The organism is Streptomyces reniochalinae (assembly GCF_003323735.1).
Taxonomy (GTDB): Bacteria; Actinomycetota; Actinomycetes; order Streptomycetales; family Streptomycetaceae; genus Streptomyces; species Streptomyces reniochalinae.
Window position 1 is genome coordinate 1 of sequence record NZ_QOIM01000027.1, and the last position, 106,267, is coordinate 106,267.

The 106,267-nt window shown below is 73.1% G+C and carries 85 protein-coding genes; 45 read left to right on the top strand and 40 right to left on the bottom strand.

Annotation, left to right across the window (positions count from 1 at the left end; translation table 11 throughout):
• Positions 1–402: 402 nt before the first annotated feature.
• Positions 403–1,554 carry a glutathione-independent formaldehyde dehydrogenase gene (locus tag DQ392_RS09015; protein WP_114015019.1) on the bottom strand — a complete coding sequence of 384 codons (1,152 nt, stop codon included), beginning with the start codon at positions 1,552–1,554 and terminating at the stop codon, positions 403–405.
• Between the two features lie 387 nt (positions 1,555–1,941).
• Here DQ392_RS09015 and DQ392_RS09020 point away from each other — a divergent pair, with 387 nt between their 5' ends.
• Entirely contained in the window at positions 1,942–3,366 is a 1,425-nt protein-coding gene (locus tag DQ392_RS09020; RefSeq protein WP_114015020.1) for an L-lactate MFS transporter, read from the top strand.
• Positions 3,341–3,484 (top strand): MFS transporter small subunit, encoded by a 144-nt coding sequence (locus DQ392_RS34395; RefSeq protein WP_181856348.1) that lies wholly within the window; start codon positions 3,341–3,343, stop codon positions 3,482–3,484. The genes DQ392_RS09020 and DQ392_RS34395 overlap by 26 nt, the downstream gene beginning before the upstream one ends.
• 9 nt (positions 3,485–3,493) lie before the next feature.
• Here the strand turns inward: DQ392_RS34395 and DQ392_RS09025 are convergent, their stop codons facing one another.
• Positions 3,494–4,930 (bottom strand): NF041680 family putative transposase, encoded by a 1,437-nt coding sequence (locus DQ392_RS09025; RefSeq protein WP_425470507.1) that lies wholly within the window; start codon positions 4,928–4,930, stop codon positions 3,494–3,496.
• A gap of 214 nt (positions 4,931–5,144) precedes the next feature.
• On the opposite strand from DQ392_RS09025, the gene DQ392_RS09030 reads away from it, so the two are divergent.
• Positions 5,145–5,801 carry a maleylpyruvate isomerase family mycothiol-dependent enzyme gene (locus tag DQ392_RS09030; RefSeq protein ID WP_245981278.1) on the top strand — a complete coding sequence of 219 codons (657 nt, stop codon included), beginning with the start codon at positions 5,145–5,147 and terminating at the stop codon, positions 5,799–5,801.
• Positions 5,802–5,929: 128 nt separating this feature from the next.
• Here the strand turns inward: DQ392_RS09030 and DQ392_RS09035 are convergent, their stop codons facing one another.
• On the bottom strand, positions 5,930–6,823 hold the full coding sequence (locus DQ392_RS09035) for a MurR/RpiR family transcriptional regulator (RefSeq protein WP_114015022.1): 894 nt from the start codon (positions 6,821–6,823) through the stop codon (positions 5,930–5,932).
• A 64-nt stretch (positions 6,824–6,887) separates the two neighbouring features.
• Here DQ392_RS09035 and solA point away from each other — a divergent pair, with 64 nt between their 5' ends.
• From solA to DQ392_RS09060, 5 genes are all read left to right on the top strand, one after another.
• The gene (gene solA / locus DQ392_RS09040; RefSeq protein WP_114015023.1) at positions 6,888–8,030 is read left to right on the top strand and encodes an N-methyl-L-tryptophan oxidase; all 1,143 of its coding nucleotides are present in this window, start codon (positions 6,888–6,890) and stop codon (positions 8,028–8,030) included.
• A gap of 22 nt (positions 8,031–8,052) precedes the next feature.
• Positions 8,053–10,116, top strand: a complete 2,064-nt coding sequence (locus tag DQ392_RS09045; protein WP_114015024.1) for a hydantoinase/oxoprolinase family protein — start codon at positions 8,053–8,055, stop codon at positions 10,114–10,116.
• Positions 10,113–11,867, top strand: a complete 1,755-nt coding sequence (locus DQ392_RS09050; RefSeq protein WP_114015025.1) for a hydantoinase B/oxoprolinase family protein — start codon at positions 10,113–10,115, stop codon at positions 11,865–11,867. Before DQ392_RS09045 ends, DQ392_RS09050 begins: the two co-directional genes overlap by 4 nt.
• Positions 11,868–11,884: 17 nt before the next feature.
• A complete protein-coding gene (locus DQ392_RS09055) occupies positions 11,885–13,165 on the top strand; it encodes an MFS transporter (RefSeq protein WP_245981279.1) in 1,281 nt (426 codons plus the stop codon).
• A gap of 107 nt (positions 13,166–13,272) precedes the next feature.
• Entirely contained in the window at positions 13,273–13,461 is a 189-nt protein-coding gene (locus DQ392_RS09060) for a hypothetical protein (RefSeq protein ID WP_114015026.1), read from the top strand.
• Between the two features lie 88 nt (positions 13,462–13,549).
• Here the strand turns inward: DQ392_RS09060 and DQ392_RS09065 are convergent, their stop codons facing one another.
• The 12 genes from DQ392_RS09065 to DQ392_RS09120 all read right to left on the bottom strand — a co-directional run bounded on the left by DQ392_RS09065 (position 13,550) and on the right by DQ392_RS09120 (position 23,569).
• Positions 13,550–16,105 carry an ATP-dependent Clp protease ATP-binding subunit gene (locus tag DQ392_RS09065; RefSeq protein WP_114015027.1) on the bottom strand — a complete coding sequence of 852 codons (2,556 nt, stop codon included), beginning with the start codon at positions 16,103–16,105 and terminating at the stop codon, positions 13,550–13,552.
• 166 nt (positions 16,106–16,271) lie between these two features.
• Positions 16,272–16,580, bottom strand: a complete 309-nt coding sequence (locus DQ392_RS09070; RefSeq protein WP_114015091.1) for a gas vesicle protein K — start codon at positions 16,578–16,580, stop codon at positions 16,272–16,274.
• Between the two features lie 20 nt (positions 16,581–16,600).
• Positions 16,601–16,840: a gas vesicle protein gene (locus DQ392_RS09075; protein ID WP_181856349.1), complete on the bottom strand. Its 240-nt coding sequence runs from the start codon at positions 16,838–16,840 to the stop codon at positions 16,601–16,603.
• The gene (locus DQ392_RS09080) at positions 16,827–17,825 is read right to left on the bottom strand and encodes a GvpL/GvpF family gas vesicle protein (protein ID WP_114015028.1); all 999 of its coding nucleotides are present in this window, start codon (positions 17,823–17,825) and stop codon (positions 16,827–16,829) included. The genes DQ392_RS09075 and DQ392_RS09080 overlap by 14 nt, the downstream gene beginning before the upstream one ends.
• Complete coding sequence (locus tag DQ392_RS09085; protein ID WP_114015029.1) at positions 17,822–18,265, bottom strand: gas vesicle protein; 444 nt, start codon at positions 18,263–18,265, stop codon at positions 17,822–17,824. Before DQ392_RS09085 ends, DQ392_RS09080 begins: the two co-directional genes overlap by 4 nt.
• A 15-nt stretch (positions 18,266–18,280) precedes the next feature.
• Positions 18,281–19,348 (bottom strand): SRPBCC family protein, encoded by a 1,068-nt coding sequence (locus DQ392_RS09090; RefSeq protein ID WP_245981280.1) that lies wholly within the window; start codon positions 19,346–19,348, stop codon positions 18,281–18,283.
• Positions 19,341–20,003, bottom strand: a complete 663-nt coding sequence (locus DQ392_RS09095; protein WP_114015030.1) for a hypothetical protein — start codon at positions 20,001–20,003, stop codon at positions 19,341–19,343. Before DQ392_RS09095 ends, DQ392_RS09090 begins: the two co-directional genes overlap by 8 nt.
• Positions 20,000–20,323 (bottom strand): gas vesicle protein GvpG, encoded by a 324-nt coding sequence (locus DQ392_RS09100; protein WP_114015031.1) that lies wholly within the window; start codon positions 20,321–20,323, stop codon positions 20,000–20,002. The genes DQ392_RS09095 and DQ392_RS09100 overlap by 4 nt, the downstream gene beginning before the upstream one ends.
• Position 20,324: 1 nt before the next feature.
• Complete coding sequence (locus DQ392_RS09105; RefSeq protein WP_114015032.1) at positions 20,325–21,152, bottom strand: GvpL/GvpF family gas vesicle protein; 828 nt, start codon at positions 21,150–21,152, stop codon at positions 20,325–20,327.
• A 2-nt stretch (positions 21,153–21,154) separates the two neighbouring features.
• Positions 21,155–21,664: a gas vesicle protein GvpJ gene (gene gvpJ, locus DQ392_RS09110; RefSeq protein WP_114015033.1), complete on the bottom strand. Its 510-nt coding sequence runs from the start codon at positions 21,662–21,664 to the stop codon at positions 21,155–21,157.
• A 34-nt stretch (positions 21,665–21,698) separates the two neighbouring features.
• Positions 21,699–22,073 (bottom strand): gas vesicle protein GvpO, encoded by a 375-nt coding sequence (locus DQ392_RS09115; protein WP_114015094.1) that lies wholly within the window; start codon positions 22,071–22,073, stop codon positions 21,699–21,701.
• A 170-nt stretch (positions 22,074–22,243) separates the two neighbouring features.
• On the bottom strand, positions 22,244–23,569 hold the full coding sequence (locus tag DQ392_RS09120) for an MFS transporter (protein ID WP_114015034.1): 1,326 nt from the start codon (positions 23,567–23,569) through the stop codon (positions 22,244–22,246).
• Positions 23,570–23,639: 70 nt separating this feature from the next.
• Here DQ392_RS09120 and DQ392_RS09125 point away from each other — a divergent pair, with 70 nt between their 5' ends.
• Positions 23,640–24,422 carry an AraC family transcriptional regulator gene (locus DQ392_RS09125; RefSeq protein ID WP_114015035.1) on the top strand — a complete coding sequence of 261 codons (783 nt, stop codon included), beginning with the start codon at positions 23,640–23,642 and terminating at the stop codon, positions 24,420–24,422.
• A 104-nt stretch (positions 24,423–24,526) separates the two neighbouring features.
• Here the strand turns inward: DQ392_RS09125 and DQ392_RS09130 are convergent, their stop codons facing one another.
• The 3 genes from DQ392_RS09130 to DQ392_RS09140 all read right to left on the bottom strand — a co-directional run bounded on the left by DQ392_RS09130 (position 24,527) and on the right by DQ392_RS09140 (position 28,276).
• The gene (locus DQ392_RS09130; protein WP_114015036.1) at positions 24,527–24,730 is read right to left on the bottom strand and encodes a hypothetical protein; all 204 of its coding nucleotides are present in this window, start codon (positions 24,728–24,730) and stop codon (positions 24,527–24,529) included.
• A 160-nt stretch (positions 24,731–24,890) separates the two neighbouring features.
• Positions 24,891–26,348, bottom strand: coding sequence for an NADP-dependent phosphogluconate dehydrogenase (gene gndA / locus DQ392_RS09135; protein ID WP_114015037.1), 1,458 nt, complete (start codon positions 26,346–26,348; stop codon positions 24,891–24,893).
• 143 nt (positions 26,349–26,491) lie between these two features.
• A complete protein-coding gene (locus tag DQ392_RS09140) occupies positions 26,492–28,276 on the bottom strand; it encodes a bifunctional 3'-5' exonuclease/DNA polymerase (protein ID WP_114015038.1) in 1,785 nt (594 codons plus the stop codon).
• 276 nt (positions 28,277–28,552) lie between these two features.
• Between DQ392_RS09140 and DQ392_RS09145 the strand changes: the two genes are divergently transcribed.
• Positions 28,553–28,828 (top strand): GlsB/YeaQ/YmgE family stress response membrane protein, encoded by a 276-nt coding sequence (locus DQ392_RS09145; protein WP_114015039.1) that lies wholly within the window; start codon positions 28,553–28,555, stop codon positions 28,826–28,828.
• Positions 28,829–28,918: 90 nt separating this feature from the next.
• Here the strand turns inward: DQ392_RS09145 and DQ392_RS09150 are convergent, their stop codons facing one another.
• A complete protein-coding gene (locus tag DQ392_RS09150; protein WP_245981281.1) occupies positions 28,919–30,265 on the bottom strand; it encodes a glycoside hydrolase family 18 protein in 1,347 nt (448 codons plus the stop codon).
• 364 nt (positions 30,266–30,629) lie between these two features.
• On the opposite strand from DQ392_RS09150, the gene DQ392_RS09155 reads away from it, so the two are divergent.
• Positions 30,630–31,814 carry an acyl-CoA dehydrogenase family protein gene (locus tag DQ392_RS09155; RefSeq protein ID WP_114015040.1) on the top strand — a complete coding sequence of 395 codons (1,185 nt, stop codon included), beginning with the start codon at positions 30,630–30,632 and terminating at the stop codon, positions 31,812–31,814.
• 59 nt (positions 31,815–31,873) lie between these two features.
• Entirely contained in the window at positions 31,874–32,818 is a 945-nt protein-coding gene (locus DQ392_RS09160; protein ID WP_114015041.1) for an endonuclease/exonuclease/phosphatase family protein, read from the top strand.
• A gap of 13 nt (positions 32,819–32,831) precedes the next feature.
• On the opposite strand, the gene DQ392_RS09165 is transcribed toward DQ392_RS09160, so the two are convergent.
• Together DQ392_RS09165 and DQ392_RS09170 are read right to left on the bottom strand one after the other, a co-directional pair.
• Entirely contained in the window at positions 32,832–33,449 is a 618-nt protein-coding gene (locus tag DQ392_RS09165) for a hypothetical protein (RefSeq protein ID WP_114015096.1), read from the bottom strand.
• A gap of 442 nt (positions 33,450–33,891) precedes the next feature.
• Positions 33,892–34,332, bottom strand: coding sequence for a hypothetical protein (locus DQ392_RS09170; protein WP_245981282.1), 441 nt, complete (start codon positions 34,330–34,332; stop codon positions 33,892–33,894).
• Positions 34,333–34,570: 238 nt separating this feature from the next.
• On the opposite strand from DQ392_RS09170, the gene DQ392_RS09175 reads away from it, so the two are divergent.
• The 5 genes from DQ392_RS09175 (at position 34,571) to fxsA (ending at position 40,744) form a co-directional block, all read left to right on the top strand.
• Entirely contained in the window at positions 34,571–35,011 is a 441-nt protein-coding gene (locus DQ392_RS09175; protein ID WP_114015042.1) for an Lrp/AsnC family transcriptional regulator, read from the top strand.
• A 91-nt stretch (positions 35,012–35,102) separates the two neighbouring features.
• The gene (locus tag DQ392_RS09180; RefSeq protein ID WP_114015043.1) at positions 35,103–36,743 is read left to right on the top strand and encodes an amidohydrolase; all 1,641 of its coding nucleotides are present in this window, start codon (positions 35,103–35,105) and stop codon (positions 36,741–36,743) included.
• Positions 36,744–37,285: 542 nt separating this feature from the next.
• A complete protein-coding gene (gene lnt / locus DQ392_RS09185) occupies positions 37,286–39,178 on the top strand; it encodes an apolipoprotein N-acyltransferase (protein WP_114015044.1) in 1,893 nt (630 codons plus the stop codon).
• A complete protein-coding gene (locus DQ392_RS09190) occupies positions 39,175–39,942 on the top strand; it encodes a polyprenol monophosphomannose synthase (protein WP_114015045.1) in 768 nt (255 codons plus the stop codon). Before lnt ends, DQ392_RS09190 begins: the two co-directional genes overlap by 4 nt.
• 76 nt (positions 39,943–40,018) lie before the next feature.
• Positions 40,019–40,744, top strand: coding sequence for an FxsA family membrane protein (gene fxsA, locus DQ392_RS09195; protein WP_114015046.1), 726 nt, complete (start codon positions 40,019–40,021; stop codon positions 40,742–40,744).
• A 249-nt stretch (positions 40,745–40,993) separates the two neighbouring features.
• On the opposite strand, the gene DQ392_RS09200 is transcribed toward fxsA, so the two are convergent.
• Entirely contained in the window at positions 40,994–41,380 is a 387-nt protein-coding gene (locus tag DQ392_RS09200; RefSeq protein WP_114015047.1) for an RNA polymerase-binding protein RbpA, read from the bottom strand.
• Positions 41,381–41,690: 310 nt separating this feature from the next.
• Positions 41,691–43,079: an MFS transporter gene (locus DQ392_RS09205; protein WP_114015048.1), complete on the bottom strand. Its 1,389-nt coding sequence runs from the start codon at positions 43,077–43,079 to the stop codon at positions 41,691–41,693.
• A gap of 256 nt (positions 43,080–43,335) precedes the next feature.
• Here DQ392_RS09205 and DQ392_RS09210 point away from each other — a divergent pair, with 256 nt between their 5' ends.
• The gene (locus DQ392_RS09210; protein WP_114015049.1) at positions 43,336–44,169 is read left to right on the top strand and encodes an alpha/beta fold hydrolase; all 834 of its coding nucleotides are present in this window, start codon (positions 43,336–43,338) and stop codon (positions 44,167–44,169) included.
• A gap of 68 nt (positions 44,170–44,237) precedes the next feature.
• On the opposite strand, the gene DQ392_RS09215 is transcribed toward DQ392_RS09210, so the two are convergent.
• Together DQ392_RS09215 and yczE are read right to left on the bottom strand one after the other, a co-directional pair.
• A complete protein-coding gene (locus DQ392_RS09215; protein WP_114015050.1) occupies positions 44,238–45,038 on the bottom strand; it encodes a glycerophosphodiester phosphodiesterase family protein in 801 nt (266 codons plus the stop codon).
• Complete coding sequence (yczE, locus tag DQ392_RS09220; protein ID WP_245981283.1) at positions 45,035–45,820, bottom strand: membrane protein YczE; 786 nt, start codon at positions 45,818–45,820, stop codon at positions 45,035–45,037. The genes DQ392_RS09215 and yczE overlap by 4 nt, the downstream gene beginning before the upstream one ends.
• A gap of 48 nt (positions 45,821–45,868) precedes the next feature.
• Here yczE and yczR point away from each other — a divergent pair, with 48 nt between their 5' ends.
• Positions 45,869–47,467, top strand: coding sequence for a MocR-like transcription factor YczR (gene yczR, locus DQ392_RS09225; protein WP_114015051.1), 1,599 nt, complete (start codon positions 45,869–45,871; stop codon positions 47,465–47,467).
• On the opposite strand, the gene DQ392_RS09230 is transcribed toward yczR, so the two are convergent.
• From DQ392_RS09230 to DQ392_RS09240, 3 genes are all read right to left on the bottom strand, one after another.
• Entirely contained in the window at positions 47,455–49,044 is a 1,590-nt protein-coding gene (locus DQ392_RS09230; protein WP_181856351.1) for a hypothetical protein, read from the bottom strand. The two genes, yczR and DQ392_RS09230, sit on opposite strands and share 13 nt — an antisense overlap.
• A gap of 116 nt (positions 49,045–49,160) precedes the next feature.
• On the bottom strand, positions 49,161–49,355 hold the full coding sequence (locus tag DQ392_RS09235) for a hypothetical protein (protein WP_114015052.1): 195 nt from the start codon (positions 49,353–49,355) through the stop codon (positions 49,161–49,163).
• A 278-nt stretch (positions 49,356–49,633) separates the two neighbouring features.
• Positions 49,634–50,359 (bottom strand): YoaK family protein, encoded by a 726-nt coding sequence (locus DQ392_RS09240; RefSeq protein ID WP_181856352.1) that lies wholly within the window; start codon positions 50,357–50,359, stop codon positions 49,634–49,636.
• Between the two features lie 116 nt (positions 50,360–50,475).
• Between DQ392_RS09240 and DQ392_RS09245 the strand changes: the two genes are divergently transcribed.
• From DQ392_RS09245 to DQ392_RS09275, 7 genes are all read left to right on the top strand, one after another.
• Entirely contained in the window at positions 50,476–51,822 is a 1,347-nt protein-coding gene (locus DQ392_RS09245) for an amidohydrolase (RefSeq protein WP_114015054.1), read from the top strand.
• 84 nt (positions 51,823–51,906) lie between these two features.
• A complete protein-coding gene (locus DQ392_RS09250) occupies positions 51,907–53,097 on the top strand; it encodes an acyl-CoA dehydrogenase family protein (RefSeq protein ID WP_114015055.1) in 1,191 nt (396 codons plus the stop codon).
• Positions 53,098–53,276: 179 nt separating this feature from the next.
• Positions 53,277–55,520, top strand: a complete 2,244-nt coding sequence (locus tag DQ392_RS09255; protein ID WP_114015056.1) for a serine/threonine-protein kinase — start codon at positions 53,277–53,279, stop codon at positions 55,518–55,520.
• A gap of 110 nt (positions 55,521–55,630) precedes the next feature.
• On the top strand, positions 55,631–56,734 hold the full coding sequence (locus DQ392_RS09260; RefSeq protein ID WP_114015057.1) for an NAD(P)H-dependent flavin oxidoreductase: 1,104 nt from the start codon (positions 55,631–55,633) through the stop codon (positions 56,732–56,734).
• A gap of 76 nt (positions 56,735–56,810) precedes the next feature.
• Positions 56,811–58,352 (top strand): acyl-CoA synthetase, encoded by a 1,542-nt coding sequence (locus tag DQ392_RS09265; RefSeq protein ID WP_114015058.1) that lies wholly within the window; start codon positions 56,811–56,813, stop codon positions 58,350–58,352.
• 160 nt (positions 58,353–58,512) lie between these two features.
• Positions 58,513–59,967, top strand: a complete 1,455-nt coding sequence (locus DQ392_RS09270) for an amino acid permease (RefSeq protein WP_114015059.1) — start codon at positions 58,513–58,515, stop codon at positions 59,965–59,967.
• Positions 59,968–59,985: 18 nt separating this feature from the next.
• Positions 59,986–60,690 carry an alpha/beta fold hydrolase gene (locus tag DQ392_RS09275; RefSeq protein ID WP_114015060.1) on the top strand — a complete coding sequence of 235 codons (705 nt, stop codon included), beginning with the start codon at positions 59,986–59,988 and terminating at the stop codon, positions 60,688–60,690.
• 27 nt (positions 60,691–60,717) lie between these two features.
• On the opposite strand, the gene DQ392_RS09280 is transcribed toward DQ392_RS09275, so the two are convergent.
• Positions 60,718–61,524, bottom strand: coding sequence for an SDR family oxidoreductase (locus DQ392_RS09280; RefSeq protein WP_114015061.1), 807 nt, complete (start codon positions 61,522–61,524; stop codon positions 60,718–60,720).
• 216 nt (positions 61,525–61,740) lie between these two features.
• The gene (locus DQ392_RS09285) at positions 61,741–63,372 is read right to left on the bottom strand and encodes an acyl-CoA synthetase (protein WP_114015098.1); all 1,632 of its coding nucleotides are present in this window, start codon (positions 63,370–63,372) and stop codon (positions 61,741–61,743) included.
• Positions 63,373–63,638: 266 nt separating this feature from the next.
• On the opposite strand from DQ392_RS09285, the gene DQ392_RS09290 reads away from it, so the two are divergent.
• From DQ392_RS09290 to DQ392_RS09320, 7 genes are all read left to right on the top strand, one after another.
• Positions 63,639–64,439 carry a crotonase/enoyl-CoA hydratase family protein gene (locus DQ392_RS09290; RefSeq protein ID WP_114015062.1) on the top strand — a complete coding sequence of 267 codons (801 nt, stop codon included), beginning with the start codon at positions 63,639–63,641 and terminating at the stop codon, positions 64,437–64,439.
• A gap of 37 nt (positions 64,440–64,476) precedes the next feature.
• The gene (locus DQ392_RS09295) at positions 64,477–65,430 is read left to right on the top strand and encodes a Zn-ribbon domain-containing OB-fold protein (RefSeq protein ID WP_114015063.1); all 954 of its coding nucleotides are present in this window, start codon (positions 64,477–64,479) and stop codon (positions 65,428–65,430) included.
• Positions 65,427–66,566, top strand: coding sequence for a thiolase domain-containing protein (locus DQ392_RS09300; protein ID WP_114015064.1), 1,140 nt, complete (start codon positions 65,427–65,429; stop codon positions 66,564–66,566). The genes DQ392_RS09295 and DQ392_RS09300 overlap by 4 nt, the downstream gene beginning before the upstream one ends.
• Complete coding sequence (locus tag DQ392_RS09305) at positions 66,563–67,828, top strand: thiolase domain-containing protein (RefSeq protein WP_245981284.1); 1,266 nt, start codon at positions 66,563–66,565, stop codon at positions 67,826–67,828. The genes DQ392_RS09300 and DQ392_RS09305 overlap by 4 nt, the downstream gene beginning before the upstream one ends.
• A gap of 101 nt (positions 67,829–67,929) precedes the next feature.
• On the top strand, positions 67,930–68,148 hold the full coding sequence (locus tag DQ392_RS09310; RefSeq protein WP_114015065.1) for a DUF397 domain-containing protein: 219 nt from the start codon (positions 67,930–67,932) through the stop codon (positions 68,146–68,148).
• Positions 68,149–68,201: 53 nt separating this feature from the next.
• A complete protein-coding gene (locus tag DQ392_RS09315; protein ID WP_181856353.1) occupies positions 68,202–69,812 on the top strand; it encodes an AAA family ATPase in 1,611 nt (536 codons plus the stop codon).
• Between the two features lie 175 nt (positions 69,813–69,987).
• Positions 69,988–70,485: a hypothetical protein gene (locus tag DQ392_RS09320; protein ID WP_114015067.1), complete on the top strand. Its 498-nt coding sequence runs from the start codon at positions 69,988–69,990 to the stop codon at positions 70,483–70,485.
• Positions 70,486–70,615: 130 nt separating this feature from the next.
• Here DQ392_RS09320 and DQ392_RS09325 read toward each other — a convergent pair whose 3' ends face one another.
• A complete protein-coding gene (locus DQ392_RS09325; protein WP_114015068.1) occupies positions 70,616–72,664 on the bottom strand; it encodes an N-acetylmuramoyl-L-alanine amidase in 2,049 nt (682 codons plus the stop codon).
• A gap of 269 nt (positions 72,665–72,933) precedes the next feature.
• Entirely contained in the window at positions 72,934–74,136 is a 1,203-nt protein-coding gene (locus DQ392_RS09330) for an aminoglycoside phosphotransferase family protein (protein ID WP_114015069.1), read from the bottom strand.
• A 248-nt stretch (positions 74,137–74,384) separates the two neighbouring features.
• On the opposite strand from DQ392_RS09330, the gene DQ392_RS09335 reads away from it, so the two are divergent.
• Complete coding sequence (locus DQ392_RS09335; protein ID WP_114015070.1) at positions 74,385–75,941, top strand: DNA-binding protein NsdB; 1,557 nt, start codon at positions 74,385–74,387, stop codon at positions 75,939–75,941.
• 175 nt (positions 75,942–76,116) lie between these two features.
• Here the strand turns inward: DQ392_RS09335 and DQ392_RS09340 are convergent, their stop codons facing one another.
• Positions 76,117–77,853, bottom strand: a complete 1,737-nt coding sequence (locus tag DQ392_RS09340) for a PP2C family protein-serine/threonine phosphatase (RefSeq protein ID WP_114015071.1) — start codon at positions 77,851–77,853, stop codon at positions 76,117–76,119.
• 393 nt (positions 77,854–78,246) lie between these two features.
• On the opposite strand from DQ392_RS09340, the gene DQ392_RS09345 reads away from it, so the two are divergent.
• Positions 78,247–79,725: a HEAT repeat domain-containing protein gene (locus DQ392_RS09345; RefSeq protein WP_114015072.1), complete on the top strand. Its 1,479-nt coding sequence runs from the start codon at positions 78,247–78,249 to the stop codon at positions 79,723–79,725.
• Between the two features lie 4 nt (positions 79,726–79,729).
• Here the strand turns inward: DQ392_RS09345 and DQ392_RS09350 are convergent, their stop codons facing one another.
• Both DQ392_RS09350 and DQ392_RS09355 read right to left on the bottom strand, forming a co-directional pair.
• Positions 79,730–80,662 (bottom strand): D-glutamate cyclase family protein, encoded by a 933-nt coding sequence (locus DQ392_RS09350; RefSeq protein ID WP_114015073.1) that lies wholly within the window; start codon positions 80,660–80,662, stop codon positions 79,730–79,732.
• A gap of 195 nt (positions 80,663–80,857) precedes the next feature.
• On the bottom strand, positions 80,858–82,177 hold the full coding sequence (locus tag DQ392_RS09355; RefSeq protein WP_114015074.1) for an MFS transporter: 1,320 nt from the start codon (positions 82,175–82,177) through the stop codon (positions 80,858–80,860).
• A gap of 182 nt (positions 82,178–82,359) precedes the next feature.
• On the opposite strand from DQ392_RS09355, the gene DQ392_RS09360 reads away from it, so the two are divergent.
• From DQ392_RS09360 to DQ392_RS09400, 8 genes are all read left to right on the top strand, one after another.
• On the top strand, positions 82,360–83,049 hold the full coding sequence (locus tag DQ392_RS09360; RefSeq protein WP_114015075.1) for a GntR family transcriptional regulator: 690 nt from the start codon (positions 82,360–82,362) through the stop codon (positions 83,047–83,049).
• A gap of 101 nt (positions 83,050–83,150) precedes the next feature.
• Positions 83,151–84,689 (top strand): hypothetical protein, encoded by a 1,539-nt coding sequence (locus tag DQ392_RS09365; protein ID WP_181856354.1) that lies wholly within the window; start codon positions 83,151–83,153, stop codon positions 84,687–84,689.
• Positions 84,690–84,756: 67 nt separating this feature from the next.
• Positions 84,757–85,641 (top strand): hypothetical protein, encoded by an 885-nt coding sequence (locus DQ392_RS09370; protein WP_114015077.1) that lies wholly within the window; start codon positions 84,757–84,759, stop codon positions 85,639–85,641.
• A 76-nt stretch (positions 85,642–85,717) separates the two neighbouring features.
• Positions 85,718–90,784, top strand: a complete 5,067-nt coding sequence (locus DQ392_RS09375) for a hypothetical protein (RefSeq protein WP_114015078.1) — start codon at positions 85,718–85,720, stop codon at positions 90,782–90,784.
• A gap of 636 nt (positions 90,785–91,420) precedes the next feature.
• Positions 91,421–94,243, top strand: coding sequence for a nitrate- and nitrite sensing domain-containing protein (locus DQ392_RS09385; protein ID WP_114015079.1), 2,823 nt, complete (start codon positions 91,421–91,423; stop codon positions 94,241–94,243).
• Entirely contained in the window at positions 94,240–94,686 is a 447-nt protein-coding gene (locus DQ392_RS09390; RefSeq protein ID WP_114015080.1) for a roadblock/LC7 domain-containing protein, read from the top strand. Before DQ392_RS09385 ends, DQ392_RS09390 begins: the two co-directional genes overlap by 4 nt.
• Positions 94,687–94,744: 58 nt before the next feature.
• Positions 94,745–95,164, top strand: coding sequence for a DUF742 domain-containing protein (locus DQ392_RS09395; RefSeq protein WP_114015081.1), 420 nt, complete (start codon positions 94,745–94,747; stop codon positions 95,162–95,164).
• Positions 95,145–95,762, top strand: coding sequence for a GTP-binding protein (locus tag DQ392_RS09400; RefSeq protein WP_114015082.1), 618 nt, complete (start codon positions 95,145–95,147; stop codon positions 95,760–95,762). Before DQ392_RS09395 ends, DQ392_RS09400 begins: the two co-directional genes overlap by 20 nt.
• Positions 95,763–95,849: 87 nt before the next feature.
• Here the strand turns inward: DQ392_RS09400 and glpK are convergent, their stop codons facing one another.
• Positions 95,850–97,352: a glycerol kinase GlpK gene (gene glpK / locus DQ392_RS09405; RefSeq protein ID WP_114015083.1), complete on the bottom strand. Its 1,503-nt coding sequence runs from the start codon at positions 97,350–97,352 to the stop codon at positions 95,850–95,852.
• A 429-nt stretch (positions 97,353–97,781) separates the two neighbouring features.
• Between glpK and DQ392_RS09410 the strand changes: the two genes are divergently transcribed.
• Entirely contained in the window at positions 97,782–98,651 is an 870-nt protein-coding gene (locus DQ392_RS09410) for a M15 family metallopeptidase (protein WP_114015084.1), read from the top strand.
• Between the two features lie 74 nt (positions 98,652–98,725).
• Here DQ392_RS09410 and DQ392_RS09415 read toward each other — a convergent pair whose 3' ends face one another.
• Positions 98,726–101,167 carry a glycoside hydrolase family 31 protein gene (locus DQ392_RS09415; protein WP_114015085.1) on the bottom strand — a complete coding sequence of 814 codons (2,442 nt, stop codon included), beginning with the start codon at positions 101,165–101,167 and terminating at the stop codon, positions 98,726–98,728.
• 192 nt (positions 101,168–101,359) lie between these two features.
• Here DQ392_RS09415 and DQ392_RS09420 point away from each other — a divergent pair, with 192 nt between their 5' ends.
• Positions 101,360–103,381, top strand: a complete 2,022-nt coding sequence (locus DQ392_RS09420) for an acetoacetate--CoA ligase (protein ID WP_114015086.1) — start codon at positions 101,360–101,362, stop codon at positions 103,379–103,381.
• An 85-nt stretch (positions 103,382–103,466) separates the two neighbouring features.
• Here the strand turns inward: DQ392_RS09420 and ptsP are convergent, their stop codons facing one another.
• The 3 genes from ptsP to DQ392_RS34800 all read right to left on the bottom strand — a co-directional run.
• Entirely contained in the window at positions 103,467–105,137 is a 1,671-nt protein-coding gene (ptsP, locus tag DQ392_RS09425; protein WP_114015087.1) for a phosphoenolpyruvate--protein phosphotransferase, read from the bottom strand.
• Positions 105,138–105,293: 156 nt separating this feature from the next.
• Complete coding sequence (locus DQ392_RS09430; protein ID WP_114015088.1) at positions 105,294–105,743, bottom strand: PTS sugar transporter subunit IIA; 450 nt, start codon at positions 105,741–105,743, stop codon at positions 105,294–105,296.
• Between the two features lie 289 nt (positions 105,744–106,032).
• Positions 106,033–106,267 (bottom strand): hypothetical protein (locus DQ392_RS34800; protein WP_220182604.1); only part of this gene is annotated, 235 nt, incomplete at its 5' end.

A 106,267-nucleotide genomic window follows, 5' to 3' on the forward strand; every position in this document is an offset into this window, starting at 1 on the left:
CGGCGCCGGCTGTCGTGACCTGCGCCGCCCGAATCTGCTGTTGGCTACACAAGGTGAGATGGCCTTGAGGGGGAAGTTGTTCACCGACTTGTGTCCGCACTTGGTAACAGCGAGGCGGCCGGCCACCTGCTGCGGCTGTCCACGGCCCTGATGTGGCACCCGGCCTGGAAGGGGGAGGACGTCCGGCTACCGTGCATCGTCCGCCGCCGGTCAGCGGAGCCCTCAGCTGAACCGGTGAAGTGCCCGTTGCGTGCCAGTGGCTGTGTTCCATCTCTGTGCCATCGGCAGCCACCGGGGAATGACGTTCGATCTGCCACGCCCAGAGTGTGGTTGGTGGCAGAGTCCCAGGGACCGCTGGCACGACGCGGTATCCGTTGGGACCCGGTGCCGGCGCTTCTCAGGTCAAGAGGCGGCTCTTTCGCCGCCGGGGGTGAGCAGCACCTTGGTCCACCCCTCCTCGCGGTTGTCGAAGCGCCGGTAGGCGTCGGGGGCTTGCTCCAACGGCACCCGGTGGGAGACCACGAAGCTTGGCGTTGCCCGGCCCGCGATGATCATGTCGCGCAGTTGCCGGTTGTACGCCTTGACGTTGGCCTGGCCGGTGCCCATCCGCAGCCCCTTCTCGAAGAACCGGCCAGTGTTGAAGAGGAGTTGGCCGTTCCTCGCCGCCTCGCTGGGCCCGCCGGGGTCGGAGGGCACATAGAGGCCGACAACGCCCAGGGCGCCGGTGGGCCGTACGGCGTCGATGAGGCTGTTGAGCACGATGGCGGGCTGCTCCTCGCCCTCGGGAGCGGTGGCCTGGTAGCCGACTGCGTCGATGCCCTTGTCCGTACCCTCGCCGCCCGTATGGTTCTTGATCTGTGTGACGGCGTCGGACTTGGTGTAGTCGATGGGCGTGGCGCCCATCTGTTCGACCAGCCGGAGGCGGTCGGGCTGGCGGTCGACGACGAATACCTCGGACGCGCCGCGCAGCATGGAGGAGTACGCGGCCATCAGGCCGACCGGTCCGGCGCCGAAGACACACACGGTCTCGCCGGGGGACACCTGTGCGAGTTCGGCGGCGTGATAGCCGGTGGGGAAGATGTCCGCGAGCAGGGCGAAGTCGTCCTCGTGCTCCTGGCCGGGCGGCAGTTTCAGGCAGTTGAAGTCCGCGAAGGGAACCCGAAGATAGTCGGCCTGGCCGCCCCGGTAGGGACCCATGGAGACGTAGCCGTACGCGCCTCCGGCGAAGCCCTTGTTGACGGTGAGGCAGAAGCCGGTCTTCCCCGCCAGACAGTTCTTACAGAAACCGCAGGCCACGTTGAACGGCATGACCACACGGTCACCCTTGCGGATGCGGGCGACGCCGGAGCCGACCTCCTCGACGATGCCCATGTTCTCGTGGCCGAAGACGATGCCCGGCTCGGCACCTGTACGTCCCTCGTACATGTGAAGGTCGGAGCCGCAGATGCACGAAGTGGTGATCTTGACGACTACGTCGGTGGGGTCCTCCAGCCGGGCGTCGGGAACGTCCTCGACCTGGACGCTGAACGGCTCCCTGTACACGACGGCTTTCACGGCATCTCCTCATGGCTTCGGTGCTGCGACCCGAGCGGACCAGGTCGTCGCATGGTCCCCCCGGCGGCCCCCGGGGATACCTCACCGATCGCCGAATCAGTCGGCTGGGCCAGTACCTGCCACGGCACCCCGGGGCATCCGCTACAGGCTCAGCACAACATCAGCACGACCGACTTCTTGAGGCGAGTCCACCCCCGCACGGATTGTTCAGCCAGCCCTCGGCGGCGGCGAACAAGCCGGTGGGGGAGGCGAGCGGGCGGCGGCGCGCTGTTCGACGGTGTCACGTCCGATCCGGCCGGAATCCGGTGTTCCGGCCGGATCTCTTCCTCCCCGGACGCGGGTCGGGCCCCTGGTCATTCAGGTCTCAACTACTTAGAGTGCCGCCTCATGAGGTCCCCACAGGTTCCGGACGGGGGACTGCTCAGCCGCTCCCGTACGGTCGCACCGGCCGGCTGGAGTCGCTGGCTCGTCCCGCCCGCCGCGCTCTCCGTCCACCTTTCCATCGGTCAGGCGTACGCCTGGAGCGTCTTCAAGCCACCACTGGAGAAGGCGCTCGGCCTCTCCGGGACGGCGAGCGCGCTCCCCTTCCAGCTCGCCATCGTGATGCTCGGCCTCTCCGCCGCGTTCGGCGGCACCCTCGTCGAACGCAAGGGCCCGCGCTGGGCGATGGCCGTGTCGCTGCTCTGCTTCGCCAGCGGGTTCCTCCTCTCCGCGCTCGGTGCGGCGACGGAGCAGTTCTGGCTGATCGTCCTCGGCTACGGCTTCGTCGGCGGCATCGGCCTCGGCATCGGCTACATCTCGCCCGTCTCGACGCTGATCAAGTGGTTCCCCGACCGCCCCGGACTGGCGACCGGTATCGCGATCATGGGCTTTGGCGGGGGCGCGCTCATCGCCTCGCCCTGGTCCTCGCAGATGCTGGAGAGCTTCGGGGCGGACAGCGCCGGGATCGCCACCGCCTTCCTGATGCACGGACTCGCCTACGCGGTCTTCATGGCGCTCGGCGTCCTCCTCGTACGGGTCCCCGCCGACGGCTGGCGTCCGCCGGGCTGGACGCCGCCGACCGAGCAGCGCGCGATGGTCTCCACCGCACAGGTGTCGGCCCGCAATGCCCTGCGTACACCGCAGTTTTGGTGCCTGTGGGTCGTCCTGTGCATGAACGTGACGGCGGGGATCGGCATTCTGGAGAAGGCCGCCCCGATGATCAGGGACTTCTTCGCCGACACCAGTACGCCGGTCTCCGTCTCCGCTGCCGCCGGGTTCGTCGCGCTGCTCTCGCTCACCAACATGGGCGGGCGCCTGGTGTGGTCGGCCACCTCCGACGCCATCGGGCGGAAGAACATGTACCGCGTCTACCTCGGTGTCGGCGCACTGCTCTACCTGCTCATCGCCACCACCGGGGGCTCCTCGAAGCCGGTCTTCGTGCTCTCCGCGCTGGCGATCCTCTCCTTCTACGGCGGCGGGTTCTCCACCGCGCCCGCCTACCTCAAGGACCTCTTCGGCACCTTTCAGGTCGGCGCCATCCACGGCCGCCTCCTCACCGCCTGGTCCACCGCGGGCGTGCTCGGCCCGCTGATCGTCAACCGGGTCGCCGACAGCCAGGAGGCGGCCGGGCGCAGCGGGCCCGGGCTCTACAGCCTCTCCCTCTACATCATGATGGGTCTCCTCGTCGTGGGCTTCGTCGCCAACGAGTGCATCCGGCCCGTGCATCCGCGCTTCCACGAGCCGGCAACGGAAGGCGGCGCGGCGGACGCGTCCGCAGGACCCGCGAACGGAACGGAGGCCCCCGATGGCTCCCAGCAGCGCCTCGCCTGAGCCGGCGGCGCCCCGCCGCACCTGGCTCGCCGTCCTCGTCTGGCTCTGGGTGGGCCTGCCGTTCGCGTACGGTCTCTACGAACTGGTCCTGAAGGCGACCCAGTTGTTCACCGACTGATCTTGCTCTTTAACCTTTCGACCGGTGTAGGGCGATAAGAGTCTTCTCGCGGCGGACGGTCTTGCCCACGTCGTAGCGGGGTGCTCGGCGTCTGTTCCTGGTGCCGGGTGGCCGTCCGGGTCCTGGTCGGTGGGGTTTCGGTGCTCTGGCGGGGCAGGGCATGTGCTGGCGGAGGTTCCGAAACGTCCGGCGGACGCGGGCCGGGGTGAGCCGGCCCGTTGCGGACGGCTTCTCCCATGGGTGCCGCAGGTCCCGGGCAAGGGGTCGGGCGAGCCGGAGCTGGGTGTAAGCGGCGATGATGAGCCAGGTCCAGCGGTCGGCTGCTTCCGGTTCGCGCAGCCGGGGCTTCGTCCAGCCGAGGGTCTGCTTGAACAGCCGGAAGGTGTGTTCCAGGTCGAAGCGCCGGAGGAACGCCTGCCAGGCCCGGTCGACGTCAGCGTCGCCGGCACCGGTCTTGGAGGACCACAACCACACTGCCGGGGCCGCCCGGTCCTTCGACAGGTGCTCGACCTCCAGACGGATCAACGTGCCTTCGATCAGCGGGAGTTCACCTTCGTGCTCCAGCCAGGCGGCCCGGTGGGTCAGCCGCGGGTGCACCCGGTCCCACGCTTGTGTGACGGCCTTGTCGTAGTTCGCCGTGGCCGTGCGGGTGGTGACCGCCGGCTCCGGCCAGGTCTTCGGCTTGGCGAAGCGGAACTCCGGCCCGTGCTTCGGTGGCCGGCCGTTCGTCCCGGGCAACCGTGGCGGCTTTGGTAACCGCATCACGCGATCGCCGCGGACTCGCCCCACCAGCTCGGCGGGAAGGTCTTGCAGGACCCAGGCGAGGCGGGTGACGTCGTATCCGGCATCCGTGACGATGACGATGTCCGGATCCCCGGGCCGCCACTGGCCAGCCGCGATGAGCCGTTCGACGACGTCACGGAGCTGGGCTGCGGTGACGGCGGTGGCGTCGTCGGCCGGGCCGAGCCGGACCGCATCCAGGATCTGCGTCCAGGAGGTGGCGCCCATCTCCAGTACCGCGACGAACGAGTACGGCCAGCCCGGGATGAACTGTGACGCCGTCTTCGCCCGGCCGTAGACGTGGCAGAACAGACGGTCCGGTGAGCACGGCGCGTCTGATCGCAGCCACGGCGAGACGTCCACCGCCAGTACCAGGCGCCCGTCCGAGAAGCGCGACAGCGACAGGCAGGCCAGCACCTGCCGGAGCCGGTCGGTGTCAATCCGGCCCCGGTTGAGGCCGTCATACATCGCTCCGTGCCCACGGCGGTGTTCCGGCAAGAGCGTCAGCTCCACCGCCGAGTGCACCGCACCCGGCGCACACAGCACCGCGTCCGCCAGCTCGAACAGCTCATCGCCACGCACGGTAAGACACGCGTACAGCTCATCCCGAAAGCGTGACGCTTCCACGAACGCTTCCCCCACCCTGGCTTCAGGCAGCAGACCCACCCTCACGACCTTCGTCTCGTTCAACGCGCCTTGATCGGGGTACATGATCAAACGAAGGCCGCCTCAGCGGCAGGGGAATGCCCAGGTGAGCGGCCTAGTTCGAGGACTGTTTCGACACTGGAAGGTCGAATAGGCCCGCTACGCGGGTGCAGTCGATGAGTTCGGGCTGCGATAGGAGTCTGATGGAGGACACCCGATCTCTGGAGGCTGGCCTGTGGCTGAACCACACGTTTTGGAAACCCGGAAAGCTCTGGAAAGGGCGATCCACGTCGAGCGGTCCGCGCTCGCTCAAGACCTTGCCGAGCTCAGCGAGGCCCAGTGGGCGAAAGCGTCTCTGTGTGAACGCTGGACCGTGGAGGAGGTCGTAGCCCATCTGACGGCAGGTGCCAGCACGAGGATGTGGCGCTGGCTGCTGAGCATGCTGGCCGCACGGTTCGATCCTGATCTGCACAACGACCGACGACTTGCAAAGCACCGCGGTGCTACACCTGAAGAGACCTTGCGGCGATTTCGCGAAGTTGTCGCCGGGCCCACCGGGCCGACAGGACATACTGCGGCCTGGCTGGGCGAAATAGTCGTCCACAGCGAGGACGTCCGTCGGCCATTGGGTCTTGTGCGGACACCCCCGGTGGCCACGACGACCGCCGTGGCCCGGTTCTTCGCCAGCCGCGATTTCACCGTCGCGAGCAACACTGCAATCGCGGGCTTGCGGGTCGAGGCCACAGACGGCCCGTTCACCACCGGATCGGGGGATCTGCTCCGGGGGCCGACCCTCTCGCTGGTGATGGGGATGGCAGGCCGTGCAGCGGCCTGCGAGGACCTTGAGGGTGATGGTGCCGCAATCCTGCGCGCCCGACTGCGCTCAGGTTAAAGAACAAGCTGATCAGTTGTTCACAGACTGATCAGATGTTCGCCGACCGACAGCCCCGGCGGAGCGCTCACGGAGGGACGCGGCCGCACCGGCGTGCGGGCGCCCCGCCTCGAGCACGGCTTCGCGTCTCACGGCTCCGGCAGGCGGCTGAGGTCGAGTTCGGTACCGGCGATCTCCGTGCGGAGGGCGTTGAGCTGCTGGTAGTGGTCGACGGCGGACGAGTGGTGCGCTGTGACCAGTTCGAGCACGAGCGCGTGCAGGATGGTCAGCGGCGCGAGGAGTTCGTTGGCGGCTCCCTCGGTCGAGTCGGGCAGCGGCAGCACCGTTTCGGCCCTGGTCTCCCTGCCCTCGTCGGTGGCCTCGGTCAGCAGGACGCTGTGCGCGCCGACGCGGTGCGCGTGGTCGAGGACGATGCCGATCTCACGGAAGAGGCGCAGCGGCGCGATGACGACGACGGTGTGTGTGGAGCGCAGCCGCAACAGGTCGTCCGCGAGCCGGAAGCCGGTCGCCGTCCAGGCGTCGGACGCCTTGCCCGCACGGCGGAGGCTCAGCGCGAACTGGTCGGCGAGGGCGGCGCCCGGGCCGATGCCGTAGGCCCACACGTGGGCTGCCTCGCTCAGCACGTCCACGGTGCGCGACCACGCGGTGGTGTCGATGAGGGTCGGCACCTCGCCGAGCAGCCCGCGTCCTGCGTCGATCACGGGGTGCAGCGCGGCGTGTGCCGGGCGCAGCCGCTGCACCCGGTCGTCGAGGACCTGGGCGGGGTCGCGGCGCCGGGCCAGGTGGTGGACGAGGCTGCGTTTGAGATCTGCAAGGCCCGCGAAGCCGAGCTTGCGTGCGGTACGGATCACCGTGGCGTCGCTGGTCCCCGTGGCCTTGCCGAGCTTGGCCGCCGAGGAGACGGCCGCCTCCTCGGGGTGCCGTTGCAGGTACTCGGCCACGGCGCGTTCGCCGCTGGCCAGGGGACCTGCCCGGTGAACGCGCTGGGCCAGCGTGTCAGATGAAGTATTCACGTCGTCCATTGTCCATCCATGAAGTGAATGCTACGTTCCTCGGGTCAACGCTCCCGACCCCGCGGAGACAGCGATGAAACCACCCCCGCAGCCCCGCGTCGCCGTCATCGGCGTGGGCACCATGGGGAGCCAGGTCCTCCACCAACTCGCCTCCCGCGGCGTGCCGGTGACCGGTTTCGAGCAGTTCGACGTCGGACACGGGCGAGGGGCGGCGGGCGGTGAGACGCGCATCTTCCGCATCGCCTACAAGGAGGGCGGAGGCTACGTCCCGCTGCTGCGCGAGGCACGGCAGGCGTGGGAACGGCTCGGCGCCCAGGCGGGCACGCCCCTGCTCACACCGTGCGGGGCGCTGACCATCGGCTCCGCGCAGGACCCCGATGTGCGCACCGTGCTCGGGGTGGCCCAGGAGTGGGGCCTCGACGTCGAGCGGCTCGACCGCCGGCAGACGGAGCAGCGGTTCCCGCAGCACCGGCTCTTCGACGACGACGTCGTGCTGCTCGACCGGGAGGGCGGGCTGCTCGACCCGCACCGCGCGGTCGTCGCGACCGCCCGGCTCGCCCAGCAGGCGGGGGCCGCGATACACACCCGCACCACCGTCGTGGACGTCGTCCAGACCGGCACGGGCGTGGCCGTCCACCACCGGGCCGGGGGCGACGTCGAGGTCACCCGGTTCGACCAGGTCGTCCTGTGTACCGGCCCCTGGATCGCCCGCAGCGTGCCGAGGCTCGCCGGTGAGGTCGAGATCCGCAGGGCCGTGCTGTGCTGGTTCGACGCGGGCGCGGAATGGGCCCCGGAGCGCTTCCCCGTGGGCATCCGGCGCAGCGGAGCGGAGAACAGCTTCTCCTTCTTCCCCGACGTCGGCGGCGGAGTGAAGGTCAACCTGCACGTGCGCAAGTCGCCCGTGGCCGACCCCGACCGGCTCGACCCCGTGGTCGAACCGGACTACGCCTCGCGGGTGTCTGCCGCCGTGGCGCGGTGCCTGCCGGGCCTGCCGGACCGGCCCACCGCCACACGCACCTACATGGACGGCTACACCGCCGACAACCACGGCATCATCGGCCGCGATCCGGACCGGCCCGACGTCCTGGTCATGGGCGGATTCTCCGGTCACGGCTTCAAGCTGGCGCCGGTCTTCGCCAGGTCGGCGGCCGACCTGCTGCTCACCGGCCGCACCGGCATCCCCATCGATCACCTGTCGCTGTCGCGGCTGTCCTGATCTGCATTCGCAGGAGGGTTCCATGCTACGTATCGGGATCGACGTCGGCGGCACGTTCACCGACGTGACGGCCCTGGACACGGCCGACGGCCGGTTCCACATCCACAAGTTGCCCTCGACCACCGAGGACCAGTCCGTCGCCGTCGCCGAAGGCGTCCGCGCGATCCTGCGCAGAACCGGGGCGGCGCCGGGCGACGTCGGATACCTCGGGCACGGCACCACCGTGGCCACCAACACGGTGCTGGAGTCCGACGGGGCACGCACCGCGCTGGTGACCACCGCGGGGCTGCGGGACGTCCTGGAGATCGGCCGGCAGCAGCGCCCCGACCTCTACGACCTGGACGCCGACAAGGCGCCGGGGCTGGTCCCCAGGTCGCTGGTGCACACGGTCGCGGAGCGGATGACCGCGCAGGGCACGGCGCTCGTCCCGCTGAGCGAGGAGGACGCCGACGCCGTGGTGGACCGGCTCCGCACGGCGGACCCGGAGGCGGTCGCGGTCTGCTTCCTGCACAGCTACCGCGACGACGCCCACGAGCGGGAGGTCGTCGAGCGCCTGCGAGCCGCGCTGCCCGAGGCCTACGTGTGCGCGTCGGCGGACGTCGCCCCCGTCTTCCGGGAGTTCGAACGGTTCTCGACTGCCGTGGTCAACGCCTACGTCGGACCGCGTATCAACCGCTACATGTCGCGGCTGGCCGAGCGGATCAAGGCGACCGGCGTACCGGTCCGGCCCAAGGTGATCGGTTCGAGCGGCGGCATGATGTCGCTCGAGTCGGTGGCCCGGTACCCGGTGAGCACACTGCTGTCAGGGCCCTCGGCCGGTGTCGTGGCGGCCTCCCACGTCGCGGGCCAGGCAGGATTCGGCAACCTGATCACCTTCGACATGGGCGGTACGAGCACCGACGTCTGCCTCGTGCGCGACGGGCAGGCCCTGGTGTCCACGCAGCGCCGGATCAACGGCCGCCCCGTGCGCACCCCGTCGCTCGACATCCACACCGTCGGTGCAGGCGGCGGCAGCATCGCCAGGGTCGACCCCGGCGGAGCGCTGGAGGTCGGCCCGGCCAGCGCGGGCTCCCAGCCGGGCCCCGCCGCCTACGGGCGGGGCGGCGACCAGCCCACCGTCACGGACGCGAACGTGCTGCGCGGCAGGCTGAACCCGCAGTATTTCCTGGGCGGCGCGCTCGCGGTGGACCACGAGGCGGCGGGACGCGCGGTGGACCGCGTCGCGGAGGCGATGGCGGCCGGCCGCGAGATGGCCGCGCGCGGCATCGGCCGGATCGCGTCCGTCAACATGGCCGGAGCTGTGCGCAAGGTGTCGGTCGAGGCGGGCGAGGACCCGCGCGGCTACGTCCTGGTGGCCTTCGGCGGCGCCGGACCCCTGCACGCGGTCGAAGTCGCCAGGGAGGTCGGCATGAGCACCGTCGTGGTGCCGCCGAACCCGGGAACCCTGTGCGCTCTGGGCCTGCTCGTCACCGACATCCGCGCCGAGTTCGCCAGAGCCGTACTGGCTCAGGCGGACGAGCGGAACGCCGAGAAGCTCGACGAGGTGCTGCGCGAGGCCCACGATTCCGCGCGCGGTTGGCTGGCGGCCGAAGCGCCGCCGGGCGCGGAGACCAGGGTCACGGGGGAGGCCCGGATGCGCTACGCACGGCAGAACTTCGAGCTGTCGGTTCCGCTGCCGGAGCGGGTGATCGACACGGCGCGCTTCGGCTCAGGTGCCGTGGCCGAGATGGTGGCCTCCTTCCACGAACAGCACACGAAGAGCTACGGCTACGCACACGCCGACGCACGGGTGCAGATCGTGGAGATCCAACTGACCGCCGCCGCGGTGGTCGACAAACCGGACCTGCCCTCCGTGGAGGCGGGTTCCGACCCGGACGAGGCGCTGGTGGGCCGCCGCGAGGTCGACTTCGACGAGACGGGCCCGCTCGACACCCCTGTCTACGAGCGGGCGGGGCTGCGCGCCGGAACCGAGCTGCCTGGCCCGGCCATCGTCGAACAGCTCGACACCACGACCGTCATCACCCCCGACGCCACCGCGCTCGTCGACGCCTACGGCAATCTCATCATCGAAGTGGAGCAGCGTTGAGGAACCAGACGCACACCCCCGACCCCATCACCGTGCAGGTCATCGGCGCGTCCCTGGTGACCATCGCGGAGGAGATGGGCGCCGTGCTGCGCAGGGCGAGCTACTCGACCAACATCAAGGAGCGCTCCGACTGCTCGACCGCGCTGTTCGACGCGCAGGGCAAGCTGGTGGCGCAAGCGGAGAACATGCCCATCCACATGGGGTCGATGACCGGCCTGATCGACGCGCTGCGCGCCTCCGAACTGTCGGTGCGCCCCGGAGACGTCTTCCTCACCAACGACCCGTACCGCGGCGGCGGCACCCATCTGCCGGACCTCACCATGGTCAAGCCAGTCTACGTGCGCGGAGAGGCAGAAGGGCCGGACGGAGAAGGGGACGGGGAACTGGTCGGCTACAGCGCCAACATCGCGCACCACTCCGACATCGGCGGCCGGGTCCCCGGCAGCAACGCGGGCGACTCGGACTCGCTCTTCCAGGAGGGGCTGCGCATCCCGCTGGTCAGGTTCGCCACGGCCGACGGTGTCGAACAGGCGCCACTGGCCTTCGTCGAACTCAACTCGCGGCTGCCGCACGAGCGCCGCGGCGACATGCTCGCGCAGCTGGCGTCGGTGGAGGTGGGCGAGCGGCAGCTGCGCGAGGTGCACAGGCGCTACGGCACAAAGACGGTGCACGCGGCGACCGCTCACCTCCTGGACCACTCCGCGAAACGACTCGCGGCCGCCCTGCACGAGGTCCCCGACGGCACGTACCGCTTCAGCGACCTGATGGACCCGGCGCCCGACGACGGTGCGGCCACGGGCGCCGACTCCGGGTCCGGTACCCGGATCGAGGTCGCGGTCACCGTCGACGGCGACCGCGTCGCGCTGGACTTCGCCGGTACGGGCCCGCAGGCGCCCGTGGGGATCAACGTGGTGCGACCTGCCCTGGAGGCGACCGTCTACTACGCGCTCAAGGCCGTCCTCGACCCCGGTATCCCGCCCAACGGCGGCTTCTTCGACGCGGTCGGCATCACCGCCCCGGAGGGCAGCATCGTCAACCCGCGCGAGCCCGCGCCCGTCACGGCCCGTACGGACACCTGCCAGCGGGTGGCCGACGTCGTCCTCGGCGCGCTGGCCGCCGCGCTGCCCGACCGGGTACCGGCCGCGAGCCACAGCACCGTGACCTACGTGACGTTCTCCGGAGAGCACGAGGACGGCTTCTTCGTCTACCCCGAGGTGGTGGCCGGCGGCGGAGGTGCCAGGACCACGAAGGACGGCATGGACGCCGTCCAGGTCCACATCACCAACTCCTCCAACCTGCCGATCGAGGCGCTGGAACAGGAGTATCCGCTCCTCGTCGACACCTATGAGCTCATCCCCGACTCCGGCGGCGCCGGCACCCACCGCGGCGGGCTCGGCGTGCGCAGGGACGTGCGGGTCCTCGGCGACGGCGCCGAGTTCTCCGCGCACGCCGACCGGCAGGCCACCCGCCCCTGGGGGCTGAGCGGCGGACTCGACGGCAGCCCAGGGCGGTTCGTGGTCAACCCCGGCCGGGACGGCGAGCGGCAGCTGCCGGGCGGCAGGCTCTCGGGCGTACGGCTTCGCCGAGGCGACGTGCTCAGGGTGGAGAGCCCCGGCAGCGGAGGGTTCGGCGAACCGGCGGCCCGCGACCCCGAGCAGGTGCGCGAGGACCTGCGCAACGAACGCATCACCGCACGTGCGGCACACGACCTCTACGGGCTCGGACGGGCAAGCGACCCCGGCCGGCAGTGACCGAACGGAGTGCAGGCATGACCACCACATCGGCCCCTGGGCAGTCCCCGGCGGTGGACAGGTCCCTCGCCCGCCGCGTGACCTGGGCGACCTGGACAGGCTGGGGTCTGGACGGCTTCACCAACCAGATGTTCCCCCTCGCACTCAGCGGCATCATCGCCGCCTTCGGCCTGACGACGGCACAGGGCGGTCTGGCCACCTCGGCGGCTCTCCTCAGCTCGGCCGTCGGCGGCGTGGTCGGCGGCAGGCTCGCCGACCGCTTCGGCCGGGTACAGGTCCTGGCCCTGGTCATCTGCGGATACGCGCTGTTCACCGGGCTGACCGCCACCTCGCAGAACTTCGAGTCCCTCCTGCTGTGGCGCACTCTCGAAGGGTTCTTCTTCGGCGCCGAATGGCCGGTGGGCGCGGCGCTCATGGCCGAGTTCGCGGCACCGGAACGCCGGGGGAGGGCACTGGCCTGGGTGCAGTCAGCGTGGGCCGTCGGCTGGGCGGGCGCGAACCTCTCCTACCTGCTCAGCCACGCCTGGCTGCCGGACACGGTCGCCTGGCGGGTCATGTTCGTCGTCGGCATCCTGCCCGCACTCGTGGCGCTGGTCATCCGGCGCAACCTCCGCGATCTCCCCCGGACGGGCGCCGTGCCCGCAGCTGCGGACACCCGGGCGACGGAGACGGCACCGGGCAGACCACGGAAGAAGGGCGCGTTCGCCGAGCTGTTCTCGCCCGGCCTGCGCAAGGTCACCGTCCTGGGCACGCTGTTCGGCGCGACCGGGCTGGGCAGCACCTACGCGATGCAGACCTGGATCCCGCTCTACCTCAAGGACGAGCGCGGGCTCAGCGTCAGCAGTACGGCGCTGTACGTGTGGTTCATGATCGTCGGCAACTGGCTGGGCTACGTGCTGGGCGGCCACCTGCACGACCGGATCGGACGCCGCTGGGCCTTCACCGTCTTCTACCTGGGGACCGCGGTGTTCGGCTTCCTGTTCATGGCGATACCCGTCGACGCCCTCTGGTACAACCTGGTGCTCGCCCTCGTGGTCGGCTTCTTCATCGCGGCCCAGGCCTCGGGCAAGGGCGCCCTGTTCACCGAACTGTTCCCGGCGCACGCGCGGGGCACGGGCGCGGGCATCACCTACAACGTGGGGCGCGGCGCCGCGGCGTTCAGCCCTGCCCTCATCGGCTGGGCGGCGGCCGGCAGCGGCCTGGGCACGGCGATCGTCATGGTGGTCATGGCCTGCACCCTCCTGACCCTGCTGTTCATCTGGCTCATGCCGGAGACCAGAGGACGCGTCCTGGACTGACGCCGGCCCGCGGCTGCGCGGTACCGCTCCCGGCGCGTTTGACCTCCCCGACAAGGCGCTCGTCTACTGGGAGGATCACATCCCGCCGATCCACCCCAGGAGACCCCGTGAGCGACGACGAGCGGCGCGAGCGGTATGCGAGGGCGCTGTACGCGACTCTCGGGTACAGCGCGGAGCGTCACCCCTGGGCGGGACTGTCCCCGGCCCGGCGCGAGGTCTGGTACGTCCGTGCGGACGCGGCCATCGCCGTGGCCGACGAGGAGATCGCCCAGCGGCCCGGCCCGCGGCAGACGTGACGAGCGGCGCCCGCGCCCCGCCTCGGGACGCGGACGCCGCTCGGCCCCTGGCACCCGCGGGCCCGCTGCCCGGCCCGGGTGCCGCGCTCTACGCGGGCTCGGTGCGGATGCGCAGCTGTCCGTCCGCCACCTCGACCAGCAGTCGGGTGTGCGGCTGGAGTTCGCCGCCCAGCAGCATGCGGGAGAGCCGGTTGTCGACCTCGCGCTGGATGGTGCGGCGCAGCGGCCGGGCGCCGTACTCGGGCTGGTAGCCCTGGTGGGCCAGCCAGTCGACGGCCTCGGGGGAGAAGTCGATCGACAGGTCCTGGGCGTGCACCCGGCGCCGGGTCTCCTCCAGCAGCATGTCGGTGATCTGGCGCAGCTGCGTGTCGTCGAGCCGGCGGAAGATCACGATCTCGTCGATGCGGTTGAGGAACTCGGGGCGGAAGTGCTCCCGCAGCGGGCGCAGCACCCGCTCGCGCCTGGCCTCCTCGTCGGCCTCGTCGCCCTGGCCGAAGCCGAGGACGGCGCCGCGCCCCGTGATGGCCTCGGAGCCGAGGTTGCTCGTCATCACGACGACGGTGTTGCTGAAGTCCACCGTCCGGCCCTGCGAGTCGGTCAGCCGCCCGTCGTCGAGCACCTGGAGCAGCATGTTGAAGACGTCGGGGTGGGCCTTCTCGATCTCGTCCAGCAGGAGCAGCGAGTACGGATTGCGCCGCACCGTCTCGGTCAGCTGCCCGGCCTCCTCGTGGCCGACGTACCCGGGCGGGGCGCCGACGAGCCGGCTGACGGTGTGCCGCTCCTGGTACTCGCTCATGTCCAGCCGCACCATCTTCTCGTCACTGCCGAACAGGGCTTCGGCCAGCGCCCGCGCCAGCTCCGTCTTGCCGACGCCGGTGGGGCCCAGGAAGAGGAAGCTGCCGATCGGCCGCCGCGGGTCGGCCAGGCCGGCGCGCGAGCGCAGCACGGAGTCCGCGACGGCGGTGACGGCCTCGTCCTGGCCGATGACCCGCTGGCGCAGGTGCTCCTCCAGGCCGAGCAGCCGGTCCTTCTCGTCCTGCGTCAGGTTGCTGAGCGGGATGCCGGTCTGGCGGGAGATGATGTCGGCGATGTCCTCGACGGTGACCTCGGCGATCCGGTGGTCGCCCCGGCTCTCCTGCTTGCTCTCGTCGCGGCCGATGGACTCCTCCAGCTCGGCGAGCCGGTCGCGCAGCTGCTTGGCCTGCTCGTAGTCCTCGGCGGCGACGGCCTGGTCCTTGTCCCTGCGGACCTGTTCGGCCTCGCGCTCCAGCGCCCGCACGTCGGTCCCGCGGGTGGCCGTGCGCAGCCGCACCCGCGCCCCTGCCTGGTCCAGCAGGTCGATGGCCTTGTCCGGCAGGAAGCGCCCCGTCAGATACCTGTCGGACAGCTCCACCGCCGCGACCAGCGCCTCGTTGGTGTAGCGGACCTGGTGGTGCGCCTCGTAGCGGTCGCGCAGCCCGCGCAGGATCTCGATGGCGTCCGCGACGGTGGGCTCGGGCACCAGCACGGGCTGGAAGCGCCGGGCGAGCGCCGCGTCCTTCTCGATGTGGCGGCGGTGCTCCTCCAGCGTCGTGGCGCCGATGACGTGCAGCTCGCCGCGGGCGAGCGGCGGCTTGAGCATGTTGCTCGCGTCCATCGAGCCGCCCTCGGAGCCGCCGCCCGCGCCGACGACGGTGTGCAGCTCGTCGATGAAGACGATCAGGTCGTCGGTGTGCGCGCGGATCTCGTCGATGAGCCCGGTCAGCCGCTCCTCGAAGTCGCCGCGGTAGCGGGTCCCGGCGACGATGCTGCCGAAGTCGAGCTGGACGACGCGGCGGCCCAGCAGGTTGTCCGGCACGTCGCCCTCGGCGATGCGCTGGGCCAGGCCCTCGACCACGGCGGTCTTGCCCACCCCCGCCTCGCCGATCAGGACCGGGTTGTTCTTGCCCCGGCGGGCGAGGATCTCGATGGTCTGCTCAATCTGCTCGTCCCGCCCGATGACCGGGTCGATGCGGCCCTCGCGGGCCAGTTCCGTCAGGTCGCGGCCGTACTTGTCGAGGTTGGGGGTGTTGCTCTCACCCGCCTGACGTGTCCGCCCCGCCGGCGCCTCGGGCCCGCCCTGGCCCGCGCCGTATCCGCTGCCGGCGCGTGCGGATCCCGGATCGAACCGGGCCGCGTTCAGGATCCGTCCCGCCGTGGAGTCCCGGTTGGCTGCCAGCGCGACGAGGACGTGCTCGGCGCCGATGTAGGAGGCGCCGCGCGAGCGGGCGATCTCGTGCGCGTCCAGCAGGGCCCGCTTCACGGCGGGGCTGACGGAGATGGAGCTGCGCGGCGGGCCCTCGTCCGCCACACGGTCGATCTCGGCGGCCAGCGCGTCGGGGTCGGCCCCGGCCCGCTCGACCATGCTGTGGGTCGGCTCCGCATCGAGCGCCGCACGCAGCAGGTGCTCGGTGTCCAGGTCGCTGCTGCCGTGCTGGGCCGCGTACGAGGCCGCGTCGGTGACGAGCTGCCGGGCCGGCTCGCTCATCAGCCGGAAGAAGTCGAAGTGGCGCGGGTCCCCGCGCTGCCCGCCCGCCCCGGACGGAGCGCCCCCGAGGAAACGCGCGACGAACTCTTCGAACGGGTCCCGACCGAAGCCTCCGGGACCCATGTACCCGCTGGTCATGGAGTATCCGTCCCGCTGACCCGACCGAGCCGGGCCACGCTGTGTCGACTGCAAGTGGCTACCGACCGGGGTTCCCGTGAACGCCCGTACGACACGCGTGCGAGGACACCGACCGTGGCGACTCCGCGTGCGCGGACACACACGTCCGGTGTGCCGGGGCGCCTCCTCACCGCTCCAGCAGGGTTCCCAGCGGGCCGAGGTCGAGGTTCAGGTCGTCGCGTGTCAGCCCGTGCTGGACACACAGCTCGTCCATGCGCTCGTCCAGCAGCATCAGCGTCGTCCCGATCCGCTCGATCTGGTCGTCCGAGACGTCCCCCAGATCGCAGCGGTGCAGCGCCTGGCGCTCCATGAGCTGGCGCAGCAGTTCGACGACGGTCAGCACGAGGCACACCAGGTCCCGGCCCACCCGGTCGGGGTCCAGCTCCAGCCGGCCTGTCCGGCCGTCCGGCGCGGGGCGGTGCGCGGCGTCGGGCAGGGGACGAGGGTCCGACGCCGTCACAGCGGCCCTCCGTCTCCCCAGGGAGCCGCGACGCGCTCGTTGACGGACGACAGCAGCGCGTTCAGCGAGAGCCGCACCAGCGGGACCTCCGCGATCGCCAGCACCAGGTCACCGCTGACCACCACGCCGGTGTTGAGGACCCTGTCCAGCAGATCCACCAGCGGGACGCCCAGCGGCGCCCCGCTTTCCGGGCCCTCCCACCGCACGACCTCGCCCACCTGCTCACCCACGGGCATCGCTCTCACCTGAGTCCACGAACGAGTACGGCACCCACGGGCCGGTCAGCTCCACCTCGACGCCCCGGCACTCCGGGCGCTCCCGCACGGCCCTGACGGCCTCGGCGACCTCGTCCCGCCGCCCCTCGGCCACCAGATACGCCGCGTTGAGCACCTGCGGTCCACGGCCGCCGGTGGCGGCCGTGTCGTGCGAACGCAGCCGCCGGCTCGCCACGGCGAGACCGCCCAGCGCCCGGTCCACCGCCTCCGCGGCGCCCAGGCCCGCCTCCTGCCGCCGCTCCCGCTCCTGCCGCACGCCCCGCAGCCGCTCCAGATACGCGTGCCCGGGGCGTGCGGCCGAGTCGCGCGCGGCCCCTGCGACGGGCGCCGCTGTGCCACCGGGCGTGCCAGGGCCCGCTACGCCACCGGGCGTGCCAGGGTCCGCTACGCCACGGGGCTTGCCAGGGCCCGCTACGCCACCGGGCGTGCCAGGGACCGGTGTGCTCCGGTCCGTGCCGGGGCCGCGCCTGACCTCCCCGCTCGCGTAGACCTTCACGCCCCATTCGACCCGCCCGGCGATCCGCCGCAACGCGCCCAGGAAACGGCTCGCGTCGGCGCTCAGCGCGGCGCGCGCCCGCCCGTCACCCAGGTAGAGCGTGGCGAGAGGCAGCGGAAGCGTCGGCGCGGTGGCGGCCGCCGCGGCGATCACCGCGTGGTGGGCGCGGGCGCAGCGCTCCAGCTCCGCCCGGTCGCCCAGCCGCTCCCGCAGGGCTTCCTCGCCGAACGAGGCGGCGGGCACGTCCTGCACCACCGCTTCCAGCGCGCCGAAGCGCAGCAACCGCACGGGTGTGCCCGGTGCCTGCCCCGGCAGCCCGGCGAACACCTCCGGATCGCAGCCCTGGCAGACGGCGTAGACGTAGGTGGCGGAGCGGGCGGCGGGGGAGGAGGTGGTGGCGGTCGGCGAGGTCTCCGGTTCGGGCCCGCTGCCGCGTACCGTCTGCGTCATCTGCGCTGCCCTTCCTTGACATGGTGCCAGCTGTGGCTGCGGCTCTCGTCCCAGCCCGCGTCCCTGCGCCGGCCCCGGCCGCTCTCCCCGCCGGCCTCCGCCGGGCCCTCCTCCTCGTGGGGCCCGCCCGCCTCCAGTTCGGCGACTCGCTGCCGCAGCCGCTTGTTCTCGTCCTCGACCGCGTCCCGGTGCGCGCGGGTGGAGAGCGCCGGGTCGGTCTCCCACCAGTTGATGCCGGCCTTCTTCGCCGTCTCGACGGAGGAGACGAACAGGCGCAGCCGGATGGTCAGCAGTTCGATGTCGAGGAGGTCGATCTTGATGTCTCCGGCGATGACGATGCCTTTGTCGAGGACGCGTTCGAGGATGTCCGCGAGGTTGGCCGGGCCCGAGGGCGTGGACGGCGCGTGGCTGAGCGGGCGCTCCGCGGTGTGTTCGGTCACGGCCGACCGGCCCCCTCAACGCCGCCCATCGCCGTCCTCGTCCTCTTCGCCGTCCTCGTCCTCTTCGCCATCCTCGTCCTCGTCGTCCTCGTCATCGAAGTCGTCCCCTTCGTCCTCGCCTTCCCCGTCGTCCTCGTCCCGGTCCTCGTCGTCGTCCCCGTCCCCGTCCGCGTCCTCGTGCTCGTCCGGCTCCCGGTCCTCGCCGTCGCCGCCCTCCGAGGACTCCTCGCGCTCCCGTCCCTCCTTCTCCTCCTCTTCCTCCTGCTGGACCACCTCGTCGTGGCTGCGGGAGACCTCGCCGTCGCGGATCTCGCCGCGCCAGCCGTCCACCTCTTCGGACTGGAGCGTGACGTAGCGCTGGAAGTGCTTGAGGTCAAGGCGGAGCCGCCTGCCCTGGGCGCGCCAGATGTTGCCGGTCTTCTCGAAGAAGCCGGACGGGTAGTACTCGACGACCACCGCGACGCGGGTCAGGTTCTCGTCGAGGCGGTGGAAGCTGACGGCGCCGTTCGTGGTGCCCTTCGACCCCTCGGACGACCACACGATCCGCTGATCCGGGATCTGCTCCGAGACGGTCGCCTCATAGCTGCGGGTCGAGGGCCAGACGCGCACCTTCCAGGTCGTCCTGGTCTCGTCCTCCTCGTCCCGCGAGACGCTGGAGACGCCGTTCATGAAGCTGCCGAAGTCCTCGAACTGCGTGAAGTGGTTGTAGACCACGCGCAGCGGCCGCCCGATGTCGACATGTTCGATGATGTTGATGGCCTTGAGGTCTCCGGCCTTGCTGCCCCCGCCCATGCCGACCGCCTCCTTGGCCTTGCCTGCCACCTTGTCCTTGGCGCTCTTGGCCTTCTCGGAGACCATCGCCTTGACCGGGTTCTCGCCCTTCAGCGCGCGGGCGGCCGTGCCGGCCAGGTCGCCGCCGCCCGCTTCCTTGAGTCTGCTCGGGTCGGCGAGGTCCGTGAGCTTGTCGGTGACCTTGCCGACGACCTGCTTGCCCGACTCGCTCAGATACTCCATGAGCTGGTCACGCAGCTGATCCAGGGGCGAGCTGCCGTCGCCGCCGCTGTTTCCGTCCTTCTCAGCCACGGCGCTCCCTCCTGCGGTCCGAGCGGTCGGCGGACGTCCGCGCGGAACTGCTCGAGGACTGCTTGCGCGGCCGGCCGGCGGAGGAGGCGTCGGACGACGTGCTCTGACGTGCGCGTCCGCTGCCGCTGCTTCTGGAGGTCGCCGGCCGCCTGGGCCGTTCGGGCCGTGCCCCGTCCGACGCGGCGGCGCGCTTCCCGCCCGCCCCGCCGTCCTGGGACCGCTTCCGCGCCTGGGGCCTCCTCTGCTGCGGCGCGCCCTCGTCCGGGCCCTCGTCGGGGCCCTCGTCCTCGTCCTCGCCGTCGTCCCCGTCCCCGCCTCCGTCTTGCCCCTGCTGCCCGCCTTGGCCGCCGAGGCGGTCCGTGCGGGCACGCAGGGAGTCGGTCAGGCTTTCGATACGGCGGTTGGCGACCGAGCCGGCCGCGGTACGGGCCGCGGTCATCATCTGATCCTTGACCTGGTCGGCCAGCTCCTCGAACTGGGGTGTCTCGGTGATCTTCCGGACGCCCTTGCTGATCAGCTCCTGCGGGTCGAGGCCCAGACGGCGCCCCGCCACCAGCGACCCGACGGCGAGGGCCAGCTTGGCCTTCTTCGTACGGCCGAGGAGATATCCGCCCGCCACTCCCGCGAGGACGGCCGTCTTGCAACTGTCGTTCATGCCTGATTCCTTGGGGTCGGTGACGTCTCGGTCACGTCGGACGTGGTGTGTGCGGTGGGTGTGGTCACGGTGCGGGCGCCGGCCGTGGCGCTCGGTCCGCGCTGTTCCAGCAGGTCGAGCAGGCGTTCCTCCTCCCGCTCGAACTCCTCATCGGTGAGCTCTCCCTCCTCGTACGCCCGGTTGAGTTCGCCGAGCTGCGCCCGGACCGTCGCCGGGTCGTACAGCTCCTGTTCGGCGACGTCGAGCAGCCGGCCCGCCACCCACTCCACGCCCCGCACGGGCGCCAGCGGCAGGAGCAGTACTCCGCTGAACAGCCCCATGTCAGCTCCCCACGGCGGTGGGCCGGGCGGCGGAGCCGCCGGGGGAGCCGGACGCTTCCCCCGCCGCGAAATCCGAGGCCCCCTGGGACTCCTGAGGTTCCTTAGGTTTCTCGGGGACGAAGCTGTAACACGGCAGCGGGCCCGTCAGGCGCAGCTCCACCCGCTCCCGGTGCGCGGCCGCGAACTGCTCCACCGCGGCCCTGAACCGCTCGCCGCGTTCCTGCGCGACGAGGAACGAGGCGTTGAGGACGCACCCGGGGACCTTGGGGCCCCGCACGACCTCGTCGGCGAGCCGGACCAGCGTGCGCAGCGCCTCGTCGGCGGCCTCGGTGGCCCGCCGGGCCAAGCCCTCCGCGACCGCCTGCCCGAGCCGCACGTTGCCCTCGTAGGACGGCCGGCGCCGCACGTCCGCCGCGAGCCGCCGCACCCCCGCGTCGTCCCGCACCAGGGCCTCGACGGCGGAGTGGACCGGCATCGCCTTGAGGTTCATCTCGGTGCGGTTCTCCAGACGTTCGAGCGCCGCGAGGTGGGTGGGCGCCGCGGCGCGGACCGCCCGTTCGACCGCCGACGCGTCCTCGGCGACCATGCCGAACCGCATCGGCAGCACGGGCCCCTCGGTGCCCAGCGCGGTCAGCAGCTCCTGGTGGGCCATCAGGTCGCGGCGGCGCGCCCGCAGGTCGGGCGGTACGTCGCTGACGAGGGCCGCGAGTTCGCCTACGGGAAGGAGTTCGACCCGCGCCGGGGGCCTGCCCACACCGCGGGTGGAGGGCGGGAGGGTGCGGTCGGCGTGCACGATGCCGTAGACGTAGAGCCGGGACCCTGTGGTCATGGTCATGCCTCCTGGGTGCGCCGGGTGGCGCGGGAGCCCGCCCGGGAGGCGGAAGCCGTCCGGGACCCGGAACGGGAGCCGGAGCCGCGCCGTGCGCGGGGCGCCTCCTCGGGCTCCGCCTCGCCGTGTTCGTCGTGGGCGTCGCGCTCGTCATCGTCCTCGTCGCCCATGCCGATGGCGTCCTTGACCTTGCCGCCCACCGACTTGGCGGCCCTCTTGGCCCCGCCCTTGGCCACGCCGCCCGACATGCCGGCGAACAGGTCGGGCACCGTGCGGCTGGACGCGTCCTGGTTGAGGTCGAGCCGGTTGCAGACCTCGGCGAAGCGGAGGTAGGTGTCGACGCTGGCGACCACGATGCGGGCGTCGATCTTGAGGATCTCGATTCCCACGAGCGAGACCCGCACGAAGATGTCGATCACCATGCCCCGGTCGAGGATCAGCTCGAGGACGTCGTAGAGGGTCCCGGCGCGTGGGACGCAGACCGCGGCCTCGTTGTAGGTGGTGGTCGTCATGGCTGGCTCTCCCTCTCGGACGGGCACGGAGCCGTCAGTCGTCGCTCGCGCCGCGCCGGTAGCGCCGGATCCGTCGGTACTGGGCGAGGTGGCCCTTGCTGTCGAGCTCCACCTCGTAGGTCGCCAGCAGACTGGTGGTGTCGGGGATGCGCGGAACCTCCAGCACGTCGACGTGCACCCGCCAGCCCTTCTCCGCCCTGCGCACGGCCGAGACGCCCTCGGTCTCGTGCCCGATCAGCCGGGTGAGGCTCCGCGACGCGCGCCGCGCGGCCTCCTCCGGCCCCTTGGACGCGGTGGCGGACGCCGACGTCGAGCCGCTCTGGGTGGCGCTCTTCGAAGCGGACTCCGAGGCGGCCTTCGAGGCGGATGTCGCGGCGGGGCGGGCCCGCTGTGCACGTTGCTCCGGCATGAGCACAGTCTGTTCAGGGAGGGTCGCCCTCGGCATCCGGTGCTGATCCATCCGGGTCCTGGGGTCGCGCGGGCGGCCCAGTGCCACGAGTGCCGGGACCACCCCGCCCGGGCTCGTGTCCGGCGAGGCCCGCCGCACGGGGCTCCGCGCCGGCGGCTGTGCTCCTGGTACTACGGCCGGCGCCTGGAACCCGACCGCACGCCGAAGCAGCGGCGCGTCGTGAGGAAGGTCCTCACCCCGCCGGAGGAGTCGGCGGGGCCGGGGGGAGAAGGCGAAGCGGCAGGCGGATGGGGAGTGGTCCCGCCGCCCGTCCGCGCCTGCCGGATCCGGCCGGGCTCCGGCAGGGTGCGGGCCAGCAGCCACGCCAGCGCGGGCACGACGACCAGCGGCGCCAGCGCCGTCCGCAGCGACGTGGCGTCGGCGAGGGCCCCGATGACGGGTCCGGCCAGACCGCCGACGCTGACCGTCAGACCGAGAGTGACCCCGCTGGCGGTCCCCACGCGTGTGGGCAGGTAGTCCTGCCCGAGGGTGACCTGGAGGGAGAAGGGGACGTACAGCCCCGCCGAGGTCAGCGCCACGCACACGTACAGGAACGGACCCGGGAGCAGCACCGTTCCGGCGACGGCCACCACCGTGACCAGATAGGCCCGGCGGACCACGGCCACCCGGCCCCACCGGTCGGCCAGGTTGCCGCCGAGCACCGTGCCCACCGCGCCACCGAGATACAGCACGAACAGCGCGGCCGTACCCGCGGCCGTACCGCCCCCGGTGCGCTGCTGCGCGAACAGTGAGAGGAACGTGCTCAGCCCGACGAACGTGACCGACCGGCAGACGACCACCAGCGACAGGCGGACGAAGGAGCGCCTGTCGTCGCTTCCGGGGCGCGGGGCGGCACCGTCCGCGCTCCGGCCGAAGACCCTCAACGCGCGCGCGACGGGCAGATACAGCGCACCGCCCAGAACCGCGGGCAGCACGAACAGGGGTGAGTACCCCAGCCCGCCGCACGCGACGACGGCGGTCACCATGAGCGGAGCCGCGGCGAACCCGAGGTTGCCGCCCAGGGAGAACCAGCCCATCGCCGAGTGCCGCCCCCGGCTCGCGAGCCGCGCCACGCGGGCCGACTCGGGGTGGTAGGCCGCCACGCCGATCCCGGAGACGGCCACGCACAGCAGCGTCAGCGCGTAGGAGGCGCTCAGCCCGCTCGACGCGATCCCCAGACCGCCGAGGAGCGTGCCGGCGGGCAGCAGCCACGGCAGCGCCCGCCGGTCGGTGAGCGCCCCGAAGAGGGGCTGGACGACGGAGGAGAGAAGGGAGGCGGCGAGGACGAGGCCCGAGGCCGCGGCGTAGGAGTAGGCGCGCTCGGCGACGAAGAAGGGGACCAGGGCCGCCACGGCGCCCTGGTAGACGTCCACGCAGCCGTGCCCGACGGACAGCAGGGTGATGGTCGACCTGCCCGTTCCCTCGCGCGGCGCGCTGCCCGGCGTGGTTCCCGGCATGTATTTCGGCACGGCGCCCACGATCCGCGCCCGACGGGGTGTCCCGCTTTCGATAAACTGCCAAGCACTGATGGAAAACCGCCAGATCGACCTCACCCCCCGGGCAGGACACGGCGGCGAGGTCCGCCACGAGGCCGGTGCGCCCACCCGCTCCAGGTGGCTGACGCCGGGTGAGGTCATCGACGCGCACCGGCACGACGACCACCAGATCGTCTACGCCGCCCGCGGAGTCGTACTGGTCACCACCGGCAGCGGGTCCTGGGTCGCGCCGGCCAACCGCGCCCTGTGGATCCCCGCCGGCACTGTGCACGCGCACCAGGCCAGCGGCGATCTGGAGCTGCACTTCCTCGGCCTGCCTGCGGCCGTCAACCCGCTCGGTCTCGACGAGCCGACGGCGCTGAGCGTCAGCCCGCTGCTGCGCGAGCTGCTGCTCGCCTCCACACGCTCGCCCGGGGACGGCAGTGACGAGCGGCGACGGCTGCGGGCCGTCCTGCTGGATCAGCTGCGCGCCTCTGCGCAGCAGCCGCTGCACCTGCCCGCGCCCACCGTCGCGCGGCTGCGGGCCGTGTGCGACCTGCTGTACGCGGATCCGGCCGACAACCGCACGCTGGCCCAACTGGGCAGCCAGGCCGGAGCGAGCGCCCGCACCCTCTCCCGGCTCTTCCGCAGCGACCTGGGCATGACGTTCCCGCAGTGGCGCACCCAACTGCGCCTCCAGCACGCGCTGCTGCTGCTCGCCGAGCACACCCCCGTCACCGCGGTCGCGCACCGGTGCGGCTGGTCGTCGGCGAGCGCCTTCATCGACGTCTTCGGGCGCGTCTTCGGCCACACCCCGGGCGCGCACACGGCCTGAGAGGCCGCGGCCGCCCCGGTTTCACCCGGCGCCGTCCCGTCCTCGTTCCCCCCGGGTCTCACCACCGTGAACGCCGGGCTCTTCGGGGTACGGGCGCCGGGCACTCAGTCGCGGAACGAGCCATCCGCACGCCGGGCGTGGCCGGACAGCAGATGTCCGCACTGCGGACAGTGGCGCCGCAGCCCCCGTTTGAGGGCGTAGCCGATGCCCAGCGTGCACAGGTACACCAGGCCGACGACGGTGTGCTGCACCAGTTTTCCCAGGCCCGATTTCGTGCAGGTCGCGCAGTCGCGGCAGCCGGAAGCCATGGGGGTCCCCCTCGTGATCGGGTTTTTGCTCTTACGCTGGTCAGGACGCACGAGGGCGCGGGCGGGGTGACCCGCGGGGCGCGCGGGGACCGAGCGGGGACACTCCGGATACCCGGCTGTGACGAAGCCCGCGCCCCGCGCGGTCGCGAGCCCCGTGCGGTCAGTCCGTACGGTCCTCCGTGCGGTCGCCGCCCCACCGGGTGTGGAAAGTGCCCTCGCGGTCGTCGCGCCGGTAGGTGTGGGCGCCGAAGTAGTCACGCTGTGCCTGGGTGAGCGCGGCGGGGAGCCGGGCGGCGCGCAGCCCGTCGTAGTAGGCCAGCGCCCCCGACATCCCCGGCGCGGGCACCCCGTGCCGGGCCGCCGTGGCGACGGTGCCGCGCCAGGCGTCCTGCGCCTCGCCCAGCTCCCGCGCGAACTGCGGATCGGCCAGCAGCGTGGGCAGGTCCTGCCGCTCGGTGAAGGCGGCGCGGATCCGGTCGAGGAACGCCGCACGGATGATGCAGCCGGCCCGCCAGATCGCGGCGACGGACGCGAGGTCGATGCCCCAGTCGTAGGTCTCGCTGCCCGCGCGGAGCATGTCCCAGCCCTGCGCGTAGGAGATGACCTTCGAGGCGTACAGGGACTGTTCGACCTGGGCGGCGAAGCTGTCCACCTCGTCGTCGGCCATGCGCGACGGTGCCCCCTCGGATGCCCCGGGCCCCGGTAGCGGCGCCGCCGCCCGGCGCAGCTCGGCGTGGCCCGACTGCGACCGCGCGAAGACCGCCTGCGCGATGCCGGGTACAGGGACGCCGAGGTCGAGCGCCGTCTGGACGGTCCAGCGTCCTGTGCCCTTCTGCTCGGCACGGTCCGCGACGACGTCGACGAACGGCCGGCCCGTTCGGGCGTCCGTGTGGGTGAGCACCTCGGCGGTGATCTCGATGAGATAGGAGTCCAGGCGCCCGGTGTTCCAGCGCCGGAAGACCTCGGCGATCTCGGCCGGCTCCAGCCCCGCCACCCCGCGCAGCAGGTCGTAGGCCTCCGCGATCAGTTGCATGTCGGCGTACTCGATGCCGTTGTGGACCATCTTCACGAAGTGTCCGGCACCGTCGGTGCCCAGATGCGTGGTGCACGGTGCGCCGTCCGGGGCGCGGGCCGCGATCCGCTCCAGCAGCGGGCCGAGCGAGCGGTACGCCTCCGCCGAGCCGCCCGGCATGATGCTCGGGCCCAGCAGGGCGCCCTCCTCGCCGCCGGAGATCCCGGTGCCGACGAAGTGGACACCGCGTTCGCGCAGCGCGGCCTCGCGGCGCCTGGTGTCCTCGAAGTGCGCGTTGCCGCCGTCGACGATCACGTCGCCCGGCTCGACGAGCTCCGCGAACTGTTCGATCACCGCGTCCGTCGGCCCGCCCGCCTTGACCATCACCACCAGGCAGCGCGGCGGTCGCAGGGCGGCGACGAACTCCTCGGGTGACCGCGTGGGGACGAAGGTGCCCTCGTGCCCGAACTCCTCCACCAGGTCCCGGGTGCGGGCCTCGGTGCGGTTGTGCAGCGCGACGGTGCGGCCGCTCCGGGCGAAGTTGCGCGCGAGGTTGCGCCCCATGACGGCCAATCCGGTGACGCCGATCTGGGCTGTCGCTGTCATATGCGTCCCTTCCGGCATATGCGTCCTTCCGGGGTTTCCCGCGGCGGGTGTGCGTGGCGGGGTGCTGTGGCCAGGGCCAGGGCACGGATGCCCCCTCGATCGTCTCCCGACACTCCCGCGTCCGCTCGCCGTGCCGCCGGCCCTCACTTGGCGTCGGCGTAGCACCGGACGGCGGCGGTGGTGAAGGGGAAGCGGACCGGGGTGTCACCGAAGGCGGCGCGGGCGGCCTGCCGGCCTGCGGCGTCGATGGCCTCGCGCACCAGGTCGGTCTCCTCGGTGGGGCAGTGCACGATGACCTCGTCGTGCTGGAAGAACACCAGTTCGGCCGCCAGGTCCGCGAGCCGCTGCCGGAGCCCCGCCAGCATCAAAACCGCCCAGTCCGCCGCGCTGCCCTGCACCACGAAGTTCCGGGTGAAGCGGCCCCGGGCCCGCACCGCGCCCGCCGCCCGGGCGCCGGCCTGGCCGGGTTCACCGTCCGTCCCCGCGAAGCCCTCGCCGGTCTCCGGGCCCGTTCCTGAGGACTCGTCGGCGGGCGCCCCGCCCTCCTCGCGTCCCACGGGCGGGCACGTACGGCCCAGGTGGGTACGGACGAGGCGGCCCTCCTCGCCCGCGCGGGCCGCCTCGTCCACGTAGGCGACGGCCGCGGGGAAGCGTCTTCGCAAGGCGGCCAGGTTCCGCAGCCCGTCGCCGCTGGTCTGGCCGTAGACGGCGCCGAGCAGAGCCAGCTTGGCCTGGCCGCGGTCACCGGAGAACGCCCGCTTTGAGAGGGCCGTGTACAGGTCGCGTTCGCTGTTGGCCACCGCCATCAGGCCCGGATCGCGGGAGACGGCGGCCAGGACGCGCGGCTCCATCTGGTCGGCGTCCGCGACCACCAGGCGCCGGCCCGGATCGGCGACCACGGCGCGGCGCACCACCTTGGGGATCTGCAACGCCCCGCCGCCGTTGGTGGTCCAGCGCCCCGAGGCGGCGCCACCGGGAACGTACTCGGGATGGAAGCGCCCCTCCCGCACCCACGAGCGCAGCCAGCTCCAGCCGTGCGCGGTGTAGAGCCGGTACAGCTTCTTGTACCGCAGCAGCGGCTCGACCGCCGGGTGGTCGACCTTTCTCAGCTCCCAGGCCCGCGTCGAGCCCAGCCGGATCCCCTGGCGTGCGAACGCCTGCAAGACGTCGGCGGCCAGGTCGGGCCGCACCCGCTCGTGGGGCCCGAACGCGCGGGAGACCTCCTCTTCCAGCTCCACCAGGCGGCGCGGCAGGCCACCGCCCGCGTACCGCTCGCCCAGCAGCTCAGCCAGCAGCTCGCGGTGGATCTCCGCGCTCCACGGCACCCCCGCGTGGCCCATCTCCCCGGCGACGAGCGTGCCCGCCGACTCACCGGCGAGCAGCAGCCGCATCCGCTCGGGATGCTCGGCCCGCTCCGTTCGCTCCACCTGCGCCGCGTACACCTCCAGCAGGGCGTCGAGGGGGTCGACCCCGTCGGGCAGCGGCACGGGGCCGGTCTCGAACAACGAGGGCTGCGGATCGGTTTCCCGGTGGACGGGCTGCCGATCGGGCGGCACGGGCAGCCCGCGCAGCCGTGCCAGGGCCGCGGGCAGCGCGTGCGGGTCCCCCGCCCGGCCCTCGTGACCGAGGAGCAGCGCCTCGGCGGCCTCCACGTCGTAGCACCGCTCCACCCGCACGCCCGCGGCGAGCAGGCCGGGCTGGACCTCGGCCGTCGCCCGCCACACCCACCGCGCGACCCCCTGCCCGGCGCGCACCGCGGCCGCCGCCGATTCCTCGGTCCGCACGGGGCCCGCACGGCCGCCCCGCGGGTCCAGCGGGCACACCCGCACCCGGCCGCCGCCCGCGGGGGCCAGCGCCCACCGGCGGGCGTCCCGCGCCCGCCGCGTGCCGTGCGCCCCGCCCGCCCGCGCCCCCGTGCCGTTCGTCATGCCGCGAGTCTCCCAGCCGCCTGTGACATCGCCCCCGCGACCGGTCGCACCGCCCCGCCTCCGGTCCGCTCCGCCCCGGGGCCGCGTCACCCCGCGAGGGGGGTCCGCCTCGGGCCGCCGCCCCCGCGGCCGGTCGGCGTCGGGTGGGGACCGGGTGGGGGAGGGGTGCGGGCCTGTGTGCCGGCGTCCTTCCGCCGGCCCCGCAGCGGCCGACATATCCGCACCGTTCCGGGACACTCGGAGGCGGAGGAGTTCCTCCCGGCTGAGAGGTGGGCCATGGACATATCCGGTGTCATCAGCGCGCTCGTCGTCGGCGTGGTCATCGGCGCGCTCGGGCGACTGGTGCTCCCGGGCAGGCAGCGGATCGGGTTCCTGTGGACGATCCTGGTCGGCATCGTCGCCGCGTTCATCGGTACGGCGATCGCCGGCGCCGTGGGTGTCGCCGACACCCGGGGTTTCGACTGGATCGAACTGGTCATCCAGATCGTGCTCGCCGCGCTCGGCGTCAGCCTGCTCGACCGTGCGCGCGCGGGCCGAGGCGTACGCAGGTGAGGCGCGGGCAGCGAAAGGGTGGCGGGCCACCGGCCCGCCACCCTGGGTGCGGAGCGGGGCGTGCCACGCGTGCACGCCCCGCTCACGCGCTTACCCGATGGCCTTGATCAGTTCTCCGTTCGCCGTGTCGCCGCTCAGCTCCCAGAAGAAGGTGCCGCCGAGCCCCTGCTGCGCGGCCCAGTCGCCCTTGGCGGCGATGGTCTCGGGGGTGTCGTAGCTCCACCACTGGTTGCCGCAGTGCGCGTAGGCGGTGCCGGCGACCTCACCCGTGACCGGGCACCGGCTCTTGAGGTCCTTGTAGTCCTCGATGCCCTGCTCGTACTTGCCCGGTGCGGGACCCGTCGCCGTACCTCCGGGCTCGGACTGCGTCACACCGGTCCAGCCGCGGCCGTAGAAGCCGAGCCCGTACAGCAGCTTGCCGCCGGGAACGCCCATCTCCTTGAGCTTGGCGACGGTGGCCTCGGTGTTGAAGCCCTCCTTCGGAATGCCCTCGTACGAGGTCAGCGGGGAGTGCGGAGCCGTGGGGCCCTGGGCATCCCAGGCGCCGAAGTAGTCGTAGGTCATCGGCAGGTACCAGTCGACGTACTGTGCCGCGGTCTTGTAGTCGGTGGCCTCCAGCTTGCCGCCCGCGGACGCGTCGGCGCTGATGGCCGCCGTCACGAGCTGGTCGCCGAACGTGCCGCGCAGCGCCTTCGTCAGGTTCGCGAAGGCGTCGGGGCCGCTGGTGTCGCAGGTCAGACCGCAGGCGTTGGGGTACTCCCAGTCGATGTCGATGCCGTCGAAGAGGCCCTCCCAGCGCGGGTCGTTGACCAGGTTGTAGCAGGACTCGGCGAACGCGGCCGGGTCCTGGGCCGCCTGCCCGAACCCGCCTGACCAGGTCCAGCCGCCGAAGGACCACAGGATCTTCAGGCCGGGGTGCTTCTTCTTGAGCTTCAGCAGCTGGTTGAAGTTGCCGCGCAGCGGCTGGTCCCAGGTGTCGGCCTGGCCGTCGACGCTCTGGTCGGCGGTGTAGGTCTTCTCGTAGTCGGCGTAGCTGTCACCCACGGTGCACTTGCCGCCCTGGACGTTGCCGAAGGCGTAGTTGATGTGGGTCAGCTTGTCCGCCGAGCCGGAGGTCTCGACGTTCTTGACGTGGTAGTTGCGCTGGTAGACGCCCCAGTTGGTGAAGTAGCCCACCGTCTTGCCCGCGGCCGCCTGCGGCGCGGCGGCCCGGGCGGACGCCTTCGAGGCGGCGGCCGGTGCGGTGGCCTGTCCGGGCTCTGCCGACGCCGTGGCCGACAACAGCGTTGTGGCCAGGACGGCGGCGCAGAGGGCACCGAGGAAGGCGAGGAGTCCGCGGCGCCGGGAGGGCGCCGCCGCCTGACGTCCGGTGCGGTGGGTGGGGGAGAATTCCGGGTGGTGGGTGGGAGAGGAGGGGCGTCTTTGCGGTCCGAGCATGGTTCACCTCGCGTGTGGAGTGCGGGGGACGGGGTGCTGCGGCCGTGCCGTGCGTACGTTTCGGGAATGTAGAAGGACTAGACCAGTGCGTCAATGGTTCGGACCAATACTCGTTCACGGCCCCGCCGCCGCCCGTTCACCCCGCCCCTCGCCCGGCTCACACCCCTGCGCCGGTGACGAAGGGCGTGCGATCGGGCATACTCCAACTCGCCGCAGCCGCTGGTCAGCCACCGTCGCGATCCGACGGTGCAGTATCACGGCTGAGGCAGCGGCACTCCCGGCCCGCGCGGGCCGGTACCCACGGCGGCCCTCCACACCCCGGCGCGACCGCCGCAGTTCCCCGATCCGAAGGAGAGCGCGCACCATGCCCCAGGACGGTCCCCAGCCGGTGGAACGCGAACTGCCCACTGACGAGGCGCGCGATCTGCTGGGCCTCGTACGCGAGTTGGTGCGGCGCGAGATCAAGCCGGCGGCCGCCGGGGAAGAGGCGGCCGGCACCTTTCCGCGCGAGACCTTCCGCCTCCTGTCCCGCTCGGGCCTCCTGGGCCTCCCCTACGCCGAGGAACACGGCGGCGGAGGCCAGCCCTACGAGGTCTACCTCCAGGTGCTGGAAGAGCTCGCGGCGGCGCGCCTGACCGTCGGGCTCGGCACCAGCGTCCACTCCCTCTCCTGCCACGGGCTCGCCCACTTCGGCAGCAAGGAGCAGCGCACCGAACGGCTGCCCGACATGCTCGGCGGCGGCCTGCTGGGTGCCTACTGCCTGTCCGAGCCCGCCTCGGGCTCCGACGCCGCCTCCCTGCGCACCCGCGCTGTCCGGGAGGACGGGGACGGCGGGGGCTGGGTGCTCAACGGCACCAAGGCGTGGATCACCCATGGCGGTGTGGCCGACTTCTACACCGTCCTGGCCCGTACCGGCGAGGACGGCCCACGCGGCATCACCGCCTTCCTCGTGCCCGCGGACGCGGAGGGCCTGAGCGCCGCACCGCCGGAGCGCAAGATGGGGCTGAACGGCTCCCCCACGGCCCAGGTGCACTTCGACCAGGTGCGCGTCCCCGACACGTGCAGGCTGGGCGAGGAGGGGCAGGGCTTCACCGTGGCCCTCTCCTCCCTGGACGCCGGGCGCCTGGGCATCGCGGCCTGCGCCGTCGGCCTCGCCCAGGCCGCACTGGAGGAGGCACTGGCCTACACCGCACAGCGCGAGCAGTTCGGCCGTCCCCTCGCCGACTTCCAGGGGCTGCGCTTCGCGCTGGCCGACATGGGCACGCAGATCGAGGCCGGGCGCGCCCTCTACCTCACCGCGGCGCGCCGCCGCGACGCGGGCGAGCCGTTCTCCCGGCAGGCCGCGATGGCCAAACTCTTCTGCACCGACGCCGCCATGCGCGTCACCACCGACGCCGTGCAACTGCTGGGCGGCTACGGCTACACGACGGACTTCCCCGTCGAGCGGTACATGCGCGAGGCGAAGGTCCTGCAGATCGTGGAGGGCACCAACCAGATCCAGCGCATGGTGATCGCCCGCCATCTGGCGGGCCCGGAGAGCAAGAGCTGAAGCCCCGCGGGGGCGTACGAGAACCACCCAGATCCACTCAGGACCCAGGGAGGACTCACATGTCGTCAGCCGCACCACGCTTCACCCGCCGAGGCGGCATCCGTACCGCCGCGGCGGCGGCGCTCGCCGCTCCCCTCGCGGCGGCCGGCGCCGCCGGCGCGCACGCCGCCACCGCGCACGCCGCCACCGCCCGGGCGAGCGGCCCCGGGGACGGCGGCCGGAGCCGGGCGCTCCGCGTCATGTCGTTCAACCTGCGGTACGCCTCCGAGACCCCGCCCCACAGCTGGCCCGAGCGGCGCCCGGTCACCCGGGCGCTGCTCCAGCGCGAGCGCCCGCACCTGATCGGCACTCAGGAAGGGCTCTACGCGCAGCTGAAGGACATCGCGGCGGACCTCGGCAGATCCCGCTACGACTGGATCGGCACCGGCCGGGCCGGCGGCAGCAGGAACGAGTTCGTGGCCGTCTTCTACGACGTCCGCAGACTGCTCCCGCTAGAATTCGACCACTTCTGGCTCTCCGACCAACCCGCTTTGATCGGTTCGACGACGTGGGGCAACACCGTCATCCGGATGGTCACCTGGGTACGGTTCCGTGATCTGGCCACCGACCGCGAGCTGTACCACCTCAACACCCACCTCGACCACCAGAACCAGTACTCCCGCGAACGTTCGGCGGCGCTCATCACCGACCGGCTCGGCGGACTGGACCCGGCGCTTCCGCAACTGGTCACGGGCGACTTCAACGTCCCCGCGCACGCCAACCCCGTCTACGACACGCTGCTCTCGGACGGAAAGCTGACCGACACCTGGGACACGGCCGAACGCCGCAGCAAGCTGTACGGCACCTTCCACGGCTACGAGCCGCTGGTGCCGGACGGTGACCGCATCGACTGGATCCTCGCCTCGCCCGGGGTCCGCACACGCCGCGCGGAGATCCTCACCTACGCGCGCGACGGGCAGTACCCGAGCGACCACCTGCCGGTGCAGGCGCTGGTGGAGCCGTAGGCGGCCCGAGCGCTCAGGCCCCGGCGGCCTGGCGCACCTCCTCGGCCACCTTCGAGCTGAGCGCCGCCCGCACCAGTCCGGCCGCCAGCGGCGCCAGCTCCTCCTTCTTCACCATGTCGGCCAGCTTCCCGGCCGACTCCGGCAGCCCCAGCTTCCGCGCGCCCTGGAGCGCCTTGCTGTCCAGATAGGGCTGGTATTCGGGCCACACCGCCTGGGCCTCGCGCAGGAAGATCGAGACGCCCATGGGCCCGATGCCGGGCACCTCACGCAGGGCGCCCTCGGGATCGTCGCTCCCGCGCAGCCTGCGCAGGTCGCCGCCCCACCGTTCGAGTACCAGTTCCGCGCCGTCGCCGAGCATCGTGGAGGTGCGCTCGTCGTAGCGGCGGTAGCCGCCGACGCCGAGCGCGTCCACCCGCTGCTGCCAGGTGGCGTCGGCCATCCGCCGCGGGCTCTTCATGCCCGCGTCCGTGAGCGCCCGCGCGCTGGCGACCGCGATGTCCGCCCGGATCCGCGCGGACAGCAGCATGGAGAGGACCAGCAGCTGGTACAGGGGCATGGGGGTGTCGCGCAGCGTGATCCCCGCGTCCTGCGCGTAGGTCGTCCCGTGCCGCTTCAGCAGCTCCCGCACCAGCGCCTGCTGCCGGCTCTGCCTGCCGCGTGTGCTGCCGCCGTTGCTCCCGGCCTTGCCGCCCGCGTTCTTGGTGCTGCCTGAGCCGTCGGCACTGTTCGCGCCGCCGGACCGGCTCGGCCCGCTGCCGGTCCCGCTCTTCGTGTTCGTCCTGCTCTTCGTGCTCGTCCTGCTCTTCGTGCTCGCCTTCGCCATGGCCGCCTCCTCGGATGCCCGGGTCCCCAGCCGTACGGGTCCTACGCGGGGCCGTACGGTGCTGTGCGCTCAGCTCTTCCTCGGAGGCGAGGGGGAGGAAACGCCCGCTCAGCCGCCTCACCACTCCGCCACACGGGCAGGCTCGGCGCGTGCGTCGCCGGTGGTGCCGCGACCGTCGGGCGCCTCTGGCTGCCGCGCGAGCTGACGTGCCGTCAACTCTTGACCGTCGTTCGGGGGGTGTGACGCGTGGTCACTCGACCCCGACGCGGGCGCGCTTGGCCGGGCGCGAGCCGGGGAGCACCACGTGGGAGAACGGCTGGGTGCGCCAGTCCAGGCTCTCGGGCAGCCGCAGCAGCTCGCCGACCGTGTGCTCCTTCGGCTCGCGGTCCCACGGCCGGGCGTCCCGCACCGGGCGGCCGGAGCCCTGGCACACCGTCAGGCCGAACGGGTTCCACGGTGAGGCGCACAGTCCGTGGCGCGGCAGCTCGCGCTCCTGGGAGAAGACCGCGATCGCCTGGGCGCAGTCGGGGCACCGGACACGGAGGGCTTCGTACATCTCGTCCTCGAAAACGGATCCCGGCGGCTCGTCGGAAACGTCGGAGCCGTCCAGGAGGGCAGTCGCCTCGCCCTGGTGAGCGTCGCTCAGGTGAGCGGTGTCCTGGCGAGCGGAGCGGGACTTCGTCGTGCGCATGTGGATCCCCCTTGATGGAACGGCCGGGCTCTCGGCTCCGGCCACAGCAAGCACTTCCCGTCGTGCCACACGCGTAATCGCCCCGTGCCGTTGGACGCCGGTGCATAAGTGTGGCCTTCATCACATACCTCATGGTTCCGTGCTTCCGGTGCTGCCCCCGCGTGCCACGGCGCGCCGTCCCCGTGCGCCGGGGCGCACTCGCTGCGCGGACGACGCCGGGGCGCTACGGTGATCCGCTGTGGAGGAACTCGACCGTCAGATCGTGGAACTGCTCGTCAAGGACGGGCGGATGAGCTACACCGACCTGGGCAAGGCCACCGGCCTGTCCACCTCGGCCGTGCACCAGCGCGTACGCCGCCTCGAGCAGCGCGGCGTCATCCGCGGCTACGCCGCGCTCGTGGACGCCGAGGCCGTCGGGCTGCCGATGATGGCCTTCATCTCCGTCAAACCGTTCGACCCCAGTGCCCCGGACGACATCGCGGACCGGCTGGCCGACGTGCCCGAGATCGAGGCCTGCCACAGCGTCGCGGGCGACGAGAACTACATCCTCAAGGTGCGGGTCGCCACCCCCATCGAGCTGGAGCACCTGCTCGCCAGGATCCGCACCCTGGCCGGCGTCTCCACCCGCACGACCGTCGTCCTCTCCACGCCGTACGAGGCCCGCCCTCCCCGCGTCTGAGCCCGCTCGCGGGCCCGGCCGCTCCGCGCACCGGCCGGGGGCGGTCCACCCCGCGCGACGGCGCGGCGCCCGTAAGCGGGAGACTGTGCCCATGAGCGACAGCACAACCCCCGCCACGCCCCGCACCCTGCTGCTGCGCGGCGGCGAGGTCCACAGCCCCGCCGACCCGTTCGCGACCGCGATGGTGGTGGAGGGCGACAGCATCGCCTGGATCGGTTCGGAGGGTGCTGCCGACTCGTTCGCCGAGAACGTCGACGAGGTCGTCTTCCTCGACGGCGCCCTCGTCACCCCCGCGTTCACCGACGCGCACGTCCACACCACGGCGACCGGACTGGCGCTGACGGGCCTCGACCTGTCGGACGCCCGCACGCTCGCCGACGCGCTCGCCCGCGTCCGCGCGTACGCCGAGGAACGGCCGCACGACCGGGTGCTGCTGGGCACGGGGTGGGACGCCTCCGCCTGGCCCGAGCAGCGCCACCCCGGCCGTGCGGAGCTCGACGCTGCCACCGGCGGACGCCCGCTCTACCTGACCCGGATCGACGTCCACTCCGCCCTCGCCACCACGGCGATGCTCGACGTGGTGCCGGGGGTCACCACCCGCGCGGGGTACAGCGCCGACGCGCCCCTGACGGGCGACGCGCACCACGCCGTGCGCGAGGCCGCGCACGCCACCCTCACCCCGGACCAGCGCGCCGAGGCCCAGCGGGCTGCCCGGGAGCACGCCGCCTCGCTCGGCATCGGCGCGCTGCACGAGTGCGCGGGCCCCGACATCTCCGGTGAGGAGGACTTCACCTCCCTCCTCGCACTCGCCGCGGCGGAAGCCGGCCCTCGGGTCTTCGGATACTGGGCGGAACTCGTCACGTCCGCAAAGGACGCGGACCGGGTCAGGGAGCTCGGCGCGCTCGGCGCGGCGGGTGACCTCTTCGCCGACGGCTCCCTCGGCTCCCACACCGCGCACCTGTGCTCCCCGTACGCGGACGCTCCCGGCACCACGGGCAACGGCCAACTGGACGCCGCCACCGTCGCCACCCACGTCGCCGCCTGCACCGAGGCCGGGCTCCAGGCCGGGTTCCACGCCATCGGCGACGCCGCCATCCGGTCCGTCACCGACGGCGTGCGCCGCGCCGCCGAGAGCGTCGGCACGGCCCGCGTGCGGGCCGCCCGGCACCGCGTCGAGCACGCCGAGATGCTGACAAAGGCGGCCGTCGCGGACTTCGCGGACCTCGCCCTCACCGCCTCCGTGCAGCCGGGCTTCGACGCGGCCTGGGGCGGCGCGGACGGCATGTACGCGCGGCGCCTGGGCGCCGAACGGGCCGCCACCCTCAACCCGTACGCGGCACTGCTCCGCGCCGGGGTGCCCCTCGCGCTGGGCTCCGACAGCCCCGTCACCCCGCTCGGCCCCTGGGAGACCGTCAGGGCCGCCGCCTTCCACCGCACCCACGCGCACCGGATCTCCGTGCGCGGCGCCTTCACCGCCCACACCCGCGGCGGCTGGCGCGCCCTCGGCCGCGACGACGCGGGCGTCCTCGTCCCCGGAGCACCGGCCGACTACGCGGTGTGGCGGACCGGGCCGCTCATCGTCCAGGCTCCCGACACCCGCGTGGCCAACTGGTCCACCGACCCGCGCTCCGGCACCCCGGGGCTGCCCGACCTGACGCCGGGCGGCGAGGTGCCCGTCTGCCTGCGGACGGTGGTCGGCGGACGCACGGTCTACGCACGGCCGGACGAGTGATGTCAGCGGCGCGATACGGCTGAACGAGACCCCTCCGTCCGCCGTGCCGTGCTCCTCTCCTCGCTACTGACCTGCTGATTTCTCGAAACACCCCAGGTAGGCGGGCTGTTGACAACGAACGCCCGGAGCCCGGTAGGTTCGGCCGCGTCCACCAAAAGGACGTCCGACCGGGGAGCTTCCACGCTGTCGTCGAACCCCGCTGGGCCAGGGGTGGTGTACCGCACCGGCGCACCACCGCTGCGAGCCAGGTCCAGCGCCGACGGCACGGGGAACAGATGCGCTCCGCCGGCCGGCGGGTGTGACCCGGTACGGGGCCCGGACGCTCAGTAGACAACGGCTTTCGGTAGATCCGCAGCCAGCGGGTCCCAGGTCGGCCCGAAGGGCGCCGGGCCCCGATCCGCAGATCCGCCCCTCCGGTTCTCGGGGCGCCCGCGTGCCCATCGCTTTACGCCTCCCGCGGCCCCTGGCGGCCCCCGCGCGTTGTACGGTCACCTCACCACCGCACGACCCGCACCGCACGACCTGCTAGGAAGGCCGCGACCTTGGCATCGGGCCCCGACACCACCCCCGCCTCCGCCCCGGACGGCTCCCGGGAGCGCAAGGCGGCACCCGCCGCGCCCCGCAGCGCGCCCGAGGGCGTCAGCGCGGCACCCGCCGAGCCGCCGCCCCGCGAGGAGAGCGCGACCGCGCCGGCGGAAGGGCACGACGCGCGCAGTGACGTTCCGCCCGGAACCGGCGGCCCCGGAAGGTCCGAACGCCCCGGCAGGCTGCGGCGGCCGGCGGCGCTGGCACGGCGGGAGTGGCGCCGCACGGCGCTGGCGGCCCTCAGCGGCGTGGCGCTCGCGCTCGCGTTCCCGCCCTACGACCTGTGGCCGCTCTCGCTGGTGGCCGTCGCCGCGCTGAGTCTGCTCACCCGGGGCCGGACGGGCCGCCAGGGAGCGTGGTCGGGGCTGGCCTTCGGCTGGCCCTTCTTCCTCGTCCTGCTCAAGTGGCTGCACGTCGTCGGCTGGGACGCGGTGATCGGGCTCGCCTTCTTGCAGGGGCTGTTCGTGCTCGGCCTCGGCGCCGGGCTCGCCGTCACCTCGCGGCTGCCGGCATGGCCGCTGTGGGGTGCCTGCCTGTGGGTGACCGAGGAGTTCCTCCGCGACCGCCTCCCGTTCGGGGGCTTCCCCTGGGGGCGCCTCGCCTTCGCGAACACCGGATCGCCCTTCACCCCGCTGGCCGCACTCGGGGGCGCTCCCCTCGTCACCTTCGCGGTCGCGCTGACGGGGACGCTGTCGGCGGCCGTCGCGCTCACCGCCTGGCGGCTGCGCCGGCCCACCGCCCGCACCACCCGTGCCTACGTCACCGGGCTCGGTGCCCTCGCGCTGGCGGCTGCCGTCACCGTCGCCGGGTTCGCCGTGCCGGTACCGACCAAGGCCGCCGGCACGGCCCGGATCGCCGTCGTCCAGGGCAACGTGCAGCAACCCGGCATGGACTTCCTCGGCCGGCCCATGCAGATCCTCAACAACCACGCCGAGGCCACCCTCGACCTCGCCGAGCGGATCGAGCAGGGCAAGGAGCCGAAGCCGGACCTGGTGATCTGGCCGGAGAACTCCTCCGACCTCGACCCCTACAAGTACCCCGAGGCGGGCGACCGCATCGACGAGGCCGTCAAGGCCGTCGGCGTCCCGGTCCTCGTGGGGGCTCTCGTCGACCACCCCACCAAGCAGGGTTACGTCGAGAACCAGGGCATCGTCTGGGACCCGAAGAAGGGCGCCGGAGCCTCCTACACCAAGCAGCACCCGGTGCCGTTCGGCGAGTACGTTCCCTTCCGCGACCAGCTCAGCAAAGTCATCACCCGCCTCCAGCAGATCCCCAGGGACTTCTCTCCGGGTGATCACACCGGGGTGCTCCAGACGGGACCCGCCCGGCTGGGCGACGTCATCTGCTTCGAGGTCGCCTACGACGAGATCCCCCGGGACACCGTCAAGGACGGCGCCCGCGCACTCGTCGTCCAGACCAACAACGCCACCTACGGCAACACCGGCCAGCCCGAGCAGCAGCTGGTGATGTCCAAGCTGCGCGCCATCGAGCACGGGCGCGCCGTGGTGACGGCGGCGACCAGCGGCATCAGCGCCGTCGTCGCGCCCGACGGCACCGTCACGCAGCGCACGCGGGAGTTCACGCAGGACGTGCTGACAGGGACGCTTCCGCTGCGCGACGATCTCACCGTCGCCGACCGCGTCGGTGCGGCTCCCGAGTGGGTGATCGCTATCGTGGGCGTGCTCGCCTGCGCCGGGGCCTGGCTCCTCGGCCGCGGGAAGCGCGGCGCCCGCGACGCGGCGGCCACGACCACGGCCGCCGCGGGTGCCGACGGGCAGGGGGAAGGACCGGAAGACACCGACCACGATCAGCACGACCGACAGGCTCAAACGGAGGGGCAGCACCAGTGAAGGACGGCGGACAGCGGCGGTACGGCCCCCTCGGCACAGCCCTGGTCATCATTCCGACCTACAACGAGGCCGACAACCTGGCACCCGTCGTCTCCCGGGTGCGAGAGGCCGTGCCCGAGGCGCACGTCCTCGTCGCCGACGACAACAGCCCGGACGGCACCGGCAAGATCGCCGACGAGATCGCCGCCGAGGACGCCCACGTGCACGTGCTGCACCGCAAGGGCAAGGAGGGCCTGGGCGCCGCCTACCTGGCGGGCTTCCGCTGGGGCATCGAGGCCGGCTACGGCGTGCTGGTCGAGATGGACGCCGACGGCTCCCACCCGCCCGAGGAGCTGCCCCGGCTGCTGACCGCGCTGGGCGGCGCCGACCTGGTCATCGGGTCCCGCTGGGTGCCCGGCGGCCGCATCGTCAACTGGCCCAAGTCCCGCGAGTTCCTCTCCCGGGGCGCCAGCACCTACTCGCGGCTGCTCCTGGACGTGGACGTGCGGGACGTGACGGCGGGCTTCCGCGCCTTCCGCAAGGAGACGCTGGAGGGCATCGACATGGACGCCATCACCTCCCAGGGCTACTGCTTCCAGGTCGACCTCACGCGGCGCACCGTGCACGCCGGCTACCACGTGGTGGAAGTCCCGATCACCTTCGTCGAGCGGGAGCGCGGCGACTCGAAGATGAGCCGGGACATCATGGCGGAGGCCCTGTGGCGGATCGCGGCATGGGGTGTCGAGGACCGGGTCAAGAGGGTCACCCACCGCAAGGAGCACTGAACCCTCCCGCCGCTCCCTCCGCGCCGCTCAGCTCCCTCCCGGCCACTCCCTCCGCGCCGCCAGGCACACTGGAGACATGACGACGCGTGCACCCTTTCCGTACGGGCCCTCAGGACAGGACTCGGGCGGTTCAGGCGGCGGTCAGGGGCGTGGTGACGGATCCGGATCCGGTGGCACACCGCCGCCCCGGCCGCCCCGTTCCCGAGCCCGGACGCTGGTACCGCTGGCCGTCGCGGCGTGGATCGTGCTGGAGATCTGGCTGCTGATCCTGGTGGGGGAGGCGGCCGGCGGGTTCACCGTGTTCCTGGTGCTGGTCGCGGGCCTGGTGCTGGGCTCGGCCGTGATCAAGCGAGCGGGCCGCCGCGCCTGGAACAACCTCGCCGAGACGGTGCAGCGCGCCCAGGACCAGGCCAGGGCCGGAGGGCCTTCCGGCGGCACCACCGACGAAAAACCCGGGGCGCACGGCCGTGGTGGCAACGGCACCGCCATGCTGGGCGGTCTGCTGCTGATGATTCCGGGCCTGCTGACGGACGCGGCCGGACTGCTGTGCCTCTTCCCGCCGACCGCCAAGCTGCTGCGCGGCACCACCGAGCGGTTCCTGGAGCGGCGCAGCGGCTTCGCGCCGGGCGGGCTCGGCGACACCTACCAGCAGGCGCGGGCGGCCGAGCAGCAGGCGCGCATGCACCGTCCCGACGGCAAGGTCGTCCAGGGCGAGGTCGTCCGCGACGACGAGCCCCCGGAGCGCGGCGGCGAGCAGGGGCCCGACGCCGAGCGCGGGCGCGGCGGCGAGCAGGGGCGCTGAGGGCCGTGCCGCGACCGGTCCGGGGAATGTGCCCGGACCGGACGGGTGCACGAGAGCGCCCCGGACGCACGTGACAGGTCCGGGACGGACGTGACAGGTCCCGGACGGACGCACGTGGCCGGTCCCCCTCCCGGACAGACGCGCGAGATACGGTTTGCGCAGTCCGGGCACACGAAGGGGCCCGGTCCACGCTGGTGTCGCGTGGACCGGGCCCCTTCGCCGTGTACTCGGCGCCTTGGCCGACGGGGGTCAGGCGGACTTGCGCTTGTTCCCGCTGTCGTCACGGGGGTGCACCGCGAGGTTCATGGTGCCCGAACGCAGCACGGCGAGCCGCTCGGCGAGGACCTCCTCGAGTTCCTCGCGGGTGCGCCGCTCCATGAGCATGTCCCAGTGCGTACGCGCGGGCTTGCTCTTTTTCTCCTCAGGACCCTCGCCGTCGACCAGGAGAGCCTGTGCACCGCACACCTTGCACTCCCACTCGGACGGAATCTCGGCCTCTACCGAGAACGGCATCTCGAAACGATGTCCGTTCTGGCATGCGTACTCCACGGCCTGGCGCGGAGCCAGGTCGATACCGCGGTCGGTCTCGTAGCTGGTCACCACGAGTCGCGTGCCGCGAAGAGCTCGCTCACTCATGAATTCGTGCCTCCCGGGCTGGTCGCCCACAGGACAGGTGTCGCTGTCGTCGTCATCCGGTCAACGTCCGGCCGCCGGTGAAGATTCCCGCGTGGGGAGATCACCCACCCGTCACGCACCTCCACTCGTGACGGAGGGGCCGCACGCCGCTGCTCCTCGTGCCGCCGCTTCGTTGATCTGCGGTACCCGCCGGTGACCGGTTTGTCACAAATGACAGGAGATGTCACCCACTGTTCGCATCTCTTCTGCACGCAGTAACGGTCAGTCCGGTGGGCCAAACGCGTACACTACCGGCCCGGCACCCTCAGGTCTAAATCCGTCCCGGTGCGACATTGCCCACGGCGGCCGCCGCGCGCCGCACGGGTACCCGCGCCAGCAGGACGAAACCGAGGGCGAAGAAGACCACCAGCGACAGGATCGCGTACCGGTAGTCGCCCGTCAGCTGGAAGGCCAGCCCGAACACCAGCGGCCCCAGCCAGCTGGTGCCGCGGTCGCTGATCTCGTACAGCGCGAAGTACTCCGCCTCCTTGCCCGCGGGCACCAGATGCGAGAAGAGGGAGCGGGACAGCGCCTGGCTGCCGCCCAGCACGAGACCGATGCCCACCGCCAGCGCGTAGAACCACACCGGCTCCCCGCGGGGCAGGAAGTAGCCCGCGGCCACCGTCACCGTCCAGGCCACGAGCGAGCCCAGTATGGCGCGCTTGGCGCCGTACCGGGCCGCGATCCTGCCCAGCAGCAGGGCGCCCGCCACCGCGAGGACCTGCACCAGCAAGATGGCGCCGATCAGCGTCGTCTGGTCGAGGCCGAGGCCCTCGGAGCCGTAGACCGACGCCTGGGTGATCACGGTCTGGATGCCGTCGTTGTAGAGCAGGTACGCCAGCAGGAAGAGCAGGGTCAGCGGGTAGCGGCGCAACTGTCTCAGCGTTCCGGCCAACTGGCGGAACCCCTGCCCGAAGGAGGCACGGCCCGCTTCGCGCCGCGCGGCGACGGGCCGCTCCCGCAGGCGCAGCAGCGGTACGACGGTGAAGACGGCCCACCACAGGCCCGCCGACGCCAGGCAGATCCGGACGGCCACCGACTCGGCCACGCCCAGCGCGTCGTGGCCGAGGAACAGGCCCAGGTTCGCCACCAGCACGAGCGCCCCGGAGCCGTAGCCGAACGCCCAGCCGCGCGAGGAGACCGCGTCGCGCTCCTCGGGCGGCGCGATCTGCGGCAGGAAGGCGTGGTAGAGCACGACCGAGACGGCGAAACTGACGTTGGCGACCACCAGCAGCACACCGCCGAGCAGATAGCGGTCGCCGTCCAGGAAGTACATGCCCGTCGTCGCTCCGGCGCCCAGGTAGGCCGCGGCCCCCAGCAGCGGCTTCTTGCGTCCGGTGCGGTCGGCGAACGCGGCGGCCAGCGGCATCACGAGCACCGACAGCAGCACGGAGGCCGAGACCGCGTACGGGAAGAAGGAGCCGGCGCGCACCGGGATGCCCAGCGGGTGCACGTACCCGTCCGCGTCCGCCGCCGCCTTGGTCACCTCGGTCAGGTAGGGGCCGAGGAAGACGGTGAGCACACTGGTGGAGAAGACGGAGTTGGCCCAGTCGTAGAAGTACCAGCCGCGCTGCTCGCGCCGCCGCTCCCGTACGTCGCCGAACTCTCCGGGCTCCGCGTCGCCTCCGCCCTGTGGCGCCTGCGCCGTGACCGTGCCCATTCCGCTCCTCCCCGCACCCCGTTTCCCGGGTTTCCCGGACCGCGTACCGACCGCAGGGCGCTCTTCCGCCGATCGTCGGACGATCTTTCGAACCGGTGCCGGGAGACTACAGTCCGCCTCTCACCGACCGAAAAGCCCCGCTGCTCTCGCCCGGGCGTCTGGCAGGCTGAGCGGCGCCCGCACTCCCTTGCGGGCCCGCTTCCCCTCCGGGGACCCGCTGATCCGTCCCCCTCGGCGCCGTAAGGAGTGCCCCGTCGTGCCACAGGACCGCGAGCAGCGACAGGGCGCGTCCGGCCCGGCCGAGCGCACCGCCACCGTCGGCGGCCGCCGCGTCGCCTACCTGGACTCCGGCGGCCCTGGGCCCGTACTGCTGGCCCTGCACGGCCACTTCGGACGCGGCCGGATCTTCGCGCCGCTGGCCAGGGCGCTCGCGGGCCGCTACCGTCTCCTCGCCCCCGACCAGCGCGGCCACGGCCGCTCGGACCGGGCGGACACCTACGCTCCCGCGTCCTACGCCGACGACGCCGCGGCCCTCCTGGACGCGCTCGCGATCCCCTCCGCCGCCGTGCTCGGCCACTCCATGGGCGGCGCCGTCGCCTTCGTCCTCGCCGCGCGGGCCCCTGAGCGGGTCTCCGCCCTGCTCGTCGCCGACATGACCGTGCTCAACCGGGAACCCGAAGCGCACCCCGTGCTCGACTGTTCGACGTGGCCGCGCCGCGCCGTGAGCCGCCGTGCGCTCGGTTCCGCCATCGAGGCGCACGGCGTCCCGGACGCGGGCTACTTCCTGGACGGCGCCGCCGCGTTCGACGACGGCTGGGGGCTGCTGTGCGACACCGGCGACATGATGGCCTCGCAGCGCGCCTTCGCCGGGGACCTGAGCGCCTGGTGGCGGGCTTCGGGGCAGCCGGCGCTGCTGATGCGCGCCGAGCACAGCTTCATGCTGTCCGAGCGGGTGGCCCGCCGGATGGCCGACGCACGCCCGCGCACCGAACTGGTCACCTTCCCCGGCTGCGGCCACTGGCTGTACGAGGACGACCCGGAGGGGTTCGCGCGTGCCGTCGGGGGCTTCCTCGACCGCGCCGTCGGCTGAGCGCCGCCTTCCGCGCCGAGCCTTCGGGGTCCCCGACCCCGGCCGGTCGCCGCGCTCCGCCTGTCTCTTCAGCCCCGTATCCAGGCGCCGCGTTCGGTGAAGACCTCGCGCAGCATCTCCAGATGGTCGGTCATGATGCCGTCCACGCCCAGGTTCAGCAGTGCCTCGGCGCGTGCGCGGTCGTTGACCGTCCACACGTGCACCTGGAGCCCGCGCGCGTGCGCCGCCCGCACGAAGGCGCGGTCCACAACCCGTATCCGACCGTGCCGCTCGGGCACTTGGGCGCACCCGGCGCCTCTCGGCAGCCGCCAGGGCAGGCGGTAGGCGCGCATCCGCAGGGCCAGGGCCCCGCCGGTGCCCAGCGACGTCAGCAGCCGCGGCCCGGCCAGCGCCCGCGCCCTGGCCACCCGCGCCTCCTCGAACGAGCCGACGCACACCCGGTCCCAGGCGTCCTCGCGCTCCAGCAACTCCAGCAGGGGGACGAGCGCGGCCGCGGCCTTGACGTCGATGTTCCAGCGGACGTGCGGCAGCGAGCGCAGCAGGTCGGCGAAGAGCGGTATCGGCTCCCGGCCCGCGACCCGGGCCCTGCGCACCTCGGTCAGGCTCAGCCCGGCGATCGGACCGCTGCCGTCCGTGGTGCGGTCCAGTGTCGCGTCGTGGAAGGCCACCAGGGCGCCGTCGGCGGTGGTGTGGACGTCGGTCTCCATGTAGCGGTAGCCGAGCTCGGCGGCGCGGGCGAAGGCCGCGTGGGTGTTCTCCAGGCCCGAGGCGGCGCCGCCCCGGTGCGCGAAGGCCAGCGGCGTCGGGTGGGCCAGGAAGGGATGCGCGGGGCCGGGGGAACGGCCGTCCGTCGGTCGTACGTTCGTCACCGCCGCAGTATCGCGCGCCGCTGCCGGCCGCCTCGGGCCACCACCCGGGAGGTGCCCTCTGTGCTGTTCGTACCGGCGCCCGCGGCGCCCTCCGTACCGGTGCCTCCGGCGTCCCGCTGCGCGGGCAGGGCGAAGACGCGGAGGAAGAACTGGGCGAGCGGACCGATCGCCAGCGCGTACAGCACCGTTCCCACGCCGACGGCGCCGCCCAGCAGGATGCCGCTGATGAGCACCGCCACCTCGATCCCCGTCCGCACGAGCCGGATGGAGCGGCCCGTGACCTTGTGCAGCCCGGTCATCAGCCCGTCGCGGGGCCCCGGGCCGAAGCGGGCCGAGATGTAGAGGCCGGTCGCGGCGCCGTTCAGCACCACACCGCCGACCAGCAGCGCGATCCGGAAAGCGAGCGCCTCCGCGTGCGGCAGCAGCCACAAGGTGGCGTCCATCGACAGACCGACCAGGAAGACGTTGGAGACCGTGCCCAGTCCGGGGCGCTCCCGCAGCGGCCACCACAACAGCAGCACCAGCGCGCCGACGGCGATCGACACGGTGCCGATGGACAGGCCCGTGTGCTCGGAGACGCCCTGGTGGAAGACGTCCCACGGGTCAAGCCCCAGCTCCGCGCGGACCATCAGCGCCGCGCTCGCCCCGTACAGCACGAGACCCACGTACAGATGGACGAGCCGGCGGGGCAGGCGCCTGCCGGAACTGCCGGAACCTCTCGATGTGGACAAAGACCTACCCCTTCTCGTGCCGGTGGACCGTCTCGTGGCACTCTGTGGCATGGAAGCAGGCCATTTCTATGGCCAATCTCGGAGAGGTGGACCGAAGAGATGGCGCACTGGAACTCCGCGGTGGGCGCCGTGCAGCTCGCACGGCTCCTGGGCTCGCAGCACTCGGTGCGGCGGGAGACCCAGGGGGCGGCGAGGGACCTGATCGCCCAGGGAAGCGTGCTGACGAGCGGGGGTGCCGCCGGCGGATCGCGCAAGGTGCCCGCCTACCGTTCCCTGGCCGACGGCCTGCGGCTGCTCGTCCTGGAGGGCCGTATCCCCGTCGCGACCCGGCTGCCCGCCGAGCGGGAACTCGCGTCCGCGCTGTCGGTGAGCCGTACCACCGTCGCCGCGGCCTTCGAGGCGCTGCGCGCCGACGGATTCCTCGAATCGCGCCGCGGCTCCGGAAGCTGGACCGCCGTGCCGGCGGGCAAACCACTGCCCACCCGCGGACTCGACCCCCTCCCGCCGGAGAACGAGGGCACCGTCATCGACCTGGGCTGCGCCGCGCTGCCCGCGCCCGAGCCGTACATGAGCGAGGCGTTCCAGCGGGCTCTCCCGGCCCTGGCCCCCTACGCGCACACCCACGGCGACTACCCGGCGGGGCTGCCCGTGCTGCGGGAGACGGTCGCCGCGCGCTACACAGCGCTGGGTGTGCCCACCATGCCGCAGCAGATCATGGTCACCACCGGTGCCATGGGCGGTGTGGCCGCCCTGGCCCGGCTGCTGGTGCCGCGCGGGGAGCGTATCGCCGTCGAACACCCCTCCTACGCCAACATCCTGCAACTGCTGCGCGAGACCGGCGGCCGCCTCGTCCCCGTGCCCATGGCCGACCGGCTCGCCGGGTGGGACCTGCCCGCCTGGCACCGCACACTGCGCGAGGCCGCGCCCCGGCTCGCCTACGTCGTCGCCGACTTCCACAACCCGACGGGCGCCCTGGCCGACGCCGAACAGCGCCGCGAGCTGATCGGCGCGGCCCGCGCCTCGGGAACGGTCCTCATCGCCGACGAGACCATGGCCGAACTCCCGCTCGGGCCGCCGGGGGCCACCGGCACCCCGGCCACCGGGTCCCCGGGCCTGGAGATGCCTCCGCCGATGGCGGCCCACGACCCCGGCGGCTCCACCGTCATCACCGTCGGCTCCGTCAGCAAGTCCATCTGGGCCGGGCTGCGCATCGGCTGGATCCGCGCCGCACCCGAGGTGATCCGCAGCCTCACCGCGGCCCGCGCCTACGCCGACCTGGGCAGCCCCGTCCTCGAACAGCTCGCCGTCAACGAACTGCTGTCGGGCGACGGCTGGGAACAGGCCGTCACGCTCCGCCGCGAGCGGGCCAGGGAGAACCGCGAAGCGCTCACCGCTGCCGTACGCGACCTGTTGCCCGACTGGGAGTTCACCGTGCCGCGCGGCGGCCTCACCCTGTGGGTGCGCACCGGCGGCCTGTCCGGATCCCGGATCGCCGAGGCGGCCGAACGGCTGGGCGTGCGGGTGCCGTCGGGCCCGCGGTTCGGTGTGGACGGCGCCTTCGAGGGGTTCGTCCGGCTCCCGTTCACCATCGCCGAGCCGCTCGCCCGGGAAGCCGCGGGACGGCTCGCGGCCGCCGCAGACCTGGTACGCTCCGGCGCCCCCACGCCCTCCGACCTGCCCCGCTCCTACGTGGCCTGACCCTCCCTGGGAGGGGCGACCCGGAACGCCGTGGCCGCCGCACCGTCACCCGTGGCGGGCTCGTGCACGGACGCGGGCAGCAGCTCACCGACCGCCAGCCGCTCGGGCTCACCCACCGTCTCGTCCAACGGGTCGGGGGTGGCGGGCACCTGGAGCCGCAGCACCGGCCCCTGGCCCAGCCTGGCGAACCCCCGGCCGCGCGCCACGTGCGCTCCCGGGCCGGTCTGCGGCGCCTCACCGAGCACGGCCCCCGCCTGCCCCGGCGACACGGAGCCGAGCACCACCCTGGCCCTGGTGTGCGCGAAGACCGTGTCCGTGAGCATGTCCAGATCGTCGAACTGCTCGGCCACCACGACGGTCACTGAGGCGGCGCGGCCGTGCCGCAGCGGAACCCGCAGCAGCTGCTGCGGGTCGATCCTCTCCTCGGCGTCCGCGAGATGGCTGAGCGCCGATGGCCGGTCCAGCACGATCCACAGCGGCTGCCTGGCCTCCTCGGGCACCGGTTCACCGCGCTGCCGAGCCCTGCTGGTCACCAGCAACCTCCGCTCGGTCTCCCGCGCCGCCCACTCCAGCGCGGACAGCGCGCCGGGCAGTGTCGACTCCACGCCCAGCACCCCGTGGCGCGCCGCGAAACAGGAGAACTCGCCGCCCCCGTCGCCGTCGACGAACAGCACCTCGCCCCGGTGCAGCGCCTGGAGCGCGAGCGAGCGCAGCAGCGAACTCGTCCCGGCCCCCGGCGTTCCCACGGCCAGCAGGTGCGGTTCTCTCGCGCGGTGCCCGGTGCGCCACACCACGGGCGGCACGTCGAAGGGGGCGGCCTCCCCCAGAAAGTGCACGGGGACGGTGCGCCGGACCTCGTAGCCGTCCGTGAAGCCGAGCACCGTCTCGCCGGGCGCCGTGACGAACGGCCGCGCCAGTACGCCGGTGGGCAGCGGCGCGAGTGCCGCCATCTCCAGCCGGTTGCCCTCCTGGTCCCAGCTGAAGCGGTACTCGCGGCCCCGGCCGGTCTTGGCCGCCAGCACCCGCTCGACCCGCTGCCGCTCCTCGGGCTCGCCGTCGAGGAAAGCGGCCGGATAGCTCAGCAGCAGTTCGCTGATCCGCCCGTCGCGGAACGCGAACTCCTCGAAGACGCGCTCCCATGCACCCCCGGGTACGTACAGCGGCTCGTGGTGCGGATCGTCCGCCGGCGCGAAGTAGGGCACCAGCGCCTCGTAGAGCGCCCGCAGGCGCGCGCACTCCTCGTCGCTGGGCCCCCGGCGCTCCGCCGGTCCCGCCGCGCCCTCCCGCCCATACCACCCGGCGGCGGCCAGCAGGCCCAGCGCCGCCAGCACGGGACCGAAGGGCAGCACCCACACCAGGGCGCCGCACGCCGCGACGGCGAACAGCGCGGGACCGCGCCGTTGCCCCGGCGTGCGGTCCCACCAGGCCCTGCCCCGGACGGCGAGGCACCGCACCCCGCGGCAGAGCACCAGCAAGGGGTGCAGCACGTCGAGGAGTCCTTCGATCCCCGCCCGCGCCGCACCCCGCTCGGCACCTCGTGCGCCGCGCCACGGCAGTGGCTGTGTCTTCCCAGTCATCGGAGTCTCCGGCACCCTCGGCCTCATCGGCGTCTTCGCCCACCGGCCCACGCCCAGCTCCTCCCTGGCCTGCCCGCCGCGGGTCCGCCGCGCTCGCTGCGGACCCGCGCCGACGCCTAGAACTTGATGCCGCCGAGGAGGCTCGCCAGGCTCTCACCTCCCGCTTTGATGCCGGGTGCCATCGCGGTGCCCGCGATGTAGAAGCCGAAGAGGGCGCACACCAGCGCGTGGGAGACCTTGAGATTGTCCTTCCGGAAGAACAGGAAGACGATCAGGCCCAGCAGCACGACACCCGAGATCGAGAGAATCACCAGTACTCCTGATGTAGGGGACGGTCACCATGAGTTTCACCAGCTTCACAGATCGTGTGCTCGGTAGGAAACTCGCATTTGGGTGATTTAATGCCTAACGCCCCCGAACGGGTCGTGTCGCTGCCGGGGCCATGGTGGAACCCCCTTCTCGTGGCACACCGCGCAGCGCCCGCCGAAGCGGACACCGGGACCGGGCCCGGCCGCAGGTCTTCGCCCCGTCGACCCGCCTACCCCCGCGACCCCCGCCGTCCCTCCGGTGACTGCCGCCTTCCTTCCGGTCACTGCCGCCTTCCCGGCGCCCGCCGCAGACCTGTGCGTACCGCCGGCAGGGCGGTCCCGACCGCGGCGGCCCGCTGGCAGGCCAGTGCCGCCAGGAGCAGGACGACCGGACACGCGAAGGCCGCGGGTGCCGCCACGACCCGCAGACCCGAGGCCGCCGCCCCGCCTCCCACGACGGCGACCAGCCGGATCCCTGCCCAGGTGCTGGGCGGCGGGCCGCCCGCGGGCAGTTGGGCGAACAGGGCGGTGAGCGTGCCGGTGAAGTACGTGCTCGGCGCCGCCATGGAGCCGCCCGCGAGCATGGCCGAGGACTGGAGGCCCATCGCCGTCGCCGCCGTCACCAGCAGCACGGTCCGCCACTCTCCCTGCGGGGCGCCGTCCGAGGCGGCAGCCGCCCCGGCGAACCCGCCCAGCAGGAGCACCTCAAGCCACAGGCACCCCACGACCCGCTGCGGCCAGCCGCCGGCCCCCGCGCCGGTGTCCGCACCGCGGCACACCCTGGCGGCCAGTACGGTGCCCACCACGTACCCGGCCAGGGCGAGCGCGGCGGGCAGCCCGCGTGCGCCGCCGCTGCCCGCGGTGACCCCCATCAGCACGAGATTGCCCGTCATCACGCCGGCGAACACATGGCCGAGTGCGGTCAGCGCCAGCGCGTCCACGGAGCCGGACGCGGCCGCCAGGAACAGCACGGAACACTGCGCACGGGCGTTCATGCTCTCGGCCATCCCGTCACGGTAGGCCGCGCCCGCGCCGCCCCCGCCGCCGAACCGCCGCGCGGCGAACCCCCCCCTTGCCCGCCCCGAGGCCCCCGGGGCACACCTCTCACGGAAAGGCCCCTCCCATGACCGACGACGCCGGCGGCCCGACCGCATCCGGCGGCTCCCGTGAGCCCGCAGACTCCGCCGACCCGGTGACGGCCTCGGCCGCCGAAGCCGTGCTGGCCGGGCTCGGGGACATCCGCGAGAGCCTGGAGGGTTTCTACAAGGACCTGCACCAGCATCCGGAGCTCGGTTTCCAGGAGCACCGCACGGCGGGCCACGTCGCCCAGGCGCTGAACGAGTGGGACTACGAGGTCACCGAGGAGGTCGGCCAGACGGGCGTCATCGGCGTGCTGCACAACGGCGACGGGCCGACCGTCCTGCTGCGCGCGGACATGGACGCGCTGCCCGTGCGCGAGCAGACGGGCCTGCCCTACGCCTCCACCGCGACCGGAACCGACAGCGACGGCGTCGAGCATCCGGTGATGCACGCGTGCGGCCACGACGTGCACGTCACCTGCCTGCTGGGCGCGGCCCGGCTGCTCGCGTCCCGCACCGACGCCTGGCAGGGCACGCTGGTCGTGCTCTTCCAGCCGAACGAGGAGAACGGTTCGGGGGCCAGGGCGATGGTCGACGACGGTCTCGCCCAGCGGATTCCGCGCCCCGACGTGGCGCTGGGCCAGCACGTGCTGCCCGCGCCCGCCGGATGCGTCCTCACCAGGTCCGGCGTCATGATGGCGGCCTCGGACAGCCTTCGCGTCACCCTGCACGGGCGGGGCGCACACGGGTCCATGCCCGAACGCGCGATCGACCCGGTGGTGTTGGCCGCCATGGTCGTCGTCCGCCTCCAGACCGTCGTGGCGCGCGAGATCTCCGCCACCACGCCCGCCGTGGTCACCGTCGGCTCGATCAGAGCGGGCAGCGGACCCAACATCATCCCGGACACCGCCGAGCTCCAGCTCAACGTCCGCTCGTTCGACGAGGAGGCGCGCACCCGCGTCCTGGCCGCCGTCCGCAGGATCGTGACCAGCGAGTGCGCCGCCTCCGGAGCGGAGGGCGACCCGGAGTTCGAGACCCTGAGCGAGTTCTCCGTCACCGACAACGACGAGGAGCCGACCAGCCGGATCGCCGCCGCGTTCGAGGCGTCCTTCGGGCGGGACCGGGCGCTGACGGCCGGGCTCGTCCCGGCCAGCGAGGACTTCGGCGAACTCCCCGCAGGACTCGGGTGCCCGTCCAGCTACTGGGGCCTCGGCGGCATCGACCCCGACACCTACCGCAAGGCCGAGCGCGCCGGGACCGTCGACCGGGACATCCCCAGCAACCACAGCTCCCGCTTCGCACCGGTCGTCCAGCCCACCCTCGACATGGGCGTCCGCGCCCTGGTCACCGCCTCCCTGGCCTGGCTCGCCCCGCGGCCGAAGGGCAGTTGACCTCACCCCGCGCGCATTTCCTTCTCCTGCAACACGTTCTACTCTGTGCGCCGCTACGGGGACCCGTCGTGGAGCGGAGGGGCCGTGTATCTCGACTACACAGCGGAACAGCAGGAGCTGCGCGCACAACTGCGCGAGTACTTCGCGCGGCTCGTGCCCGACGACGCGCACACGCGCTACGCCGAGCCGGCCGCCCAGAAGGAGTTCTACCGCCGCACCGTGCGGCAGCTGGGCCGGGACGGATGGCTGGGCGTGGGATGGCCGCGCGAGTACGGCGGCCGGGGGATGAGCGCCGTCGAACAGTTCGTCTTCTTCGACGAGGCCGCGCAGGCGGGTGTCCCGCTGCCGCTGATGGCCCTCAACACCGTCGGCCCGACCCTCATGCGCTACGGCACCGACGAACAGAAGGGATACTTCCTGCCCCGCATCCTTGCGGGCGAGCTCGACTTCGCCATCGGCTACAGCGAGCCCGAGGCCGGCACCGACCTGGCCTCCCTCACCACCCGTGCCGTGCGCGAGGGCGACACCGAGACCGGTCACTACCTCGTCAACGGGCAGAAGATCTGGACCACGAACGGGGACACCGCCGACTGGGTGTGGCTCGCGGTGCGCACCGATCCCCACGCCAAGCCGCACAAAGGCATCACCTTGCTGCTCGTGCCGACCAGCGACCCCGGCTACTCGTGCACCGTCATCACCACGCTCGCCTCCCACGACACCACCGCGAGCCACTACGAGAACGTGCGGGTGCCGGCGAGCCGCCGTGTCGGTGAGGAGAACGGCGGCTGGCGGCTGATCACCACCCAGCTCAACCACGAGCGCGTCACGCTCGCCGCGCACGGCACCATGGCGGTGCGCGCCCTGGCCGACACCCGGCGCTGGGCGCGACGGACCAAGCTCGCCGACGGCCGCCGCGTCATCGACCTGGGCTGGGTCCGCACCCGCCTGGCCCGCGCGCACGCCCGCCTGGAGGCGATGAAACTGCTCAACTGGCAGATGGTGGACGCGCTCGACAAGGGAGCGCTCACACCGCACGACGCCTCGGCCGTGAAGGTCTACGGCAGCGAGGCGCGCCGTGACGCCTACGCCTGGCTCATGGAGGTCGTCGGCGCCGCGGGGCCGCTCAAGGAGGGATCGGCGGGCGCCGTGCTCGGCGGGGAGCTGGAGCGCGGCTACCGCAGCGCCGTGATCTTCACCTTCGGCGGCGGGAACAACGAGATCCAGCGCGAAATCATCTCCTGGATCGGTCTCGGCATGCCACGGGTGCGGCGCTGAGCGTTGGTACGGCCCACCCGCGTGGTCCGTTCGGTGTACGAACACGTCACCGGCGCACCGAACCAGTCAAAGGCGACCACCCTGCCCCCCGGATGGCATACACGGGCAGGAACGAGGCAGCCATACTGAGCAGAGGGGGAGGGACGCGCACAGGACGCGACGACGGGGGCGAGACGGGGATGGTTCCAAGCACCCTGATCCAAGACCGTTACCGGCTGCTCGAGCTCATCGGGCGCGGCGGTATGGGGGAAGTGTGGCGGGCGCACGACGAGTCGCTGGGCAGGAGAGTGGCGGTCAAGTGCCTCAAACCACTGGCACAGCGCGGGGACGCCGCGTTCCTGCGCGTGGTGCGCGAGCGCTTCCGGCGCGAGGCGCGCGTCGCGGCCTCGTTGCAGCACAAAGGCGTCACGGTGGTGCACGACTTCGGTGACGACGAGGGCCTGCTCTACCTGGTCATGGAACTGCTGGAGGGGCGCAACCTCAGCCAGTTGCTGGAGGAGGGCAAGCGGCAACCGCTGCCGGTGCCCGAGGTGCTCGACGTCGCCGAGCAGGTCTCCGCCGCCCTGGCCTACACCCATGCGCAGGGTGTCGTGCACCGGGATCTGAAGCCGGCGAACGTCATGCGCACCGTGGACGGCACCGTCAAGATCTGCGACTTCGGCATCGCGCGCCTGGCCCACGACATCGGCTTCACCGCCAAGTTGACCGGCACCGGCATCGCCATGGGCACCCCGCACTACATGTCGCCCGAACAGATCGCTGGAACCGCCGTCGACCACCGCAGTGATCTGTACTCGTTCGGGTGCGTCCTGTACGAACTGGCCACCGGCGCGCCCCCGTTCGCGGGAGGCGACGCCTGGTCGGTCCTCGTCGGCCACCGTGACGCACCGCCCGAGCCTCCGCGCGCCCACCGGCCGGAGCTGCCGGCCCCGCTGGAGGAGGTCGTCCTGCGGCTGCTGTCCAAGGCCCCTCAGGAGAGGCCGGACGACGCCGCGGACCTGTCGGTGCAGCTCGCCGCCGCCAGGTCCTTCCTCCCCGCCTGGTCCGCAAGGCCGGCGGGTCACATGGGCCCCGTGGCGGACCCTGCGGTCTTCATGGGCCCTGCGGTCTCCGTGGGCGCTGCGTTCTCCGTGGGTCCGGCGGCGGGCGAGGCGGTGGAGTGGGGCGGCCCGGCGGCACGGGAGGACCCGGTGGCGTGGGAGGACCCGGTGGTGCGAGAGGGCCAGGGGCCGGGGGAATCGGGCCCGGGCGACGTGCGGAAGGACGAGGCCGCCGCGGAAGGGCGGCCTCCCGGCCCGGGGAGCGGCCCCGGGGAAGCCGCGCCCCTGTGGACGCCCGGGTGGGCTCGTGGCATGGGCGGTGGGCTGCCGGCCCATGGTCTGGTCGCACGGCGGACACCGCCGTGGGTCGGGGCCGAACAGAGCGGGCTCACCGGGCAGTGGACGGGTGAAGGGCCCGCCAGGCCGCCGAGCGCCGACGTGGCGTCGGCGGCGGCTGTTGCGGTGAGCGGCGGCGGCCCCCGCGCGCTCTCCGCCGAGCCCCGCGCGCTCCCCGCCGAACCGCGTTCGCCCGGCGCGGGGAACGCCGCACCCGCCGCCCCCCGCCCCCTGGCGCCGGGCCCCGCTGCCGTCCGCCGCCCCGCAGCCCACCCGCCCGGGACAGCCCGCTCGTCCGGTGGCGTCTGCTCGTCCGGTGGTCTCCACTCGCCGGGCGGCGCCCACCCGCCCGGTAGCGTCCCCCCGCCCGGTAGCGCCCACTCGCCCGGTGGCGGGCGCCCGCCCGCCGGCGCCCGCCCCGCGCCGTCGCCCGCGCTGCTCGCCGTCCTGGCGAGCAGGCACAGCGCGGGGGAGAGCCTGGGGCGCCTCGGCTGCTGGGCAGAGGCGTACGAGGCGCACGCCGCGGTCGCCGCCGAGCGCCACGCTCTGCTCGGTGCGTGCCACCCCGACACCCTCACCAGCCGGTTGGCGGCCGGTCACGCGCTGGGCCGGCTCGGCCGCTGGGAGGAGGGCTGGGAGCTGTGCCGGGGCGTGGCGCTGGACCGTGCGCGGATCTTCGGGGACGAGCACCCGCACACGCTGTCGGCCCGCGACGAGAGCGCCGGCTGTCTGCGCCGGCTCGGCCGTGCCACCGAGGCCCTGGAGCTCAGCCGCGACCTGGTCGCGGCGCGGACCCGGGTGAGCGGCCCGGCAGCCCCGGAGACGCTGCGGGCCCTGAGCGGGCTGGGCGCCGGACTCGGCTGCCTCGGCCGCTGGGAGGAGGCGCTGGACGTGCACCGGCACGTGACCTCACTGCGCCACCGTGTGCTGGGCCCCGCCGACCCCGAGACCCTGGCCAGCAGGAACGAGGAGGCGCACTGCCTGGAGCGGCTGGGCCGCGGCGAGGAGGCCGCGCGGGTCTACCGGGCCCTGGCGCTGGAATCGTGAGGGAGCCGGGGGGCCGGCTCGCGTCGCGCGGGCGCGGCGCCGCCGACGAAAACTGACGCCGCGTCAGGAAAGGTCTTCCCTCCGATACCCGGCTGCGGCATCCTGCGCCCATGCAGACGCAGCTGAGCACCCAGCTGGGAGCAGAGCACGCGCTCTTCGGCTTCACACCGTTCCCCGCCGTGGCCGCCGCGCTCACCCGCGCGGGCGGATTCGGCGTGCTGGGCGCCGTGCGGTACGGCGCCGCCGACGACCTCAGACGCGATCTCGACTGGATGGAGGCACACACCGGCGGGCTGCCGTGGGGTCTCGATGTCGTGATGCCGGCCAAGAAGGTCGAGTCGGTCACCGAGGCGGATGTCGAGGCCATGATCCCGGAGGGGCACCGCCGGTACGTGCGGGAGGTCCTGGACAGATACCAGGTCCCCGGTCTGCCGGACGGCCAGGACGGCGGCTGGCGCATCACCGGCTGGATGGAGGAGGTCGCGCGCGGCCAGCTCGATGTCGCCTTCGACTACCCCGTCAAACTCCTCGCCAACGCGCTCGGCTCGCCGCCGCCCGACGTGATCGAGCGGGCCCACCGGCACGGCATCCCCGTCGCCGCTCTCGCCGGCAGCCCCCGGCACGCCGAGCGGCACAAGGAAGCGGGCATCGACATCATCGTCGCGCAGGGCTACGAGGCCGGCGGTCACACCGGGGAGATCGCCACCATGGTGCTCACGCCCGAGGTCGTCCGCGCCGTCTACCCCCTCCCCGTGCTCGCCGCGGGCGGTATCGGCAGCGGCGAGCAGTTGGCCGCGGCGCTCGCGCTGGGCGCCCAGGGCGCGTGGCTGGGGTCCGTGTGGCTGACCACCACCGAGGCCGACCTCGGCTCGCGGGCCCTCACGCGCAAACTGCTGGCCGCCACGGCCGGGGACACGGTGCGCTCCCGGGCGCTGACGGGCAAGCCGGCACGGCAGTTGCGGACCGACTGGACGGACGCCTGGGAGCCGGGGGAGGGGCCGGGGCCGCTCCCGATGCCCTTGCAGGGCCTGCTGGTGGCGGAGGCCAACTCGCGGATACAGCGGTACGAGGTGGAGCCGCTGCTGGGCACGCCCGTCGGGCAGATCGTCGGGTCCATGAACAGCGAACGGTCGGTCCAGGCCGTCGTCGACGACCTGACGCGCGGGTTCGAGACCGCCGTCGCGAGGCTGAACGGCATCGCGGGCGGCGGCTGAGGGCGGGTCCGCGAGGGAGCGGGCCCGCCGGGCGGGGGACGGGAAGAGAGCGACGCAACCCAGAAGGGAGCCCGAGATGAACGCACCCAACGGGTTCTGGGCGCAGGCCCAGCGGGACCCGGGGCGCACGGTCCTCATCGCGCCGGGCGGTGACCAGTGGTCGGCCGACCGCCTGCGCGCGGAATGCGACAAACTCACGCACGGCCTGCGGGCGGCGGGCCTCACGGAGGGCGACGCGTTCGCCACGGTGCTGCCCAACGGCCCGGAGTTCCTTATCGCCTACCTCGCCGCCACCCAGGCCGGCTTCTACCTGGTTCCGGTCAACCACCACCTGGTGGGGCCGGAGATCGCGTGGATACTCTCCGACTCGGGGGCGAAGGTCCTGCTGGCGCATCCGCGGTTCGCCCACGCCGCGACGGCGGCGGCGGACGAGGCCGGGTTACCGCACGGGCGGCGCTATGCCGTGGGCGGCGCCGTCGACGGCTTCCGCGCCTACGACGAACTGGTGCGCGGCCGGCCCGGGACGCCGCCGGAAGGGCGCACCAGCGGCTGGGTCATGAACTACACGTCCGGCACCACGGGCCGCCCCCGCGGCATCCGCCGTCCGCTCAGCGGCAAGCGTCCCGAGGAGACGCATCTGGGCGGATTCCTCGGCATCTTCGGCATCCGGCCCTTCGACGGCAACGTCCACCTCGTCTGCTCGCCGCTCTACCACACGGCGGTCCTCCAGTTCGCCGGCGCGGCGCTGCACATCGGCCACCGGCTGGTGGTGATGGACAAGTGGGAGCCGGAGGAGATGCTGCGGCTCATCGACCGGCACGGGTGCACGCACACCCACATGGTGCCCACCCAGTTCCACCGGCTGCTGGCGCTGCCGGACGCGACCCGCAGGGCGTACGACGTCTCCTCGATGCGGCATGCCATCCACGGCGCCGCGCCCTGCCCCGACCACGTCAAGCGGGGGATGATCGAGTGGTGGGGCGGCTGCGTGGAGGAGTACTACGCGGCCAGCGAGGGCGGCGGCGCGTTCGCGACGGCCGAGGACTGGCTGAAGAAGCCCGGCACGGTGGGCAGGGCCTGGCCGATCAGCGAGCTGGCCGTCTTCGACGACGACGGCAACCGGCTCGGCCCGGGGGAACTGGGCACCGTGTACATGAAGATGTCGACCGGCGGCTTCTCGTACCACAAGGACGAGGACAAGACGCGCAGGAACCGGATCGGCGACTTCTTCACGGTCGGGGATCTGGGCTACCTGGACGAGGACGGCTACCTGTTCCTGCGGGACCGCAAGATCGACATGATCATCTCCGGCGGGGTGAACATCTACCCCGCCGAGATCGAGGCGGCGCTGCTCGCCCACCCCGCCGTCGCGGATGCCGCCGCCTTCGGTGTGCCGCACGACGACTGGGGCGAGGAGGTGAAGGCGGTCGTCGAGCCCGCCGCAGGGCACGAGGCGGGGGAGAGGCTCGCCGGGGAGATCCTGGCCCACTGCGTGGACCGGCTCGCGGGATACAAACGCCCCACATCGGTGGACTTCATCGCCGAGATGCCCCGCGATCCGAACGGCAAGCTCTACAAGCGCCGGCTGCGCGCCCCCTACTGGCCGGCCCGCTCCTGAGGGGGTCGGGGGCCACCGCGACGAACGATGCGCAAGAGAGACCTCGTGGCCACTTTCCACCCCTTCCTGTCACGGCCATGATGATCACGCGTGGTCGCGGGCCACCTGTCCGCGGCGGCGCCGTCATCGGCAATCCACGGCAGGAACAGGAAGAGGTCCTATGCCCGGGCTCTGGAGCGGGGAAGGCGTACTGCGCCGCAAACCCATCGAGCAGATCGAGGAGCCGGAAGGAGGATCAGGACAGCAGCTCACCCGCACGCTCGGCCTGCGCCATCTGACGGCGATCGGCGTCGGCGGCATCATCGGCGCGGGCGTCTTCAGCCTGGCGGGCACCGTCGCCAACGGCAAGGCGGGACCTGCCGTGCTGATCTCCTTCCTCATCGCGGGCCTCGCCAGCGCCTGCGCGGCCCTGTCCTACGCCGAGTTCGCCGGGCTGATCCCGAAGGCGGGCTCCGCCTACACCTACGGCTACGCGGTGCTGGGCGAACTCGGCGGCTGGTTCATCGGCTGGGACCTGCTGCTGGAGTACACCGCGATCGTCTCGGTGGTGGCCATCGGCATCTCCGGATACTTCTCGTTCCTGCTGGAGGAGATGGGCGCCTCGCTGCCCGCCTGGATGCTGGGCGCCCCCGGCACCGGCGACGGCCACCGGGTGGACCTGTTCGCCGCGCTGCTGTGCCTGCTGATCGCGTTCGCGCTGACCCGCGGCATCAAGAACGCGGCACGGTTCGAGTTGGTCGTCGTGGTCCTGAAGGTCGCCGTCGTCCTGCTGGTGATCGTCGTCGGCGTCTTCCACATCAAGAGCGGCAACTACAAGCCGTTCTTCCCCTTCGGTCTCTCCGGCGCCTTCACCGGCGCCGCCACGGTCTTCTTCGCCGTGTTCGGCTACGACGCCATGTCGACGGCGGCCGAGGAGTCGCAGGACGCGCAGAAGCACATGCCCAAGGCGATCATCTACTCGCTGGTCATCTCCATGGTGCTGTACGTGGCCGTGTGCCTGGTGCTGACGGGGATGCAGAACTACAAGGACATCGACCCGGACAGCGGCTTCTCCACCGCCTTCAAGTCCGTGGGTCTCAGCAGCGTCGCCGACATCATCGCCGTCGGCGCCATCATCGGCATCCTCACCGTGATGTTCACCTTCATGCTGGGCGTCACCCGCGTGTGGTTCTCCATGAGCCGCGACGGGCTGCTGCCCAAGTGGTTCGCCAAGACCGACCCGGTGCGCCACGTGCCCGTCCGCGTCACCTGGATCGTGGGCGTCGCCTCCGCCGTGCTCGCCGGTTTCCTGCCCATCGAGGAGGCCGCGGAGATGACGAACATCGGCATCCTGCTGGCGTTCGTCGTCGTGTGCGTCGCCGTGATCGTCCTGCGGTACCGGCAGCCCGACCTGCCGCGCAAGTTCAAGGTGCCCGGCATGCCCGTCGTCCCGCTGCTCGGGGTGGTCTTCTCCATCTGGCTGACGACCTACCTCTCCTGGCAGACCTGGGTGCGCTTCGGCGTGTGGTTCGCCGTCGGGCTCGTCGTGTACTTCGCCTACTCGTACCGCAGGTCCGAACTGGCCAAGCGTCCTGACGACACCGCGCCGCCGTCCTTCGAGAAGAAGGACTCGTAGCCGGGTACGGTCGCCCGTATGAGCGAAAACGGAACGCGGACGGTTGTCACGGACGGAGTCGCGCTCGCCTACCGTGCCTGGGGCGCGGAGACGGGGGTCCCCGTCGTGCTGCTCCACTGCCTCGGTGAGGACGGTGAGGACTGGCGCGGCCCCCTCGTCTCGGCGCTCGGCGGTGAGCACCCCGTCTACGCGCTCGATCTGCGCGGCCATGGCGGGAGCGACAGGACCGGTTGCTACGCCATGGCCGACTTCGTCGCCGACCTGCGCGGGTTCCTGGACGCGCTCGGTATCGGGCGGGCGATCCTGGTCGGGCACTCCTTCGGCTCGGTCGTCGCCTACCTCTTCGCCCAGGAGCACCCCAAGCGGGTGGACCGGCTCGTCCTGGAGGAGACCGGCGCGATGCGGCCGCTCGACCCGCCTCAGGAGGTGCCGGAAGCGCCGCGGGGCGCCCAGCTGTTCGACTGGGAGGTCACCGTCCAGTGGGTCGCCCAGCGCAACGAGCCCGACCCCGGATGGTGGGAACGGCTGGCGTCCATCACCGCGCCCACCCTGCTGGTGGGCGGCGGTGACCGCTCTCATCTCCCGCAGGAGGACCTGCGGGAGATGGCCGAGCGCATCCCCGACGCCCGCGTCGTCACCATCGAAGGCGCAGGCCATCTCGTCCACGAAGCCCGCCCCATGGAGTTCACCCGCGCGGTCCTCGACTTCCTGACCGAGACCTGACCCCGAGGGTGGCAGGCGGTCGCGCCCTCAGCCGGCGGCGGAGTCGAGAGGGGTGGGCCAGTGGCGGGGGCGCAGCAGGGCTTCCGTGCCGCCGTCGGCGCACAGGACGGTGCCCACGCAGAACGACGCGGCGGGGGAGAGCAGGAAGCGGACGGCCGCGGTGACCTCCGCGGCCCGTCCCGCGCGGCCCAGGGGGACGGGGTAGGCGGCCATGCCGTCCGCGGTCAGCGGATCGGTGCGGCCCGCCGCGGTCATCGGCGTGTCGATGGGCCCGGGCGCCACCGCGTTGAGCCGGATGCCGCTGCCCGCCCACTCGTGGGTGACCGCTCGCTCGCGCACGTACCAGGCCAGCGCTGCCTTCGTCGCCGGATAGGCGGCCACGCCGCCCGAGCGGTCGGCGAGGGCGCGCGCCCGGTCCTCGTCCCCTGCCAGGCACACTTTCGCCAGCTCCGTCGGCCAGCCGGGCTGGCAGGTCGCCGAGTTGGAGGAGACCAGCACGGCCGCGGGGCCGCGGGGCGAGCGCAGGAGCGCGGGCCGCAGCCCCTCCAGGAGCCGTACGGCGCCGAAGTGGTTCACCGAGACCATCAGCGACCCGGGGCGCCCGGTGGCCGCAGCGAGGCCCGCGAAGGGGACGAAGCCGTCGAGGGCACCGTCCGGGAGGAGTTCCCCGATCCGCCGCAGGGCCGTGCGGCGGCCGTCCTCCGTGGCGAGGTCGGCGGTCACCTCGGCGTCCGCCAGGTCGACCCCGATGACGCGGTGGCCTTCTCCACCGAGTTCGGCGGCGAGCGCGGCGCCCATGCCGGAGGCGGCTCCGGTGACGGCGTAGGTGGACACGGCTGCGGCCCTCCGGACTCAGGCGGCGGGATCGATCAGTACACGCGTGCCGCGGCTGTAGGCGGTCGGCTGCGCCTGTAGGCGGTCGGCACGCACGTGTCGCAATGTACGCACACCGACCGCACGCGCTCGCCCGCGCGTTCCACCTGCCGGGACACCGCCGTCCGCATCGGGTTCACCGGGTCGGGCTCCCGCGGTGGCCGCCCGGCCGGGGCGTCATGGAGGTGAAGCCGCCTCCTCGGCCGTGCGCCTGGCCCAGCGGTAGTCGGCCTTGCCGCTGGGGGAGCGCTGGACGAGGTCGCAGAAGACGACCGTGCGCGGCACCTTGTACCCCGCAAGCCGCCCGCGCGCGTGTGCGCGTACGTCGTCGCCGGTCAGCGCCCCAGCGCCGGCCCGCAGTTGGACGACGGCCGCGACGCGGTTGCCCCACCGCTGGTCGGGGACGCCCGTCACGAGCGCGTCGTAGACGTCCGGGTGCGCTTTGAGCGCCTCCTCGACCTCCTCGGGGAAGACCTTCTCGCCGCCGGTGTTGATGCACTGCGAGCCGCGCCCCAGTACGGTGACCACCCCCTCCTCGTCGACGGTGGCCACGTCCCCCAGCAGCACCCAGCGGGCGCCACCCGCCTCGAAGAACGTCTCGGCGCTCTTGGCGGGGTCGTTGTAGTAGCCGAGCGGCACGTGCCCGCGCAGGGCGATACGGCCCGTGCCACCCGGGGGCACGGCCTCGCGGGTGGCCGGATCCACCACCGCGATGCCGTCGTTGACGGTGATGCGAAAGCCCTTGGCGGGGCCCGAGTCCGCCGTCGCCGTGCCGTTGAAGCCGGACTCCGAGGAGCCGAAGTTGTTGATGAGCAGGGCGTGCGGCACCAGTCGCGCGAACTGCTCCCGTACCGCCTCGGAGAGGATCGCGCCGGAGCTGGAGACGGCCAGGAGCGAGGAGCAGTCGGTGCCCCGCAGCGGCCCCGCGAGGGCGTCCACCAGGGGGCGCAGCATCGCGTCGCCGACCAGGGAGACCGCTGTCACCTTCTCGCGCTCGACGGTGCGCAGCACCTCCTCGGGGGCGAACTTGCGGTGCAGCACCACCTTCTGCGCGTAGTTGAAGGCGATGAAGAGGGTGAGCGTGGAGGTCCCGTGCATCAGCGGGGGAGTGGGGAAGAAGACCAGGCCCTCGCCGCCCGCGGCCGCCCGCTCGGCCAGTTCCTCGGGCCGCGTGACGGGCTCGCCTGTGGGCGCCCCGCCGCCCAGCCCGGAGAAGAAGAGGTCCTCGGCGCGCCACATCACCCCCTTGGGCATGCCGGTGGTGCCGCCGGTGTAGATGATGAACAGGTCGTCGGCCGAGCGGGGCGCGAAGTCCCGCTCGGGTGAACCGGCAGCCAGGGCTCGCGCGTACGCGACGGGAGCGAGGGAGGGCTCGGGCGCTCCCTGCGGTCCGGTCCCGACACGCACGAGGTGGCGGAGCCCGCGGGTGTGCGCCAGGGCGCCCGCCACCCGTGCGGTGAACTCGCCGTCGAAGACGAGCGCGGCCAGGTCGGCGTCCCGGTAGAGGTAGGCCAGTTCGTCCTCGACGTAGCGGTAGTTCACGTTGACGGGAACGGCACGGATCTTGAGGCAGGCGAGCAGGGTCTGCACGTACTCGACGCCGTTGTATAGGTGCAGTCCGACGTGGTTGCCCGCGCGGACGCCGCTGTCGGCGAGGTGGTGCGCGAGGCGGTTGGCCGAACGGTCCAGCTCGGCGTACGTCAGTCTGCGCTCCTCGCCCGTGCCGGGGTGGTCCAGGTGGACCAGCGCCTCGCGCTCGGGCACGGTGTCGGCGATCGACTCGAACAGGTCGGCAAGGTTGTACTCCACGGCGCGCTCCTCCATGCCCGGGCCCCGGCGTACGTGCTCGGATCGGCGTACGGCGTTGGTGCGTTCCCCCGCGCGTGGCGTCCGGTGCCCGTCGCGGCACCGTGCGTCCGGCGCTCATCAGAGCACCGCGGCGCGAAGACGGGAAGAGCTCCGGCACAAGAAATGTGACGGCCTGTCAGAAAACTCTTGAAGTCCGCGCTCCGCTACTGCAACCTGTTCCAGGTCCGCGAGGCCGCGCCTCGGCCCTGGAGACAGGAGGCCCCACGATGGGCGGCACCGAACATCTGTCCGTGGAGCGGGTGGGGGCCACACTGGTGCTCACCCTCAACCGCCCCGAAGCCAAGAACGCCCTCTCCCTGGCCATGCTCGTCGGGCTCTACGACGGCTGGCTCGAAGCCGACGCCGACGACACCGTCCGCTCCGTCGTCCTCACCGGCGCGGGCGGCACCTTCTGCGCCGGCATGGACCTCAAAGCGCTGGCCGGGGACGGGATGGACGGCCAGCAGCACCGCACCCGCCTGCGGGAAGACCCCGACCTGCACTGGAAAGCCATGCTCCGGCACCACAGGCCGCGCAAGCCCGTGATCGCGGCGGTCGAGGGCCACTGCGTGGCCGGCGGGACGGAAATACTCCAGGGCACCGACATCCGCGTCGCCGGTGAGAGCGCCGTCTTCGGGCTCTACGAAGTACGCCGCGGACTGTTCCCCATCGGCGGCTCCACCGTGCGGCTGCCCCGGCAGATCCCCCGCACCCACGCCCTGGAGATGCTCCTGACGGGCCGCCCCTACAGCGCCGTCGAAGCCGAACGCGTCGGCCTGATCGGGCGAGTCGTCCCGGACGGCACCGCGCTGGACGCCGCCCTGGAGACCGCCGAACGCGTCAACGCGTGCGCCCCGCTGGCTGTCGAGGCCGTGAAGGCCTCCGTTCACGAGACGTTGGCCATGACGGAGGAAGAGGGGCTCGCCACCGAGTTGGAGCGCGGCTGGCCCCTCTTCGACACCGCCGACGCGATGGAGGGCGCACGTGCCTTCGCGCAGAAGAGGCAGCCGCGCTTCAAGCGGGCATGACGGCTCCTCCCCACCCGGCACACCGGAAAGGACCCTCATGGACGACGTGCTGACCGCCCCCATGGTCGTCGAGTTCCCCTTCACCCGCTCGCTCGGCCCCGTCCTCAGCGCCTTCCTGACCGGCCTGCGGGAGCGAACCGTCCTCGGCGTCACGGCGACGGACGGCCGCGTGGTCGTGCCGCCCACCGAGTACGACCCCGTCACCGCCGAGGAGGTCCGCGACCTCGTGGAGGTCGGCCAGACGGGAACCGTCACCACCTGGGCGTGGAACGGCGCCCCCCGGAGGGGACAGCCGCTGGCGCACCCGTTCGCCTGGGTGCTGGTCCGCCTCGACGGCGCGGACACGGCCCTCCTGCACGCCCTGGACGCACCGGAGGGACCCGGCTCGGTCAGCACCGGGATGCGGGTACGCGTCCGATGGGCCCAGGAGCGCACCGGCGCCATCACGGACATCGCCTGCTTCGAGCCGGCGCCCCACGACCCCCCGCCCCCAGGACGGCCCGCCGCTCACCCGGGGACGTTCCCCGAGCCCGTCACCGGCATCGTCGCCGCCGCCCGCCTCGACTACACCTACTCGCCCGGCCGGGCCCAGACCCGCTACCTCAACGCCCTCGCGGAACACCGCACGAAGGGCGAACGCTGCCCCCGGTGCCGCAAGGTCTACGTGCCGCCGCGCGGCGCCTGCCCCACCTGCGGGGTGGCCACCGGCGAACAGGTCGAGGTCGGCCCGGCCGGTACGGTCACCACCTTCTGCGTCGTCAACATCAAGGCCAAGGGCCTGGACATCGACGTGCCCTACGTCTACGGGCACATCGCCCTCGACGGTGCCGGACTCGCGCTGCACGGCCGCATCGCCGGCATCCCCTGCGACCAGGTGCGGATGGGGCTGCGGGTCGAACCGGTGTGGACCGAGGGCGGCCGCCACCCGGACCACTACCGGCCCACGGGCGAACCCGACGCCGCCTACGAGACCTACAAGGAGCTGCTGTGACCCGCACGGAAGCCGGCCAGGTCGCCGTCGTCGCCTTCGCACAGTCGCGCCACGAGCGCGCGACGGACGGGTCGTCCGAGGTCGAGATGCTGCTCCCGGTACTGCGCGACGTCCTCGACCGGACAGGACTGTCCACCGGCCAGATCGACTTCACCTGCTCCGGATCCTCCGACTACCTGGCAGGCCGCCCCTTCTCCTTCACGATGGCACTCGACGGGGTGGGCGCCTGGCCGCCCATCGCCGAGTCCCACGTCGAGACGGACGGGGCCTGGGCGCTGTACGAGGCCTGGGTGAAGCTCCTCACCGGCGAGGCGGAGACCGCCCTCGTCTACTCCTACGGCAAGTCCTCCGCCGGCGACCTGCCCGAGGTCCTCACCCGCCAGCTCGACCCCTACTACCTGGCGCCCCTGTGGCCCGACTCCGTCTCCCTGGCCGCGCTCCAGACCCGCGCGCTGCTCGACACGGGAGCGACCAGCGAGCGCGAGCTGGCCGGTATCGCGGCACGCAGCCGCGCCGCCGCGGCCGACAACCCCTACGCCCAGCTGCGCGGCGGCTCTGTGGACGCCGACGCGCCGCCGGCGGACGCCTACGTCGCCCAGCCGCTGCGCCGACACGACCTGCCGCCCGTCAGCGACGGAGCGGCCGCCGTCGTCCTCGCCGCCGGGCGCACCGCGCGCCGGCTCACCGCACGCCCCGCCTGGATCCGCGGCATGGACCACCGCATCGAGGCGCACAGCCCGGGCGCACGCGACCTCACCCGATCGCCCTCGACCCGGCTGGCCGCCGAACACGCCGGCCTCTTCGACCCCGGGGCCCCGCCCGTCGACGTCGCCGAACTCCACGCGCCCTTCACCGCGCAGGAGGTGGTGCTCCGCAACGCGCTGCGGCTCGGCGAGGAGACCGCGGTCAACCCTTCGGGCGGCCCGCTGGCGGCCAACCCGGTGATGGCGGCGGGGCTCATCCGGATCGGCGAGGCCGCGGCACGGATCACCCGCGGCGAAGCCCGCCGCGCCGTCGCGCACGCCACCTCGGGGCCCTGCCTCCAGCAGAACCTCGTCGCGGTCCTGGAGTCCGACGGCTCCGCTGAAGACGGCTCCGCGGAAGACGGCCTCACCGAAGGAGGAGAAGGCGCATGAGCAACTCCGAGGTCCCCAGCGGTCGGGGGCGCACAGGCGGCTCCTCGGCTCCCGGCGGTCGAGGGCGCCGCCGGGGGGCCGTCGTCGGTGCCGGGCGTGGCAAGGAGCCCGTCGCGGTCGTCGGCGTCGGCCAGACCAAGCACGTCTCGGCACGCCGTGACGTGTCGATCGCGGGCCTGGTCAGGGAGGCGGCGCGGCGTGCGCTGGAGGACGCCGAGCTGACCTGGGGCGACGTGGACGCCGTCGTGATCGGGAAGGCGCCCGACTTCTTCGAGGGCGTCATGATGCCCGAGCTCTACCTGGCCGACGCGCTCGGCGCCGTGGGCAAGCCCATGCTGCGGGTGCACACGGCCGGTTCCGTCGGCGGCAGCACCGCGCTGGTCGCCGCCAACCTCATCGCGGCCCGCGTCCACCGCACCGTGCTGACCCTCGCGTTCGAGAAGCAGTCCGAATCGAACGCCATGTGGGGCCTCTCCCTCCCCGTCCCCTTCCAACAGCCCCTGCTGGCGGGCGCGGGCGGCTTCTTCGCCCCGCACGTACGCGCGTACATGCACCGCACCTCGGCGCCCGACCACATCGGCGCGCTGGTGGCCTACAAGGACCGCCGCAACGCGCTGAAGAACCCCTACGCGCACCTGCACGAGGAGGACCTCACCCTGGAGAAGGTGCGCTCCTCACCGATGCTGTGGGACCCCATCCGCTACTCGGAGACCTGCCCCTCCTCCGACGGGGCGTGCGCCATGGTGCTGACCGACCGCGCGGGCGCCGCCCGCACCCCGCGCCCGCCCGCCTGGATGCACGGCGGCGCGATGCGCAGCGAACCCACCCTGTTCGCGGGCAAGGACGCCGTCTCACCGCGCGCCGGCAGCGACTGCGCGGCCGACGTCTACCGGCAGGCCGGCGTCACGCAACCGCGCCGCGAGATCGACGCCGTCGAGATGTACGTGCCCTTCTCCTGGTACGAGCCGATGTGGCTGGAGAACCTCGGCTTCGCCGAAGAGGGGCAGGGCTGGACGATGACCGAGTCGGGGGCGACCGAACTGGACGGCGACCTGCCCGTCAACCCGTCCGGCGGCGTGCTGTCCACCAACCCCATCGGCGCCTCCGGCATGCTCCGCTTCGCCGAGGCGGCGCTCCAGGTCCGCGGGCTGGCCGGCGCCCACCAGGTGGAGGGGGCGCGCAGAGCACTCGGGCACGCCTACGGGGGCGGGGCCCAGTTCTTCTCGATGTGGCTGGTGGCGGCCGACCCGCCCACCTCCTGACCCGGCCCGGGGCCGGATCCCCGCGTTCCGGGCCCTGTCGGCGCGGCCCGGGCCGTGGTTAAGGTGGCGCCGGCACCGACCCCGACCGGGAGGAGACGCGCGTGGCCCACCGCACCACCGAACTGCCCGACCTCGACCTGAGCCGGGCGCAGTGGCAGTCGGGCAGCCGGGGCTCGGGCGACGTCGAGATCGCCTTCGTCGAGGGCTTCGTGGCCATGCGCAACAGCCGGCAGCCCGACAGGCCCGCGCTCATCTTCGACCCGGGCGAGTGGCGCGCCTTCGTACGCGGCGCCCGCGAGGGCGACTTCGACCTGACCTGAAGCGGGCCCGGAGCCGTACGCCGCGCCGTCACTTGGGCACAACGCACGCCTCGGTGTCATGCGGCTGGCGTAGGCTCGGCGGGGACAGCCCGAGGAGCGAGGACAGCGAGGACGGCGAGGACACGATCGTGGCGCTGTTGGAGCGGGAAGCCGAACTCGCCGCGGTCGAGGGGCAGCTGGCCCGCTTGTGCGCCGCTACCCCGGGTGTCTCCGACGACGAGCGGGCCCGGGTGCTCACCCTGACCGGAGCCGCCGGGCTCGGTAAGACAGCGCTGTTGTACGAGACCGCCGCGCGCGCCGCGGCACGCGGGTGCACCGTACTGTACGCACGCGGCAGCGAGCAGGAGCAGGAGAGCGGCTTCCATGTGCTCCGGGCCCTGCTGGAGCCGGTGCTGCCCCTGCTCGACGCGCACACGCAGGGCGGCGGTACCCACCTCGCCGCCGCGGCCGTCGGACTGCGCGAGCCCGCGTGCGCCGTCGGGCCGCCCCCGCACGCCGTGTACCGGGCGCTCGACCATCTCCTGGGCCGACTCGCCGCTCATCTGGCCGCGCGCGCCGCCCCGCTCGTCGTCCTCGTCGACGACGTCCACTGGGCCGACTCCGCGTCGTCGGCCTGGCTCACCCGCTTCATACCGCGCGCGCCGACGCTGCCCCTGCTGTGCGTGATCGCCTACGACCCCGGGGAAGCACGCCCCGAGCTCGCGGAACTGCGGAACGCCGCGGAAGGAGCCCAACAGCCCCACGCACTGGAGGCGTTGAGCGCACACGCCGTCGACACCCTCGTGCGGGCCGCCTTCGAGGGCGGCCCCGACGAGCCCCTCTTCGGCGGGGAGACTTCCTTCGCGCAGGAGTGCCGCACGCTGACGGCCGGTAACCCGCTCGCCGTCACACGGCTGCTGGACCGGGTCGGAGAGGCCGGCCTCAAGCCGTACCGTGACTGTCTGCCGCGGCTGGCCGAACTCGCCCCGACGGTGTGCGGGCCCGGGTTCCACGACCACCTGCAAGGTTTCGGGCCCGACTGCGTACGGCTCTGCTGGGCCGTCGCCGTCCTCGGTGCCGCCGCCACCCTTCCCCTCGCCACCCGTGTCGCGGGACTCGGTGCGCAGACCGCTCGCCGCGCGGCCGACACGCTACGCCGCGCACAGGTGCTCGACATGCCCCCGCGCACACCGGACGGCACCCCGCCGGCCGACGAGGAGGCGGTGTGCTTCACCCACCCCTCGTTCGCCGGGGAGGTCTACCGCGCCATACCCTCCGGCCTCCGCACGGCCCTGCACGGTCAGACGGCCGCCACGCTCGCCCTGACCCGGCCTGGCCACCTGGCGAGCGCACACCACCTGCTGGAGGTCCACCCCGACGCCGACTCCACCGTGGTGGCGGAGCTGCGCCGTGCCGCACGCGCGTACGCGGGGGCGGGCGCACCCGAGGCGGCCCACCGGTGCCTGGGCCGCGCGCTCAGCGAGCCGCCCGCCCGCCGGGACCGTCCCCTTCTGCTGTACGAACTGGCCTCGGCCGCTCTGCGCTCCGGCTGCCCCGCAGGCGCGGTCCACCACCTGCGCGCCGCTCTCGCCGAGCCCGACTGCGACGCTCCTGTGCGCGAGCGGGCCACCCGCCTGCTGGCGCTCGCCGAGCAGCGGTCCGCCGACCGGTGCCCTCTTGGGTGATCCCTGCGCGCGGTCCCTGTCCGCGGCTCGGTGAGGGGGCGTTCCGGCCCCGGGGACGAGCGGGTCCACGCCCCGCGCCGGCAGCACACCGACCCGCTGGACAGGGGCTCGGAGGCGGGGCGTGACGGGAGAAGGGGGCAGCGGGAACGCGGTATCGGCCACGTACTATTGCGGCATGTCGTTCCTCCGCCGCCGCAGCGCCTCCGTGCCCGCAGGGCCGGACTTCGATGTCCTGGCCATGGACCCGTCCGACTGGCCGGGGAATCTCGGGGCGGGCCTGCTGCCCGCGCCGGACGGCACCTGCCAGGGCGTCTTCCTCCGCTACGACCTGTTCGGCGGCCGCGGACCGGCCATGGTCATCGGCAACCTTCCCGAGGGCTCGCCGGCGCGGGAGATCGACGAGGGGGACGTGCCGTTCGAGGTGGCGCAGCTGCTGTCCGCGCTGGAGAACGACGAGCACGTCGAGGTCATCGGCTCCGAGGACGACCCGGTGATGCACGAGGACAACCTGCTCATCGTGCGGCGCGTCAAGCTGTCCGAGGACCGGATCTCCTGCGTCCAGTTCGACCGCAGCGACGGCGTGCTGGTCACCATCGCCAGCTGGGACCGTCCCATCACCAACGACCTGTACGCCCTTCTCAAGCCGCTGCCCGCGGAGATGTTCCAGCAGTAGCGGCACGGCCTCGGGGCGCGGCGGGCAGCAGGCGGCAGGCTCAGGTGGGGCGAGGGGCTCTGCCGGCCCGTGCCGCCCGCGGACGCGCGGGCGGAACGGGCCGGCGCCCCGGGCGGCGGCCCGTTCCGCTTCAGCGGACCAGCCGCACGTCCTCCGCCTTCACGAACGCCACCCGGTGGCCCAGCTGGATCTGGTAGTACTTCTGCTTCCCGCGCACCACCTGGAAGCGTTCCGCCTCGGGGTCGTACTCCACCGCGTACAGGTACTCGCCAGGCGTCCGCAGCCCGGTCACGTAGCGCTGTCCGGCCGCCACCTTGTAGGGCAGCGGGGAGAGGGCCTGCACCGGCACGTCCTCGGGGTAGGCCGCCTCCTCCGGATAGGCACGCCCGTAGACGGGGATCTCGTCGCGCCCCGCACGCGGCTCGACGAGGGTGCCACGGGCGGGTACGGCCACCGGCCCGTCGGACGGATTGTGGAACCAGGCCTTCCGGCCGAGGTACCAGATCGCCGTCCACTGACCCTTGCGGTCCGCGACCGCGTACTGCTGCCCGGCGGTGGCCCGCGCCCCCGTGTCGTTCACTCCGGTCGTCGCGGGAGAGCCGTCGGGGCGCAGCCCGGCGTCGTTGACCAGCGGCGAGGACGCGTCGGGTGCCTGATGCAGCCGGATGGCGGAGGAACCGTGTTCCCGGCACGGCTCGCCCTCGGACTCGCAGCCCGTGAAGACCGGCTCGTTGTCGTCGTAGGAGGGGCGGATGGTCACCACGCCGGACTTCGGACCGCCCTGGGGCGTGAACGGCTTGCCCAGCAGCGCGAAGTAGTGCTCCCAGTCCCAGTACGGGCCCGGGTCGGTGTGCATGTCCTTGATGCCTGAGGTCGTCGTGGCGGGCACGTTGTCGTGGCCGAGGACGTGCTGCCGGTCCAGCGGAATGTCGTACCTTGCGGCGAGGTACTTCACCAGCCGGGCCGAGCTGCGGTACATGGACTCGGTGAACCAGGCGTCCGGTTCCGTGAGGAAACCCTCGTGCTCCACGCCGATGGACTTGGAGTTGACATACCAGTTCCCCGCGTGCCAGGCAGCGTCCTTGTTGCGCACGTGCTGCGCGATGTGCCCGTCCGAGGAACGCAGGGTGTACTGCCACGACACGTACGTCGGGTCGGTCACCAGGTCCAGCGTCTTCTCGTACACCTCCTCGGTGTCGTGGACGACGATGTAGTCGATCTTCTGGGACCGGGGCCGCCGCGTCCTGTCGTGGTTCCCGTAGTCCTCCTCGCCCGAGCTGTCGGTGAACTTCTCGTACGGCGCCGGATACCACTCGCAGTCCACGTTCCGCGGGCACTCCGCCTTGCCCCGCGGCTCACGGGAGCGGTCGGCGGCGGCCGGAGCACGCAGCTTCGGGCTGGCGTCGAGCGTGACCTTCTCCCCGGTGTCCGTGGTGCGCCGCTCGCCCTGGCGCACCACGTCGAACACGTCATCGGCGAACGCCGTCGCGCTCGGGTCGCCCCTGCCACCGCCGGGGAAGGCGGCCACCGCCTCGTACCAGTCCGCCGGGTCCGCGGTCAGCGGGTGGCCCAGCCGGCGCTGCGCGTCCGCCAGCAGCGCCGCGCCGCCCCTTACGTTGGCCGTGGTCGAGGAGCGCAGCGCCTCGTGGGAGAGCCCAGTCAGCTCGGCGGCCCGCTCCAGCGTCCGCAGCCGGGCGGGCAACCGCTTCGGTGCCTTCTTCGCCTTCCTGGCCTGCTCCGCCTTCGCGCCGGAGCCCTCGTCCGCGATCCGGGGCGGGCGCGCCGCGTCGCCCCGGGCATCCTGCGTGCCCGCGTGGTCGCGCGGTCCTGAGGCGGCCAGCGCCGCGCGCGCGTCCGTCAGATGCATCGGACCGAAGCCGCCGGACACGCTCGCCGCACCCCGGTGGGCGTCCCAGCGCGACTGCAGGTACGAGACACCCAGCAGCAGGTTCTCCGGCACGTCGTACTGGTCGGCGGCCGCCGCGAACTGCGCCTGGAGGCTGTCCGCGGGCCGGTCCGCTGCCCGGGTGCCGGCCGTCAGCAGGGGGACGACGAGCGCCGCCGCCACCACGGGCACGGCGACGGTGCGGACAGTGCGCCCGCGCCGGGCACCGGCGTCCCGTCTGCCGGGGCGTCTGCCGTCGGGTGTGCTCTCGGAATCACGGAAGGGTCGTGGCAATGCCGCCTCCTCGGAGAGTGCGCCGTGCGATCACGGGCGCGAGCAGTCCTCAGACGTACCGACTTGCCGACGATCCGTCAATCATTCCGCGCGCGACGGGGCCGCGCATGTCATCCGACGGGCGGGGCATCACCGGTCAGACCTGTGACGCCGCCGCGGACCCCTTCCGTCCACCCCTTCCCCGGAGCACTTCGGTCGCCTCTCCGGAGCGTGCCGCTCACCTCTGCGGTCGGCTTCCGGCGTCCCGAGCGCTCCGGTCGCCCGTCGCCTCAGCGGGTGCCGACAGCGGCCCGGACGGCGCGGCGCGCCGTGCCGCAGTCCTCGTGCAGCCTCCGCAGCAGCAGCCGCTGCGCCTCCCCGGTGGGCATCACGCCCGCCCGGACCGCCGCGGCGGCCTCCGCCGCACCCTGCGGCGAGGTGTCCCGCATGGTGCGCTGCACCGCCGTCTCGCAGGTGCGGATCTCCCGGGTGAGGACCATCATCAGGTTCACCAGGAAGGCGTCACGCGCCGCAGGGCCCGCCTTCTGGGCGAGCTGGCTGAGGTGGCGACGCGCCAGCGGGGCGTCGCCCAGCGCCGTCCACAGAGTCGCCAGGTCGTACCCCGGCAGATACCAGCCGGCGTGCTCCCAGTCGACCAAGGCGGGGCCCGCCGGGCCGAGCATCACGTTGGTCAGCAGGGCGTCTCCGTGGCAGAACTGCCACGGCACGCTGCGCCTGCCGCCGGGGCCCCCCGGCTGCACCAGGCCGTGCAGCAGCTTGTGCAGATCGCCCAGGTCGCGGTCGGTCAGCAGGCCCTGCTCGTGGTAGCGCTCCAGCTTCGCCGGATAGTCGACCGGGCGCTCGAACAGCGCTCCCGGCGGCTCCCAGTGGTTGACGCGGTGGAAGGAGCCGAGCACGGCTCGCAGGTCCGCGGCCGGAGGTGCCTGGAGAGGGTGGCGCTGTGCCGCGGCCACCCGTCCCGGCACCCGTTCGATGACCAGCGTGCAGGTGTCGGGGTCGGCCGCGATCAGCCGGGGCGTGCGGATCGGCGGGCGGTGCCGCACGAACGCCCGGTAGACCGCTATCTCGTGCTGGAACCGTTCGACCCACGCGGGGGAGTGGTCCAGCAGGCATTTCGCGATGACCGTGTTGCGGCCCGCCGTGCCCGCCAGGAGGACGGAACGTCCGCGCTTGCGGAGCAGCTGGACGGGGGCGAAGTCCGGGCAGACGCGGTGGATCGAGGCGATGGCGGCACGCAGCTGTGCGCCGTGTGGGCCGGACAAGTCCAGCCTCCCGCTGACGGGTTGGGACGCGGTTCCGGCGGGCGTGCGTCGCGCGGGGCGCGCGCCGGTGTGCGGGCCGGGCGGGCCCGGCGTGCGCGGAGGTTCGCGCGACGGCTCGGGGGCCAGCACGGCCGCTCGCCTTCCGTAAGGTTGCTGCGGGACCGCGTGGGGCCGACGCTGCACGGACACGGGGGATGGTGCTGAATACATGGCGCGCGAGATCCCTTCGTGTGCCGACGGGTTGCCGCGCCTCCCCGGCTGCCCGTCGGGGGCCAGTGCACCCTGGGGAATGCCGGCCCTGACGGCGTGACCGGGGTGGCGCGTTCCTACACGACACCCGGCCGCGGGTGGCCCACCATCTGGCGAACCCTGGCGAACCCTGGCGAATGCGCTCGGGACCACCGCACGGAGTCGTACTGAAGTTACTGTCAACTCAGCCGAGAACCTGGGGGCTTGACGTGACCAAGGGACCCAACGCGCGCCTCGCGGACCTCTTCGCCCTCGCCGGCTGGTCGAAGGGCGAACTCGCCCGGCTGGTCAACCGGCACGCGGGGGTCATGGGGTATCCGCAACTGGCGACCGACACCTCACGGGTGCGGCGTTGGATCGACACGGGGGAGACCCCGCGCGATCCGGTGCCCAAAGTGCTGGCGTCCCTGTTCACCGAGCGACTCGGCCGTGTCGTGACCACAGAGGACCTCGGATTCAGCCGGCCGGGGCAGACGGCTTCGGGTGAACCCGCCGAGGGGGTGCCCCTGCCGTCCGGGCAGGTTGCCGCGGTCCTCACCGAATTCACGGGAATGGACCTCATGCTCAACCGACGCGGCTTGGTGGGTGCGGGCGCCGCGCTCGCCGCAGGATCGGCACTCAGCAGTGCCATGCACGACTGGCTCACGGCGGCACCGACGGGCGCGACGGCCCACGGCGGCGTGGGCCACGGCGGACCGGCGGTTGCCGCTCCAGCCGCCTACGACCGCTTCGAGGCGGCCCCGGTGGGCCTCCAGGAGGTCGAGGCACTGGAACATTCCGTCGAGGTCTTCCGCGCCTGGGACGCCGCCCGCGGCGGCGGCCTCCAGCGCAAAGCGGTGGTGGGACAGCTCAACGAGGTGGGCGGCATGCTCGCCTACCACCAACCGGAGCCGCTGCGGCGGCGCCTGTGGGGTGTCGCCGCCGACCTCGCGGTCCTCGCCGGATGGATGTCGCACGACGTGGGCCTCGAACCCACCGCGCAGAAGTACTTCGTCATCGCCGCGCACGCGGCTCGTGAGGGCGGGGACCGCCCGCGCGCGGGAGAAGCGCTCTCGCGCGCCGCCCGCCAGATGGTGCACGTCGGACGGCCCGACGACGCCCTCGACCTGGTGAAACTCGCCCAGTCGGGATCCGGGGACGAGACGCTGCCCCGTACGCGCGCCATGTTCCACACGATCGAGGCGTGGGCGCAGGCCTCGATGGGCCGCGGCCAGGAGATGCGCCGCACCCTGGGCCGGGCTGAGGACCTGTTCGCCTCCGACGCGGGAGACGTACCGCCGCCCAGCTGGATGCAGATGTTCGACGAGGCCGATCTGCACGGCATGGAGGCGCTCGCCTTCCGCACCCTCGCCGACCACGAGCCCGTCGCGGCCAAGACCGCCGAACGCCACGCCAAGCGCGCCCTGGTACTCCGCGAGGAGGGACGGCAGCGCTCCCAGATCTTCGACTACATCTCGATGGCCTCGGCCTGCTTCATCTCCGACGACCCCGAACAGGCGGATCGCTACGCGCGCCTCGCCCTGCTCTCCATCAGCGAGAACTCCTCGCACCGCACCTGGGACCGGCTCCGTGAGATGTACCGCCTCACCGGAGAGTACGCGGGCTACGCCACCGTCGAGCAACTGCGCGAGGAGATGCGGGACGTGATGCCCCGCGCGCCCAAGCCGTCCCGGGGCGGCAGAGGTCTCAAGGACGCCGACGAGCTGAAGCGGGCGCCGGGCGATGTCAGGGACATCCGGGGCTCCCGGGGGGCCAGGTCCGTGTGAACCGACCGGCGCCAAAGAGAACCGCCCGGCCCGCTCGGCGGGTGCGGGCGGTTCAGCTGACCGGTACGCCCGCACAGCGCGACCGTTACCGGACGCACAGCGCGACCGCTACCGGACGGCGGGACCGCGCGGGTGCCACGTCAGCTGTCACGTGACGTCAAGGTGTCGGGCGGCCTCAGGGCGTCACGCGGGCGACCAGCACGCAGGCGTCGTCCTCGCGTGTGCGGTCGTCGAACTCCTCGGCGATCATCCGGACGCACTCCTGCGCGGAGGAGGCCGAGGCCAACCGGCCTGCCACGGCCAGCAGCCGCGCGGCACCCGCGTGAGCCGCGCCCGCGTGCGGAGCGCCCGCGGGAGGACCGCCTTCTTGACCGGCCGCAGCGGGGCGCCCGCCCCGGGGCGCGAGGCCGTCGGTGTGCAGTACCAGCAGGTCACCGGGCGCCAGCTGTGCGGTGCGCTGCCCGTAGCGCGCACCGGAGGTGACACCCAGCAGCACACCCTCGGAGCGTGGCAGCACCTGCCCCACCCCGCCCCGGATGAGCAGCGGCGGCGGGTGACCCGCCTGCGACCACGTGAGGGAGCGGGTGCGCGGCGTGTAGTGGCAGCACAGGGCGCTGCCGAGCGAGGGCTGGGCGGCGGAGTCGAGCAACTGGTTGAGGTGGCCCATCAGCGGCCCGGGCCCCACCCCCGCGACCCCCATACCCCGCACGGCGCCCAGCAGCATCGCCACACCCGAGGTGGCGGCCACCCCGTGCCCGGTCAGATCGCCGACCGTCAGCAGCGTGGCGCCGTCCGGCAGCCCCAGCGCGTCGTACCAGTCCCCGCCGATCAGCGCGCTGGTCGCGGATGGCAGGTAGTGCGCCGCCAGGTCGAGCGCTCCGCCGGTCCGTGTGTCGCCCTGCGGGAAGCGCGGTGAGCCCCGCCAGGGAGGCAGCACGGCGCGCTGGAGTTCGACGGCCAGCCGGCGCTCGGTCTGTGCGAGGTGCGTCTCACGCTGGAGCGAGTCGCGCGTCTCGCGGACGGCGCGCTCACTGCGCCGCAGTGCGCTGACGTCCCGCACCACTGCCCACATCGAGGCGGTCGCCCCGTCGTCGTCGAGCACCGGTTCGCCCACCAGGTGCACCGTGCGCACGGAGCCGTCCGGGCGCACCAGCCGGAACTCGTGGTCGATGGCCCTTCCGTCGACCAGGCAGTCGGTGAACGCGGTGGCGAGCCCCGGCTGTTCCTCGGGCACGACCCAGGAGGGGAGTTCGTCCAGGGAGAGCGGACCGTCCTCCTCGGTCCTGCCGAAGATCCGGTAGAGCTCGGGCGACCAGGAGATGGCGTCGGTCAGCAGGTTCCAGTCGGCGCTGCCGACCCGGCCGACCAGCTCCGAGGCCGCGTTCCGGCGGGGCGTGGCGAGGGTCCCGTACGCGGCGCCCGCGCTGTCGCCGGGCAGGTCGTGCGGCGGATGGCCGCGCGAGGGAAGGCCGTGCGAGGGAAGGCCGCGCGCCGGCGCCCGGTGCGGTGGCGGGTCGTCCGGCGGCAGATCCTCCGGGGGCAGGTCGTCCGGCGGCAGGTTCCTCCGCGTCGGTCCGCCTGCCGGTGCGCCGGGACCTTGGACACCGGCGTCCGGGGCGGTGGGAGGCAGCCCTTCGCGTAACTGGTCCAGCTGGCCCCCCAGATCGTCGAGCTGGTGCACGGCGAGCTCGCACAGCGCACGCTGCCACCTGGCGCGGAGGTCCGCCTCGCCGATGCCCTGCTCCACCGCGCTCGCCGCGCGAAGGCCCGCCTCGGGACCGCTCCCTCCCGCGCCGCGCCGCACCGCGTCGAGACCGCCGCGCAGGGTGCGGGCCTGGGTGATCAGAGCGTCCAGCGTGTCGCGGTCCGGAGGCTGAGCGGCGGAGTGGTCCGCATGCGCAAAGGAGGACATGGAGGGCTCCGATACGGGGGAGAGTCGGTTACGACTGTCGCACAGCCGACGACTGCCCGTAAGGGATTCGGCCACACTCGATCCGGTGGTGCTGCTGTCATATGTCGGCTGCGGAGACGGGCACGTGCCGGCCGGTGGAGACAGGACGCATCCCGATCGTGAGGGAGCGCACCCCGCTCACGAGGCGGACGGGCGCGTCCCGGCCGCAAGTCCCGTCGGCCCCCTCTTGACCTCGGGCTCGGCGGAATGCTTACTTCCGGGTAGGCTCCGGCCGGGCCCGAGGCTCTCTCCGGAAGCTGAGAACCGAGGAGTAGAACCGCCGTCACCGGCAAGAATGCCCGGCAACGGAAATCCCGTTGCCAGTCGAATACCCCGCACCGGATGCTGACTCTTATGTTCGTCGATTCCGTCGATTCAGACATAGCGCCCAGCGGCACGCTGCTCGGCCTCCTGCAGAGAGGCCGTGGCGACGGGACGCTGCACGCCCTGGCGGCGCCGCGCGCCGAAGCGCTCGGCGCGCTGCGCCAGTGCGTCCTGCACGACCCCAGGCGCGACTGGCAGATCGAACACCGGTCCCTGTACTACGCACGCCTGCACCGGGAGCTGGACGCCGGGCTCGACGACATCGCCGCACACCTCTTCGACCCCGCGGACCTCCAGTGCGCCCCGGACGAGGCCGAGGTCCGCACCGGACTCGCCCTCTCCGTCCTCGGCCACCTGGCCTCCTATGCCGCCGCGCAGGGCGCGGCCTGGCAGGAGAACGCCCCGCTGCGGCTGCTGCGCCGCTACGCCACCACCGGCAGCAACTGGCAGTGGGCGCTGGACGAACTCGCCGTCCGTGACGACGACGCGGGGCTGCGCCCCCTCGGGCCCGCCATCCTGGCCAGGTTCCCCCAGACGCCCGAAGGGGACGCGGAGCTGGCGGCCGCCGCCCGCGACGCCTTCGAACCCCGCCCCTGGCGCCTGTGGGCCGAGGACGCCGCGCACCCCGAGCAGGCCGACCGGCTGCGCCGGGCCCAGGAGTGCCGCTCCTTCGACCGCTGGCAGCGCCAGCTGCGCACGGACGGGCCACGTCCCGGCTGGAACGTGCGGGAGATCCTCGACTGGGCCCAGGACGGTTACGAACAGCACCCGCCCCAGCACCGGGAGGCCCCCGCGGCGCGTTGTCTGTCCGCCGTCGCGGGGCCTGACGACCGGCAGCTGCTGCTGGAGGCCGCACGAGGCCACCGCGAGGCCGCACGCGCCGCCGCCCTGCGCCACCTGGCGGACCGCAACGACCCTGATGTGCTCGACCTCGTCGAGGAGGCCGCGGGCGACCCCGGCGAGACGCTCGCCCGCTCCGCCCTCTCCTCCTTCGCCCGCATGCGGTCCATGGCGGCTCTCGAACGCGCCAGGCGCTGGGCGGCCGCTCCCGAGGGCACACTGGCGCCGGGCCTCGCCACCGTCGCCGCCGAGATGCTCGCCTGCCGTGGCGGGGACCAGGACACGGACGCCGTGCTCGCCGCGCTCCGCCGCGTCATCCGCCTCGAAGGCCCGGACAGCCCCGCGCTGTGGCCGCTGGTGGACGGCGCGGGGCGGCTGTCCATCGCGTGCGCCGCCCCCGTGCTGCGGCACATCTACCGGGAGACCGCCTCCTCGCAGCTGCGCGGTCGTACCGCCCGGTCCCTCGCGGTCACCGATCCCTCCTTCCCCGCCGGGTTCGCCATCGAGTGCCTGTGGGACTGCGAGGAGTCCACTCGCCAGGTCGCGGCCGAGTGCGCCGCCACCGGTGACGCCCGCGTGCTGGAGCGACTGCGGCGGCTGGCCGCGGACCCCGCGGAGGAGGCCGACGTCCAGACCACGATCCGGGGCCGCCTCACCCCGCCCGCGTAACCCCCTACGGGCAGGCATCCCGCTCTCCCTCCACCCCGGCGCCTCGCGCTCCCTCCGGACGGGTGCCCGTGATTCCCTCCGGCCCGGTGCCCGTGACTCCCTCCGCACCGAGGTTCGTGCCTCCCTCCGCACCGGGATCCGTGGCTCCCTCCGCACCGAGGTCCGTGATGAGAAGGCGACCAGGGGCCTCCGTCAGTGCGAACGGTGGGCGGGTCGCCCTCAGAGCTGCCTGAAGGGTGACCCCGCTCGCCCAGAACACCGGGATGTCGCCCCCTTCGGGTCGTACCCGAGAGCCGGAGTCCGGCCGGGAGAGCGCCCGGATACCGAGCGCCCCCGGGTCCCCGACGTGCACGGGACCGCCCTGGCCCTGTGATGTGGTCGCACCCGCTGCCCGCGCCGCGGGCACCAGGTGAGCGGGGACCGGCCGCATGGCCACCACCAGCGGGCCGCACAGCCTTCCCGCCGGGCGGCACGAGCGGTTGGTGACGTACAGGGGCACCGTCTGTCCCTGTTCCAGGTGGCGCAGGGGTACGCCCGCCGCTGCCAGCTCCGCGTCGAGCGCGACGGGCCGCCCGAGCAGGAAGGGTACGAGGTCGTCGTGCCAGCGGTCGGTGACCTCGCGGGGTTCGGCGAGGAGCTCGCCGTCCGCCCAGACGCGGTAGCGCGGCAGGTCGGTGCGCAGGTCGGCGTCGCGCGCCAGTGGGGTGCTCCAGCCGCCTGGTTCACCGATGTCCAGTACGGGCAGCGCGTGGCGGTTCCGCGCGCAGTAGGACGACAGGTCCGGGGCCCACGCGAGGGGAACGGCCGCCAGGTGTGCCCGCACGTGTCCCGGCGCCCAGCCGGCCGTGTGCGTGTCGAGCCCGGCCCGGTACAGCGCCCGGGCCTCGGCCGGCCCTGTGCGGCCCGGTGTGCCGGCGTGCGGTGCGGTGGTGGACATCTCGTTCCCCCTGTCTGCGGTGTGTCGTGCCGGTGGCGGCCGGCGGGGCGGGCCCGACCGGGCCAGCGGAAGTGCCGGCGGAACGGGGCCGCGGAGCGGTGCCCGCGGCACGGGGCGGCGGAACGCGGCCTGACCGCGTGCCCGGCTCGGCTCACGCAGGCTCGGGCCACTGGGCTCAGGTCAGCTGCGGTCGGCTCAGGTCGGCTCACGACCGCTCATGTCCTCCTCCGCCAGTTCGCGGCCGCGTGTCTCGGGCAGGCCGAGCAGCGCCAGGGCCGCGAGGGCGTATGCGGCGGCGCCGAACACCAGCGCGCCGCCCACGCCCCAGCTGTCGGCCAGTGCGCCCACCAGCGCGGGGAAGGCGGCGCCGAGGCCGCGGCCGACGTTGTAGGTGAAGCCCTGTCCCGTGCCGCGTACGGAGGTGGGGTACAGCTCGGCGAGGAAGGAGCCGAATCCGCTGAAGATCGCGGACATGCAGAACCCGAGCGGGAAGCCGAGCACGAGCAGCAGCCCGTCGGCGCCCTCGGGTACGCGGGTGTAGCCGAGGACGCAGGCGGCGGAGGCGGCGGCGAAGACGGCGATGGTCTTCTTGCGGCCCAGCAGGTCGGTCAGGTAGCCGCCGGCGAGGTAGCCGAGGAACGCGCCCAGGATCTGCGCGGCGAGGAAGCCGCCGGTGGTGACGACGGCGAGGCCGCGGTCCCCGGCCAGGTAGGCGGGCACCCAGGTGGCGAGCGTGTAGTACCCGCCCTGGACACCGGTGGCCATCAGGGAGGCGAACACCGTGGTGCGCAGCAGGCCGTGCCGGAAGACGGCGGCGAAGGTCGCGGCGGCCGAGCGCCGGGTGCGCCGCCGCTCGGCCTCGGGTGCGTCACTGACGTTCTTGCGCACGTACAGGACCAGCAGTGCGGGCAGTGCTCCGGTGAAGAACATCACGCGCCAGGCCGTCTGGGGCTCCAGGAGTCCGAAGACCGCCGTGTAGACGAGCACGGCGAGCCCCCAGCCGACCGCCCACGCGCTCTGTACGGCGGCCAGGGTGCGGCCCCGGTGGTGCGCCGAGGTGTACTCGGCCACCAGCACTGCGCCGACCGCCCATTCGCCGCCGAAGCCGACGCCCTGGAGCGCCCGGAAGACGAGCAGCGTCCCGTAGCCGGGTGCGGCTCCGCACGCGACGGTGAACAGCGCGTAGGTGACGACGGTCGCGAGCAGCGCCCGTACCCGCCCCACCCGGTCGGCCAGGACTCCGGCCAGGGCGCCGCCCACTCCTGAGGCGACCATCGTCACGGTGACGAGGAGTCCGGTCTGACCGCCGCTGAGGTGGAAGTACGCCGCGATGGCGACCATGCTCAGCGGCAGTGCGTAGAAGTCGTACGCGTCCAGGCCGTATCCGCCGAAGGCGCCGGCGAAGGCGCGCCGTCCGCGGGGGCCCAGGGAGCGGAGCCAGGCGAAGGCCCGGTCCTGTTCGTCGTCGTGGCCGTTGTCGTCGCTCGCGGCGCGAGCCTTGTCAGTCGTGCTCATGGGCACCTCGCAGACAGCGGACCGGCGTCCGGACGGACGCACGCCAATAGGGCGGCCGTACAGCCGAGTTGGGGCGGGGAGTGACGCAGGTCTCACCTCGCCGAGCCTCAAAGTAGAGGATTGTTGAACGATTCCGCAATCCTCACGTTGTCTCGTTCTCGGAACTGCGGTTGACTTCGGCCATGACCGACAACGTGCTGGAGGAACTCAGCGACGACCGCAAGCTGTTGGGGCGCACCAGCACCGCCGAACGCGTCGCGGGCATCCTGCGCGGCCGGATCATCGAGGGCGGGTTCCGCCCCGGGATGCGGCTGGCGGAAGAGGAGATCGGCCGCGCGTTGGGCGTCTCCCGCAACACCCTGCGCGAGGCGTTCCGGCTGCTCACCCACGAGCGGCTGCTCGCCCACGAGCTCAACCGCGGCATGTTCGTCCGCAAACTGACCGTCGAGGACCTGGAGGACCTCTACCGGGTGCGCCGCCTGGTCGAGTGCGCCGCACTGCGGCAACTGGCCGCCCCGCCCTACGCCCTGCACACGATGGACGCCGCGGTGACGGCGGGGCTGAGCGCGCGGGCCGAGGAGCGCTGGCGGGACCTGGGGACGGCCAACATGCACTTCCACCAGGGGATCGTCGAACTGGCCGGAAGTCCACGCGCGGACGACATGATGCGCGGCGTACTGGCGGAACTGCGGCTCGTCTTCCACGTCATGGAGAACCCGCGCCGCTTCCACGAGCCCTACCTGCCGCGCAACCGCGAGATCCTGGAGGCGCTCCGGGACGGTGACGCTCCCCGAGCCGAGCGGCTGCTCGCCGTCTACCTCGACGACTCCCGGCACCAGCTCGCCGACGGATACGCCCGCCAGCTAGGCTGACGGGTCGGCTCACGCCCCGCGGCGCCACCGCGCCAACCACCCGGACCGTGACAACCGTGCCGTTTCGGGTCTTGTCAGTGCGACGGCTTAATGTGTCCGTCGTGACTGAGAGCGCCACCACGACGAGCAGCCCGGTGGGGACAGGTGCGTCCGCGCCCTCCCCGGCCCCGGGGCCCGCGGCCGACGAGGGTCTGGCCCGCCGCCTGCGCGCGCTCGCCTGCACGGCACCGCTGCACGACCTCGACACCCGCAAGGCCAACCTCGCAGGCGAGTACGGCGCCTACGAGATGGCCGAGCTCGCGCTGGCGGCCATCGACCAGGTCACCCTCCAGATGGACTTCGACACCGGCGCCGACCACGAGCAGATCCTCGCCAGACTGCTGCCCCGCGTCGCCGCCCAGGCCCCCGCCCGCCCGACGGCCGAGCACGAGCGCGTCGCCCGCTGGGTGCTGGAGAACCTGATCAACGTCGGCAGTGTGGACCGCGGCTTCCGCGCCGTATACGGCACCTTCGGCACCGACGGCGTCTACGTCCGGCGGGACTACGACTTCAAACTCATCGAGGAGGTCCCCGGGCCCGGCGGCAGCGTCTATCTGCGCACCACGGACGAGGCCGTCAACGTCCTGGTGGGCGCCCTGGACACGGACGTCACCAGCGCCCAGATCGCCGCCGAGGTCAAGTTGGAGGTGCTCATCAACCGCGGCCGCCTCGCCGACGCGCAGCTCGCCGCCGAACAGGCCCGCTACCGCACCGTGCAGTACGCCGAGACGCTGCGCCGCACCCTGGAGGCCACCCGCCGCGACGTGCGCGCCGTCGACTGGCTCAACGCCGTACCCGACATGATCACCGAGGCGCTCGACCACGTCGCCGACCGCTACCGCCACGAGAACGCCATCCTCACCAACATCCGCAAGGCACGCGACGAGGCCGACTCCGAACGCGGCCCCGACCACAAGCGCCGCGCCGCCGAACTGGTCGACATCGTCAAGGACTGCATCCGGCGCCACACCCAGCTCCAGTCGCGGCTGCTGGAGGCGGGTCCGCTCTTCCGCGCCGAACAGGACAGGCAGGCCTTCGCGCCACCCGCGGCCCGCGCCGGGCTCGACCTCCACGGGCAGCTCCTCGCCCCGCTCCTGCCACTGCCGCTGGAGGAGGCCACCCGCGTGACCGACGCCTTCTTCGCCCGGGGCGTCGGGCTGCGGACACCCGGCGCCGTACGCCTGGGCGATCTGACCGATCTGCTCCTGACCCCGCCCGCCCCCCGCGAGCACCTCGGCGCCGAGATGCCCGAGCCCGACCTGGTGGCCACGCCGGACGACAGCCGCTTCAGCGAGCAGCAGATGGAGGCCGCCATGGAGCTGCTGGAGCTGCCCGCCGACGCCCCCCGCCGCCTGTCCGGGCTGCTGGCCGACGCCCGCCGGCGGGACCCCGATCTGCCGTACCTCATCGCCCTGCTGGCCGTCCACGCGGCGAGCCCGCCGGTGGGCACGGCCTACCGGCAGGGCGAGCAGCGGCTGGTGTTCGCCGTCGACGACGGTACGCAGCTTCGGGACGAGCAGTTCGGCGGTGCCGACCTGATCGTGGGGACGGCGCTGCTGGACGCAGCCGGGATGGCGGCCGACCGGACGGAGGCGGTGTGACCCCTGCGAACCGCACCGGAAAGCGGCGAGGTCCCACGCCGCCGCACGAGACGAACGAGTACGGATCATGACTGACTTCACCCCGGAGCCCGACCCCGAGGAGGGAGCGGGCCGCAGCGCCGCCGCACCGCAGGTGACCCCCGCGGACGCGGCGGACGCGGCGCGGCTCGTCTCCTACGGACTGCACCCCAAGCTCGTCCCCGCCAGGGACGCGGAGTACACCGAACTGCTGCGCCGCTACCGCGACGAACCCGCCTTCGCACGCCTGGCGGACGCCGTGGCGACGGGCCTCGGGCTGGTCGTCCTGGAGGTCTCCACCCGCGCGGGCATGGCGCTCGCGGCCGCCGAGGACTCCGTCTTCGCGGTCCGCATGGGCGACTACGCGCGCCGGGCCACGGCCGACTCCGCGGACCGCTTCTTGCACGGCCTCGCCCACCTCGCCTGCGCCGCCATGGCCTTCCCCCGGCCCGAAGACCTGGCGGACGACGGCTACATCGGCCGGATCACCGTCAACGGCGTCGACTCCTTCGTGCGCCAGGCGTGCCGCAAACTGGAGGAGCGGGCCGAGGCCGAGGGTGAGAACACCGACCCGGCCACCGACGCGCCGAGTCTGGAGGCCGCCTGGCGGGTCTACGCACGCCGCAGCGCGACCGGCGCCACCAAGGACGCGCGCAGGCTCGCGGGATCGACGACGGGCATCGTCGCCAAGGCCGCCTCCTTCCTCGCCGACTCCGGCTTCCTCCAGCGGACCGGCGACGACGCCGGCGGCACCTACCGCACCACGGCGCGCTACCAGCTCCAGGTCCGCGACATGGCGGGCAACGCGGCCATGGCGGAACTGCTGGAGTTGGGCGTCGTCCCCGTCTCCGACGGCACGGCGAGCCTGCTGCCGCCGCGCGACGAGGACGGCCTGGACCTGGCCCCCGACGCCGGACTCCCCTTCCACTCCTGACCCACCGCCTGTGTCCTGACCCACCGCCCGCCCGCGCCCACCCCGCCGACGTCCCCCTCACGAGAGCACCGCCGCCATGTACGAGCTGTCCCGGATCCGCCTCTACTCCATCGGGCCCGCCGGCGCGCGCTACGCCGACACCGTGCTGGACCTGCGCGGAGTGGGGGACGCCGTGCCCAGCCCCGCGCCGGCTCAGGCGGACTTCTTCGAGGAGGAGCCCCAGGGCCCGCCCCGCCGCCCCGCGCCCGCGGGCGTCCTCTTCCTGGAGAACGGCGGCGGCAAGTCCGTCCTGCTCAAGCTGATCTTCTCCGTGATGCTGCCGGGCCACCGCAACACCCTGGGCGGCGCCAGCTCGGGTGTGCTGCGCAAGTTCCTGCTCGCCGACGACTGCGGCCATGTCGCCCTGGAGTGGCAGCACACCCGCACCGGCGAGACCATCGTCGTCGGGAAGGTCAGCGAGTGGCGCGGCCGGCAGGTCTCCGGCGACCCGCGCAAGTTCGCCGAGGCCTGGTACTCCTTCCGTCCAGGGCCCGGCCTGTCCCTGGACGCGCTGCCCGTCGCCGAGTCGGCCGCGCTGCGCCCCCGCGGCGAAGGGGCGTCCTCGGCGCGCGGCAGACGGCGCACCATGAAGGGCTTCCGCGACGTCCTGACGGAGACCGGAAAGGCGTACCCGAACCTGGACGTGGTCTGGGAGGAGGTGCACGAGCGCTGGAACGAGCACCTGACGTCGCTCGGCCTCGATCCCGAACTCTTCCGCTACCAGCGCGAGATGAACGCCGACGAGGGCGAGGCGGCGGGCCTCTTCGCCGTCAAGAACGACTCGGACTTCACCGACCTGCTGCTGCGGGCCGTCACCGACACCCGCGACACCGACGGGCTCGCCGACCTCGTGCACGGGTTCGCGCACAAGCTGGGACGCCGCGCCGAGCTGACCGCCGAGCGGGACTTCACCGCCGGCTCCCTCGAACACCTGGAGCGCATCACCCAGGCCGCAGAGGCGCGCGGCCGCGCCCGCGAGATCCACGCGGGCGCCGAGCGCCGCACCCGGCTGCTCGCCCAGCGGCTGACCGCGCGCGGCACCCAGGAGCGCGGTCGCGCCGCTGAGCTGGCCGAGCAACTCGCCCAGGCCGGGGAGTCCGTCACCGCGGCCGAGGACGCCCGCTCCCGCGCCTCCCGCGTCGCCGCCGAACTCGCCTACCGGCACGCTTCTCTGGCGCTGGCCGCCGCCGAGAAGTCGGCGGCGGCGCAGAAGCGCGAGCTGGGCGAGGCCCGTACGCTGCACTCGGCGTGGCAGGCGGCGGAGACGGTGCTCGCGCACCGTACGGCCGCCGACCGGTCGGCCCGCGTGGCGGCGGCCATCCGGGAGGCCGAGCGCGACGCGGCGCCTGCCCTGGCCGCGCGTTCCCAGGCGGCGACGGCCCTGGTGCGGGCCCTGAACACCGCGGCGGAGGACAGCGAACGCATCGCCGGGGAGCAGGAGGAGCGCTCGACGGCCCTCCTGACCGACAGCGAGCGGTCCCACCGGGAGGCCACCGAGGCCGCCACCGAGGCGCAGCGGGCCCGCAGCGAGACCGAGCACCTGCGCCAGCGGCTCACCGAGGTCGAACAGGAGATGGCCGAGGCGGTGCGCGCCGGCTGGCTCGACGACAGCGACCCCGACGCCGATCCCGCGCGCGCGGCGCTCGAGGCCAGCGACGCCGAGAAGAGCGCCGTTGCCGCGTTCGAGTCGGCGCGCGACGCGGCGGCCCGCAGCGGCGACCGCGCCCGCGAGCTGGCGAGCCGGCACGCCGGTGCGGAACTCGCCGCGGCCCGCGCCGCGGACGCGGCCGAGGCGGCGGAGTCCGCCCACGCGGCCGAACGCGCCACGGCCGAAGCCCTCGGCGTCGAGGAGCGCCTGGCCGAGCTGCTCGGTCTGCCCGGCGCACCAGCCGGCCCACAGCACTCCGCCGGCCGTGCCTCTTCCGGCCAAGGCGCGCGGGGCACGGGCCGGGCCGCCGTGCCGGGCCAGCGCGATGTGGGCAACTCACCGGACGCGCTGGTCTCGACGGCGGACGACGGGCCCGGCGCCGGCACCGACGGGCCCGGGACCGCCCAGCCCGCCGACGGCGACGGGACGGCCGCGCGCGAGTACGCGGGGGATGCGGGTCTTCCCGGGCAGGCGGCAGGCGTTTTTGAGGGCGCGGCCGGCCACTCCCCGCACGCCGGCGAGGCGGGCCTCTCGGGCCCGCTGACCGCCGAGGAGGTGGACCGCAACGCCGAAGCGCTCCAGGAACTGCTGGACGAGGGCGTGGCCCACGCCGAACGCCAGCTGTTCGAACTGCGCACCGCCGCGGCGGACGACGCGCGGATGCTCGGCGCGCTCGGCGACGGCGGGCTGCTTCCCCCGGGCCCGGACGTGACGGCCACGGTCGAGTACCTGGGCGAGCACGGCGTCCCGGCCCTGCCCGGCTGGCGCTACCTGGCACAGTCCGTCGACCCCGCCGACCACGCGACGGTCCTCGCCGCCCGCCCCGAGCTGGTCGACGGTGTCGTCATCACCGACCCCCGGTCGCACGCGCGCGCCCGTGAGGTGCTGGCGAGCGCGGCGCTGCTGCCGCGCTCCGCCGTCGCCGTCGGCACCTCGGCGGCGCTGCTGGCACCGGCGCCCGCGCCCGACGGGGGCGAGGAGACGGGTGACGTCGGCGTCTTCCTCGTACCGCCCAACCCGGCCATGCACGACGAGCACGCTGCCGACGACGAGCGCCGTCAGCTGCGCGAGCGGGCCGTCGCCCGCGACGAGGAGATCCGCGCGCTGGCGGCGCGGCTGACGGCCGACCGGGCGCTGGCCGCCCGCCTCACCTCGTGGCGCACCGGCTGCCCCGAGGGCCGCCTCGGCGAACTCGCCGACGCCGCCGCCGAGGCGCGGCAGGCGGCCGAGGCGGCCGAGCGCCACCTCGTCGAGGTGGGCGAGGCGCGTGAGGAGGCCGACGCGCAGGCGGCCGAGACCGCTCGGGTGCGCGACGAGCGGGGGGAGCGGGCACAGCGGGCGCGGCGCGGCGCGGACGCGCTGGCGGGGCTCGCCTTCCGGCTGCGGGAGCGCACCGCGTGGCAGACCCGGTTGCGGGAGCTGGCCGACGAAGCGGCCACGGCGCGGGAGCGTGCCGAAGTGTGCCTGGAGAAGGCGTACGCGGCGGACGAGGACCGGCGCACCGCACAGCGCGCCGCCGACGACGCCCGCCGTACCGCCCGCACCCTGCGCGCGGAACGTGCCGAGATCGCGGGCGTCCCCGACGCCCCCCAGGAGCCCGGCGCGCCCGGCGAGGGGGAGCCGGCCGGCGGAGAGGCCGACGCGGCCGGGGGGAAGGCGGCCGGCGCCAGGCCGGCGTCGCTGCCGGACCTGCGGGAGGCCTACCGTTCTGCCTCCCAGCTCTACGAGAAGGTCGGCGTCGGCGCCGACCTGCGCGCCGAACAGGCCCGTGCCGAGGGCGACGAGTCCGCCGCCAAGGCGGCGCTCGACCGGCTCACCAACAAGGTGCGCACCCGCGCGGCCCAGCTCCTGGAGGGGCCCGACGGCGCCGACGGCCCCTCCCGGCAGGCCGCCGCCGCCCGCGCCGAAGCGCTCGTCCAGCGGCTGGAGTCGCGCGGCTCCGACGTCAGCGAACAGCTCGGCCGTCTCCGCGGCGAGGCGGAGCGGCTCGCGCCGCCGGACGGGCAGGCCCACACCGAGCTCCCCGCCGAGCGGGTGCCCGGCGATGCGGCCGAGGCCCAGAGCCTGCTGCGGACGGCCAACGCGGAACTGGCCACCAGGGGCGACGCACTCGACGCGGCGCGCACCGCCCACGAGTCGCTGCGGCGTGCCCACACGGCCGCCGAGGACGCCGCCGGCGGCTTCGACGAGACGGCGACCACCCTCCGGGACCTGCTGCGCGACCCCGCCGCCGCTCCCGCGGCCTCACACGGCGAGGAGGAGCCGCCCGAGCCGTACCCCGGCACGCTCGCCGAGGCCCGCCAGGCGGCGGCCGAGGCGCGGCGCTCGCTGCGCGGTTGCGCCGCCGACCTCGGCGCGGCGGAGCAGGCCGTGCGCGAGGCGTGTGACGTACTCGTACGGCACGCCAACTCCAGCCGCTACGAGCACGTGCGCACCCCGGCCAGGCAGCAGGTGCGCGAGCTGCCCGCCTCGGCGCTGCCCGACCACGCGGCCGCCTGGGCAGCGGCGTTCGCGCCCCGCCTGCGGGTACTGACCGACGAGCTGGAGCAGTTGGAGCGCAACCGCGACAGCATCGTGGACCGGCTGCGCGGCCTGGTGGAGTCGTCGCTGACGACGCTGCGCTCGGCACAGCGGCTCTCCCGCCTGCCCGAGGGGCTGGGGGAGTGGTCGGGCCAGGAGTTCCTGCGGATCCGCTTCGAGGACCCCGACCAGGCCACGCTCACCGAACGGCTGGGCGAGGTCATCGACGAGGCCACCAGCGCCGCCGTGCGCAAGAACTCCGATCTGCGGCGCGACGGCATGTCGCTGCTGCTGCGCGGCGTCCACGCGGCCCTCCAGCCGCGCGGGGTGTCGGTGGAGATCCTCAAGCCGGACGCCGTGCTGCGCGCCGAGCGGGTGCCCGTCGGACAGATGGGCGACGTCTTCTCCGGAGGCCAGCTGCTGACCGCGGCCATCGCCCTGTACTGCACGATGGCCGCCCTGCGCAGCAACGACCGTGGCCGGGACAAGCACCGGCACGCGGGGACCCTCTTCCTGGACAACCCCATCGGGCGGGCCAACGCCACCTATCTCCTGGAGCTCCAGCGGGCCGTCGCCGACGCCTTGGGGGTCCAGCTCCTCTACACCACGGGCCTGTTCGACACCACGGCCCTGGCGGAGTTCCCGCTGGTGATCAGGATGCGCAACGACGCGGATCTGCGCGCGGGTCTGAAGTACATCAGCGTGGAGGAGCACCTGCGGCCCGGGCTGCCGGGCCCCGCGGACGAGGAGGGCGGTGCCGAGGTGCACGGGGAGATCACCGCGACACGGATGTTCCTCCGCCCCGACCAGGCGCAGCCTTCCGGTGAGGGGGGCGCTCCTGGTGCGGAGCCGTCACCTGAGGCCGCGGGCCCGCGTGTTCCCACTCCTCAGCCGCCGAGGGACGCGCCGGGCGCGGCACCTTCCCAGCACCCCTGACGTCCCGCTCCTCCTGCCTGTCCCGTCCGTCCTGCCCCTCCGGCCGATCGCCTCCGTCCCGTCCGTCCCGGTCCGGGCGCGGGCGGGTTCCGGTTGCCGTCTCCTCGCGTCCGGAGCGGCGGTGTGCCTCCACCGCGCGGCGTCGCGCCGCGCTGCTGGGCTCCGAGACGACGCCGTGCCGCTGCACCCACACCTGCCGCGTGATCCACACGTCCAGCACCGCCCATGTCGCCACGACGGTGCTGCCGATGGTGGCGAGCACCATGGGGAAGGCCAGCCACACGCCGGCCATCGAGCAGAAGAACGCGACCATGAGCAGTACCAGCGTCAGCGCCGCGATGATCACCGCACGCGCCGCCGCCGCCCGGACCGGATCCGGCAGGCGGGGTTTCGTATACATCCTGTTCACTCCCCCTCCACGAGCCCCCCGATCTTCCCACGGTTCCGCAAACGTGTCCTTGGACACAAACCTCGAACACCCGCCTGGGCATCGACGGACAACTCAGGATGAGGCACCACGGACCGCGTGTTCCCGCACCTGTACACACCTACGAGTTGCCGACGCGTCAGTAGTAAGCTCACGCCGTTTGCTGTCGGTTTACGCCCCCGTGCGCTGGGGAGTACGTAGGGGAGGCCATGCGCTTTCGCGGGAAGTCCATCCGCCGGAAGATCGTGGTGCTGCTGCTGGTGCCGCTGGTGTCTCTGGTGTCCATCTGGGGCTTCGCGACCTACATCACCGCGACGGAGGCCAACAGCCTGCTGCGGCTGGACGAGATCACCCGCAAGATCGGCGATCCCACCGAAGACGCCGTCCAGGCCATCCAGCAAGAACGCCGCCACATCATGGTGCACATCGCCGACCCCCGGGGCGGCGCGGGACGGGAATCCCTGCGCAAGGCCGAGCGCGCCACCGACAAGAAGGTCTCCGCGGTCCGCCGCAACGCCGCCGACGGCAGCCTCCGTTCCGACCTGGGTCCCGACTCGCGGGCCCGGCTGGATGACTTCCTCGGCGCCCTGGACGGCCTCGACGCGCTCCGCTCCCGGGTCGAGAAGGACACCATCACCCGCGGCGGTGCCTTCCAGGCCTACAACGAACTGGTCGACCCCGCCTACGCGGTCATCAGTTCGCTGAGCGCCGTCGACGACGTCGGCCTGGAGAAGGAGGGCCGCGCCCTCGTCTACGTCTCCCTCGCCCGTGAGTACCTCTCCCGCGAGGACGCCCTGATGGCGGCGGCCTACGCCGCGGGCGAGTTCACCCGCGGTGACCAGCGTGCCCTCTCCGACCGGGTCGCCGAGCGCAACATCACCTACCAGACCAACCTGCCCTCACTGCCGGCCGCCGACCGGCAGATGTTCGAGAACTACTGGAACAGCACCAACGGCCGTACCCTGCGCGGCAACGAGGACGCCGTCATCGCCGCGGGGCCCCGCACCACCCGGGGCCCGGTCGGTCAGGAACGCTGGCGCCAGGGCATCACCGCGGCCCTGGACGACCTCAAGCGGATGGAGGCCAAGGCCCAGCAGCGGTACCAGGACCGGGTCGACCCCGTCGCCACCCGCGTACTGGTGCAGGCGGCGGCCGCGGGCGTGCTCGGGTTCCTGGCTGTGCTGGCCTCCCTGGTCATCTCCATACGGGTCGGCCGCAGCCTGGTGCGTGACCTGGGCGCGCTGCGCAAGGAGGCCAACGAGTCGGCGGGGGTGCGGCTGCCCAGCGTGATGCGCAGGCTGGCCGCCGGCGACCGGGTCGACGTGGAGGCCGAGTCCCCGCACCTCGACTACTCGGCCGACGAGATGGGACAGGTGGGCCAGGCTCTCAACACGCTCCAGCGCGCCGCCGTCGAAGCCGCCGTCAAACAGGCCGACATGCGGCGCGGCGTCTCCGAGGTCTTCGTCAACCTCGCCCGGCGCAACCAGGTGCTGCTGCACCGCCAGCTCACCCTCCTCGACGCCATGGAGCGCCGCACCGAGGACGCCGACGAGCTCGCGGACCTCTTCAGGCTGGACCACCTCACCACCCGTATGCGCCGCCACGCCGAAGGCCTGGTCATCCTCTCCGGCGCGGCCCCCTCCCGGCAGTGGCGCAAGCCCGTGCAACTCATGGACGTGGTGCGGGCCGCTGTCGCCGAGGTCGAGGACTACGAGCGGATCGAGGTGCGCAGGCTGCCGCGGCTGGCCGTGGACGGCGGCGCGGTCGCCGACCTGACGCACCTGATCGCCGAGCTGCTGGAGAACGCCACCGTCTTCTCCCCGCCGCACACGGCCGTGCAGGTGCTGGGGGAGCGCGTCGCCAACGGCTTCACGCTGGAGATCCACGACCGCGGCCTGGGCATGACCGCCGACGCGACGCTGGACGCCAACCTGCGGCTCGCCGAGACGCCCGAGTTCGAACTGTCCGACACCGACCGGCTGGGCCTCTTCGTCGTCTCACGACTCGCCCAGCGCCAGGGCGTCCGGGTCTCCTTGCAGCCGTCGCCCTACGGCGGCACCACGGCCGTCGTCCTGATCCCCGGCGCCGTCCTCACCGAGACCCCAGGTCGTGACGAGGAGCAGCGCCCGCCCCGCACCGCCATCGAGGCCGCCGGAAAGCCCGCCCGGCCTCTCGACGGGCCCGTCGAGCTGGAGGCCCCGATCGACGAGACACCCCCCACCCGTGAAGGCCGCGGTCTGCCGCCGCGCAGGCGGGCCCCTGACACCGGCCCCACCCCCGCGGCGGCCGGGGAAGTGCACCAGCAGGCCCAGGACGAGGCCGCCTCCGCCTCCGCGTCCCGTTCCCAGGCGCGCACGGAGCCGGACGACGGGGACGACGGCGCCGCGAACGGCGGGCAGGCGCCGCTGCCGCGCAGGCGCCCCGGGACGCCCGTGCTCGTTGCCGACAACGGCCGTACCGTCGCCCCGGAGCGCCGCCCGGGGCCGGAGCGGCGTACCGGCGAAGCGGACCGTCGAGACGCCGGTACGGACGCGCACACGGGCGGTCCCGCACCGCTGCCCCGCCGTAAGAAGCCCGGTGCGGCTTCCGGCGCGCAAGGAGACCGTCCGCGGACGGAGGCGGGTTCCCCGCCGCAGGCCGCCCCGCCCGAACCGGCGCCCGACACCTCGCGGGGCGCCGTCGCCTCACCGGACGCGTACACCGCGCACGGCACCGGCGCCACGCACGACGCCGGCACCCCGCGGGGCGACGACGCCCCGCGGGTCGGCGGGTTGCCACGCCGGGTGCGGCAGGCGAGCCTCGCGCCGCAGCTCAAGACCGACACCCCGACCGTCAGCACCCGCATGCCGTACGGGCAGCCGGGCACCCAGGATTCCAGCACGCCGGATGCCGCCGAGCGCGACGCCGACGAAGTGCGCAGCAAGATGGCCTCCCTCCAGCGCGGCTGGGAACGCGGCAGACGCGAGAGCGAACCGCCGCACGACGCGGGGGAGTCAGCACCAGGAACGACACCGGGAGGGGACGGTCGATGACCGCACCGAACGCCGCATCGCACTCCGCTGGAAGCGGCGAACTCAACTGGCTCCTCGACGAGCTGGTCGAGCGCGTGGGCAGCATCCGCAAGGCGCTCGTCCTCTCAGGCGACGGCCTCGCCAGGGGCGCGTCGCAGGGCCTCACCAGGGAGGACAGCGAGCACCTGGCGGCCGTCGCCTCCGGGTTCCACAGCCTGGCCAAGGGCGTGGGCCGCCACTTCGACGTGGGCGGTGTCCGCCAGACCGTGGTCGAACTGGAGGACGCCTTCCTCTTCGTCACGGCGGCGGGGGACGGCAGCTGCCTGGCCGTACTGGCGGACGCGGAATCCGACGTCGGCCAGGTCGCCTACGAGATGACGCTGCTGGTCAAGCGCGTCGGTGCCCACCTGAGCACCGCGCCGCGCGCCACCCCGGCGGGCGGCGGCACCACCACAACCAACTGACGCGGACGGCGGACGGCGGGGACGGCGAGATCGAGGAAACGAGGGGACGGGGCCGGCAATGACGGACCACTGGTTCGACGACGCGGCAGGACCCGTGGTGCGGCCGTACGCGATGACGCGGGGCCGTACCCGCAGCAGCGTCGTCGCGGCGCAGCTCGACCTCATCGCCCTCGTCCTGTCCGACGAGCCGGGCGACGGGGGCGCGGACGACGCGGAGGGGCCGCCCACCGAGGACGCGCTCCTCGCGGACCACTCGCTGGCGCCCGAGCACCTCGACATCGTCCTGCGCTGCCGCCGCTCCGCCCTGTCGGTGGCCGAGTTGGCGGCCGAGCTCGATCTGCCCGTCGGTGTCGTCCGGGTCCTGATCGGCGACCTGCTGGAAGCCGGTCTGGTCCGCGTCACCCGTCCCGTCCCTCCGGCCGAGCTGCCGGACGAGAGCATCCTCAGAGAGGTGATCAATGGTCTTCGGGCGCTCTAAGCGGGGTGGCAGGAAGGCCCCCGCCGAGCCGGTCACGCTCAAAATCCTGGTGGCGGGGGGATTCGGCGTCGGCAAGACCACCCTCGTGGGGGCGGTCAGCGAGATCAAACCGCTCCGCACCGAGGAGACGCTGACCGAGGCGGGACGCCGGTTCGACGACACGCAGGGGGTGGAGGCGAAGACCACGACGACGGTCGCCATGGACTTCGGCCGCATCACCATCCACGACGAACTCGTGCTCTACCTGTTCGGCACGCCGGGCCAGGACCGTTTCTGGTTCCTGTGGGACGAGCTGGCCAGCGGCGCGCTGGGCGCCGTGGTGCTCGCCGACACGCGGCGGCTGGAGGACAGCTTCGCCGCCATCGACTACTTCGAACGCCGCTCCATCCCCTTCACCGTCGCCGTCAACTGTTTCGACGGAGCCGAGCGCTACCCCGCCGAGACCGTCAGGGAAGCGCTCGACCTCGACGGCGAGGTGCCGGTGATGCAGTGCGACGCGCGGCAGCGCGAGTCCGCGCGGGACGTGCTCATCTCCGTGGTGGAGCACGCCATGCACACGGCCGCGCAGCGCGCCGCGCACAGCCCCGCCGAGACCTGAGCAGCCCGGCACCGGCCCGGCGCCGCGAGGCGCGGCGCCGGCGGGGCGTGGGAGTACGGCCGGCCCGGGCGTGCGCGCGGGTGAGCTTCAGCTCTCCTGCCACCCGAAGCTGCGTTCGACCGCCTTGTGCCAGTTCCCGTACTCCCGCTCCCGGTCCTCCTCGCTCATGGCGGGCGTCCACTCGGCGTCGCGCTTCCAGTGGGAGCGCAACTCGTCCAGATCCGACCAGACACCCGTGGCGAGTCCGGCCGCGTAGGCGGCGCCCAGGCAGGTCGTCTCCGCGATCACGGGGCGGATCACGGGAACGCCGAGCACGTCGGCCTGGTGCTGCATCAGCAGGCTGTTGGCCGTCATGCCGCCGTCCACCTTCAGGCTGGTGATCTCCACGCCGCTGTCCTGGTACATGGCGTCGACGACCTCGCGGGTCTGCCAGCTCGTCGCCTCCAGTACGGCGCGTGCGAGGTGGGCCTTGGTCACATACCGGGTCAGTCCGGTGACCACGCCCCGCGCGTCCGAACGCCAGTACGGCGCGAACAGCCCGGAGAACGCCGGGACGATGTACGCGCCGCCGTTGTCCTCCACACTGGCCGCCAGCCCCTCGATCTGCGAGGCCTCGTCGATGATGCCCAGCTGGTCCCGGAACCACTGCACCAGGGCGCCGGTGATGGCGATGGACCCCTCCAGGCAGTAGACGGGCGCCTCGCCGCCCAGCCGGTAGCCCATCGTCGTCAGCAGCCCGTTCCTGCTGGGGACCGGCCGGTGCCCGGTGTTCAGCAGCAGGAAGGAGCCGGTGCCGTAGGTGTTCTTGGCCTCGCCGACGCCGTAGCACGTCTGTCCGAAGACGGCCGCCTGCTGGTCGCCGAGCGCCGAGGCCACGGGCACGCCGGAGAGCCGGCCCACGGCGGTGCCGTACACCTCGGAGGAGGAACGGATCTCGGGCAGGACCGCGGCGGGCACCCCCATCGCGTCCAGCACCGACTGGTCCCACTCCAGCGATTCCAGATTCATCAGCATCGTCCGGGACGCGTTGGTCACGTCGGTGACGTGTCTGCCGCCCTCCGTGCCGCCGGTCAGATTCCAGATCAGCCACGAGTCGAGCGTGCCGAACGCGATCTCGCCCCGTTCGGCGCGCTGCCGCAGCCCCGGCACCTCATCCAGCAGCCACGCCACCTTCGGCCCCGCGAAGTAGCTGGCCAGCGGCAGCCCCGTACGGTCACGGAAGCGGTCCTGGCCCTCCTCGCCACCCAGTTCGGCGCACAGCTGCGAGGTGCGGGTGTCCTGCCACACGATCGCGTTGTGCACCGGCTCACCCGTCGCGCGGTCCCACAGCACCGTCGTCTCGCGCTGGTTGGTGATGCCGATGGCGCTCAGCTCGTCGGCGCGCAGCCCGGCCCGCTCCAGCGCCCCGTCCACCACCGACTGCACCCTCGTCCAGATCTCGGCGGCGTCGTGCTCCACCCAGCCGGGCCGGGGAAAGATCTGGCGGTGCTCCTGCTGGTCGACGGCGACGATTCCGCCCCGCTGGTCGAAGACGATGCAGCGGCTGGAAGTGGTGCCCTGGTCGATGGCTGCGACGTACTTGTCCGTCATGGTTGACGACCCCTCGTTCGGTGCGTTCGGACGTCGTGCTCAGAATGCGGCCTTACGCGGCAGCGCGCCGAAGCCCCGCCGACCGGTGCTCCACGGCCCGCCGATCGGCGGGCCCACCCGCCGGTGACCGCTGCTCCACCCGGTAGCGACGGCGGGGCCCGCGGCGAGCGTGACGGCAGTGTTCAGCCGGGCCGAAGGGCAGTCAAGGCCGCTGACACGACGGAGGCCGCAGCCCGTTGTGCGACGTGATCGTCGCGACTGTCACGGGCACGTCACCAGACCCTCACGTCCCCGTACGCGTACCGGATCTTGCGAACCGCCCCCCAGGGAAGCTCGTCCACACTGAACGAGAACGGTGGCACGGGACCGACGGGGGTGGTCCCGAGCCACCGTTCCTCATTTCCCGGTTCCCTGGTAGATGAGGGGAGCATGAGACGCATCCGCACCGCACCCCGCATCCCCCTCCTGGCCGCCGCCGCGCTCCTCGCCCTCGCCGTGGCCCCGGCCCCCGCCGCGGCGCACTCCGCCCCAGGACACTCCGCCCCAGGCCACTCCGCCCCGGCACACGGCCACGGCCACGGAGACGGCCCCGAGGCGCCCAGGGAGTTCGTCGCCCTCCGCGAGGTCGCCCCCACCATCCGGCAGGAGATCCGCTACCACACCCCGCACAACTTCGTCGGCGAGCCCATCGACGGCTACCGCGAACCGATGTGCCTGGTCACCAAGGACACCGCGCAGGCCCTCGCCAAGGCGCAGCGCTCCCTCCTCAAGCGCGGCTACACCCTCAAGGTGTACGACTGCTACCGCCCGCAGCGCGCCGTCGACCACTTCGTACGGTGGGCGCAGGACCTGGACGACGAGAAGATGAAGGCCGAGTTCTACCCCCGCGTCGAGAAGAACCGGCTGTTCGAGGACGGCTACATCGCCGAGAAGTCCGGGCACAGCCGCGGCAGCACCGTCGACCTCACCCTCGCCGAACTGCCGGCCGCACCGACGCGCCCCTACGTGCCAGGCGAGCCGCTGACACCGTGTTACGCACCCAAGGGCGAGCGGTTCCCCGACAACTCCGTCGACACGGGAACCGGCTTCGACTGCTTCGACACCCTCGCCCACACCGACGACCCCAGGGTCACCGGTGAGCAGCGCGCCAACCGGCACCTCCTCAAGACCACCCTGGAGCGGCAGGGCTTCACCAATCTCCCCGAGGAGTGGTGGCACTTCACCCACGAGCCGGAGACCTTCCCCGACACCTACTTCGACTTCCCCGTGGAACGCGGCTCGCTGTCCTCGCACCACTGAACCTCACCGAAGCACCCGGCGCGGGGGCGCCGCCGCCCGGCCTCACCCGCAGCGCAGACGCCCCCGCGCCGCCGTCACCTGACGCGCACCGCGTACCCCACCTCGCCGCCGCCCTCCCGCTCGACCACCACGGATCCTCCGCTTCCCGCCCGCACCGAGAACCGTTCGGCCCGCGGACGCTCGCGGCCCCCACCCGGGTCGGGGATCAGCAGCCCGCCGCCGGTGCGCCCCGGGACGGGCGGCCACACCTCCAGCTCCGTCTCCCCGTCCCGCCCCCGCACCGGTACCGCCGTACCGGCGCGGGCCAGTACCGGTATCCGGTCCAACGGCGCCGCCAACCGCACCGTCGCGGGCCCCTCGTAAGAGCGAGCCGTGGCGGTGTCGTACCAGCGGCCCGCGGGAAGCCGGACGGCACGCTCACGCACCCCGGGCTCCAGCACCGGCGCCACCAGCAGCGCGTCCCCCAGCAGGAACGCGTCCTCACAGTCCCGCAGCCGGCGGTCCCGCGGATGCTGCCACCACACGGGACGCACGTACGGCGCACCCGTGCGGTGCGCGAGCTGAGCGAGCGTCATCAGATACGGTGCCAGCCGCTCGCGCACCACCAACGCAACCCGCACGTGCTCCAGCACCCGCGGGCAGGACTCCCACGGCTCCCCGCGGACCCCCTCGGCGGCCCGCGTACGGAAGAGCGGCAGGTACGCGCCCAACTGGAGCCCCCGCAGATACAGCTCGGGCGACGCCTGTGCCGCCGCCTCTCCGATGTCGGGCCCCGCGTACGGCATGCCGCACAGGCCCAGCCCCAGCACCAGAGACAGCGCCGCCCGCAGCCCCTCCCAACCGCCGGTGGCCCCGCCCGTCGCCGACCCGCCGTACCGCTGCATCCCCGCCCAGCCGGAACGCGAGACCAGGAAGGGACGCTCCCCGGGCCGCAGTTCCCGCAGCTCCGCGCAGGCGGCCTCAGCCATCGTCAGCGCGTAGACGTTGTGGGCCTCCCTGTGGTCGCCGCCACGGCCCTCCAGCGCGTGGCGCGCGGAAAGCGGCAGCGTACGGTCGCCGAAGGCGCACAGCGAGACGGGCTCGTCCCCGGTGTGCCACACCCCGGCGAACCCCTGCTCCAGCCGCTCCGCGTACAGCGCGCCCCACCACTTGCGCACCCGCCGGTCCGTGAAGTCGGGGAAGACCGCCTCGCCCCCGTGCGCCCCTCCGAGCACCACGCGGCCCCCCGCCTCCCGTACGAACACATCAGCCGCGCGTCCGCTGTCGAAGACCGGGTCGCCCGCCCGCGCCCGCACCGCGGGCCCGACCGACGACACCAGACGCACCCCGGCAGGCAGCGCCCAGGACGCCGGTCCCCGCGCGCCCGCCCCACGGGCCTCGCCCCCCGTGGAGCCGCGGCCTTCTGCCGGGAACTCCTCGACGTGCAGCGCCCGCAGCGGCAGCCCGAGCGCCCTCCGCCTCCCGGCGACCTGTCGCGGCCGCTGCGGGCCGCCGGCCGCACCGAGCGCGTGCTGGTATCCCAGCGCCCAGTCGGGCGGCACCGCCGGGGCGCCCGTCAGCGCGGCCCAGCCGTGCAGCACGCGGGAGGGCGCGCCGGCCACCGCCCAGTACCGCAGCGGACCGCCCGACATCCGCACCTCGCACCGCCCGGGGCGGTCGTGCCCCGAGCCCAGGCCCTCAGCGCCCTCGCGCAGGTCCACCCGCCCGTCCCAGGAGTTGTCGTGGAAGACCAGCAGTGTGCCCGCGTCCGCCACGCTCACCAGCAGCGGCATCGTCACCGACAGGGGAGCGGACGCGATGCCCGAAGGGTCTCTCCCCGCGCCCGAGCGGCCGGGCGCGGAGTTGGGCCTACCGGGTGTGGAGCCCGACAGGCCGGGCGTGGCGTGCCACGGTCCTGGCGCGGTGTTCCACAGGCGGTACGAGCGAGAGCGCAGCCGGGGCCCGTCGGCCTGGCCACCCAGCCCGAAGAAACGGGCGTCCGCCGGCAGTTCCGAGCGCTGTAGCCACCGCGGCCCCGCCGCCGCGGCCGCCCCGCGGTCACCACCCGCCTCGCTCGCCTCCTCCCACCACCGGGGCGGATGGTCGCGGCGCAACAGCGCGCCACCCGGCGTACGCACCTCCACCGCCCCCACCCGCGAGATCGTCACCAGCATCCGCTCGGACACCACCCGCCAGCCGCCGTCCTTGTCCGGCTCCAAAAGCGCCCGCTCGTCGGCCGCGGGACAGACCCCCGCCAGCGCGTACGACGGCTCAGGATCGGCGCCGTCCCAGCCGACGAACACCGCGCCCGCCACCGTCACCCGCACGCACAGCACCGAGCGCGCGAAACGGACCGTCCCTCCGCCCGGGCCCGGCTCGGCACCCGTCGCCTCACCCGGGGTGCGCGCCCGCTCCGCACGCTGCCGCGGCAACCCCACCGCGTCGGCGCGCCGCCTGCGCCACGCCGCCCGCCACGACCCCACCCCCCGGCCCCTGCCACCCACCGTCACCGACCGCACCAGGTCACGCGCGTCCATGCTGCTCAGCCTGCCACCGAAGGCGCGCCGCGTCAGCGCTGTTCAGCGGGCGTTCACCCGCTGCTCACCATGGCCTGCGCACACTCCACACAGCCCGGGTGTGTGACTCTTGCCCTGGCACAACCTGTGATCACATGGCATCGTCCCGGCCGAAAGACGCGACGACGCGTACAGACGCCAGGGAGCCGCACCATGACCGCAGCGCACAGCGACAGCAGTACCTCGCACCCCTCCGCACCGGAGGCGCTCTGGCGGCCCGACCCCGCCGGCTTCCCCACGGCACGCCTCACCCGGTTCCAGAGCTGGGCCGCACAGCACCACGGCGCCCCCCGGCCCGACCCCGACGACCCCGTCGCCTCCTACGCCGCACTCCACAGCTGGTCCACCGAACACCTGGCCACCTTCTGGTCCGCCTTCGCCGACTGGTGCGACGTCCGTTTCAGCACGCCCTACGAAACCGTCCTGGCCGACGACGCCATGCCCGGAGCCCGGTGGTTTCCCGGCGCCACCCTCAACTACGCCGAGCACGCGCTGCGGCACGCCGAGGACCCCGCACGCGCCGACGAGCCCGCGCTGCTGCACGTCGACGAGACCCACGAGCCCGCCGCCCTCAGCCGGCGCGAGCTGCGCGCCCAGGTCGCCTCCCTCGCCCACGAGCTGCGCCGGCTCGGCGTCCGCCCGGGAGACCGCGTCAGCGGCTACCTCCCCAACATCCCGCAGGCCGCCGTCGCCCTCCTGGCCACCGCGGCCGTGGGCGGCGTGTGGACCTCCTGCGCCCCCGACTTCGGCGCACGCAGCGTCCTCGACCGCTTCCAGCAGGTCGAACCCACCGTCCTGTTCACCGTCGACGGCTACCGCTACGGCGGCAAGGAACACGACCGCCGCGAGACGGTCGCCGAACTCCGCGCGGAACTGCCCACCCTCCGCGCCGTCGTCCACGTCCCCCTGCTGGGCACGCCTGCGCCCGAGGGCGCACTGGAATGGGCCGAGCTCACCTCGCTCGACACCGAACCCGTATTCGAGCAGGTGCCCTTCGAACACCCGCTGTGGGTCCTCTACTCCTCGGGCACCACAGGACTGCCCAAAGCCATCGTCCAGTCCCAGGGCGGCATCCTGCTCGAACACCTCAAGCAGCTCACCCTGCACAACGACATGGGCGCTGGCGACCGCTTCTTCTGGTTCACTTCCACCGGCTGGATGATGTGGAACCTGCTCGTCTCCGGGCTGCTCACCGGCGCCACCGTCGTCACCTACGACGGCAGCCCCGGCTACCCCGACACCGCGGCCCAGTGGCGCGTCGTCGAACGCACCGGCACCACCGTCTACGGCACCTCGGCCGCCTACGTCATGGCCTGCCGCAAGGCCGGCGCCCACCCCGGACGCGACCTCGACCTCTCCAAGGTCAAGTGCGTGGCGACCACGGGCTCCCCGCTGCCGCCCGACGGCTTCCGCTGGATCCACGACGAGGTCTCGCCCGACATGTGGATCGCCTCCGTCAGCGGCGGCACCGACGTGTGCAGCTGCTTCGCCGGCGCCGTCCCCACCCTCCCGGTCTACACCGGAGAACTCCAGGCACCCTCACTGGCCGTCGACCTCGCCGCCTGGGACCCGCACGGAACGCCACTCGTCGACGAGGTCGGCGAACTCGTCGTCACCCGGCCCATGCCCTCGATGCCCGTCCGCTTCTGGAACGACCCCGACGGCTCCCGCTACCACGACAGCTACTTCGACATGTACCCCGGCGTCTGGCGCCACGGCGACTGGATCACCCTGACGAGCCGCAACACCGTCGTCATCCACGGGCGCTCCGACTCCACCCTCAACCGGCAGGGCGTCCGCATGGGCTCCGCGGACATCTACGAGGCCGTCGAACGCCTCCCCGAGATCCGCGAGTCCCTCGTCCTCGGCGTCGAACAGCCCGACGGAGGCTACTGGATGCCTCTGTTCGTGCACCTCGCCGAGGGCGCCGTCCTCGACGACACGCTCCGCGACAGCATCAAGCAGACCCTGCGCAAGAACCTCTCGCCCCGCCACGTGCCCGACGAGATCATCGAAATCCCCGCCGTCCCCCACACCCTCACCGGCAAGCGCCTCGAAGTCCCCGTCAAACGCCTCCTCCAGGGCACCGCCATGGAGAAGGCCGTCAACCCGGGCTCCGTCGACAACGCCGAGCTGCTCGACTTCTACGCCCGGCTCGCCCGCGACCGCGCCTGAACCGCCGGCACGGCCGACACGACGAAGGAGGGCCGCCCCGCGAGGCTGCGGGACGGCCCTCCTTCGTCGTGTCGGCCTCGCGGCGTCACTCCCCGGACAGCACCGCCTGCGCCGCCGCGCGCGCCTCCGGGCCGCTCTCCGCAGCGCGCGCAGCGGACGCAGCCCGCTCGCACTGCGCCAGCGTGTGCTTGGACAACTGCGCCCGCACGAACGGGATCGCCGACGAACCCATCGACAGGCTCGTCACACCCAGCCCCGTCAGCACACAGGCCAGCAGCGGATCCGAGGCCGCCTCGCCGCAGACACCGCAGCTCTTGCCCTCCGCCGCGGCGGCCTCAGCCGCCGTCGCCACCAGGTCAAGCAGCGCGGGCTGCCACGGATCCTGCAACCGCGCCAGGACCCCCACCTGACGGTCGGCGGCGAAGGTGTACTGCGCCAGATCGTTCGTCCCCAGCGACAGGAACTCCACCTCCTGGAGCACCGAACGCGCCCGCAGCGCCGCCGACGGAATCTCCACCATCGCGCCGAACTTCGCGCTCAGCCCCGCCTCGCGGCACGCGTCGGCGAACGCCCGGGCATCCGCCCGGTCCGCCACCATCGGCGCCATGACCTCCAGATAGACCGGCAGCCCCTCGGCGGCCCGGGCCAGCGCCCGAAGCTGTCCCCGCAGCACCTCAGGGTGGTCCAGCAGCGTCCGCAGACCGCGCACGCCCAAGGCCGGGTTCGGCTCGTCGGCGGGCGTGAGGAAGTCCAGCGGCTTGTCGGCCCCGGCATCCAGCACCCGCACCACGACGCGCCCCTCAGGGAACGCCTCCAGCACCTGCCGGTACGCCTCGGCCTGCTTCTCCAGGGACGGCGCACGCTCACTGTCGTCCAGGAACAGGAACTCCGTGCGGAACAGACCCACGCCCTCCGCACCGGCCTCCACGGCCGCCGGCACATCGGCAGGACCGCCCACGTTCGCCAACAGCGGCACCTTGTGCCCGTCCGACGTCGCGCCGGGGCCCTTCGCGGCCTCCACAGCGGCCCTGCGCTCCTCGGCGTCCCGCGCGAGCGCCTCCCGCTCCGCTTCCGTCGGGTTCACCGCCACCTCGCCGGTACTGCCGTCCACCGCGACGACCGTGCCCTCGGACAGCTCACCCGCGCCCGGCAGCGCCACCACGGCCGGCACCCCCAGCGCCCGCGCGAGAATCGCGCTGTGGCTGGTCGGGCCGCCCTCCTCGGTCACGAAACCGAGCACCAGAGCGGGGTCCAGCAGCGCCGTGTCCGCGGGCGCCAGGTCCCGCGCGATCAGCACGTAGGGCCGGTCGCTGTCCGGCACCCCCGGCATCGGCACGCCCAGCAGCCGGGCGACGATGCGGTTGCGCACGTCGTCCAGGTCGGCCACCCGGCCCGCCAGATAGTCGCCCGCCTGCGCCAGCAGCGCCCGGTAGGCGGCGAAGGCGTCGTAGACCGCCCGCTCGGCCGTGCTGCCCACGGCGATCCGCCGCTCGACATCGGCCATCAGCTCCGGGTCCTGCGCCATCATGGCCTGTGCTTCCAGCACGGCCTGCGCCTCACCACCCGCGAGATTGCCCCGCGCGACCAGATCAGCGGCGACGGCCTCCACGGCCTGCCGCGCCCGCTGCTGTTCACGCGGCGCCTCGTCGGCCGCGATCTGCTTGGCCGGCGGCTCCAGCACGGCCGTGCCCATGTGCCGCGCCTCGCCGATCGCCACACCGTGGCTCACACCCACGCCTCGAAGCGTTGTGTCCATCTCACCCGTCTCCGGTCAGCGGCGGCACCACGCCACCGCGGTCGTACTGCGCCCGGCCCGCGCACGCGTGGGCAGCGGGGAAGAGGACTTCCCGACCCGGGAGCGGACTCCCGGTGCCCCGTGGCGTTCGGAAGGGGGAAGGGCCGGGCCTGTGCGTCAGCTCCAGCCGAAGAGCGTCTGTCCCCGTTCCACGTCGCCGTCCTCCACCAGCTCGCCGAGCGCCTCGGCGGTGGCCTCCAACGCGATCACCGGCGAGACGGGGGACTTCCCCTTCTCCGCCACTGCCGCCGGGTCCCAGCGCACCATCGGCTGCCCCCGGGTGACGGTGTCCCCCTTGGCGGCCAGCAGCTCGAAGCCCTCACCGTTCAGCTGCACCGTGTCGATGCCCAGGTGCGTCAGCACCCCGTGCCCCTCGGAGTCCACGACCACGAACGCGTGCGGATGCAGCGAAACCACCACGCCGTCCACGGGCGCCACCGCCTCGGTGGGTTCGCGCACGGGGTCGACGGCGGTGCCGGGGCCCACCATCGCTCCGGAGAACACCGGATCAGGCACAGCAGCCAAACCGATGGCACGTCCGGTCAACGGGGACGACACGGTGGTCATGGGAGGCCTCCAAGGGGCGGAGTTTCGGTCAGCCACCGTCGCTACCTGTCCAGGACGGCGCACCGTTCAGAAGCGTAAGTCATAGGAACATGTGATTCCGTCCGAGCACACAGGCGCGCCGTCACCTGCTGTTTTGTCGTGATCGCACAGCGTTCGCAGCCGGTTTGACGACAAGCGTCGGCGGCGGACCCCCCGAACCGATTTGCCTCTCTTCCTCGCCGGCCTGTACTCTCGTATGCCTGCCCGGCGCCGAGGCGAGGGCAGGCCCCCAACCAACCACTGATTCCGGTCAGTTGTCCTCTGCGCTCCGGCGCAGGACGGATTTCGGATCAGCGAAATCACGGTGGTAGGCTTGGGAAGAACCGAAAGGGCAAACGCCCGGAGAAACCGGTGAGACGGTTTCGAAGGAAGCGTCCGTTCCTTGAGAACTCAACAGCGTGCCAAAAGTCAACGCCAGATATGTTGATACCCCGACCTGCCGGGTTGTTCCGGTGGGTTGAGGTTCCTTTGGAATACACAACAGC

Bases quoted from the DNA above. Each gene is read 5' to 3' on its own strand.
- DQ392_RS09020 (WP_114015020.1), top strand. From the start codon at position 1,942: ATGAGGTCCCCACAGGTTCCGGACGGGGGACTGCTCAGCCGCTCCCGT.
- DQ392_RS34395 (WP_181856348.1), top strand. From the start codon at position 3,341: ATGGCTCCCAGCAGCGCCTCGCCTGAGCCGGCGGCGCCCCGCCGCACC.
- DQ392_RS09035 (WP_114015022.1), bottom strand. From the start codon at position 6,823: ATGGACGACGTGAATACTTCATCTGACACGCTGGCCCAGCGCGTTCAC.
- solA (WP_114015023.1), top strand. From the start codon at position 6,888: ATGAAACCACCCCCGCAGCCCCGCGTCGCCGTCATCGGCGTGGGCACC.
- DQ392_RS09045 (WP_114015024.1), top strand. From the start codon at position 8,053: ATGCTACGTATCGGGATCGACGTCGGCGGCACGTTCACCGACGTGACG.
- DQ392_RS09055 (WP_245981279.1), top strand. From the start codon at position 11,885: ATGACCACCACATCGGCCCCTGGGCAGTCCCCGGCGGTGGACAGGTCC.
- DQ392_RS09065 (WP_114015027.1), bottom strand. From the start codon at position 16,105: ATGACCAGCGGGTACATGGGTCCCGGAGGCTTCGGTCGGGACCCGTTC.
- DQ392_RS09075 (WP_181856349.1), bottom strand. From the start codon at position 16,840: ATGCCCGTGGGTGAGCAGGTGGGCGAGGTCGTGCGGTGGGAGGGCCCG.
- DQ392_RS09080 (WP_114015028.1), bottom strand. From the start codon at position 17,825: ATGACGCAGACGGTACGCGGCAGCGGGCCCGAACCGGAGACCTCGCCG.
- DQ392_RS09095 (WP_114015030.1), bottom strand. From the start codon at position 20,003: ATGAACGACAGTTGCAAGACGGCCGTCCTCGCGGGAGTGGCGGGCGGA.
- DQ392_RS09100 (WP_114015031.1), bottom strand. From the start codon at position 20,323: ATGGGGCTGTTCAGCGGAGTACTGCTCCTGCCGCTGGCGCCCGTGCGG.
- DQ392_RS09105 (WP_114015032.1), bottom strand. From the start codon at position 21,152: ATGACCACAGGGTCCCGGCTCTACGTCTACGGCATCGTGCACGCCGAC.
- gvpJ (WP_114015033.1), bottom strand. From the start codon at position 21,664: ATGACGACCACCACCTACAACGAGGCCGCGGTCTGCGTCCCACGCGCC.
- DQ392_RS09115 (WP_114015094.1), bottom strand. From the start codon at position 22,073: ATGCCGGAGCAACGTGCACAGCGGGCCCGCCCCGCCGCGACATCCGCC.
- DQ392_RS09120 (WP_114015034.1), bottom strand. From the start codon at position 23,569: ATGCCGGGAACCACGCCGGGCAGCGCGCCGCGCGAGGGAACGGGCAGG.
- DQ392_RS09125 (WP_114015035.1), top strand. From the start codon at position 23,640: ATGGAAAACCGCCAGATCGACCTCACCCCCCGGGCAGGACACGGCGGC.
- DQ392_RS09130 (WP_114015036.1), bottom strand. From the start codon at position 24,730: ATGGCTTCCGGCTGCCGCGACTGCGCGACCTGCACGAAATCGGGCCTG.
- gndA (WP_114015037.1), bottom strand. From the start codon at position 26,348: ATGACAGCGACAGCCCAGATCGGCGTCACCGGATTGGCCGTCATGGGG.
- DQ392_RS09140 (WP_114015038.1), bottom strand. From the start codon at position 28,276: ATGACGAACGGCACGGGGGCGCGGGCGGGCGGGGCGCACGGCACGCGG.
- DQ392_RS09145 (WP_114015039.1), top strand. From the start codon at position 28,553: ATGGACATATCCGGTGTCATCAGCGCGCTCGTCGTCGGCGTGGTCATC.
- DQ392_RS09150 (WP_245981281.1), bottom strand. From the start codon at position 30,265: ATGCTCGGACCGCAAAGACGCCCCTCCTCTCCCACCCACCACCCGGAA.
- DQ392_RS09155 (WP_114015040.1), top strand. From the start codon at position 30,630: ATGCCCCAGGACGGTCCCCAGCCGGTGGAACGCGAACTGCCCACTGAC.
- DQ392_RS09160 (WP_114015041.1), top strand. From the start codon at position 31,874: ATGTCGTCAGCCGCACCACGCTTCACCCGCCGAGGCGGCATCCGTACC.
- DQ392_RS09170 (WP_245981282.1), bottom strand. From the start codon at position 34,332: ATGCGCACGACGAAGTCCCGCTCCGCTCGCCAGGACACCGCTCACCTG.
- DQ392_RS09180 (WP_114015043.1), top strand. From the start codon at position 35,103: ATGAGCGACAGCACAACCCCCGCCACGCCCCGCACCCTGCTGCTGCGC.
- fxsA (WP_114015046.1), top strand. From the start codon at position 40,019: ATGACGACGCGTGCACCCTTTCCGTACGGGCCCTCAGGACAGGACTCG.
- DQ392_RS09200 (WP_114015047.1), bottom strand. From the start codon at position 41,380: ATGAGTGAGCGAGCTCTTCGCGGCACGCGACTCGTGGTGACCAGCTAC.
- DQ392_RS09205 (WP_114015048.1), bottom strand. From the start codon at position 43,079: ATGGGCACGGTCACGGCGCAGGCGCCACAGGGCGGAGGCGACGCGGAG.
- yczE (WP_245981283.1), bottom strand. From the start codon at position 45,820: ATGCCACAGAGTGCCACGAGACGGTCCACCGGCACGAGAAGGGGTAGG.
- yczR (WP_114015051.1), top strand. From the start codon at position 45,869: ATGGCGCACTGGAACTCCGCGGTGGGCGCCGTGCAGCTCGCACGGCTC.
- DQ392_RS09230 (WP_181856351.1), bottom strand. From the start codon at position 49,044: ATGACTGGGAAGACACAGCCACTGCCGTGGCGCGGCGCACGAGGTGCC.
- DQ392_RS09240 (WP_181856352.1), bottom strand. From the start codon at position 50,359: ATGGCCGAGAGCATGAACGCCCGTGCGCAGTGTTCCGTGCTGTTCCTG.
- DQ392_RS09245 (WP_114015054.1), top strand. From the start codon at position 50,476: ATGACCGACGACGCCGGCGGCCCGACCGCATCCGGCGGCTCCCGTGAG.
- DQ392_RS09255 (WP_114015056.1), top strand. From the start codon at position 53,277: ATGGTTCCAAGCACCCTGATCCAAGACCGTTACCGGCTGCTCGAGCTC.
- DQ392_RS09260 (WP_114015057.1), top strand. From the start codon at position 55,631: ATGCAGACGCAGCTGAGCACCCAGCTGGGAGCAGAGCACGCGCTCTTC.
- DQ392_RS09265 (WP_114015058.1), top strand. From the start codon at position 56,811: ATGAACGCACCCAACGGGTTCTGGGCGCAGGCCCAGCGGGACCCGGGG.
- DQ392_RS09270 (WP_114015059.1), top strand. From the start codon at position 58,513: ATGCCCGGGCTCTGGAGCGGGGAAGGCGTACTGCGCCGCAAACCCATC.
- DQ392_RS09275 (WP_114015060.1), top strand. From the start codon at position 59,986: ATGAGCGAAAACGGAACGCGGACGGTTGTCACGGACGGAGTCGCGCTC.
- DQ392_RS09290 (WP_114015062.1), top strand. From the start codon at position 63,639: ATGGGCGGCACCGAACATCTGTCCGTGGAGCGGGTGGGGGCCACACTG.
- DQ392_RS09295 (WP_114015063.1), top strand. From the start codon at position 64,477: ATGGACGACGTGCTGACCGCCCCCATGGTCGTCGAGTTCCCCTTCACC.
- DQ392_RS09305 (WP_245981284.1), top strand. From the start codon at position 66,563: ATGAGCAACTCCGAGGTCCCCAGCGGTCGGGGGCGCACAGGCGGCTCC.
- DQ392_RS09320 (WP_114015067.1), top strand. From the start codon at position 69,988: ATGTCGTTCCTCCGCCGCCGCAGCGCCTCCGTGCCCGCAGGGCCGGAC.
- DQ392_RS09330 (WP_114015069.1), bottom strand. From the start codon at position 74,136: ATGTATTCAGCACCATCCCCCGTGTCCGTGCAGCGTCGGCCCCACGCG.
- DQ392_RS09340 (WP_114015071.1), bottom strand. From the start codon at position 77,853: ATGTCCTCCTTTGCGCATGCGGACCACTCCGCCGCTCAGCCTCCGGAC.
- DQ392_RS09345 (WP_114015072.1), top strand. From the start codon at position 78,247: ATGTTCGTCGATTCCGTCGATTCAGACATAGCGCCCAGCGGCACGCTG.
- DQ392_RS09350 (WP_114015073.1), bottom strand. From the start codon at position 80,662: ATGTCCACCACCGCACCGCACGCCGGCACACCGGGCCGCACAGGGCCG.
- DQ392_RS09355 (WP_114015074.1), bottom strand. From the start codon at position 82,177: ATGAGCACGACTGACAAGGCTCGCGCCGCGAGCGACGACAACGGCCAC.
- DQ392_RS09360 (WP_114015075.1), top strand. From the start codon at position 82,360: ATGACCGACAACGTGCTGGAGGAACTCAGCGACGACCGCAAGCTGTTG.
- DQ392_RS09370 (WP_114015077.1), top strand. From the start codon at position 84,757: ATGACTGACTTCACCCCGGAGCCCGACCCCGAGGAGGGAGCGGGCCGC.
- DQ392_RS09375 (WP_114015078.1), top strand. From the start codon at position 85,718: ATGTACGAGCTGTCCCGGATCCGCCTCTACTCCATCGGGCCCGCCGGC.
- DQ392_RS09385 (WP_114015079.1), top strand. From the start codon at position 91,421: ATGCGCTTTCGCGGGAAGTCCATCCGCCGGAAGATCGTGGTGCTGCTG.
- DQ392_RS09390 (WP_114015080.1), top strand. From the start codon at position 94,240: ATGACCGCACCGAACGCCGCATCGCACTCCGCTGGAAGCGGCGAACTC.
- DQ392_RS09395 (WP_114015081.1), top strand. From the start codon at position 94,745: ATGACGGACCACTGGTTCGACGACGCGGCAGGACCCGTGGTGCGGCCG.
- DQ392_RS09400 (WP_114015082.1), top strand. From the start codon at position 95,145: ATGGTCTTCGGGCGCTCTAAGCGGGGTGGCAGGAAGGCCCCCGCCGAG.
- glpK (WP_114015083.1), bottom strand. From the start codon at position 97,352: ATGACGGACAAGTACGTCGCAGCCATCGACCAGGGCACCACTTCCAGC.
- DQ392_RS09410 (WP_114015084.1), top strand. From the start codon at position 97,782: ATGAGACGCATCCGCACCGCACCCCGCATCCCCCTCCTGGCCGCCGCC.
- DQ392_RS09415 (WP_114015085.1), bottom strand. From the start codon at position 101,167: ATGGACGCGCGTGACCTGGTGCGGTCGGTGACGGTGGGTGGCAGGGGC.
- DQ392_RS09420 (WP_114015086.1), top strand. From the start codon at position 101,360: ATGACCGCAGCGCACAGCGACAGCAGTACCTCGCACCCCTCCGCACCG.
- ptsP (WP_114015087.1), bottom strand. From the start codon at position 105,137: ATGGACACAACGCTTCGAGGCGTGGGTGTGAGCCACGGTGTGGCGATC.
- DQ392_RS09430 (WP_114015088.1), bottom strand. From the start codon at position 105,743: ATGACCACCGTGTCGTCCCCGTTGACCGGACGTGCCATCGGTTTGGCT.